Source organism: Kaistia defluvii, assembly GCF_026343955.1.
In the GTDB taxonomy this organism is placed as follows: Bacteria; Pseudomonadota; Alphaproteobacteria; order Rhizobiales; family Kaistiaceae; genus Kaistia; species Kaistia defluvii.
Map to the genome: position 1 here is coordinate 56785 of NZ_JAPKNI010000005.1, position 113461 is coordinate 170245.

The following is a 113461-nucleotide window of genomic DNA, read 5'->3' on the forward strand; positions in this document are numbered from 1 at the left end:
CGTCGGCAGCCGTGTAGGGCACGACGACCTTGAGGCCGGGGATATGGCTGTACCAGGAGGAGTAATCCTGGCTGTGCTGCGCGCCGACGCGGGCTGCCGCGCCGTTCGGGCCGCGGAAGACGATCGGTGCGCCGAGCTGGCCACCCGACATGTAGAGCGTCTTGGCGGCCGAGTTGATGATCTGGTCGATCGCCTGCATGGCGAAGTTGAAGGTCATGAACTCGACGATGGGACGCAGGCCGGCCAGCGCCGCGCCGGTCGCGAGGCCGGCGAAGCCGTGCTCGGTGATCGGCGTGTCGATGACGCGTTCGGCGCTGAATTCCTGCAGCAGGCCCTGGGTGATCTTGTAGGCGCCCTGATACTCCGCGACTTCCTCGCCGATGACGAAGACGTCGGGATCCCTGCGCATTTCCTCGGCCATTGCGTCGCGAAGCGCCTCGCGGACGGTGGTCGAGACGAAGGTCGTGCCTTCCGGAATCGCCGGATCGGCCGCGACCTGGATCGCGATCGGTGCCGCGGCAACCGGAGCGGCGGCCGGGGCCGGCTTGGCCTCAGCCGCGGGCGCCTCCGCAGCCGCCGGAGCGGGTTCCGCCTTCGGCGCAGCCGGCGCGCCCGTGGAGGCGGACAGGTCCTCGCCATCAGCGGCGATCACGGCGATCGGGGTGTTGACCTTCACGTTCTCGGTGCCTTCAGGCACGAGAAGCTTGGCGATCGTGCCCTCGTCAATGGCTTCGACTTCCATCGTCGCCTTGTCGGTCTCGATCTCGGCGATCACGTCGCCGGACTTGACGGTGTCGCCTTCCTTCTTGAGCCACTTGGAGAGCGTACCCTCCTCCATGGTCGGCGAGAGGGCCGGCATCAGAATATCGATGGGCATGGCTGTCTCCCGGCCTTACTTCAAAATGTCCGTCCAGAGCTCGGATGCATCCGGCTCCGGATCGTTCTGGGCGAATTCCGCCGCGCTGTTCACGATATCACGCACCTCGGCATCGATCTTCTTCAGATCGTCCTCGGTCGCCCATTCCTGCTGCAGGAGACGGGCGCGAACCTGCTCGATCGGATCGTGCTCGTTGCGCATCTTCTGGACTTCGTCCTTCGACCGGTACTTGGCCGGGTCGGACATGGAGTGTCCACGATAGCGGTAGGTTTCCATCTCGAGGATGTACGGCCCCTTGCCGGCGCGGCACCAGGCAACGGCCTTGTCGCCAGCCGCCTTCACTGCGCGGACGTCCATGCCGTCCACCTTCTCGCCGGGAATGTCGAACGACACGCCGCGACGCGAGAAGTCGGTCTGCGCGGAGGAGCGCGACACGGACGTGCCCATGGCGTAGCGGTTGTTCTCGATGATGTAGACCACGGGCAGCTTCCAGAGCTGCGCCATGTTGAAACTCTCGTAGACCTGGCCCTGGTTGGCCGCGCCGTCGCCGAAATAGGTCAGGCAGACATTGTCGGTCTTGCGGTAGCGGTTGGCGAAGGCGAGGCCGGTGCCGAGCGACACCTGGGCGCCGACGATTCCGTTGCCGCCGAAGAACTGCTTCTCGATCGAGAACATGTGCATCGAGCCGCCCTTGCCGTGCGAATATCCGCCGCGCCGGCCGGTAAGCTCTGCCATCACGCCCTTCGAATCCATGCCCGCAACGAGCATGTGGCCGTGATCGCGATAGCCGGTGATGGTCTGGTCTTCACCGGTGCGAATCGCCATCTGCATGCCGACGACGACAGCTTCCTGGCCGATATAGAGGTGACAGAAGCCGCCGATGAGGCCCATGCCATACATCTGGCCGGCCTTTTCCTCGAAGCGGCGGATGAGGAGCATCTCGCGATAGGCGAAGAGTTCCTGGTCCTTGGAGAAATTTTCAACGGGTGTCGGCTTTGCCGATTTTACCGTTGCAGTCTTCCGTCCGGCGGCCGGCGCAGATTTGCTGCCGACTTTCGCTTTGGCTACGGCCATGCCTTGTTCTCCGGGGCGTGTCCCAAACTGAGCGGGACGTTATCCGAAGCCAAGAGGCATTCCAAGATGCAGCGCAAGCATCGGAGCCATGCGCCAACTACATGACTTGATTATAAAAATCTCAATGAACTGAAATTCGGTTCATCGAAATTCCGGCTGGCAACTCAATGCTGCGGGGTCTGCTGCAATGCAGCAATGCTGATCACCAGCTCATCCGCCTGCACGACATTGAGCTTGGCGCGTGCCCTCTCGTCGATCATGTCGGGATCAAGACTCTCGGGCCGCAGCAGCTGCGCACGGGCCATGAGCGAGAGGCGGCTGGCCTTGAGTTCCGCCAATTCCTTTTCCAGGACAACGGCTTCCCGCTCCATTCGCTCACGCGACCAGATACCGTAGTCACCATTGAAGGAATGGTAGGCGAAGTACCCCATCACGGCGAGCGAGCCGAGTGGAAGAATGAGCCGCCGAAGCTTGGAATGCTTGCGCTGTCGAGTGGTCATGAGGGAATCTGAACGCGGTGCAACATGATTGATAAAGGATGGGCCAAGACGATTAACGCGGAGTTTCCGGCCCGCTCGCGGCGCTGACAAAGGCGTCAAAAAGTGCTTCGGACCGTCATATCCGGCTTTTCCCCAGCTCGCTGGCCCGCCCTCTCCCATCTCGCCCCCCGCCCGCGCATGGCCGGGCTGCGACGGCGTGACCGTCCGGCAGATGGCGTTCAGGATAGAGAATCCTTGGCTATTGGCCCCACTCGCGGTATGGGAGGGCCAACTCGCATTCCGCATGATCCCTCACCGCTCGCGAACCGTTTGCGCGCGACCCGGAGTGCTTCTCCAATTTCAGGCCTTCGCCCACCATGGTATCGCTCGTCCAGAATCCAGCCCTCGCACGCGCCCTCGCGGAAAAGGGCTATGAAACACTGACCCCCGTCCAGACCGCTGTCCTCCAGGATAGCGTCGGCGAAAACGATCTCCTCGTCTCCGCGCAGACCGGCTCGGGCAAGACCGTGGCCTACGGCCTCGCCTTCGCCTCGACCCTTCTGGGCACTGAAGAGCGTTTCGGCCCCGCCACCGAGCCGCTCGCCCTCATCATCGCCCCGACCCGCGAACTGGCCCTCCAGGTCCAGCGCGAGCTGATCTGGCTCTATGGCCCGGCCGGCGCGCGAATCGCCTCCTGCGTCGGCGGCATGGACGTCCGCCGCGAAGCCCGCGCGCTGGAAATGGGCGCGCATATCGTCGTCGGGACGCCCGGCCGCCTGCGCGACCATCTGGAGCGCGGCCGCCTCGATATCTCCAAGCTCAAGGTCGTCGTTCTCGACGAAGCCGACGAAATGCTCGACCTCGGCTTCAAGGAAGATCTGGAGCTGATCCTCGACGCGTCGCCGAAAGAGCGCCGCACGATGCTGTTCTCCGCCACGCTGCCGCGCGAAATCGTGCGCCTGGCCAAGCAGTATCAGCGCGACGCCGTCCGCATCGACACGATCGACCAGAGCCAGCCGCATGGCGACATCGAATATCGTGCGCTGCGCGTTGCGCCGAATGAGATCGACCACGCCGTCGTCAACGTTCTGCGCTATTTCGACCAGCCGGCGACGCTCGTCTTCTGCTCGACGCGGGAATCGGTGCGCCGCCTGCATGCCAGCCTTCAGGAGCGCGGCTTCGAAGTCGTGGCGCTGTCGGGCGAGCTCAGCCAGGGCGAGCGCATGCATGCGCTGCAGGCGCTGCGCGACGGTCGCGCCCGCGTCTGCGTCGCCACCGACGTCGCCGCGCGCGGTCTCGACCTGCCGGATCTCGGCCTCGTCGTCCATGCCGACCTGCCGACCGGCCCGGCCATCCTGCTGCACCGTTCGGGCCGTACCGGCCGCGCCGGCCGCAAGGGCATCTCGGCCCTGCTCGTTCCCTACACCAACCGCTCCAAGGCTCTGCGCCTGATCAGCGCCGCCGGCGTCGACGCCTACTGGACGGCAGCCCCGTCCGCCGACGAGGTACGCGCCAAGGATCAGGAGCGCCTGCTCGAGAAGGCCATGATCTCCGAGCCGGCCTCCGAAGAAGACATGGCGCTCGCGACCGAGCTCCTCACCAAGCGCACGCCGGAAGAAATCGCCGCCGCGCTGATCCGCCTGCACCGTTCGCGCCTGCCCTCGCCCGAGGATCTGTTCGATCCCGGCCAGCAGCAGGATCGCGGCGCACGCGACGCCAGGCCGCGGCGCCAGGACAGCCCGCGCGGCGAGCGCAGCGATCGTTTCGACCGCGATGCGCCCCGTGGCGAGCGCCCGCCCCGCGCCCCGCGCGACGCCAATGACGGCCAGTGGCCCACCAGCGGTCCCGGCAGCGAGAACGGCCGCGTCGAGCGCCCGCAGCAGGACATGGTCTGGTTCCGCATGAGCATCGGCCACCAGAAGAACGCGGATCCGAAGTGGCTGCTGCCGCTGATCTGCCGTCGTGGCCACGTCACCAAGAACGAGATCGGCGCGATCAAGATCTTCGAGCGCGACACGCGCTTCGAGATCGTTGCCGAGGCGGCCGAACGCTTCACCGTGGCGCTGCGTCGCGGTGGCGAGGAAGAGATCCGCATCGAACCGGCCGACGGCGCGCCCGTGGGCGGCGCCGGTGCCCGTGGCCCCGGCAAGAAGCCGACCCGCCGCGCCGGCTTCAAGCCCGGCGGCAAGCCCGGTTTCAAACCGGGCGGCAAGCCCGGCTTCAAGAAGCGCGAACGCAACGACGGCTAAGCGCTTCCTCAGCTTCTGGAATCATGGGGCCCGCGACATCGTCGCGGGCCGTTTTCGTTGGGCTTCTGTCCGGGTCTCTTCACCCCTCCCGGAGGGAGACCGGAGCGGATCCCCAGAGTGCGTCCCTCCAGGCGTCGCTACGCGAAGCACCTCATCAGGAGGATGGAGGTCGGGGAGATGCAGGGCGTGGTCGCGGGTTCAAATACGTCCCGCCAAGCCTCCGAAGAGTCCAAGCCCGCAACCTTCCGGCCGGCACGCCAGTCTCCACGCCGAAACAAAAAGGGCCCGCGACGATGTCGCGAGCCCTCTGCAACGCATCAGGAAGCCCCTGACGGATCAGTCCTTGAGACGCTCGAGGGCCGCGTTGATCTTGGCGGTCAGTTCCTGCGCTTCGGCCAGACGCTCACGCTGTTCCTCGATCACCTCTTCCGGCGCGCGCGAGACGAAGTTCTCGTTGCCGAGCTTGGCTTCGATCTTCGCGATCTCCTTGGCGGCCTTGTCGAGTTCCTTGCCGAGACGCGCGCGCTCGGCGACGAGGTCGATGACGCCGGCCAACGGCAGGGCGATCGTCGCCTCGCCGAGTACGGTCTGCACTGCGCCCTTCGGCGGCGCATCGGCCGCCGAGATCTCGGACGCCCGCGCCAGGCGCTTGATCAGCGCATCATGCGTCGCCAGCCGCGCCGTCGTCTCCGCCGAAGCGCCGACGATGATCAGCGGCACCATGGCCCCCGGCGGCACGTTGATCTCGGATCGGACCGAGCGGACCGCCGAAATGAGCTCTACCAGCCAGTTGATCTCGGCCGCGGCCGCCTCGTCCTCGAAGTCGAGCGTCGGCCACGCGTTGAGCGCGAGAAGGCCCTCGCGGCGGCTGCCCTCGTCGGCCGTGCGCTCCCAAAGCTCTTCGGTGATGAAGGGCATGAAGGGATGCAGCAGCGTGACGATCCGGTCCAGCGTCCAGCCGATGGTGGCACGGGTTTCAGCCTTGGCGGCCTCGTCCTCGCCGTTCAGCACCGGCTTGACCAGCTCGAGATACCAGTCGCAGAACGCGTTCCAGACGAAGCGATAGAGCGCGTTGGCGGCATCGTTGAAGCGATAGGCTTCCAGCGCCTCCGTCACGGCGCGCGCGGTGCGCGTCGTCTCCGTCGCGATCCAGCGGTTCAACCGCTCCTTGGCCGTCGACGGGTCGAAGCCGGCCACCCGCGTCGCGCCATTCATCTCGGCGAAGCGCGAGGCGTTCCAGAGCTTGGTCGCGAAGTTGCGATAGCCCTCGACACGCGACGTCGCGAGCTTGATGTCGCGGCCCTGCGCGGCCATGGCGGTCAGCGTGAAGCGCAGCGCATCGGCGCCATACTCGTCGATCAGCGTGATCGGATCGATGACGTTGCCCTTCGACTTCGACATCTTGGCGCCCTTCTCGTCGCGGACGAGGGCGTGGATGTAGACGTCCTTGAAGGGTTCGACCGGGGTGCCGTTCTCGTCCTTCATGAAGTGCAGGCCCATCATCATCATCCGGGCGACCCAGAAGAAGATGATGTCGAAGCCGGTGATCAGCACGCTGGTCGGATAGTAACGGGCGAGTTCGTTGGTCTCGTCGGGCCAGCCGAGCGTCGAGAACGGCCACAGCGCCGAGGAGAACCAGGTATCGAGCACGTCCTCATCGCGCGTCAACGCGGCCGGCGCACCATAGTGAGCGGCTGCCAGAGCCGAAGCCTCGGCCGCGTCATAGGCGACGAACACCTTGCCGTCCGGGCCATACCAGGCCGGGATCTGGTGTCCCCACCAGAGCTGGCGCGAGATGCACCACGGCTGGATGTTCTCCATCCACTCGAAATACGTCTTTTCCCAGTTCTTCGGGACGAAGTCCGTGCGGCCCTCGCGCACCGAGGCGATCGCCGGCTGCGCCAGCGTGTGCGCATCGACATACCACTGCTCGGTCAGGAACGGCTCGATGGGGACGCCGCCGCGATCGCCATGCGGCACGGTGTGCCCATGTTCCTCGATCTCGGCGAGATAACCCTGCTCTTCCATCATCGCGACGACGGAATTGCGTACCGTGAAGCGGTCCAGGCCCTCGAAGGCAGAGATCGTGTCGGCAAGTGACGCCGTCTTGTCGAGGCCCGCGAGGAACTCGGCATTCCCGGCGATCGCCACGTTGGCCTGGCGATCGAGCACCGAGATCATCGGCAGGTTGTGCCGACGGCCGACCTCGAAATCGTTGAAGTCGTGCGCCGGCGTGATCTTGACCGCGCCAGACCCCTTCTCGGGATCGGAATATTCGTCGGCGACGATCGGGATACGGCGACCGACCAGCGGCAGGATGGCATGCGCGCCGGCGGCGACGAAGGCCTGATAGCGCTCGTCATCCGGATGCACGGCAACGGCGGTGTCGCCGAGCATGGTTTCCGGCCGGGTCGTCGCCACGGTGATGAAGGTCGACGCATCGTCGGGATCGAAGGTCTTGCCCTCGATCGGATAGCGGAAATGATAGAGCTTGCCCTTGGTCTCGACCTGGATGACCTCGAGATCCGAAATCGCCGTCTCCAGCTTCGGGTCCCAGTTGACCAGGCGCTTGTCCTTGTAGATCAGCCCGCCGCGATAGAGCTCGACAAACACCTTGAGCACGGCCTTGGACAGGCCCTCGTCCATGGTGAAACGCTCGCGCGACCAATCAGCGGAGGCGCCGAGGCGCTTCAACTGGCCGATGATCGTGCCGCCGGATTCGGCCTTCCACTTCCAGATTTTCTCGACGAACGCCTCGCGGCCGATCTCGCGGCGACCCGGTTCCTGACGCTCAGCCATCTGCCGCTCGACCACCATCTGCGTGGCGATGCCGGCATGGTCGAGGCCGACCTGCCAGAGAACGTCCTTGCCGCGCATGCGCTCGAAGCGGACGAGAACATCCTGCAGCGTGTTGTTGAGCGCGTGGCCCATATGCAGCGAGCCGGTGACGTTCGGCGGCGGGATCACGATAGAGAAAGGCTCGGCGCCGGGCTTCGCGCCAGCGCCTGCCTTGAAGGCGCCTTGGCCTTCCCAAGTTTCATAGATGCGCGGCTCGACCGCGGCCGCGTCATAATTCTTATCGAGCATGACCGTTTCCGGATGAGGAATTTGAACTGGTGTAAATCGGATGGTCGCGGGCGAGTCAACCGCGCAGCCGCAAAGCCGGATCCGCCGCGCGCGCCGAATGCTTGCATAGAGGAAGCCGGGAGGCGCGCCGTGACAAGGAAGACGAAGCGCCGTCCATCCCGCGGATACCGGAGCCTTAGCGACCGCGCGAGACCCGCTCGATCTCGTCGCGCACCAGCCGCTCGACCAGTGGCGGAAGGTTGGTGTCCAGCCAGGTCTTCAGCATCGGCCGAAGCATGTCCTTGACCAGATCCTCGAGCGTCGGCGACGTGCCGGCCTGGACCGTACTGGCCAGATTGCCGAAGGCCGAGTGAACGATGGCATCGGCAGCCGGCGACAGCAGCGGCTCGCCGGCGGGGAGTTCGTCCCGGAGAGGCCGGGCCGGAGAAACGGGTGCGGGCGCAGCCACTTCCGCGCGGACGGGCGCCGGAGCACGGGAGGGTTCCGCGGCTCGAGCCGGCTCGGCGGCGCGCACCGATTCGGGTGCCGGCGCCGGCGCCGCCGGGCGCAGCATGCGCGGCTCGACCATCGCGGCCGGCGCGATCGGCGCCGGTTCGGGCGTGACTGCTTCGGTACGGGCCGGGGCAGCCGGCGGCGCGGCGAACTCGGCCACGCGGGCGCTGAACAGCGCATCGATATCGGCGGCGGATACAGGGACGCCGGGCAGCTTCGGCGGGAGCGCCGTCAGCTCGGAAGCCTTGGGCGCCGCGAGACCATGTTCGTCCTCGGAGATGATCCGGCGGATCGAGGCGAGGATTTCCTCCATCGAAGGCTCTTGTGCCGCACTGACTTTGGCCATCGCTACCCCTCACCCACGGAACTCAGTCGAATCGCTTTGAGAATCCAGCGATTCCAAGGGCCAGAGTAGCGAAAAGCACGACCGGCCGGAACACGACCGGTCGCTTTTCCCCGACTGGAGGCTCGACTACCGGCCGTCCGGCGTGCGCAGGCCGATCCACTTGTCGCGAACCGCCTGGTAGTGCTGCTTCGGCTCGTAGCGCTGAACCTTGAGACCCAGGTTCTCGGCCGAAAGCGATCCGGCGGTCGACATCAGCGTGTAGGAGGCAACGACCTCGGAGCGCTGCGCCAGAATCAGCGTCTCGCGCGCCTGCAGCAGCGACTGCTGCTGGTTCAGCACGTCGAGGGTGGTGCGCTGGCCGACCTTCTGCTCTTCGATGACGCCTTCGAGGGCGAGCTGCGAAGCGCGGATCTGTTCCTGGGCGGAGGTGATCGAAGCCCGGGCGGCCTGAAGCTGACCGAAGGCGGAAACGCCGGCGGCGCGAACCTGGTCACGCGCCGAATCCAGCTGGATCCGGTACTGGCCGAGCGTCTCTTTCGCCTGGCGGGTCTGCGAATAGACCACGCCGCCTTCATAGATCGGCACGCTCAGATTGGCCGTTATCGTGGCCGAATTGCCCCACGAACCGGTATTCGAGGAATCATCGCTATGGGCAAGCTGGCCCTGAACCGACACGGTCGGCAGCAACTGTCCTTCGATCACCTTCACGTTGAAGGCGGCCGTGTCGACATTGTAGCTGGCGGCGCGAATGCTCGGATGACGCGACTGACCGGCCGACACCGTGGCGCTTTCCGACTTGGGAAGCAGGCGCGAATTGACGGACGGCGTCTGCAGGCTCTTCGGCGTCGTGCCGATGATCTGCACATAGGTCGCGATTGCGGAATTCAGATTCGCGATAGCGACATCATATTCCGTCTGGCCCTGGCTCAGTGCGGCATCGGTCTGCGCCAGATCGGTACGCGTGCCCTCGCCCACCTTCAGGCGGTCGGCGGCGGCGCGCTGCTGCTCGCGCAGGAAGGCAATATTCTGATCACGAAGGGCGACGATGCCCTTGTAGTAGATGACATTGGTATAGGCGGTCACCGCATCGAGCAGCACGTCCTGCTCGGTCGAGCGCAGGATCTCGCGTCCGGCGAGAACCGCCGACTCGGCCTGCTTCACGGAATTCTGCGTGCGAAAACCGCGGAAGATCGGCTGTTCGATGGTCAGGCCATAGCCACGTGGCCAGGTCGTCGACGACCCGACGGGAAGCTGCGGCGACGTGCGCCCCCGCGTGTAGGACGGCCCGATGAACGCGCTGCCCGTCAGCACGGGGCGGTAGCCCGACAATGCCTGGGGAACGTTTTCGTCGGTCGCGCGTAGTTGAGCGCGCATCGCATTCAGCGTGGGGTTGGAATTATACGTCTGCGAAAGGGCGGAAGTCAGCGTTTCGGCATATACCGAGGGGGCAGCTACGATAACCGCAGCCATGGCTACGGTTGCCAGATAGACCCGGGAAAAAAACACGTTGGAAACCTCGGCGTTGCGAGGCGACGCCCCCCTACCGGACGTCCACCGTCGGACAATACATCGTTAATGTACGCGAGCCCCCGTGACGGTCAAATGGCATGAGGGGCGAAACGTTGGATAAAGCGCGCCGTGCGACGGGAAAGCCACAGATACCGCTCAACGAAAGAGCGGGTGACAGGCCGCCAACCCGCTCATTTCATGGGGAATCAGAACACGAACGACTTGGGCCTGGCGAATCCGGGCAAGGCGCGGACGGAGGTGTTGAACGCCGGCAGGCCGCTGACCGACCCGCCCGATCGCGTGTAGATCATGGCTTTTGCCGCCAGTCCGTTGGTGCCGACCACGGCGATGATTCGGCCGCCCTCGCCGAGCTGCTCGATCAGCGCCGGAGGAATGAGTTCCACCGCGCCTTCCAGCAGAATCACGTCATAGGGCGCCTGCGCGGCATGGCCTTCCGGCAGCGGCCCGCCGACGACTTCGACATTCGTGATGCCAAGCTTGGCCAGATTGTCGCGCGCGGTCGCGGCGAGGGTCTCGTCCGATTCGAGCGCGACCACCGAGGCGGCGAGATGGCTGAGAATGGCGGTGGAATAGCCGGTCGCCGTGCCGACGTCGAGAACGCGATCGGTCGGCAGGATCGCGGCAAGCTGCACCAGCTTTGCCAGGGGGCCCGGCTCCATGACATAGCGCGGCGCGCTGCCGGGAGCCGACACGAGCAGATCCTCGTCGATATAGGCGAGCGGCTTCAGATGATCGGGCGCGAAGATCTCGCGCGGTACCGCGGCGAAAGCGTCGAGTACATCGTACTCGGTCACGTCGACGGTACGAATCTGGCAGTCCACCATCGTGGTTCGCGCCTTGGCGAAATCGACCATGATCAGGGACCCTTTATCGTCATTGTGGCAATAGACGTTCCAATACCGGGCGTTCGGCAAGGTGACAAGCCATTCCGGAGGGGCGCGGCGCCGCAGGCGCTCCGCCAATCCCCGACGCCGCAGGGGATAGCCAAACCGCATCATCTTCCTGTTACATGGGCTGTCCATACGACCCCGTGAAACGACGCGTCGGGATCCACGGGATTCGCGGTTGTCGTTCGATCAGCCCAATCTGAAAGAGGATACAGTCGATGGTACGCAAGACACTCTATGGCGCCGCAATTGCCCTTCTGAGCCTTTCCACCATTCAAGCTGCTGTCGCGGAACCGACGATTGACAACAGTGCACTTGAAGCGACTGCATTCCGCCCGCACGAGCGCACCTTCGGGCTCGTCTATACGATGCCGGCCGAGACCAACGAGACGCTGCATCGCTCGCTCGGCGGGATGCTGACCGAGCGCCTTCTGACGCTCGGCCTCGAGACCGAGGCCATCCGCACCAACATTCCGCATGTCACGGTGGTGCATATCCACAACGCCGACCCGGCCACGCCGGCGAAGATGCTCAAGGCGCTGCCGACACCGCCGAAGCCGCTCACCGTCACGCTGAAGAAGTTCTACACGACCGAGGCCGCCAAGGGCGCCGGGCAGCCCTGGTGGCTCGACCTCGGCGTGGTCAAGGAAGGCGACGGCTACGAGCGGATGATGGCCTACAACACCGCCGCGACCGCCGCCCTGACGCCGCTGCGCGACGGCCCCCTGCCGCGCGTCACCGGCCCGGTCTTCGCCAAGATGTCCGATGCCGGCAAGGACCTGGTCAAGACCGTCGGCGTCAGCGGCGTCAACGTGGTGAAGAACGGCGAGGAGCTGCGCTCGCACAATCCGCACAACACCCTCGTCTACAGCACCAAGACCTTCTCGCCGGAAATCCAGCAGTCGATGGGCGAGCTCGCCGACCAGTTCAACCAGATCCTGCCGGAAGGCATTCCGGCGACGTTCAAGACAGTCTCGATCGTGGAACTGGCCTTCTCGGGCAACGTCACGCGCGAGATCTACCGCGTCGATCTCGAGACCGGCGCCGTCCTCGACGTCGCGACCGGCAAGACCGTCACCCGCTGACGTCTCTTCCAACGGGGCGGGGCGGTCTTCCGGACCGTCCCGCCTTCCCTGCCCGGCCGTCGCGCGGCTCGGGCGCCGTCCTCCACAGCCTTGCGCCGGCATTGTTGACGATCGGACTAGACGCCGCCGCCGCGAGCTTGTAGAAGCCGCCAGACGGTCGCGGAAGCACAGCTCCCTCGCCCGTTGCGCGGCTCAGGTCCTTCCGATTGCCCTGAAATGCGCCTGCCGGATATCCCGCCGAAATCTGATTTCGGGCGGCATATCAACGAGATGGCCTCGTGGCGGAATGGTTACGCAGAGGACTGCAAATCCTTGCATCCCGGTTCGATTCCGGGCGAGGCCTCCACCCTTCTTCTTCCAGTGACATTCACCCCTCGGGGGTGCCGGGCCACGGTGGGAACACCGGGGGTCATTCGGCGTTCGCACCCGACAGGGCTGGTTCGGGTCTCCTCCCTGGCGATTGCGGAAGGGTCCGGGTCACCGACTCGATGAAGCGCACCGTGTCGTCCAGAACCGCCGCCCGAGCGCGAAGCAAGGGTGAGAAGGCGCCGATAAGGGTGCGGTGATCGACGCCAGGATAGAGCACCTCCGTAACCTGCCCGCCACGCGACTCGATCTTGCGGGCAAGGCGCGTCGTGTTGCCGGGATCCACCGTCCTATCCTGCGTTCCCGCCGCGACGAAGATCGGCGCCGCCTGGCCGTCGACGAAATGGATCGGCTGGGTGCGCGCGCGCCGATCGGCGGGCCCGAAAATATCCTTGAGCTTCGGATCGGTCAGGGGCAGGAAATCATAGGGTCCGGCAAGCCCGACCATTCCCCTTATGTCCCGGCGGCTGTCGAGCCCAACAGCGGCCAGCCATTGAGAATCCAGCGCCAGCATGGCGGCGATATGGGCTCCGGCAGAGTGCCCGATCAGAACGATCTTGGTGGGATCGCCGCCATAGTCGGCGACGTGGTCGCGCGTCCAGCGCACGGCCTCCGCGCCGTCGCGCAAGAAGCCCGGAAAGCGGACTTCCGGATAGACCCGGTAGTCGGGAATGACCGTGACGATGCCGCGACGGGCGAGTGCGGCGCCGACGAAGCGATAGGTTGCCCGATCGCCCTCCTCCCACGTCCCGCCATAGAACATTACGGCGACCGGCAGGCTCTCGGCCCCACCGCGCGGCCGATAGATATCCAGCTGATTTCGCGGCCCCGGCCCGTAGGGAACGTTGGACGCGGCACGATTGTTGGCGAAGGCAGCGAGGCCGTTCAGAAAATCGACCGGAGAGAACCACATGACATTTCCCAGATAGACGATCGCGGCGATGGCCAGGCCCAGGACGCTCCAGCGCAGCCATGGCCTCGGGCGCGAAGCCATGACGGTCAGCGCGGCGCCCCCGCCGGGATTGCCGGTCGAGACGTGCGAGGCGGAGAGACGGATCGGCGCGAGAAGGCGCCGGGCGAGGCGGGGGATCGAGACCATGATGGCTATACGGACCGCAGTCCCGAAAAGTTCCGCGCCGAAAAACAATCCCTTCGAACCCCTCGGATGATCGGCAGCCCTCGGCCGCCGGATTGCCAGCGGGGGTCGTTCGGGGCGATAAGACCGCCATGCTGGATCATCCCCTCGCCCCCCGTCACGGCGGCGCCCTTCGCGACGCTTCCGCGCGCTATGGCGTGGCGCTGGAGAACTGGCTCGATCTCTCGACAGGCATCAACCCATACCCGTACCCGTTGGCGGATCTGCCGGCTTCAGACTTCCACCGCCTGCCCGATCCAGCCGCCCTCGCCGATCTGCTGGCGGTAGCGCGCAAGGCCTATGACGTCCCGGCCAAGGCAACCATCGCGGCCATGCCCGGCTCGGATCTCGCGCTGCGCCTGTTGCCGCTCGTCGCGCCGGCCGGCGATGTCGCGATTCTCTCGCCAACCTATTCCGGCCATGCCGAGGCATGGCGACGCGCGGGGCGCTCCGTTCATGCAGCGGCGTCGCTCGGCGAGGCGGCCGAGCAGGCAGCCATCGTGGCGCTCGTCAATCCGAACAATCCCGATGGCCGCGCCGTGGCCCCGGCAGAGCTATTGCGGGTCGCCGAGCAACTGGCCCAGCGCGATGGTCTGCTGATTGTCGACGAAGCGTTTGGCGAGGTCGCAGCCGCGCTTAGCATGATCCCGCATCTGGGCGCGCCGCCGATCGTGGTGCTGCGCTCGTTCGGAAAATTCTATGGCCTGGCCGGTCTGCGGCTCGGCTTCGTTCTGGGGCAGGACGTTCTCGTCGAGCGCCTGCGCGACCTCGTCGGCGATTGGCCCGTTTCCGGCCCGGCCCTGTCACTGGGACGCCAGGCACTTGGCGATTCGGCCTGGCAGTCGGCCAACCGGCAGCGGCTTGCCGCGGCTCGGGCGCGGCTCGAGGCCCTGCTCGCCGGCGCCGGACTGGCGGTCGAGGGCGGCACGGACCTCTTCGTCCTGATCCGCACCCCGCAAGCCGTCGCGATGCATGAGTCGCTGGCGCGCGCGGGCATCTGGACGCGGGTCTTCGCCGACCAGCCGGACCGCATCCGGATCGGCCTGCCGCCGGAGGACGGCTTCGACCGATTGGAGAGGCTCCTCCGTTCCGTCGGGCCCTAGCTGCAACCGCCTCCGCGCCTCATCCTGCGCCGGTCGATATTCGCAAGAGGTGGCGCAGTCGGAACGGACCATCGGCGGACTTCCGTGTCGAGCACCCGACAGGATCCGTGAAAAATCGGCCGTCGCTTGACTATCCCGACGCGATGGCAAGGATGCGACACAACCGATGCCAGTGCGCGCAGGAGACCAGGGGCCGATGGATTTCACTTTCGCGATCAAGACCTTCTCAGCCATGTTCGCGATCATGAATCCGATCGCCGCCCTGCCGATCTTTCTCTCGCTGACGACCGGCATGTCCCTGGGCGAGCAGCGCCGCACCGCGATCCTCGTCACCGTCACGGTGGCCATTGGCTGTCTGATCTCGGCCGTGGCCGGCACGACCATCCTCGCCTTTTTCGGTCTCGACGTGAATCATTTCCGCCTCGCGGGCGGCCTGATCGTGCTCTTGATCGCGCTCAACATGCTGAACGGCGATGACAGCCCGAGCCATGCCGGGTCGGACCAGGAACAGAAGACCTACAAGAGCGCCAGCAACGTCGCCTTCTATCCGCTCAGCATTCCGCTGCTGCTCGGCCCCGGCACGATTTCCGCGCTCGTCGTGTTCGCGCACGAGGCGCGTTCGGGCGACAAGGTGATCAGCTTCCTGGGCGGCATCGTCGCCATCATCGCGCTGCTCGGCATACTCCTGTTCAGCGGCCCGTTCATCGCCCGCAAGGTCTCGCCCACGGTCATGAGCGTGACCAAGCGGATGATGGGCATGATCCTGGCGGCGATCGCCATGGAGATGCTGGTTGGCAGCCTGACGGCCCTGTTCCCGGGCTGGGCCCGCTGACGCAGCGGGCGAGGCCCTACAACGGGGCGATATCGCCCCGCGCCCAGCCTTCCTTGGTCGCCAGGCGGAAATCCTCGAAGCGCCCTTCGTCGATCGCGGCGCGAATACCAGCCATCAGGCTCTGGTAGTAGGCGAGGTTGTTCCAGGTCAGCAGCATCGCCGCCAGCGTCTCGCCGGACTTGAACAGGTGATGCAGATAGGCGCGCGAATAATCGCGGCTGGCCGGGCAAGCCGATTCCTCGTCCAGCGGACGGTGATCGTCGGCATGGCGCGCATTCTTCAGATTGACCTTGCCGAATCGGGTGAAGGCCAGGCCGTGCCGGCCGGCGCGGGTCGGCATCACGCAGTCGAACATGTCGATGCCGCGCGCCACCGATTCCAGGATGTCGTCCGGCGTGCCGACGCCCATCAGATAGCGCGGCTTGTGCTCGGGCATCACCGGCGTGGTGATCGAGAGCATTTCGAGCATGACGTCCTGCGGCTCGCCGACGGCGAGGCCGCCAACCGAATAGCCCTTGAAGTCCATGGCGGCCAGCGCCGTGGCGCTCTCGATGCGCAGGCGCGGATTATCGCCGCCCTGCACGATGCCGAAGATCGCCTTGCCGGGCTGGTCGCCGAACGCCGCCTTGGAGCGCTCGGCCCAGCGCAGCGACAGGTTCATCGCGCGCTCGATTTCCTTCTCGGTCGTCGGCAGGCCGACGCATTCGTCGAGCTGCATCTGGATGTCGCTGCCGAGCAGGCCCTGAATCTCGACGGAACGCTCCGGGGTCAGTTCGTAGCGCCGACCGTCGATGTGGCTTTGGAAGGTGACGCCCTTCTCGTTCAGCTTGCGCAGCTTGGAGAGCGACATGACCTGGAAGCCGCCGGAATCGGTCAGGATCGGGTGCGGCCACTGCGCGAAGGTGTGCAGGCCCCCGAGCTTCGCCACCCGCTCCGCCCCGGGGCGCAGCATCAGGTGGTAGGTGTTGCCGAGGATGACGTCGGCGCCGAGGTCGCGCACCTGGCCCGGATACATCGCCTTGACGGTGCCGGCCGTGCCGACCGGCATGAAGGCCGGCGTGCGAATGGTTCCGCGCGGCATGGAAACCTCGCCACGACGCGCCATGCCGTCCTTGGCGAGCAGTTTGAACTGGAAGGTCTCGGTCATTCTGTCTCGTTCGGGAAAAGCAGCGACGCATCGCCGTAGGAATAGAAGCGATAGCCGCCGGCGACCGCGTGCGCATAGGCCGCCCGCATCGTCTCCAGCCCGGCAAAGGCGGAAACCAGCATGAACAGCGTCGATCGCGGCAGATGGAAATTGGTCATCAGCAGGTCGATCGCGCGGAAGCGATAGCCCGGCGTGATGAAGATGCTGGTCGGGCCGTTGAACGGCCGGATGATCTTGTCCTCGCCGGCGGCGCTTTCGAGCAGACGCAGCGACGTCGTGCCCACCGCCACGACGCGGCCGCCCCGCGCGCGAACCGCGTTGAGCGCATCCGCCGTCGCCTGCGAGACCTCGCCGCGCTCGGCGTGCATCTTGTGCTCGGCGGTGTCGTCCGCCTTGACCGGCAGGAAGGTGCCGGCGCCGACATGCAGCGTCACGAAATGCCGCTCGACCCTCAGCGCATCGAGGCGGGCGAACAGGTCGGGCGTGAAATGCAGGCCGGCGGTCGGCGCCGCCACGGCGCCCTCCTCGCGGGCATAGATCGTCTGGTAGTCGAGCCTGTCCTCGCCGTCCTCGACACGCTTCGAGGCGATATAGGGCGGCAGCGGGATGTGGCCGACCGAGGCGATGGCCTCATCGAGGGCGGGCCCGGTCAGATCGAACGCCAGCACCACTTCGCCGGCATCGCCCTTTTCGGCAACGGTCGCGGCAAGGCCGGAGACCAGGCAGGCGCGATCGGCGCCTTCGCCGAACTGGATTCGGTCGCCGAGCTGCAGCTTCTTGGCCGGGCGGACAAAGGCTCGCCAGCGGTCGGCCGACTCGCGCATGTGCAGCGTCACCGCGATCCGCGCCGAAACGCCGTCGCGGACGCGCTCGCCGAACAATTGGGCCGGGATCACCTTGGTGTCGTTGAAGACGAGCGCATCGCCCGGGCGCAGCATGTCGGGCAGCTCGCGCACGATGTGGTCTTCCAGGGCCGCGCCCTGTCTGACGACGAGCAGGCGCGCGGAATCGCGCGGCCGTGCCGGCCGGAGGGCGATATTCTCCTCGGGGAGATCGAAATCGAAAAGGTCGACGCGCATGGGGGCTCAAACAAAGAGGGGCGCCGTTCGCACGGCGCCCCTCTCCTAATCAGCCAGGCCCGCTATTGCAAATCGGCCGGCGTCATGCCGGCGATCGGCCGCAAGCCAGACGGGATCACGCCACGTCGGCGGCGACCTTCATCGAGACGATCTTATCCGGGTTCTGGACCGGCTCGCCGCGCTTGATCTTGTCGATGTTCTCCATGCCTTCCACGACCTGGCCCCAGACGGTGTACTGGCCGTCGAGGAAGCGCGCGTCGCCGAAGCAGAGGAAGAACTGGCTGTCGCCGGAATTCGGATCCTGCGAGCGGGCCATCGAGGCGGTGCCGCGGACATGCGGCTCGCGCGAGAATTCGGCCTTCAGCTTCTTGCCCGAACCGCCCATGCCGGTGCCGGTCGGGTCGCCCGTCTGGGCCATGAAGCCGTCGATCACGCGATGGAAGACGATGCCGTCATAAAAGCCTTCGCGAGCCAGTTCCTTGATCCGCGCAACGTGCTGCGGCGCGAGGTCCGGGCGCAGGGCGATGGTCGCCGAGCCCTGGGTGGTCTCGAGGATGAGGGTGTTCTCCGGGTCCTTGATTTCGGCCACGGTTATCTCCTTCTGAGGGGCCGCGCCGGAAGGCGGCGCAGCGAGAGCCGACTTACTTCGCGTCGGCGGCGATCTGCATCTTGACGATCTTGTCGGGGTTTGCCGGGGGCTCGCCCTTCGCGATCTTGTCGACGAACTGCATGCCGTCGACGACCTCGCCCCAGACCGTGTACTGGCCGTCGAGGAAGCCGCCATCGGCGAACATGATGAAGAACTGCGAATTGGCCGAATCGGGATTCTGCGAGCGCGCCATGCCGAGCGTGCCGCGCGCGAAATGCGCCTTGGAGAATTCGGCCTTGATGTCGGGCTCCTTCGAGCCGCCCATGCCGGTGCCGGTCGGGTCGCCCGTCTGGGCCATGAAGCCGTCGATCACGCGGTGAAAGACGATGCCGTCATAGAAGCCTTCGCGGGTAAGCTTCTTGATCTGCGCGACATGCTTCGGCGCCAGGTCCGGGCGAAGCTTGATCACGACGCGACCATCCTTCAGGTCGAGATAGATCGTGTTTTGCGGGTCGAGCTTCTCGCTCGCTGCCTGGGCAGGCGCGGCAATGAAGAGGAACGCAGCGGCGATCGCCGCGAACAGGCCAAGGAAACGGGTCACTGAGACCTCCGGTCGGTGGACGGTACCGCCTTTTGCGGCGACGTCAGGAACTGAATTTTTGTGTCAGCTTTCGGGCGACACCCGTCGGAACGAAGGCAGAGGCGTCGCCGCCCATCTTCGCAATCTGGCGCACCAGCGTCGCGGTAATATGACGCGTCGCGGGCGTAGCCGGCAGAAACACGGTCTGGATCGACGGCGCCATGGCGCCATTCATCCCCGCGAGCTGCATTTCATAATCCAGATCGGTGCCGTCGCGAAGCCCACGGATCATCACCGAGGCGCCGCAATCGCGCGCGGCGTCGATGGTGAGCCCGTCAAACGACGTCACCTCGATGCGCCCGGCCCCGCCCTCGATCTGGTCGGCCAGTTCGCGGATCAGCGCCACGCGCTCGTCAAAGGAGAAAAGCGGGGTCTTGCCGGGGTGGATACCAATGGCGACGACCAGCCTATCCACCACCGCCAGCGCGGCGCGCAGCATCTCGACATGGCCGTTGGTCGGCGGATCGAACGAGCCGGGATAGAGCCCTGTACACACCATGATCACATCTCGCTCTCGGACCGATGCCGGATTCTCACGTAAGGTTTACGAAGGAGAAGAAGACTTCTTAAGGAACCAACTTCCCAAACGCACATTGCTTCCCCAGATGAATAGCAAATGAACGGCGAGTTGTGATGCGGTTCATAGGCAAAGGAGCAGATTGCGTCCAGGTTCCGGCGCAACAGCACACGGAGGGCAAGCCATGACGTCGTGGTTCCACAGCATCATTCTCGCAACGTGCGCCGCAGCGACCATCGCGGTTGGTTTCGCAAGCGCCGCCGCCTACTCCGATCGGGATGTTCCGGCATCGAAGAAAGGGGATCGCCTTTCTGCCGCCGTAGAGCTGACCGAAGCCCGGCTGATAACCGTGGTCGATAGCCAGAAGGGTTATTCCGTGATTACCCGCGTCCCCATCTCGGACGCGAACTGAGGGTTTCCCCTCGCTCCTGCAAGACCCCCAAAACACCCCAGGACTATATCCTCGTGACGACGCCGGCCTTTCCCCTGAGGCCGGCGTCATCGTATTGGCGATCGTACTCAGCCTTCGGCCGGCGTATCGGGCGCCGGCGGCGCATCCGGCGACGGCGGAACATCGGAGGCCGGAGCCTCTGCTTCGGGCTCGTCGTCCTCGACATCCGTCAGGCGATCGACGGAAACGACCTTTTCCTTGTCGCTCGTGTTGAAGACGATAACGCCCTGCGAGCCTCGCCCGACGATCCGGACAGGCTTGTCGCCGCCAACCGGCATGCGGATCATCTGTCCGGCATCGGTGACCAGCATGATCTGGTCGGAATCTTCCACCGGGAAAGAAGCGATCAGCTCGCCGTTCCGTTCGTTCACCGCCATGGCGACGATGCCCTTGCCGCCGCGACCCGTGATCCGGTACTCGAAGGACGAGGTCCGCTTGCCGTAGCCGTTCTCGGAAATCGTCAGCACGAACTGCTCCGCGGCGCTCATCTCGGCATAGCGCGCCTGCGGCAACGTCGCGTTGCCGGGCACCTCGTCGGCATCGTGCTCGATGACCGTCGCATCCTCGACCTCGCCGCGCACCGCGCGGCTCATCTTCAGATAGGCCGACCGCTCGTCGCCATTGGCGTCGAAGTGATGCAGGATCGCCATCGAGATGATGCGGTCGCCCTCGGCCAGCGAAATGCCGCGCACGCCGGTCGAGTCGCGTCCCTTGAAGACACGGACATCGGTGACGGCGAAGCGGATGCACTGCCCCTTCGCGGTGGTCAACAGCACGTCATCATGCTCGGAACAGAGCTGGACGTCGACGATCGCGTCGCCTTCCTCGTCGAACTTCATGGCAATCTTGCCATTGCGGTTCACCTGGACGAAGTCGGAAAGCTTGTTGCGGCGAACCGTGCCGCGCGTCGTCGCGAACATCACGTCGAGCGTCGCCCACTGATCCTCATCCTCGGGCAGCAGCAGGATCGAAGTGATCCGCTCGCCTTCCTGGAGCGGCAGCAGGTTGTTCAGGAACTTTCCGCGCGCCTGCGGCGCGGCCAGAGGCAGGCGCCAGACCTTCATCTTGTAGGCGATGCCGCGCGACGAGAAGAACACGACGGGCGTATGCGTGTTGGTGACGAACAGACGGGTGACGAAATCCTCGTCCTTCGTCGCCATGCCGGAGCGACCCTTGCCGCCGCGATGCTGGGCCCGGTAGGTCACCAGCGGCACGCGCTTGATGTAGCCCTCATGGCTGACGGTGACGACCATGTCTTCGCGCTGGATGAGGTCTTCATCCTCGAAGTCGATGCCGCCGTCGAGGATCTCGGTCTTGCGCGGGGTGGCGAATTCATCGCGCACCGCGACCAGCTCTTCGCGGATGATCGCGACGATGCGGGCCCGTGAACGCAGGATCTCGAGATAGTCGGCGATCTCGGCGCCGAGCTTGTTCAACTCCTCGGCGATTTCATCGCGTCCCAGAGCCGTCAGGCGCTGCAGTCGCAGATCGAGGATCGCGCGCGCCTGGGTTTCCGACAGCTGGTAGGTGTTGTCGGCGGCCAGCTTGTGGCGTGGGTCGTCGATCAGCGCCACGAGCGGCGCGATATCCGCCGCCGGCCAATGCCGTTCCATCAACCGCTCGCGCGCCGTCGACGGATCGGGTGCGGTGCGGATCAGATGGATGACTTCGTCGATATTGGCGACGGCGATGCCGAGGCCGACCAAGACGTGGGCCCGGTCGCGGGCCTTGTTGAGCAGGAAGCGGGTACGCCGGGCAACGACTTCCTCGCGGAAGGCGACGAAGGCCTGGATGAGGTCCTTCAGGTTCATCAGCTGCGGCTTGCCGCCGGTCAGCGCCACCATATTGACGCCAAACGACGTCTGCAGCGGCGAATAGCGATAGACCTGGTTCAGCACCACATCGGCCACGGCGTCGCGCTTCAGCTCGATGACGACGCGCATGCCAAGGCGATCGGACTCGTCGCGGATGTCGGAGATGCCCTCGATCCGCTTGTCGCGGACGAGTTCGGCGATCTTCTCGATCATCGTCGCCTTGTTCACCTGGTACGGGATCTCATGGATGATGAGAGCCTCGCGTTCCTTGCGAACCGTCTCGATCGTCACGCGACCGCGCATCAGAACCGAACCGCGGCCTTCGTGATAGGCGGAGCGGATGCCCGCCCGGCCAATGATCAGGCCGGCCGTGGGGAAGTCCGGCCCCGGAATGATTTCCATCAGCTCTTCGATGCTGATGCCCGGATTTTCCAGATAGGCGATGCAGCCGTCGATGACCTCGCCCAGATTGTGCGAGGGAATGTTGGTGGCCATGCCGACGGCGATGCCGCCGGCGCCGTTGACGAGCAGGTTCGGGAAGCGGGCCGGCAGGACGACGGGCTCGCGCTCCGAGCTATCGTAGTTGTCCTGGTAGTCGACCGTATCCTTGTCGATGTCGTCGAGCAGCGCATGCGCAGCCTTGGCCAGGCGAACTTCGGTGTAACGCATGGCGGCCGGGCTATCGCCGTCGACCGAGCCGAAATTGCCCTGGCCATCGGCCAGCATCACGCGCATGGAGAAATCCTGCGCCATGCGGACCAGCGCGAAATAGATCGAAGCGTCGCCGTGCGGATGGTACTTACCGATCACGTCACCGACGACGCGGGCCGACTTGCGATACGACTTGTTCCAGTCGTAGCCGTTCTCGTGCATCGAATAGAGAATGCGGCGGTGCACCGGCTTGAGGCCGTCGCGCGCATCGGGAAGCGCACGACTCACGATCACGCTCATCGCGTAATCGAGATAGCTCCGCTTCATCTCATCGGTGATGGAGATCGTTTCGTTGTCGGATGGGCGGCCATCGCCCGGCTCATCGGGGCGTGGCGGCTCGTGGGTATCGGACAAGTTATTTTCCGGAATCAGTTTCGATTGCGGACATCATAGAGACCCCGTGTGGCGGCTTCAAGGAATCCCGCCAGAATGCCGGAATTCCCTGCATTTCGGCGCGATCCGGACATGCGATCCGGACACGCGGCGCACGGGCCGGGCGTTCCCACGTCCGGCATCCTTCGGAAGGTCCGTTCCGGCACCCGGCTGGGGGACGATAACCGGGCCTCCCGGGCGACGTCCCGGTCCGGATCCGCCGCCGGCGCAACCTTGATGGCCCGCCAGGCAATTCATCCGCCGCATCGCCGGATGGCCACCCCCTTTGATGCCGCAGCGGGACAAGCGAGGCGGCCGTCGCCACAAACCAGGTGAGGTGCCGCCTGCCCGAGTTCCTTGGCTTCTGCACCCGATTCCCCCGAACACAAACGACACGAGCCGGGGGAAGCGGCCTCATCAACCGCCCATGCAATCCTGGGCAAGGGTGAACGACACCGGGTGGCTTGCCGGGATGGATGACAGCAGCCGGCATACGCTGCTATGACCGGATCAGCCTGGCGGGTGGAGCAACGTGTTCGATTATCTTCTCAATGCGCTGATCACCCTGTTCGTCACCATCGACCCGATCGGTCTGGCGCCGATCTTCGTCGGGCTGACGCGTGGCATGAGCCGAGGCCAGCGCCGCCAGACGGCGATCCGCGCCACGGTGACCGCAACGATCATCCTCTACGCCTTTGCCCTGATCGGCGAGGGCCTGCTGACCTTCCTCGGCATCTCGCTGGCGGCATTCCGCATCGCCGGCGGCCTGCTGCTGTTCTGGATCGCCTTCGAAATGGTGTTCGAGCGCCGCGACCAGCGCAAGCTGGCCAATGCGCAGAAGGCAATCGAGGAGGAACGCGTGCATGAGCTGGCGGATATCCAACACCTCGCCGTTTTCCCGCTCGCCATCCCCCTGATTGCCGGCCCCGGCGCGATCTCGGCCACCATCCTGATCGCTGCCTCGGCCCCGAGCGCCCTCGGCCTGATCGGCCTGCTGGTGATCATCGGCGCCATGATCGGCGCTTGCCTGGTGGTGTTCCTGCTCGCCGGCCCGCTCGACCGACTGCTCGGAACGACCGGCCGCATCGTGCTGACGCGCCTCCTTGGCGTGCTGCTTTCGGCCCTTGCCGTTCAGTTTGTCGCCGACGGCGTCACGGAGATCGCCAGGGCGGCGATGCGCGCCGGCTGACGCCCCTTTCGGCCAGGCGGGGAACCGTCTAGAGATGCCACGCCCCCGGCAGGCGCGCTCGCCGGCGGCCGAGAAAGGCGAACATGTCCGACCGAAAGAAGGCCCGTCCCGCGGCCGCCCTCGCCTCTCCACTGGCTGCGCGCCAGACCGTCGATGAATCGATTCCGATCCTGCTGGCCCAGAGCCAGGCCGAGATCGTCGCCACCCTGCGTGCCGCGCTCGACCGGCCGATGCCGGAGACGATGCAGCCCTTGCGGGAGGCGCTGCAGGCCCTGCACAGGACGCTGACGCACTGCGCGCGCCTCTCCGGGGCCGGCACATTCGACGATCTGCTGCGCGACGTGCGCTCCCTCCACGACGCCTTCGAGGAAGCGCGCCGCTGGGACGCCATCATTGCCGAGACACTGGTTCGCCATGGCAAGACGCTCGCCGGGGTGGCCGATGTCGCGGCGCTCGGAGAAGCGGCGGAAGCGGCCCGCCGGGACAGTCATCGCCGCGTTGGAGCGCTGCTTGACGGCTCGCTGCCGCAGCGGCTGCTGCTCGGGCTCGCCTTCCTCGTCGCGCAGCCGCGCTGGCGCGGCGAAGGCGAACGGATATCCAAGCGCCTCGCCACGCGGTTGCGCGTTCGGACCAGGCAGGAGATCGCCCGGCAGGACAGACGGCTTCAGGACCGGGGCAAGACGCTTCGGCGCCTTCCGGAGGGCCCGGAACAGGGGCTGCGGGACGACGTGCGCGATCTCGCGGCGATCGCGGGCCTTCTCGAGCCGCTCGCCTCGCGCCCGGCCAGGGTCCGGCGCTACCGGCACCACGTCCTGGCGCTGCAATCGGCGCTGGACGGTCTGCACGAGGCGCGGATGACGCAGCAATGCCTGAACCGCATCGCCGAGGAAGACCCGTCCCCGGCGGTGCAGCGCGCCATCGGCGCGATCGGTGGCTGGTCGGTCCGCGACCGGGCAGAGCGACTGTCGGCGCTCGAAGAATTCTGGCGCGACTTCCGCCGCGCCAAGCGCTTCTGGTAGCGCGCCGCGCCCGGAGACGTGAAGATCGGCCCTGCCGAACGCATGCTAGTCTTCCGGCCAGGCCGCCGCACAGGGCGGCGCGCCTTGAGCTTCGGAGGACCGATCATGTTCATCGCGCGCTGGCAGATCGACGCCCGCTTCGGACACAAGCAGGAAGCCCTGGAGCTGATGCGGGAATGGGATCGCGAGATCGGCGCCAAGGCTGGCGTGGACCCGGCGCGCTCCTCGGTCGTGACCGGCTCCATCGGCGCGCTGGAAGCGACCATCGAAAACAATCTGATGGTCGAGAACCTGGCCGAGCTGGAACGGATTTTCGAAGCGATCGCCAAGATCCCGGCCCATGTCGAATGGGGCAAGAAGCTGGAGCCGCATGTCGTCTCCGGCACCTCGCGCTGGAGCATCCTGCGCGTCGTGCCGATGGGGTAGCGCTCAGCGATCCTGGAACGGAACCACGAGGCGGCGGGACGGCCGGAGCGCCTGCCACAGCAATCTCGGCCGGGAGATCTGCCGCCACACCCGCCGGACCTCATGCAGCCGTTTGGCGCGCCCGCGCAGCGCCACCGTCTCGACCACCTCCGAACGTTCGATCAGACCATCATGTTGCGGCAGCTGATCGACGCTCTCGCTCAGAAAGCGCTCCTGGATGCAGAGCGCCGGCACGGCCTGCAGGATGTGGATACCGCGGCAGGTCGCCTGTTCCGGATCGAAAAGGACGATATCGACCGGCCTGGTGAAATCTTGCGTGCGGCTCAAAAGCCATTCGGCGGCGCGGCGCGAAACGATGTAGCCGGCCGAGCCGCAATGGGTGGCCTGCAGGCGATGAAGGCACGTACCGGCGACCGGGATCCCTGCCGGGGCGATCTTGGTGCGCGCCATGAAGGTCTCGAGCTTGATCAGATCGACGTCCTTGGCGATCCAGTCCGCCTGGCGGAGCAACGGCGCGACGGCAGGCGCCAGGATGACATCATCCTCGAACACCGCCAGCCACGGCTCGCCGCTTTGCACCAGGGACTTCCAGGCCAGGCGGTGGCTCTCGAAGCAGGCGATCTCACCCATCGTCAAACGCCCCCGTCGCGCCTGGATCGTTGCGGCATCGACCGCCGCGAGGCGCTCGAATTCGATGCCGAGCGAGTCGGCCTGCGTTCGAAATGCGGCGAGGCGCTCCGGCGAGCGGTCCATGTTGATGACGACGGCGCGCATAGTGACGGAGGCTTTCTTGCGGAGAAGGGGTGTAGATCCCGGAACGAACACATCGCGGCGGCGAATCCGGTTTCGCCAGGCTATCGCCCGCGTGACGCGCGACCACGCTGGTTAGCCCTTAAGGAACGTCGCGACCAGACAGCGCTGCGCCACCCTGCCTGAATCCCATGCCAAATCGACGACATGTCGGACCGCGCGCCGCCCTCGCGGCCGATTTTACGCGCCCCATCGGTTTTGGCGATGGGACCACCCAGCCCCCCGACGGCTCGATGAAATAGACTACATGGGCCTAACCCGTTCGTGTTCCCACAGGCACACCGGCCTAAATCAGCCTGAGTTCGTCGCCGACGCCGATTTCGCCGCCCTCGATGACATCGGCATAGATGCCGCAATCCATGTGGTCGAGACTTCGCAGCAGGGTGGCGGGGATTTCGAGGTCGCGCGCCGCCGTGTCGGGATTGACGTTGGTCGCGGCGCAGCGCTGCGTGCGCTTGGCGAACCGCACCCGCGCGCTGCCGATCGTTGCCTCCCGGCCGACCAGTTCCAGTTCCTGCCAGGGGTCCAGGCCGTCGAGATTGATGTTGGCGCGGAAGCGCAGCGGATCGACGGGCGCGCCGACCAGTTCGGCCACCGCCGCCACCGAGGCCAGGTTGATGAAAGAAATGTAGGGCTTGCCGACGTCGGTGAAGGCATGGCCCGGCGCCGACAGCACCTTCAGCGGTCCGCGCCGTTCCTCGCCCATGAATTCGGTCAGGAACGCCTCGGTTGCCGCCCGGCCCGCCGGATCGGACAGATCGGCGGCGAACGGTGCGCCATGGCCCTCGATCGACCAGACCTGTGTCGCGGGATCGAAGCGGGTCTCCAACTCGGCCAGCCGCGCATTCTTCATCAGGCAGAGGAATTTCGCCTTCGGTTTGTAGGCGGGCGCCGCCGGATCGAAACCGGATGGGCCGTTCTCGATCGCATAGACGCGGTCATGGTCGAACCGATGGCGCGGCCGGAGCTCCGCTTGGTCCAGCGCTTCGGCCGAGAATCCCTTGACCGGATAACGATAGAGAGAGGCGATCGTCGTCATGGCTTTCCCTGTGCCCTAACCGCCCGTTCCGGCCGGTGTCTTGTCGCCGCATTGGGGGGCGAGTCCGGCTGCTTGTCCAGACTCCCCCGCAACGGCCTGCGCCAGAGCGCGCCACGGCTCGATCGACCAGTGCGGCCCCGCCTGGCCCGAGGGCGAGGTCAGGACGTGGACCCGCGTCGCGCCGATCGGCGTCTCCTGCTCGCCATAGGGGATGACGCCCGTCGGCAGGTCGAGAAACAGGCTCGCCGCCCGCTTGCTGGTGAAGGCCAGGAAGCGCGGCGCATATCGCTCGATCTTTTCCCGCAACGCTCCGGCCTCGACCAGGGCCAGGTCGATCGCCGTGTCCTGGCCGACATGCTCCTTGGCCACGTCCGTCAGCCCGAGCCCGAATTGCAGCACCTGCGGAAACTCGCCCGGCGCCAGCCGCCGCGGCGTCAGCCCGATGGCGTGAAGCGTCGGCCAGAACTTGTTGCCGGGATTGGCGTAATAGGCCCCGACTCGCGCCGACCATGCGCCCGCGCCCGTCCCGCAGAAAACAATATCCAGCCCCGGCGCCAGCACATCCGGCAATATCGGCATCGAACCACGGCCCTTTCCTTGAAAACGGCCCGCGCCGTCCCGGCGAAGGCAAAAACCATCTGTCACTCGGCGACCATTGCTGCCAATCTCCGCGCCGGCCGCTTGCCTTGAATATCGTACCGGGAAGAGAACGCGAATGAGCACGATTAACTACCTGACGCAGATTGAGTTCGGAGCCGGCGTCGTGTCGGCCCTGCCCGATGCCCTCGCCGCGCTTGGCGTGACCCGGCCGCTGGTCGTCAGCGACAAGGGCCTGCAGGCATCCGGGCTGCTGGGCCGCGTTACCGCCCTTCTGCCGGCCGGCGCCCCGCTCTTCCTCGATATTCCGACCAATCCGACAGAGGCAGCCGTGCTGGCGGCACTCGACGTCTACAAGGCCGAAGGCTGCGATGGCGTCGTCGCGGTGGGGGGCGGCTCGCCGATCGATCTCGCCAAGGGCGTCGCGCTGCTTGCAACCCATGAAGGCCCGCTGGAGCCCTACGCCGCCACTTTCGGCGGCGTCGCGCGTATCGGCGCCAAGGTCGCGCCGATCATCGCCGTTCCGACCACGGCCGGAACGGGCGCCGAGGTCGGCCGCGCCGCGCTGCTGACCCTGAACGATGGCCGCAAGCTTGGCTTCATCAGCCCGCACCTGATCCCGAAGCGCGCCATCTGCGATCCCGAACTGACGCTTGGCCTGCCCAAGGGCCTGACGGCCGCGACCGGCCTCGACGGTCTTTCTCACTGCATCGAGACATTCCTGTCGCCGCGAATCAATCCGCCGGCCGACGCCATCGGCCTCGATGGGGCGCGCCGGATCTGGGATCATATCGAGCGCGCCTGCACCAATGGCGGCGACCTCGAGGCCCGCACCGAGATGATGATGGGGGCGCTGCAGGGCGGCCTCGCATTCCAGAAGGGCCTCGGCGCCGTTCATGCCCTCAGCCATGCGCTGGGCGGCCTGAAGAGCCCGAGCCTGCATCACGGCACGCTGAACGCCATCCTCATGCCGTCGATCCTGCGCTTCAATCATGCGACCGTGCCCGACAAGATCGCTCGCCTCACCGCTGCAATGGGCCTGCCCGCCTCGGCCGATCTCGCCGATGAGCTCGATGCGCTGAACCGTCGCCTCGGCATCCCGGCCGGGCTGCGCACGCTGGGCGTCACCGAAGACGTGCTGCCCTGGGTGGTCGAGCGGGCGCTGGCGGATCACTCCTACGCCACCAACCCCCGCGCCGCGACGGCGGAAGAATTCCGCGCCATTCTCGACGGCGTGATGGTCTGAAAACGAAACAGGCCTCGGTTCGTGTGAACCGAGGCCTGTTCTCTTGTCGGGGACCGGAAAATCCTAGAACGGGATGTCGTCGTCGAGATCGGCCGCGTAGGACGAGGTGGCTGCCGGCTGGCGAGCCTGGCCGCCGCCGCGCGGGGCCTCGAGCGGGCTGGAGCGGCCGAAATCGCTGCCGCCGCCCTGATACTCAGACTGCTCGCCGCCGCCGGAGCGGCCGTCAAGCAGCGTCAGCTCGCCGCGGAAACGCTGCAGCACGATCTCGGTGGTGAACTTTTCGGCGCCGGTCTGGTCCTGCCATTTGCGCGTCTGCAGCTGGCCCTCGACGTAAACCTTGGAGCCCTTCTTCAGATACTGCTCGGCGATCTTGGCGAGGTTCTCGTTGAAGATCACCACGCGATGCCACTCGGTCTTTTCCTTGCGCTCGCCGCTCTGCTTGTCGCGCCAGCTCTCCGACGTCGCGATGTTCAGATTGACGACCGACTCGCCCGAATTCATGCGCCGCACTTCCGGGTCGCGCCCGAGATTGCCGACGAGAATGACCTTGTTGACGCTTCCGGCCATGGTCTGTTCCTTCTTGCCTCTTTGCTGGCCCCAAACTATCCCGAAATGACACGGCCCGCCCGCGACAATCGGGCCTTGTCCACCAGACAATCGCTGCCCGGAGGCGCGCGGAGCCCTTCGTTCCCTTTTTGTTCTAGACAATTCATGCCGAACTGGCAAGATCCCGTCAGGTGAATCACCCGAATGCCGCGACAATGACGGCCTGCTCCTTGTATGGAGAGGCCGATAGCCTAAATCTGGGCCTTGGCGTCTCGACGCCAACCCCATCCATTTGGACAGACGACACATGGCTCAGCATGATGACGCGCGGCTTTCCGGCGCGACCTCTGGCAAGTTTATTTCCGTCCGGGGCGCGCGCGAGCACAATCTGAAGAATATCGACATCGATATTCCGCGCGACAAGCTGGTGGTGCTGACGGGGCTGTCCGGCTCGGGCAAGTCGTCGCTCGCCTTCGACACCATCTATGCCGAAGGCCAGCGCCGTTATGTCGAGAGCCTCTCGGCCTATGCGCGCCAGTTCCTCGAAATGATGCAGAAGCCGGACGTCGACCAGATCGACGGTCTGTCGCCCGCCATCTCGATCGAGCAGAAGACCACCTCGAAGAATCCGCGTTCGACCGTCGGCACGGTCACCGAGATCTACGACTACATGCGCCTGCTGTTCGCGCGCGTCGGCATCCCCTATTCGCCGGCCACCGGCCTGCCGATCGAGAGCCAGACGGTCAGCCAGATGGTCGATCGTGTCCTGGCGCTGCCCGAGGGCACGCGGCTCTATCTGCTGGCGCCGATGGTCCGCGGCCGCAAGGGCGAGTACAAGAAGGAACTGGCCGAGCTGCAGAAGAAGGGCTTCCAGCGCATCAAGCTGGACGGCGTCTTCTTCGAGATCGACGAGGCGCCTGTCCTCGACAAGAAGCTGAAGCACGACATCGACGTGGTCATCGACCGCATCGTCGTGCGCGGCGATATTTCCGCGCGTCTGGCCGACAGTTTCCAGACCGCGCTCGAATTGGCCGACGGCATTGCGATCGCCGAATATGCCGACGAGAAGGACGAGAAGGGCAATGAGCGCCGTGTCATTTTCTCGGAAAAGTTCGCCTGCCCCGTTTCGGGCTTCACCATCACCGAGATCGAGCCGCGGCTGTTCTCGTTCAACAACCCGTTCGGCGCCTGCCCGGAATGCGACGGCCTCGGTTCCGAGAAGAAGATCGACCCCGATCTCGTCGTGCCGGACGGCTCCGTCTCGCTGAAGCAGGGCGCCGTCGCGCCCTGGGCCAAGTCGTCCTCGCCCTATTACGCGCAGACGCTGGAGGCGATCGCCCGGCACTACAATTTCAAGATGACGGCGCCCTGGGACGAGATTCCGGAAGCGGCCCGCAACGCCATCCTGTTCGGCACCGGCAAGGGCGAGATCGAGTTCGTCTATAATGACGGCACCCGCTCCTACAAGACGCAGAAGTCGTTCGAGGGCGTGGTCACCAATCTGGAGCGCCGCTGGCGAGAGACGGAATCGAACTGGGCGCGCGAGGAGATCGAGCGCTACCAGGCCTCGACGCCGTGCAAGGCCTGCGGCGGCGCGCGGCTGAAGCCCGAGGCGCTGGCGGTCAAGATCGCCGGCAACCACATCGCGCAGATCTCGCAGATGTCGATCCGCAACGCCTACAAGTGGTTCGAGACGCTGCCGGCCGAGCTGAACGACAAGCAGAACGAGATCGCCGTCCGCATCCTGAAGGAGATCCGCGAACGGCTCTCCTTCCTGGTCGATGTCGGCCTCGACTATCTGATGCTGTCGCGCAATTCGGGCACGCTTTCGGGCGGCGAGAGCCAGCGCATCCGCCTGGCCTCGCAGATCGGCTCCGGCCTCACCGGCGTGCTCTATGTGCTGGACGAGCCGTCGATCGGCCTGCATCAGCGCGACAATGAGCGGCTGCTCGAGACGCTGCGCCATTTGCGCGACATCGGCAATACGGTGCTCGTCGTCGAACATGATGAGGACGCCATCATGACGGCCGATTATGTCGTCGATGTCGGCCCGGAAGCGGGCGTGCATGGCGGTCAGATCATCGCCAAGGGCACCCCGGCCGAGGTGATGGCCAATCCCAACTCGCTGACCGGCAAGTATCTGACCGGCGAGCTCTCGGTCGAGGTGCCGGAAAAGCGCCGCGCGATCTCCAAGTCTCGGAAGATCAGCGTCATCGGCGCGCGCGGCAACAATCTGAAGAATGTCTCGGCCGATATCCCACTCGGCACCTTCACCTGCGTGACGGGCGTCTCGGGCGGCGGCAAGTCGACCTTCCTGATCGATACGCTCTACGCCGCCGTGGCGCGGCGGCTGAACGGCGCGCACATCCATCCGGCGCCGCATGACCGCATCGAGGGGCTGGAGTTCATCGACAAGATCATCGACATCGACCAGTCGCCGATCGGCCGCACGCCGCGCTCCAACCCGGCCACCTATACCGGCGCCTTCACGCCGATCCGCGAATGGTTCTCCGGCCTGCCGGAAGCCAAGGTGCGCGGCTATGGCCCCGGGCGCTTCTCGTTCAACGTCAAGGGCGGCCGCTGCGAGGCGTGCCAGGGCGACGGCGTCATCAAGATCGAGATGCACTTCCTGCCGGATGTCTACGTCACCTGCGAAGTCTGCAAGGGCAAGCGCTACAGCCGCGAAACGCTGGACGTGAAGTTCAAGGGCAAGTCGATTGCCGACGTGCTCGACATGACGGTCGAGGAGGCGCACGAATTCTTCCAGGCCGTGCCCGGCATTCGCGACAAGATGGCGACGCTGCAGGAAGTCGGCCTCGGCTACGTCAAGGTCGGCCAGCAGGCGACGACGCTTTCCGGCGGCGAGGCGCAGCGCGTCAAGCTCGCCAAGGAACTGTCGCGCCGCGCCACCGGCAAGACGCTGTACATCCTGGACGAGCCGACGACGGGCCTGCATTTCCACGATGTCGCCAAGCTGATGGAAGTGCTGCATTCGCTGGTCGACCAGGGCAACACGGTCGTGGTCATCGAGCACAATCTCGAGGTGATCAAGACGGCGGACTGGATCATCGACATCGGCCCGGAGGGGGGCGACGGCGGCGGCGAGATCGTCGCGACCGGCACGCCGGAGCAGATCGTCAAGGAGCCGCGCAGCTATACCGGCCACTTCCTGAAGCCGGTGCTGGACAAGGCGCGCGCCGCCAACCGCAAGCGCAAGGCCGTCGCCGCCGAATAGGCACCACCCCCGCCTTCCCGGTCTCCAGGCGGCGCGCCGCCGCCTGGCTCATCCTTGCCGGGATGCCTAGACGCAGCGCCAGAACACCCGGCCATAGGCATCGACGACGCGCACGCAACCGGGCCGGGGCGCCACGGCATAGGGCGCCGCCACATAGGCCCCACCGGCATAGGCGCCGCCGACGACCGCCCGGCGCGTGGTCCGGCGCGCGACGCCGGCATAGCTGAGCGGCGTCAGCGGACGGCCGATGACGGCCTCGGCGCGGCTGACCAGACCGAAGCCCGGCATGTGCGGTGCCGGCGCCTCGGAGATGAAAAGTGCGGCGAGGCCAAGGGTCAGCGCCGCGAAGCGGATGGCCGGGCGCGCCGCCCGGGTTTGACGGATCTCTGTCATTTGCTTTCTCCCGAGGTCGCGGCCCCCTTGGCGGATGTCATGTCGTTCGGCATCGCGCCGCTGGGCGGAATCTCGTCGATGCCGGCCAGTTGCTGGAACGCCACCTTCCTGGCATCCGCGGGCGGATTGAAGGTGAAGGTGCCGGCCGGGAATTGCGTGCCGCTGTGCCAGTCGGTGATGCGGATCGTGTATTGCGGCGCGGCGCCAACGGTCTTGCTGGTGATCACCATCTTGCAGGGAACCGGCCGTTCGCCGACCTCGACCCAGAGCTGCCAGTCGGTGTCGTGGTTTCGGAAAGCGACATGCTCGCAGGCGACGCCATTGATGACGCCCCGGCCGATATGCTTGGCCTCGACCACATCGGCCATCAGCGCGTTGAAGGAGTCCGCGATCATCAGGTCCGCCGCCGGCAGGTCCAGCATCAGGTCGCCGCGCAGCTTGTCGATGGCCTCGTCGATCGACCCTTTCACCGGCTCGGTGGCATAGGCATTGGTGTTCCTGTCGAAGACCGTGACGCTCTTGCCGTCGAACAGGAGTTCGACATCGGCATAGCCGCCGGTGCGGCTAAGACGGAACGCATCGGGGCGGTGGATCTGCGCCTTGCCGGAGCTGTTGAACTGGAGCTTCTCCATCTGCGGCGTGACGACTTCCAGTTCGCTGTCGAAGGACAGCGTGATGTCGGTCTCGCCGCCGACATACCGCGCCATGTCCTTGACGATCTCGATCGCCTCCTGCCGGTTCTGGTCGGCGGCAGCGGCGGCCTCCGTGGCGTCCTGCGCCCAGGCGGGCGTGAAAGAGGCCAGCGTCATCGCGATCCCCGCCACCATCGCCATCCGGCGGCCCCGGCCCCACCCCTTTGGGGGCGTACATGCATGCTCGAGCATTGCTTCCTCCTCCAGGACGCAGGCGGTCCGGCAGGGATCCCTCATCCCGGAGGCCGCCCGGCCGGCCGAATGCTACCACAGGTGGCGGCCGGCTTTCGTTCGACTTCCCGTGATCGATCCGGCATCACGCGGCGGGGCAAACGAAAATGGCCGCGCAAGGCGCGGCCATTTCTCCATGTGCGGATCGAAGGCTGGCCGGATCAGGCCTTGCGGCGGCGCGACTTGGCGAAGGTGTCGAATGCCACGGCCAGCACGATGATCACGCCGATGATGATCTGCTGGATGTAGGACGAGACGTTCATCAGCACGAGGCCGTTGAGCAGGACGCCGATCAGGATCGAGCCGATCACCGTGCCGAAGATCGTGCCAGCGCCGCCGAACAGCGAGGTGCCGCCGATGACGACCGAGGCGATGACGGTCAGCTCATAGCCCGTGCCCGCGACGGCCTCGGCCGAGTTCAGGCGCGCCGACAGAACGAAGGCGCCGAGGCCGGCGAAGAAGCCCATGATGACGTAGACGCTGCAGATCACCCAGTTGACGTTGAGGCCCGATAGTCGCGCCGCCTCCGGATTGCCGCCGACAGCATAGACCTGCCGGCCATAGCGCATGTAGCGCAGCGCGATATGGGCGAGCAGCGCCGCGACCAGGAAGATGATGACCGGAACCGGCACCGGGCCGATCTTGCCCTGGCCCCACCAGGTGAAATCAGGCTGGAAGCCCGAGATCGGGCCGCCGGCCGCGAACAGCAGCGCCGCGCCGCGGAACACCGACATGCCGCCCAGCGTCACCACGAAGGGCGGCACCTTGAGCTTGGTGATGGCCAGGCCCTGCAGCAGGCCGCCGCAAACGCCCACCGCGATCGCCGCCAGCGCGGCGAGTTCCCAGCCCCAGCCGATCGCACCCTCGCCGATCGTGAAGCGATCCTGCATGCCGCCCTTGGCGACGGCGGCGGCAACCAGCCCGGCGAAGGCCAGCAGCGAACCGACCGAAAGGTCGATGCCGGCCGTCAGGATGACGAAGGTCATGCCGATCGCGAGCAAGCCGGTGATCGATACCTGCCGCATCACGTTGAACAGGTTGATCGACGACATAAAGCGCGGTTCCAGCACCGCGAAGATGATCATCAGCGCGATCAGGAAGATCAGCGGCGCAAAGCGCGCCAGCATACCGAACCAGTCGACGCGCGCGCTTTCCGCCGTCACTCTCTGTGCGTCCGTCATTAGGATGTCCCTTGTCTTGTCACGCTGCTCGGCTGGCGGCGCTGAGCGTCATCATGGTCATGAGTTTTTCCTGGGTCGCGTCGGCGCGCATCGTCTCGCCGGTGACGCGCCCTTCGCGCATCGTGACGATCCGGTCTGCGACCGCGAGAACCTCGGGAAGTTCGGACGAAATGGCGATGACGGCGATGCCGGTTTTCGCCATTTCGAAAAGGAGATTGTGCACCTCGACCTTGGCGCCGATATCGATGCCGCGTGTCGGCTCGTCGACGATCAGCACCTTGGGCCGCAGGGCCAGCCAGCGGGCGAGAACGACCTTCTGCTGATTGCCGCCCGAGAGGTTGCCGACGGCCTGGTCGCCACTGGCCATGCGGATGTTCAGCAGTTGGCGATATTCCTCGACCATGTCGCGCTCCTTGCGCTCGTCGACGAACAGGCCGAAGCGGCCGATGCGGTCGAGGGCGGCAATGGAGAGATTGGTGCGGATCGCCTGCGCCAGGAACAGCGCCTGCTGCTTGCGATCCTCCGGCACAAGGCCGATGCCACGCCGGATCGCGTCGCGCGGCGAGTGGATCTCGACCGGCTCTCCGTCGATCAGCACGCGGCCGGAATCGAACGGGTCGGCGCCGAAGATGGCGCGGGCCATCTCGGTGCGGCCGGCGCCGACGAGACCAGCGATACCGAGGATCTCGCCGCGCCGCACATGTAGCGAAACGTCTTTCAGCTCGGTTGCATGCGGATCATGCGCCGTGCGCAGCCGGGTCAGCCCCTCGACGGCGAGCGCGACGGGACCCACCTCGCCTGCCTCACGATGCGCATAGAGCGCGTTCACCTCGCGGCCGACCATCAGGCGGATGATGCCGTCGATCGTCGTCTCGCTGACCTTGCCGGCGCCGACATTGCGGCCATCGCGCAGGACGGTCAGGCGATCGCAGATCTCGATCACCTCCTCCAGGCGATGGGTGACGAAGATGATCGAGATGCCTTCGGACTTGAGCTGGCGCACGATGCGGAACAGCTTCTCGACCTCGGCGGAGCTGAGCGCGGAGGTCGGCTCGTCCATGATGATGACGCGCGACTGCATGGAAAGCGCACGGGCGATCTCGACCATCTGCTGCTCGGCGACCGAGAGATCGCGAACCAGCGTCATCGGGCTGCGCTCGAGGCCGATGCGGCGGATCAGCTTCAGCGTCTCCGCTTCCATCTTCGGCCAGTTGATGAAGAAGCGCGGGCCGGGTTCGCGGCCGATGAAGACGTTCTCGGCGATCGTCATGTCGGGCGCGAGCGTGAACTCCTGGTAGATCGTGACGATGCCGAGCTTCTGGGAGTCCTGCGGCGATCCCAGCGTCACGGTCTGGCCGTCAAACTGGATGGTGCCTCGATCGGGCGACTGGGCGCCGGCGAGGATTTTCAGCAGGGTCGATTTGCCGGCGCCATTTTCGCCGAGCAGAGCGTGGATCTCGGCGGGCGCGACCTCGAGATCGACGCCATCGAGCGCCTTGACGCCGGGAAAGCTCTTGGCGATGCCGGTCATCTTCAGGAGGGGTTGCGGATCGGTCATCGGTAATCGCTTGCGATGGAGAAAGGGAACGGCGCGCCCTTGGCCGAAGCCGGACGAGACGAAAACGAAAGATCAGTCCGGCCCGACGGGCCACCGCTTCGGTAACGCATCAGGATAGTCATCCCGGCGAAGGCCGGCACCCATGGTTCCGGCACCCGGGGTCTGGCGGAGCGAGGCTTGGTCTTGGCGGCGTCTCGGCGGGCGCCGCCGGTATTCACGGGTCCCGGCCTCCGCCGGGCGACGAACCTTGCGTGCTGGCATTCCGCGTGGCGGTACCGGCAATCGCGCGCCTCTCCGGGGGAGAGGCGAAAAGAGCCGTCCGATGAACCGCAGTCGCCTGCAGAGACGGCGAAGGCGCTCCACGCCGAAGCACGGAGCGCCTTGCCAGCGTAGAAGGCTACTTCAGTTCGCCGAGGCGCTCGGCGATGTCGAGGTTGTCCTTGGTGATCGCCACCGGCGTCAGCAGGGTCAGGGGCTCGGCCGGCTTCTTGCCGTCCTTGATGAAGGCGACGAGCGTGTCCACGCCCATGGCGCTCTGCTTGCCCGGGAACTGCTCGATGGTGGCCGTCAGCCCGCCGTCGCGCACCTGGCCGAGCGCTTCCGGAAGCGCGTCGAAACCGATGATCGCGATGCCGGACATATTGCGGCCCTTGACGGCCTCCATGGCGCCCAGCGCCATGTCGTCATTGGCGGCGACGATCACCTGCGGGGCTTCCTTCAGCGCCGAAAGGGCGGCTTCCGTCACCGACAGGCCCTTGGCGCGGTCGAAACCGGCGGTCTGCTCGAACACGATCTTGTACTTGTCGGCGGCCTTGTCGAGAATGTTGTGCAGACCCTTGTTGCGGTCGATGGCCGGCGAGGCGCCCGACTGGCCCTGCAGGTTCACGATGTTCGCGCCATTCGGGTAGAGCTTCATGATCAGCTCGGCCTGGGCCTCGCCGCCCTTGACGTTGTCGGCGCCGATATGGGCGAGGATGCCCTCGACCTGCGCGACGCGACGATCCACGGTGACGACCGGGATGCCGGCCTCGACGGCCTGCTGCAGAGCCGGCGCCATGGCGTCGACTTCGTTCGGGCTGATGACGATGCCCTTCACGCCGCGCGCAATGGCAGCCTCGACGTCGGCGGTCTGCTTGGGCGAGGAAACCTGGCCGTCGCTCTCGATCGCGGTGACGCCCTGCTTCTCGGCTTCAGCCTTGAAGGCGTTCATCATATGAACGAAGAATGGGAACGTCAGGCCGGGGACCGAGGTCAGGATCTCGATCTTCTCCTGGGCAACGGCGGGTGCCGGTGCAGTGGACATCGCAGCGAGCGAAATCGCGCCAGCGGCGAGCAAGGACCGTGTGAAATTCGACATTTAGTTCCTCCCATGCCCTCTTCGAAACGGGGCTGAAGGAGAACATGCCGCAGGTTGGTGCGAGTCACAAATGAAATTATGAACTTTGCACGCGTGGTGCAAAATTAAGGCAGCCGAACTCCGACGCCGGCCAGCCGGGCCAATTTCTTCCGTTACGGAGGGCGACTTCATGGGCGATGGAACCTTGCGTCACCCAGTCATGGACACTCTTTCGCGGCGATGCCCGAATGCCGGCTGGCAATCCGGGACTCGCCAGCCTAGACAATCGAGGCAGGAACCCATCCCTGTTCCCATCCGCATTTGAACGATCGGCGCAGGCTACAGATCCATGACCAGCCCGCTTCGAGAGATCCAGCTCTTCAGCCTGCTCAGCCCGACGATCGCCCTGATCTTCGCGATGGCGCTGTTCATTGCCTGGCGCCAGTTGCGGCAGCATCGCTACATCCTGATCCTCAGCCTGTCATTCACCGCCTTCGCGGCGGGCGCCCTGTCCCAGATCCTGGCCATCCCGCGCGATATCGGCCTCAACACCGTCTCTTCCGCGCTCCTCTACACCACAGCGGCGCTGGGCATCATCGAGGCGTGCCTGGCACGGCTGAAGCGACGCCCCGGCCTGATATTCACGGTGCCGATCGCCTGCGTGATCATCGCGCTGATCGCCTATTTCTTCTATGTCGACCGCAACCTGCTGATCCGCGTGTACGTCCTGAACTTCGGCTACGGCGTGCTGTTCTTCGGCGCGGCGCTGCTGATGGGGATCCCGCGCCGACAGCGGACCACGGACGTGATCCTGTTCACGGCAATCCTGGTCTTCGGCATCCAGTTCTTCCTGCGGACGCTGATGACCACCGACAGCAGCATCGCCGGCCTCGACGCCAGAAGCTTCTCCGCAACGATGTTCTGGATCGCGCTCAACTTCTCGCTGATCCTGTTCGGCGTCATCCTGGGTCTGACCTTCCTGACGGCAATCGTCGGCGACGTCATCCGCAGCCTGAACGCGGCCAGCGAGACCGACCCGCTGACCGGCGCCGTCAACCGCCGCGGTTTCGACCGTCTTGCCGCAGCGATGCAACGCGATGCGCGGCAACGCCCCATGGGCCTGATCCTGTGCGATATCGATCGCTTCAAGCAGATCAACGACACCCACGGCCATCCGTTCGGCGATACCGTCCTGACCAGCTTCAGCGAGTTGCTGCGCCAGAATGTGCATGAGGGCGATGTGGTTGCCCGCCTCGGCGGCGAGGAGTTCGCAATCGCCAGGCCGCATTGCGACCTGCCCGCCGCACACGCCTTCGCCGACCATCTGCGCCGCGCGATCGAAGCGGCGAAGCCCGGCGGCATCCTCGTCACGGCGAGCTTCGGCGTCGCGCAATCCGAGCCGGACGAAGATCTCGGGACCCTCCTGGAGCGTGCAGACACGTGGCTCTACGCGGCCAAACGCGGAGGCCGGAACCGGACGGTTTCGGGACACCCCGAGGTCGCACCGGCAGGATTGGAGCCGGTTGACGCCCCATAGGGCGCCAGCCGTTCCTCCCACTCGCTCGGATCGGGCGGGCAGACGACATGCGGCATGCGGTCTCTTTCGGGCCTCCCGGGCGGCATCGGCGGCTCCTGTGCTATCTCCCGCCCTGCCGGCGCGGCATACTCCCCGGACGATTCATGATGCGATGACGAGATGACTGAAAACAAACCCAACACGCCCCAGATGGAATCCCCCTCCTACCGCCTTCCCGCGCTCGACCAGGATTTCCTGCTCAGCGATTCCATGCGCGGCGTGCGGTTCCTGCTCGAATATGCCAAGGCCGAGCTGGCGCTGCGCCAGTGGGGCGTTCGCTCCACCATCGTCGTTTTCGGCAGCGCCCGGGTCGGCGAAGGCGGCAACGGCCATCATGCGAACTGGTATGACCAGGCACGCGCCGTCGGCCGCATCGTCTCCGAACGCGGCGGCGCCCTCGTTAGCAACGGCACGTTCCGCGACAATGTCATCGCGACGGGCGGCGGCCCCGGCATCATGGCGGCGGCCAATCGTGGCGCGGCCGATGTCGGCGCGCCCTCGGTCGGCTTCAACATCACCTTGCCGCACGAGCAGGAGCCGAACGCCTATTCGACGCCGGAACTGACCTTCCGCTTCCATTATTTCGCGATGCGGAAGATGCACCTCGCCATGCGCGCCAACGCGCTGATCGTCTTTCCGGGCGGCTTCGGCACCTTCGACGAGATGTTCGAGCTGTTGACGCTGCGCCAGACCGGCAAGTCGCCGCCGATCCCGATCGTACTGTTCGACAGCGCCTACTGGAAGCGGGTGATCAATTTCGAGGCGCTGATCGAAGAAGGCATGATCGGGCGCAAGGACCTGGACCTGTTCGTCTATGCCGAGACGGCGGAAGAGGTCTGGCAGAAGCTGACCGACGCCGGCGTCGGCCTGCATGCGGGCGAACAGGCGAGCGACGGTCCCTAGGCGCCCGTCCGTTCGCGGCATAATCTGGCCGGCGAGACGGAGCCCCTGCTTCGTCAGCCGGGGGATTCATCCATGACGCCGCTCGCCGCGCTCTTCGCCATTCTCGGCGCCCTTCTGGTCGGAGCGATCAGCCCGGGCCCGAGCTTCGTCTTCGTCGTGCGCACCGCGGTCGCGCAGTCTCGCGCCGACGGGCTGGCGGCGGCAGTCGGCATGGGCGTCGGCGCGGCGACGTTCGGCGCGCTCGCCCTGCTGGGCCTGCGCACGCTGATGACCGAGGCAGCCGGGCTCTACATCGTGCTGAAGATCGCCGGCGGCGTCTATCTGCTCTATCTCGCCTACCGGATCTGGCGCGGCGCCAGGGACCCCGTCGAGGTTGCCCGCAACGGCACCGGGAACGGATCCAATCTCGGCCGGTCCTTCGGCTTGGCGCTGGCGACGCAGATGAGCAATCCGAAAATCATCGCCGTGTTCGGCGCGGTGTTCGCCGCCCTGCTCCCGGCTGATCGGCCGCTCTGGCTCGACCTCGCTCTGCCGGCGCTGATCTTCTTGCAGGAGACCGGCTGGTACGCGCTCGTCGCCCTCGCCTTCTCCTCGTCGAGGCCGCGCGCCCTCTATCTCGGCGCCAAGCTCTGGATCGATCGTTTCGCCGGCGCCGTCATCGGCGCGCTCGGCATCCGCCTGATCCTGGAGGCGCGTTAACGGACGGCTGACGGGGTGTTAACAGGAGTGCGCCCGGTCGAGGCTATGCCCGCGCGAGGCAAAGGCCCTCCGGCGTTCCAGGCGCAGGATGCTCGGGCGCACGAAATCGTCTTCGCCGGCGCGCCCGGAGGGCGCCGGCGAAGACAAGCTCAGAGAGCTTAGTAGCCGGCCATCCGGCGGTACTGGGCAGCGCGGGCGGCAGCCTGCGAGGCCGGCACCAGGGCGTAACCGCGATTGCCCATGCAGGCCTCGGCTTCACGCAGCGCGGCATTGTCGCCCGGCGCGCGCACGCAATCGGCACGGTCGGCCGCGAACTGGTCGGCGAGCGCCGGATTGGCGCGGCCGCTCTGGCCATCCTTGCGGACCCAGGTCAGGGGTTCAGACGAGGGCGCGGACAGGCCGGGAGGCGCGGAAACCTGAACGGGCCGCGATACGCAACCAGCCAGAGCGACAGCGGCCAGCACGGCGACCAGTGCGGGAAGTCTATGATTCATGGGGGATTTCTCTGTTCAAAGCGTTTCGTTCGGTTGCCGACGCCGGACGCGACGTTGCATGGACGGTGAAGTTTAGCAGGATTGTGACGGAGATGCGACCGAGCAACCCACACAGCGTGGAGTGGTGTTCCGACGTCAATGGACCGGAGCCGAAACAGTTCCGTCCTTGTCGTGCTGGCCAAAGCGCTCGACCATGGTTGAGCTTGCCTCGTTGAGGCCGATGACCTCGACGAGCCGGCCCCGTTCCCGGGCCTTGAGCACGACCCTGTCCAGCGCCGAAATGGCCGAAATGTCCCAGAAATGGGCGGAATGCACGTCAATGACGAGGCGCTCGACGTCTTCCTGCAGATCGATCGATTCCCCGAAGGTGCCGGCGGAAGCGAAGAAGATCTGTCCTTCGACGCGATAGGTGCGTGTCCGGCCATCCTCGGAAAGCGTCGAGGTGACACGGCTCAGGCGCGCGACCTTGCCTGCGAAGAATACTCCGGAGAGCAGCACACCAACCAGGACACCCTTTGCGAGATCGTGCGTGGCGAGGACCGTGGCAACCGTTGACAGCATGACGATCGAAGACTGCCAGGGATTGCTGCGCAGCTTGACGATCGACTGCCAGGAGAAGGTGTTGACCGACACCATGATCATGACAGCGGTCAGCGCCGCGACGGGCACCATCGCCAGCACGTCCTGAAGCGCCACCAGCAGAACCAGCAGGAACAGACCCGCCACCAGTGTCGACAGACGGCCCCGCGCGCCCGAAGAGACATTGATGACCGACTGGCCGATCATGGCGCAACCGCCCATGCCGCCGAACATCGCCGACGCCATGTTGGCGATGCCCTGCCCCGCGCATTCGCGGTTCTTGTTGCTTCGCGTATCGGTCATGTCGTCGAGAAGCTGCGCCGTCAGCAGCGATTCAAGCAGGCCAACCGCCGCCAGCGTCAGGGAAACCGGCAGCAGGATGCGCAGCGTTTCAAGCGTCAGCGGCACTTCCGGCAGTCCGAAGCTCGGCAAGGTCGAAGGCAATTCACCCAGCTGGGCAACGGTCCGGACGTCGATCTTGAAGATAACAGCTACGGCCGTAACAACGATGATGGCCACAAGCGGCGACGGCACGGCGCGCGTTACCCGCGGCAGCAGGTAGATGATGCCAAGCCCCAGGGCGATCAGGCCGTAGGTGGCGGTCGGAACATTGATGAGTTCAGGCAACTGCGCCATGAAGATCAGCACGGCGAGCGCGTTGACGAAGCCCGTCATCACCGACTGCGACACGAAACGCATGAGGCGGCCAAGCCTGAGCACGGCCGCCAGGATCTGGAAGACGCCCATCAGGATCGTGGCGGCGAACAGGTACTGGATGCCGTGATCCCGAACGAGACTGCCCATCAGGATGGCGGTGGCCGCCGTCGCGGCGGAGATCATGGCGACACGACCGCCCGTAAAGGCGATGACGCAGGCGATCACCACGGACGCGTAGAGCCCGACCTTCGGGTCGACGCCGGCGATGACAGAGAAGCCAATCGCTTCGGGGATCAGGGCCAAGGCCACGATAAGGCCCGACAGGATGTCGCCGCGCAGGTTCGAAAACCATTCGCGACGGATGGTGGATGTGTTGATCATGGGATGAGGTGCTTCGCGGCAGACGCGGAGGAGCGCAACGCATGGGCTGCGGGAGCCGTCCGTATTGCAATCTGCGTTGTCCGGCGGATCGGCGGCCGGAAGAGCCACCCGGATTTTCACCGGGTCCAGTCGAATACTCTCCTCATATCCCCAGACGGAAAGCGGATGCAACAGCATCGACGTCGATCTGTCCCACGAGCCTCCCTCTGTTGCGCTGCAGGCACTATTGCGGCGCGGCGAGCACGCAATTCCGCTACGGCAGCATCTCGTGTAGGGTGGAATTCCCCAACGGAAGGAGGCGCGAATGACCGGTCAGGCTAGCCGTTTCGTCTGGTACGAACTCATGACCACCGACCCCGCAGGTGCCCGACTGTTCTATGGCTCGGTGGTCGGCTGGGGCACGCGCGACGCCTCGCAGCCCGGCATGGCCTACACGCTCTTCACCGTTGGCGAGAACCCGGTCGCCGGACTGATGGACCTGCCGGGGCAGGCCCGCAAGGCAGGCGCCCCGCCGAACTGGATCGGCTACGTTTCTGTGGCGGATGTGGACGCCGCCGCCGCCAGGGCGGCCAGCCTCGGCGGCGCCGTGCATGTGCCGCCAGCCGATATCCCGCAAGTCGGCCGTTTCGCCGTCGTCTCCGATCCGCAGAAAGCCGTCTTCACCCTGTTCAGCCCCCTGCCGATGCAGGTGCCACCCGAGGATCCGGAGCCCGGCACGCCCGGTCATATCGGCTGGCACGAGCTCTATGCAGAAGACTGGCAAAGGGCCTTCGAATTCTACGCGGCCATGTTCGGCTGGCAGAAGGGCGAGCCGATCGACATGGGCGATATGGGAACCTACCAGCTGTTCACGACGGCAAACGGCTCCATGCCGATCGGCGGCATGTTCGACAAGCCCCGGCACATGCCGGCGCCGTTCTGGCTGTTCTACTTCAACGTCGATGACATCGACGCGGCCCTGACGCGGGTCGATGGCGGGGGCGGCAAGCGGCTCAATGGCCCCATGCAGGTGCCGGACGGGGATTGGGTCGCGCAATACATGGACCCGCAGGGCGCCATATTCGCACTGGTGGGCAAGCGCGCCTGACGGAAAGAGGTCGGGCGCCTGTCTGGCCGTCCCCTGGCAGCTCCGATCAACGCGCCATCCGGCGTGCGGATCGAAGCGGCGAGGCGGGCCCGGACCGCGGCCGCTCGGCGGCAACGCCGACGGTTTCCAGGGGCCGTCGGCAGCGGCCGGCCGGATGCCCCCCGAAATCGTGATCGCCCGGGCGTCGCTTCTGCGCTATTCTGCCGCAGAGTGCATCGTGGCGCTGCGGGGCCTGCGATCGACCTTGGTCTTTGGCGGCGTTCCGATTGCTCAATCTTGGGGGCAGAGCAGGAGAACACGCTCATGGCCGCGCAAATGAGTGACTATTCCACCCACTCGCATCTGATCACCGGCTCGACCTCGCCCGAAACGGCGATGCCGGTTGTCCGCAAGATCACGGTAGCCGACCTTTGGGATGCCTTGCGACTCGGCTGGAACGATTTTTCGGCCATGCCGACGCACGCCATCTTCCTGGTTGTGATCTACCCCGTCGTCGGCCTGCTGATCGGCCGGGCCGTGTTCGGCGCCGATATCCTCCCCCTGCTCTTTCCGCTGATGGCCGGCTTCGCCCTGCTCGGTCCGTTCGCGGCCCTCGGCCTCTATGAACTGTCCCGCCGTCGCGAGCAGGGGCTGGATGTCTCGCTGCCCGAGATCCTGGAGGTGCGTCATTCGCCGTCGATCGGCGCGATCCTGATGCTCGGCATCGGGCTGGGCGTTGTGTTCTTCGTTTGGATCGCCGTCGCCAACGCGATCTACATCGCCAATTTCGGCTATACGCCGGCAGCCTCGATGCCCGACTTCCTGCACCGTGTGCTGACGACCCAGGCCGGCTGGACGCTGATTCTCGTCGGCAACGGCGTCGGCTTCCTGTTCGCGCTGATGGTTCTCACCGTCAGCGTCGTCTCGTTCCCCTTGCTGCTCGATCGCGATGTCGGCCTCGCCCCGGCGATCCTGACTTCGATCCGCGCCGTGCTGGCCAATCCGGGCGTCATGGCGCTCTGGGGGCTGATCGTCGCCATCTCGCTCGCGATCGGCTCGATCCCGCTGTTCTTCGGACTGGCCGTCGTCATGCCGGTGCTGGGTCATGCGACCTGGCATCTCTATCGCAAGGTGGTCGTCTAAAGCGGCCCCTTCAGAGCGAAGCAGCCGATCTCCGGCCCGAGAGGGAGCCAGCCGGGATTCAGATTTCGCACGTACAACTGATGCGGGGCTGCGGAACTCCGCATCGGACGCGGCGGATGGGCACCGGCTGACGCTCCCTCAGCCGCGCCGCCCGCCCTCCCGCTTCCAGACGTCGAGCGGCTTGATATCGGGCAGCTCCGCATTGGCCCGCACCCAGCTATCCACCACCCACCGCCGGCCGCTCGCCTTCTCGGTAATCGTCGCCGTGTTGTGCGGATAGCGGCCGTCGATCAGGAACCCCCGATTGGCCGGTCGGCCTGCCTTGTGATGCCGAAGCAAGCCATAGCGGTCGAGCATTTCCAGCAGCGTCGTGGTGTTGACTGTTTCGTCGACACAGTCGATCTCGGACAGCGGCGTGAACAGCTCATACGTATCCTTGGCGCCATCCTTCGACGTGCCCGTCGCCGCTCCCGCCTTGCGCTCATACCACTGGTCGGCGCGCGAGATCGCGGCCCGCTCCGCGGCGGGACTGGCCTTGCCGCGATCCAGAATGCGCTTCAGCGTCTGGAGATCGCCGCTCGAGAAGATCACCGGCGAACGCATCTTGCAGCCGTAGCCATGGCAGTATCGGATCTTGACCGGAGCCAGTGACTCCGCCGCGGCGGGCCCGGCCAAAGTCAGGACCAGCAGGACCGCAAGGGTCCCGGGCACTCGTTTCAGTGGCATGCGATTTCCCCATGCGGCTGTCCTTGCCGCGTCAGCGATTCCCGAGATCAGGCTCGATCGTGTCGGGCGCTGCCTCTTTAGGCAATATTGCAGCGCAACATTTAGTCACTCTTGCTTGCTGCTCTGCATCATCCGCAGCGCAGCCATGCGCATTTTCACAGTGCTCGTTTCGAAAGCCTTCCCCTATATTCGGATCAACAAGAGCGGCGGCGACGCAGACGACATCCTCCGCTTCTTCAATTGTCCGATCGTCCGAAGGAAAAAGACCGTGGCTACGAACATCCTCGCTTCCTACAAGAACTGGCGCAAGTACCGCGAGACCTACAGCGAGTTGATGCGCCTTACGTCCCGCGAGCTCAATGACCTTGGAATCAATCGCGGCGACATCACGCAGATTGCCAAGCAGTCGGCCGGTTACTAAACCGATACGGAATTCGCGCGGGAACAAACCTCCTCCCTTGTTCCCTGCGATACGGCGCTAGCGAACCTCCTCCCTCGCGATGCGCCATTCAAAGAAACGCCCGTCGACCTCCTCCCCGACGGGCGTTTTCTTTTGTCCGGACCGAACTGCGAACTGCGCAGTTGTCCGAAACGTTCCGGCGCAATAATCTCCGCGCCATGAAAACAGATCCCATTCACATCATCGGCGGCGGTTTGGCCGGCTCCGAAGCCGCCTGGCAGATCGTCAATCGCGGCATTCCCGTCGTCCTGCACGAAATGCGCCCCGTGCGCGCCACGGATGCGCACAAGACGGACGGCCTGGCCGAACTCGTCTGCTCCAATTCGTTCCGCTCCGACGACGCCAACACCAACGCGGTCGGCCTGCTGCATGCGGAAATGCGGATGGCCAACTCGCTCATCATGCGCATGGGCGATGCCAACCAGGTCCCCGCCGGCGGCGCGCTTGCCGTGGACCGCGAAGGTTTCTCCCAGGCCGTCACCAAGGCGCTCGAAGACCATCCGCTCGTCACCATCGACCGCAGCGAGATCGCCGGCCTGCCGCCGGCCGAGTGGGACAGCGTCATCGTCGCCACCGGCCCCCTCACCTCGCCGGACCTGTCGGACGCGATCCGCGGCCTGACCGGCGCCGATGAACTCGCCTTCTTCGACGCGATCGCGCCGATCGTCTATTTCGACTCGATCAACATGGACATCGCCTGGTTCCAGTCGCGCTACGACAAGGTCGGCCCGGGCGGCAACGGCGCCGACTACATCAACTGCCCGATGGACGAGGCGCAGTACAACGCCTTCCTCGACGCGCTGATCGCCGGCGACAAGGCCGACTTCAAGGACTGGGAAGCCTCGACCCCCTATTTCGACGGCTGCCTGCCGATCGAGATCATGGCGGAACGCGGCCGCGAGACGCTGCGATTCGGCCCGATGAAGCCCGTCGGCCTGACCAACCCGCGCAACCCGACCGTCAAGGCGCACGCCATCGTACAGCTGCGCCAGGACAACGCGCTCGGCACGCTCTACAATATGGTCGGCTTCCAGACGAAGCTGAAATATGGCGCCCAGACCGACGTGCTGCGGATGATCCCCGGGCTCGAGAACGCCCAGTTCGCACGCCTCGGCGGCCTGCATCGCAACACCTTCCTCAACTCGCCGAAGCTGCTCGATCCGCTGCTCCGCCTCAAGGCACAGCCGCGCCTGCGCTTTGCCGGCCAGATCACCGGCTGCGAGGGCTATGTCGAATCAGCCTCGATCGGCCTGCTCGCCGGCCGTTTCGCCGCTGCCGAGCGTCTCGGCGAGGTTCCAGTCGCGCCGCCCGCCACGACGGCCTTCGGCGCCCTGCTCGGCCACATCACGGGTGGGCATCTGGTTGACGAGGAAGCCGGTAGCCGCTCCTTCCAGCCGATGAACGTCAATTTCGGCCTTTTCCCGCCGATCGAGATCCCGAAGGAGCCGGGCGTCAAGCTGCGCGGCACCGACAAGGCCGTCGCCAAGAAGAAGGCATTGACGGCCCGCGCCCGCGCCGACGCCTCGGCCTGGCTCGGTGGCCAGGCGTCGGTCATCGCCGCCGAATAGCCGGCGAAACTCCGGCTGGCGCGCACGGCATTGCCGAAAGCGCCAGCCTTCCGTAAAGTCATCGTCGAAGCCTGTTGAAATGCCCGGTCCGAGAATTCGCATGCGCTAGAACCGCCGCAAGGGGGAAAGCCAGACATGCAGTCCGATGTGCATTGCAGGGCGCGCCCATGAAGCGGCCCTTTCTTCTGCTGTTGATCAAGCCGTCGCATTATGACGACGATGGCTACGTGATCCGCTGGTACCGGTCCTCGATCCCCTCCAACTCGCTGGCGAGCCTCTACGGCCTCGCCGCCGATTGCGAGGCCCGCCAGGTGCTGGGGGAGGATGTCACCATCGACATCCGCGCCATCGACGAAACCAATACCCGCGTCCGGCTGGACCGGATCATCGAGGACTTCCGCCGCAACGGTAATTTCGGGCTGGTCGGCCTGGTCGGCGTCCAGTCGAACCAGTATCCGCGCGCCCTCGATCTCGCCCGGCCCCTGCGCGAGGCGGGCATTTCCGTCGCGATGGGCGGGTTTCACGTTTCCGGCTGCCTCGCCATGCTACCCGACCTGCATGTCGACCTGCAGCAGGCGCTGGACATCGGCGTCAGCCTGTTCGCCGGCGAGGCGGAAAACCGGCTCGACCGCGTTCTGCTCGACGCCGCCGCCGGCACCCTGCAGCCTCTCTACAACTACATGAAGGAACTGCCGAGCGTCGAAGGCACGCCGCCACCCTTCCTGCCGGCCGGCTATGTCGCACGGACCCTGGGCGGCAACACCAGCTTCGATGCCGGGCGCGGCTGTCCGTTCCAGTGTTCGTTCTGCACCATCATCAACGTGCAGGGGCGCAAGTCCCGCCGCCGATCGCCCGACGATATCGAGAAGCTGATCCGCGAGAACCTGGCGCAGGGCATTCACAACTACTTCATCACCGACGACAATTTCGCCCGCAACCGCGACTGGGAGATCATCCTCGACCGGATCATCGCGCTGCGCGAAAAGGAGGGCATGTGGATCGGCTTGATGATCCAGGTCGACACGCTCTGCCACAAGATCCCGAACTTCATCGCCAAATGCAAAAGGGCCGGCGTCAGCCGCGTCTTCATCGGGCTTGAAAACATCAACCCCGACAACCTGATGGCCGCCAAGAAGCGCCAGAACAAGATTACCGAGTACCGCCGCATGCTGCTCGACTGGAAGCACCATGGCATCATCACCTATGCTGGCTACATTCTTGGCTTTCCCAATGACACGCCGGAGAGCATCCGCCGCGACATCGGCATCATCCGGCGCGAACTGCCGCTCGATATCCTGGAGTTCTTCTTCCTGACGCCTCTGCCGGGTTCCGAGGACCACCAGACCCTGCACCGCAAGGGCGTGGCCATGGACAGGGACCTCAACAAGTATGACCTCGAGCATGCCGTCACTGGTCATGAGCGCATGTCGCAGCAGGAATGGGAGGGCATCTACCGCGACGCGTGGCGGTTGTTCTATTCGCCCGAGCACATGCTGACGATCCTGCGCCGCGCGGCGGCGACCGGGGTGCGGACCACCAGCATCATGAAGCTGTTGATGTGGTTCTCAACGTCCGTCGACGTGGAGCATGTCCATCCCTTGCAGGGCGGGGTCGTGCGCTTCAAGGATCGGCTGGACCGCCGGCCCGGCCTGCCGATCGAGCCGATATGGCGCTTCTATCCGCGCCACGCGCTCGAGACGGTCGCCAAGAGCGCCAAGCTGCTTTGGCTGCTCGGCAAGCTGGAACGGCAACGTCGCCGCATCGAGGCCGACCCGGCGAAGGCCAACTACATGGACGCGGCGCTGATGCCGGTGGCCGATGACGAGACCGAGACGCTGGAGATCTTCAACCAGAACGACGCCGCCCGCGGCGCGGTCCGCCACGCCCACAACATCGACGTGCTAACGCATGGCGCGGCTTGAGGGCAGGACCGGCCACCGCGCCGACGGACCCGAGTTCCTCTCCTAAAACCCACCCCGACGCGCGGCACGCCAGAGCCACCATTGCCGCTTCCACTGCGGCGGGTCGATCGTCGTCTGGAACGGATCATAGTCGGATCGGTCCATCAGCCGGAGCATCGGCTCGACGAGCGCGACCGGCTGGAAAGCGGGGAGCGCGACCCGATCGGCATGGGCGAGTGCGGCCCGACCGGCATCGAGGTGCCGCCGCGCCGTCTCGCGCAGATCGGCGAGCAGGGCGAGCAGCTCCGGCGTCGTGCGTCCGGCGAAGATGTCCTCCGCCTTCACCCCGTGCCGTTCCATCAGATCGGTCGGAAGAAATAGCTGCTGACGCCTGGCGTGGAACGGCAGTGCCCGCATCAGCCCCGTGAGCGCCTGCGCCACGCCGGCGTGGCCGGCGGCATCCGCCGTATGCGGATCCTCGCCGCCGGCGAGAATGAGAGCCGCCAACTGGATCAGCACCGAAACCGTCTCGCCGGCATAGCCTTCGAGATCGCCGAGCGTCGGCATCGGATCATTGTAGAGATCGAAGATGTGCGCCTCGATCATATTGTCGAAGGCCGCGCGCGGCAGGTGGTGCAGTCCGATCGTCTCGAGCAGCGCGGCCGCGACAGGGTGGCCGGCAACCTCGCCCCTCGCCTCGCCCGACAGCACGTCGCGCCACCATTGCAGGCGGATCTCGCCCGGCATCGGATCGCTGACGAGGTCGCGCACCCGCACGATCTCGAGATTGAAGGCATGAAGCGCGAAGAGGTAGCGCCGTTTCGCCTCGGGCGCGAACAGATCGGCGAGAAACCGATCACGGTCATGCGCGCGCACTTCATCGGCGCAAAGGGCGAAAACATCCATGAAACGAAACCAATCAGATAACGACGAGCGCCGCCGCGACAGGGCGGCCCTCGGCGAGAAGGATATTGTAGGTGCGGACGGCCGGGCCGGTCGCCATCACCTCAACACCGATCCCGCTTTGCTTGAGCTGCTCGCGCAGGCTCTTGGGGACAAGCGCGACATCCCGACCGCATCCGATCACCAGGAGGGCGATATCGGCCGCTTCGGCGAATACGTCCGACAGCGCCTCGGGCGTGATCTCCGCCGCGCTGCCGACCGGCCAACCATAGATGCCGCTCGGCAGGCAGAGAAGCGAGCCCGGATGCGACATCTCCGCGAAGCGGAAAACCCCTTCGCCATAAACGTCGATCGGCGCCTGACCAGGAAAGTGCTGGTCGCGGAGCGATACGGATGGTCGCGTGAACAGCGCCATGGCGGCTCAGGCCTTGCCAGCCGCCTCCACGTCTTCCTTCTTGGTCATCTGGTCCTGGCGCAGGCCGAAATAGATCAGGATCGGAGCCGCGACGCAGATCGAGGAGAAGATCGCCGCGATCACGCCGAAGATCATGGCCAGGGTGAACGCCTGGATGACATCGCCGCCGAAGATGTAGAGCGACAACAGTGCGATCAGCGTGGTCACCGTGGTGATCACGGTACGACCCAGCATGTCGTTGATCGCGCGATCGATCAGGTCGCCGAGCGGGATCTTCTTGTACTTGCGCAGCGTCTCCCGGATGCGGTCATAGACGACGACCGTGTCATTGAGCGAATAGCCGATCGTCGTCAGGATCGCCGCGAGCGAGGTCAGATTGAATTCGTGCTGCGTGACCACGTAGAAGCCGAAGGTCATCACCACGACGTTCGCAGCCGATATGATCGAACCGGCGGCGAACTGCCACTCGAACCGGAACCAGACGTAGATGGCGATCGCCGCGAAGGTGACCAGCATGGCGAGACCGCCATTATAGGCCAGTTCGCCCGACACGCGCGGACCGACGATCTCGGTGCGGCGGAATTCCGCCTGATCGGCGAGCGCCGCGCGGATCTTGCCAATGGCGGCCTGCTGGGCCTCCTCCCCGCCATCCTGCTGACCCATGCGGATCAGCACCGAGTTGTCGGCGCCGATCGTCTGCACCTGGACGTCGCCGAGGCCAAGCCCATTCAACGTCGAACGCAGTTTGCCGAGATCCGGCTTGGCGTCCTTGGTCTGGATCTCGATGACGGTGCCGCCGAGGAAATCGATGCCGTAGTTCGGCCCGACGGTGAAGAACAGGATGACCGACATGATCGAGAGGAAGGCGGCAAGCGGAAACGTCCACTTCCGCATCCGCATGAAGGGGATCTTGGTGTTGTCGGGAACGATGCGAAGATAAGCCATGGGTTTCTGTCCTCGCTTCGATTCAGAGCGTGATCTTGGTCGGACGGCGCCACCGCACCCACATCGCGACCAGAAGGCGAGTGAAGGTGAACGCCGTGAACATCGTCGTCGCGACGCCGATGGCGTGCGTGACGGCGAAGCCGCGGATCGGGCCCGAACCCAGGTAGAAGAGAACCAGGGCTGCGATCAGCGTCGTGACGTTCGCGTCCAAAATGGTGCCGAGCGCCTTCTGGAAGCCTGCATCGATCGCGGCGATCGCGGATCGCCCGGCTCGATACTCCTCGCGTATCCGCTCATAGATCAGGACGTTGGCGTCCACCGCCGTTCCGACCGTGATGATCACGCCGGCAATACCCGGCAGCGACAGCGTCGCCCCGAGGATCGTCACGATCGAGAAGATCAGGATGACATTGACGATCACGGCGACGTTGGCGATCCAGCCGAGGAAGCCATAGGTCATGACCATGAACGCACAGACGAGCGCCGTTCCGATGATCGCGGCGATCTTGCCGGCGCGGATCGAGTCGGCACCGAGGCCCGGACCGATATTGCGCTCCTCGACGATCGTCAGCTTGGCCGGAAGCGAACCGGCGCGAAGCAGGATCGCCAGGTCGTTGGCGGACTGGATCGAGAAGTTGCCGGAGATCTGGCCGGAACCGCCAAGGATCGGCTGACGGATCACCGGGGCGGTAATGACCTTGTCGTCGAGGACGATCGCGAAGGGGCGGTTGACGTTCTTCGACGTGACTTCGCCGAACACGCGAGCGCCGGCGCTGGAAAGACGGAAGGAAACGACCGGCTCGTTGTTCTGCGAGTCGAACGTCGCCTGGGCGTCCGTCAGGTCCTCGCCAGTCAGGAGAGGCGCTTCCTCAAGCACATAGGGTACCGGCGGAGTATCGTTCGAGTCGACGATGATCGTACCGGGCTTGCGCGTGCCAGCCGTCGGCGAGACGCTGGTGTCGACGAGATGAAAGGTAAGCTGCGCCGTCTGTCCGACCAGGGTCTTCAGACGCTCGGGATCGTCGAGACCGGGGGCCTCGACCAGGATGCGGTCCGAGCCCTGGCGCTGGATCGAAGGCTCGACCGTGCCGAGCTGATCGATGCGGCGACCGATGACCTCGATCGACTGATCGACGATCTGGCGAATGCGCTGGTTCAGACCGGCTTCCGAATAGGCCATCTGGACGAGACCGTCGCTGCCCACGGTCAGGTCGAACTCATTGACGGCGGTCCCGCCAAGCGCCGAGGTGGCCAACTGGTTGCGGAGCGGCTCGAGGCGCTTCTCGACCTCGCCGAGCTGGGACAGGTCGCGGATGCGGAGCTGCACGCCCTGCCCCTGGACGCCCAGGCCGGAATAGCCGATGCGCGGCTCCTGCAGCATTGCCTTGCGGATGTCACCCACGAGGGTGCGCAGGCGCTTCTGCACGTAGTCCTGCTTGTCCACCTCGTAGAGGAGATAGGCTCCCCCCTGGAGATCCAGGCCGAGAACCATTTGCCGTTTCGGCACCCAGCTCGGCCAGGATTCAACGGTTTCCTTCGAGAAGAGATTGGGAAGCGCCGCGAGGAGCCCGACCACAACGACAGTCAGGATCGCAATCATCTTCCAGCGTGTGAAGTGCAGCATGGAAACCGTTCCAGTCGATCTCGGCCCTTAGACGGGCCGTTTCATCAGGGGGAGCTAGAGGCTGGCTTACTCGCCGTCCTTGGCCGGCTCGCCCTTGGCGCGCACATCGGCGATGGCCGCGCGCGAAACGCGAACCCGGACGCCTTCCGCGATTTCCAGCAGCAGTTCGGAATCGTCCACGACCTTGTTGATCTTGCCGATCAGGCCGCCCGACAGCACGACCGTGTCACCGCGGCGCGCGCCCTTGATCATCTCCTGGTGCGCCTTCTGCTTCTGCCGCTGCGGCCGAATCATCAGGAACCACATGATCGCGAAGACGAAGATGAACGGCACGAACTGGATCAGCAGGTCGGCACCACCGGCGGAAGCGCCGGCGGCCTGTGCGAAGGCGGGGGTAATGAACATTGAAGGTTGCTCCCTGTAGCGTTGGCGGGTCCGCTGGTGGCCCGTCCGATCAAGACGCGTGGTTTGCGCCGACCTTCTCATAGGGAGAGACAGCGGTACGCGAAACGGCGCGGAATATAACCACGCGGCAGGCCTTTGCAAATGGCAGCACCGGCATGATAGTGGCGAATGTCGTCCGGAGCCCTCGCTTGCACGCGGGATGCGATCGTCCGGATGGCCGGATGGAGGGATCGCCCCTGCCTCCGCACGACTTCACCCCAGCCGCCGGCGCGCCCTCAACCGTCCCGATACGCGGGATGTGGGGATCGGCCCGAGGAAATGACTGTGACAGAAGATACGCTGAAATCCGTCGCCGATCGTCTTGACCGGCTGATCGCCCTGATCGAGCGCGCCGTCCCGCCGGCACGGCCGGAATTCAACCCTGACGCCGCGGATGCCTTCGTCTGGCAGGCTTCCACCGGCACGCTCCAGCCCGTGCCGAAGGTCAATCGCGTCGAGATGGTGCTGCTCAAGGGCGTCGACCGGGTACGCGACATCCTGGTCGAGAACACCGATCGTTTCGCCCGCGGCCTGCCGGCCAACAACGTGCTGCTGTGGGGCGCGCGCGGCATGGGCAAGAGCTCGCTGGTCAAGGCGGCGCATGCGACGATTAACAGCGCCCCGTCCAAGCTGCCAGGCGGCCATCCGATGAAGCTGATCGAGATCCACCGCGAGGATATCGACAGCCTGCCGGAACTGATGAGCCTGGTGCGCGGCCTCGACCGACGCTTCATCCTGTTCTGCGACGACCTTTCCTTCGACAATGACGACACGTCCTACAAGTCGCTGAAGGCGGCGCTGGATGGCGGCGTCGAGGGGCGTCCGGAGAATGTCGTGTTCTACGCCACGTCGAACCGGCGCCATCTGCTGCCGCGTGACATGATGGAGAACGAGCGCTCGACGGCGATCAATCCCGGCGAGGCGGTCGAGGAGAAGGTGTCGCTGTCGGACCGCTTCGGCCTCTGGCTCGGCTTCCACAAATGCAGCCAGGACGACTATCTCGCCATGGTCAACGGCTATGCCGAGCATTTCGGGCTGAACGTGGCGCCGGAGGTTCTGCGCGCCGAGGCGCTGGAGTGGTCGACGACGCGCGGCGCGCGATCGGGCCGCGTCGCCTGGCAGTACGTGCAGGATCTGGCGGGGCGACTTGGGGTCGCTCTTACGGGCTGAAGCCGCCCCGCCAGTATTAGACCGGAAGATCCCTCACGAGATGAGGTTGGGCCGGTCAGAGAGTCGGTCAGCTCTGCAGGTAATCCAGCGGGTTGACCGGCTTCGAACCCCTGCGGAGCTCGAAATGTAGCTGCGGCGCGTTGACGGAACCGGACGCGCCGGCCTGAGAAATGATCTGGCCGCGGCGCACGGCGTCGCCGCGCTTGACCAGGATCTTGCTGTTGTGGGCGTAAGCCGAGACCCACCCGTCGGCGTGACGGACGAGCACCAGGTTTCCATACCCTTCCAGTTCGTTGCCGGCATAGATCACGGTGCCAGCCTCGGCGGCCTTGATCGAGGTGCCTTCGGGAACGGCGAGGTTGATGCCGTCATTCTTCTCGCCCGTTGCCGAGGAACCGAAGCCTGTGATGATGCGTCCGCGCACCGGCCAGCGGAACGTCGTGCCGTTGGCAGAGCCCGGATCGGCGCTGGCATTCGTCGCGGCGGGCGTGGCCGACTCGGACGGCGGCGCATAGGCCACCGGCTGGTTCGGCGTCGCCGGCTTGGCGATCGAGGCCGTCTCGGTCGGCTTTGCCGCGGCGGCCGGCTCGTCGCCGAGCGTCTTCTGCGGCGCATTGGCGGCGTTCGGCTTGGCGTTGGGATCCTCGCCCTGCGGCTTTTCCTCGCGACGGGTCGGATCGTTGCGCAGGGCAACAGCCTGCGGGTTGCCGTTATTGCCCGGAATGCGCAGCTTCTGGCCGGACTTCAGCTGATTGGTTGAGGTCAGGCTGTTCGCTGCGGCCAGATCCTTGGCGCTGACGCCATAGAGACGGGCGATCGAAGAGAGCGTCTGACCGGGCGAAACAACATGCAGGCCATTGAGCGGCGCGCCTTCGGCCGAAGCCATCGTCTTGCGCTCGCCGGCCGGTGCCGGAGCGGCAACCAGCTGCGCGTTGTCCCGACGCTGCGGAGACGAAGCGGCGGGGGCCTCGGCGACGGCGGCATTGCCCTGGCCATAGGTCGGGATCGTCAGGCGGGTGCCTGCGCCGACCTGGGAAGGGTTGCCGATATTGTTGACGCGGGCGAGTTCCTTGATCGGAACGCCATAGCGGCGCGACACTGACGACAGTGTCTCGCCCGGCCCCAGCGTCACGACCGTGCCGCCTTCGGTCGACCAGGCTCCACCGCGGCGCGGCGGCTGGGCTGCGGAAGCAACCTGCGTCGGAGCGGACGACTGGATCGAGCCCACCGTGTCGGAAGGCGGCGTATAGGAGCGCGGCTGCTGGTAGGTCGCGGATGCACCGTAGGAAGGCGCGGCCGCCATGGGCTGCGAGCCCTGCTGGACGCCCGGCAGCATCGGCGGCAGGTCGGACCGGCTCACACCACGCGAAGGCGGCGGCGTCGCGACGACATCGCTGTTGTTGCTGCTGTAATCGACCGGAGCCGGCATCGGCTGCGAACCGCCGATGATCTGCTTTTGGTTTGCCGTACTGCCGGTAAAGATCGAACCGTAGCGCGAACCGTCAGCGCTGCAGGCCGCGGTCAACCCCGAAAGGAGCGCAATGACCGCAACCTGAGAGAGAGTCCGAGACCGAAAAGAGGAAGCATTTCTGCACATCGAGCCTACTCGCAACGCCACACCACACATGAGGCCAATAAACGCTGGTAACGTTGATAAAGGCTTAAGCACGACGGAAAACTTCGCCGACATGTCGTGAAAACGAAGGCGCCGCCCACAGAATCCCGCGCTTCCGCCGCATTTCGCGCGTCCGCCAGTCCAAGGCGCGGTTAAGACATCCACGTCCCTTGATGCAGACGGAATTCGAAGCGAGATGCGATTCCGCCCCACGCGGGGCGAGCGGCGCAAAGGTCGGAAGCCAGCATGGGACCAGTCGCGATAGCCGGTGCGTTTCTAGAGCCGCGCGGCCTTGCCCCGGATCAGCGGCACCATGCGGACCGGGCAGATCGGCGTGGCCACCAACTGGCGATCGACCCGAATGAAGCGGGTGATCGTCTGGATGCCGTCATCCGGACCGATCGGCATCACCAGCGTGCCGCTGGTGCTGAGCGCCTCGACGAAAGCCGGCGGAACCGCCGAGGCCGAGGCCGATGAGATGATTCGATCGAAGGGCCCCTTCTCGGGCCAGCCGTCGAGGCCATCGCCGAACACCGAGGTGATGTTGGCGATGCGGAGCATCTCGAAACGCGCCTGCGCCGCCATGGCGAGGGTGCGGAAGCGATCGACGGTATAGACGCGCCGGGAAAGCCGCGACAGGACTGCGGCGAGATAGCCCGTGCCGGTGCCGACTTCCAGCACCCGGCAGCGCGTCGTCGGCGCCAGCGCCTCGATCATGCGCGCCGCGAGGATCGGCGGCGTATCGAGCTGACCGCAATCGATCGGCTGCGGCCGCTCGCCGAAGAGCGGACCACGCTTGGCGTCGGTCGGCTGGAAGAGTGGCCGGGGAATCGATTCAAACGCATCCACCATGCGGCGATCCATGATGCCGAACTGGCGAAGCCGCAGCAGGAATTGGGCGATCGGAACGAGATTGTCGTCGAACGCCTCGAACTCGGTCGGATGAAACTGGACTGCCTCGAGTGCCATACGCTACGCGCCCTCGCCTTCTGAGCCCTACTCATGCAGCCGAGGTGGTAAACGGCGTCTTATTGCGCGCAGCGCTGGCGACGATTTTGCGTCATTTCGGGGCACATCGAAGGCGAGGCCGCACGACAGTGCGACCGGGCAGCCAGCACGAGCGGCTAGTCGAACAGCGCGTTGAGCTCATGCGCCTGGTCGTAGGCGGTCATGTCGATACGCAGCGGCGTGACCGAGATGACGCCGCGTCGGATGGCGTTGACGTCGGTTCCCGCCGCATGCTCCTCGGCGACACGCTGGTGCTTGAGCCAGAAGTAGGGATTGCCCCGACCGTCGTGGCGCTCGTCGACACTCAGGCCGTGCGTGACGACGCCCTGCGAGGTCACCTCGACACCGGCGACGAGGCCAGGCGCGGTGTTCGGGAAATTGAGATTGTAGAGCACGCCGCGCGGGCAGCCATGCGCCACCAGCTTCTGCAGGATGCGCGGGGCATGCGCTTCGACAGTCTCCCAGGGAATGACGCGCTTGCCGTCCACGGCTTCGTACGCCTGGCTCAGGGCGATCGACGGAATGCCGAGCAGCGTCCCCTCGATGGCGCCCGCGACCGTGCCCGAATAGGTCACGTCATCGGCGGCGTTCTGGCCCGAATTGACGCCGGACAAGACCAGGTCCGGCGCCCGGTCCAGTACCTTGCGGACGGCCATGATGACGCAATCGGTCGGCGTGCCGCGCACCGCGAAGGTCTTCTCGGAAACCTCCCGCAGCCGCAGAGGATCGTTCAACGTCAGCGAATGCGCGAGGCCCGACTGGTCGGTTTCCGGCGCGACGACCCAGACATCGTCGGAGAGCGTCCGCGCGATGCGCTCCAGCACGGCAAGTCCGGGTGCGTGGATGCCGTCATCATTGGTGATCAGGATACGCATGTCTGGGTCAGCCTTCGCTGTTCAGGGATCGTTGCTCACACCGGGGATCGGATCGACATGGGGCCCGAAGCGCCCCTCAGCCGACCTTTTCGAGGCCGCCCATATAGGGCTTCAGCGCCGCCGGCACGGTGATGGTGCCATCCTCGTTCTGATAGTTCTCGATGACCGCGATCAGCGCGCGGCCGACCGCCGTGCCCGAGCCGTTCAGCGTGTGGACGAAACGGTTGCCCTTCTCGGCACCGCCGAGGCGGTAGCGCGCATTCATGCGCCGGGCCTGGAAATCGTCGCAGACCGAGACGGAGGAAATCTCGCGATAGGCGTTCTGCCCCGGTAGCCACACCTCGATGTCATAGGTCTTGCGCGAGCCGAAACCCATGTCGCCCGTGCAGAGCGTCATGACGCGGTAATGCAGGTCGAGCTTCTTCAGCACGGCCTCGGCGCAGGAGAGCATGCGCTCATGCTCGTCGATCGAGGTTTCCGGCGTAGTGATCGAGACCAGCTCGACCTTGTTGAACTGGTGCTGGCGCAGCATGCCGCGCGTGTCGCGGCCGGCCGAGCCCGCCTCCGAACGGAAGCAGGGCGTCAGCGCCGTGAAGCGCAGCGGCAGTTCCTTTTCGTCGAGAATGGATTCGCGCACCAGATTGGTCAGCGGCACCTCGGCGGTCGGGATCAGCCAATGCTGCTCGCCGGCCTTGAACAGGTCCTCGGCGAATTTCGGCAGCTGCGCCGTTCCGTAGAGCGCGTCGTCCTTGACCAGCAGCGGCGGCTGCACCTCGGTGTAGCCGTGCTCGCCGGTGTGCACGTCGAGCATGAACTGGCCGATCGCGCGCTCCATCCGGGCGAGCTGCCCCTTGAGCACCACGAAACGGCTGCCGGAAAGCTTGGCAGCGGTTTCGAAATCCATCAGCCCAAGCGCTTCGCCGATCTCGAAATGCTCTTTCGCGGCAAAGGGAAGGTCCCGCTTCTTCGGACGCGCCGCGGTAGCCTGCGCTTCCGTCTGGTTGCGACCGAAATAGGGAACGTTGTCATGTTCGTCGGCACCGACCGGCACGTCCTCGAGCGGCGTGTTCGGGATCACCGCCAGCGCGTCGTCGAGTTCCTTGTTGAGGCGGCGCTCCGTCTCCTCGGCGTGGGCGAGGAACTCCTTGATGGTGGAGACCTCGGCCATCAGCCGCTGGGCGGTTTCCTCGTCCTTGGCGGCCTTCGCCTTGCCGATCTCCTTGGAGGCGGCGTTGCGGCGTTCCTGGGCGGCCTGGACCTGGACGATATGGGCGCGGCGCGCCTCGTCCAGCGCGATCAGCTTCGACGAGATCGGCTCGGCTCCACGACTGGCGAGCGCGCGGTCGAGCGCGTCAGGGTTGTCACGGATCCATTTGATGTCGAGCATGATCGTGCCTCGAAGAGAAGGCGGCCGTGATCCCGGCCGCGAAGGAGCAAAGCATTCGCCGCATGACGGATAGTGTGAGACTGGCGAAGGATCAACCCGGCAGCGATACGCACGAGGGGAGAACGGCCCGAGAGCGGCGGCGCGACCGCCCCGCCTGACGCCGTGGACCGGCCCCAGACAAAGAACCACGCCGTCCCGAGGGCGCGGCGTGGTTCAAGCTAACTCGACATCGGAAAGAAACCGCTTTGCTACGCGGGCGTCTCGTCTTCCGCGTCATCCTCGGCCCGGGCATCGGCACGCTTGCGCTCGACGATACGGACCGAAAAAATCGAAACCTCATAGAGAAGCATGGCCGGAATCGCGAGCGAGATCTGGCTGATCATGTCCGGTGGCGTCAGCACGGCCGCGATCACGAACGCGATCACGATCGCGTAGCGCCGCTTGGCCCGCAGCATCTGGCTGGAGACGATTCCGGCACGGCCGAGCAGCGTCAGGATCACCGGAAGCTGGAAGACGATGCCGAAGGCGAGCGTCAGGGTCATGATCAGACCGAGATACTCGTTGACCTTGAACAGCGCCTCTATCTGCGCCTTGCCGTCGCCGCTCGTCTGCTGGAACGACAGGAAGAAATGCAGCGCCATCGGCAGGATCAGGAAATAGACGAGCGCCGCGCCTGTCACGAACAGGATCGGGGTAGCGATCAGGTAGGGTACGAAGGCCCGCTTCTCATGCTTGTAGAGGCCGGGCGCCGCGAACTTGTAGATCTGCATCGCGATCACCGGGAACGCAATGAACACAGCACCATAGAGCGCCAGCTTCATCTGCGTCAGGAAGAACTCCTGCGGCGCGGTGTAGATCAGCTTGACGTCCTGCGCGGGGCCGACCGCCCACTCATAGGGAATGACCAGGATGTTGTAGATCGTGCCGGCGAAATAGAAGCACAGCAGGAAGGCGACGAGCACCGCCACCAGCGTCTTGATCAGTCGCGAGCGCAACTCGATCAGGTGCGCCATCAACGGCATGCGGCTGGCTTCGATGTCGTCTTCGGCCGAAGGCTTGTCGCTCATGTCTTGGGCTCTTCAGTCACGCTGGCGACGGCCGGCGGCTCGATGGCAGCGGGAGCGCTGTCACGGGAGTCCGATACCGGGATGGCAGCGGGGCTTTCCACCGCAACCGGCTTCGGCTTGCGAACGCGCGGTGCCGATTGAACAGCATCCGCGTCCTCCCCATTGACAGCCTTGGGCCTGGCGCGGGTAGCGCGGGGCTTCGGCGCATCGCCCTCGTCAGCCGCCGCGGCGGGCTTCCGGGCGGCGGCTCGCTTGGGCTTCGGCGCAACCACCGGTTCGGCAGCCTCGACCGAAGCCGACGTCTCGAGCGGTGCGGCCGGCTCGATATCGGTGTCCGCGAGGAGCTGCGGCGACTCGTCGGCAGCCGGAGGCACCGGCGATGGCGACGGCTTGGCGATAGGCCCTGAAAGCGGGTTCAGGCTGTTCTTGATGTCGTTCATCGGGTTCAGGCCGCGAAGCTCGTCAAACGACTTCTTGACGTCGTCGAGCTCGGCTTCCTTGAGCGCCTCGTTGAACTGTCCCTGAAATTCACCCGCCATCCTGCGCATCTTGGAAATGGTACGCCCAAGCGCGCGCAGCATCGGCGGCAGGTCCTTCGGACCCACCACGACGATCGCAATGACTGCGATGACGAGAATTTCGCTCCAACCGATATCCAGCATACTCTCACACCGATTGGTCTACCCAGCGCCCCGCGCTCAACGAGCGCGGCAGCGGAGCAGCTTCCCGGACCTCGTTCAGGCCTTAGCTGGCGCGGGTCTTCTCGTCGGTATTCGACGAAACGACATCGGAAGGCTTGCTGTCGATCACAGGCTTCGCGGCGGTGGGTTCGTCGTCGTCGGCAAGCCCCTTCTTGAAGCTCTTGACGCCCTTCGCCATGTCACCCATCACATCCGAAATCTTCCCCTTACCGAAGAGCAGGAGGACGATCACCAGCACGATAAGCCAGTGCCAGATGCTGAAAGAACCCATCAACTCATCTCCACAAAAATCACGCGCTATGCGTTTGGTGGGCGACTATCGCAGACGGACCTTGCGCCCGCAACCAACCATCTTAACCGCATGTAGGGTTATTCGGCCGGTTTCGCAAACACGAGGACGTCGCGTCGGTCTATGCTGAGCCACACCGTGCTGCCGACGACATAGGGCGCGGTGTTGTCGCGGGTACGCATCCGGATCGGCACGTCGATGCCATCGACCGCGACGCTCAGAAGATCCACTTCACCAAGAAACTGATGCCCGACGATCCTTCCCGGCACGCCGTCGCCGGCGATGGCGAAGCCCACGCCCTGCGGACGAACGCCGATCGACAGGATGGTTCCGTCGGCATGGCCCCGCGCACCGAAACTGCCGATCGGCGTTTCGACGCGCCCTCCCCTGGCGACGGCCTCGAACTCGTTCAATTCCGAGAAGAAGCGGGCCGCGTAGAGATCCACGGGATGCTCATAGAGGTGGCGCGCCGTGCCGACCTGCAGCAACTGGCCGCCGCGCATCAGGGCGATGCGATCGCCCATGCGCATCGCCTCTTCCGGGTCATGGGTAACGATGATGCAGGTCGCCCGCGTCTCGCGGATGATCGCCATCGTCTCCTCGCGGACGTGATCGCGCAGCCGCTTGTCGAGGCCGGAAAACGGCTCGTCCATCAGCAGCATGGACGGCCGCGGTGCGATGGCGCGCGCCAGCGCCACGCGCTGCTGCTCGCCGCCGGAAAGCGCATGGGGATGGGCAGAGGCGTAACCGTCGAGGCCGACGCGGGCCAGCGCGTGCCGGCCCTGGCGCTCGGCTTCGGCGCGCGGAAGGTCGTTGAGGCCGTAGATGACGTTCTTCAGGATCGTCATGTGCGGGAACAGGGCGTAGTCCTGGAACATCAGGCCGACGCCGCGCTTCTCCGGCGGCACGAATACAGACGCGCTGGCCATCTCGCGGCCATTGACCGTAATGCGGCCGCCGGAGGGGCGCTCGAGCCCGGCCGTGACCCGCAGGAGCGTCGTCTTGCCGCAGCCCGATCGGCCCAGCAGGCAAACGACCTCGGCCGGCTCGACGTTCAGGTTGATGCCCCGCAGCGACGGCGCGTCGCCATAGTGATGCGTGACCCCTTCGAAACCGAGGCGGGCCGCGATCGTGACACCTGCCGTGCCGCGACGCCCCCAGGCGGTTCGTTCGATCCATTGCGTGCTTGCATTCATGCGAGCGGTTTAGCCCCTGACGCCGCCGCCGTCGAGGTCGACCTTGAGAAATGGATCGCCTCAGTCGTGCTCGGACAGACCGGCCGCGAGCAGATCGTCCGGATCGAGCGGGTCCTCGTCATCCCGCAGCGCGTCGCCATCGCGCGGCTCCGGGACGGAGAAGCCCGGCGGGATGCGGCCATCGAGCAGCCCGGCGCCCTTAAGCTCCTCAAGACCAGGCAAATCGCCGATCGCTTCCAGTCCGAAATGCACCAGAAAGGCCTCTGTCGTCCCATAGGTCACGGGACGGCCCGGCGTCCGGCGACGACCGCGCATCTTGATCCAGCCGGCCTCCATCAGCACGTCGAGCGTGCCCTTGGAGATCGAGACGCCTCGGATCTCCTCGATCTCGGCGCGCGTCACCGGCTGGTGGTAGGCGATGATCGCCAGCGTCTCGAGCGCGGCACGCGACAGCTTCTTCTGGTCGCCGGCATCCCGCTGAAGCAGAAAAGCGAGATCGCTCGCGGTGCGGAACATGTATTTGCCCGCCACCTGGACCAGATTGACCCCGCGCCCGGAATAGGCGTGCTCCAGCTCGCGGATCAGGGCCTCGACGTCGCTGCCCTCCGGCAGGCGGGCGGCGATTTCACGCGCGCCCAGCGGCTGCGCGCTGGCAAACAGCATCGCCTCTACCATGCGCAGCGCCATCCGGCGCTCTTCCGGGGCGAGCAAGGTGAGATTTCCGAAATCAGGCATCGTTCTTCCCCTCCGCGCCATCGCGGTCCCGGTCGCGCATGTAGAGCGACGAGAAAGGCGCCGTCTGGCGCAATTCCACCCTGCCCTCCCGCACCAGCTCCAGGCTGGCGCTGAAAGAGCTCGCCAGCACGGTAGCGCGCATTTCCGGTGTCTGGATCCAGGGCGACAGAAACACGTCGACCGGCGTCCAGTCGGCGATGCTGCCGATCATCCGCGTCAGTACCTCGCGCGCCTCGGCCAGCGACCAGACCTGGCGCCGCCGCACATGCACCACCGACACCATCTGACGCTGACGCTGCGAGGCATAGGCCGTCAGCAGGTCGTAGAGCGTGGCGGCGTAGTGACTGTTCTGGATGACTTCGACCGGCTCCGGCATGCCGCGTTGAAAGACCTCGCGGCCCAGCCGGTCGCGATTGACCAGTTTCGCGGCGGCGTCGCGCATCGCTTCCAGCCGGCGAAGGCGGAAGGCCAGCGCGGCCGCCATCTCTTCGCCGCTCGGCTCCTCGTCCGGCGCAGGCGCCGGGAGCAGCAACCGCGACTTCAGGTAGGCAAGCCATGCCGCCATCACCAGATAGTCGGCGGCAAGTTCGAGGCGGAGCTGACGCAGTTGCTCGATATAGGCGAGATACTGTTCCGCCAGCGCCAGGATCGAGATCTTGGCGAGATCGACCTTCTGGGTCCGGGCTAGCGCGAGAAGGAGGTCGAGCGGCCCTTCAAAACCGTCGACGTCGACGACGAGGGCGGAATCGCCCTCCTTGCGGTCCGGTGCGTCCGGCATCTGCCAGAGTTCGCTCTGGCCGTCCTTGTCGCGGGTGGCGGCCATGGATCGATCCGGACTCAGGCGACGGCCGGCGGCCAGCCGGCTCGCTCGGCGAGCGTCGCATACTCAGCCTCCGCCGCCTCGCGGTCGAGCGGATGCGGCGGCTTGCGCGCGGCCCGGGCGATGGCGGCGCGCTCCGCCGCCCTGCCCATCAGTTCGGGAACCGAGCGGGCAACGTCCATCATCTCGTCCATGACGCCGTTGCAATGCAAAACCATGTCGCAGCCGGCGGAAAGGACGGCGGCCGCGCGGCTTGCATAATCACCGCCCAGCGCCTTCATCGAGAGATCGTCGCTCATCAGCAGCCCGTCGAAGCCGATCCGGCCGCGAATGATCTGCTCGACGACGAGCGGCGACGTGGTCGCCGGCCGATCCGGATCGACGGCGGTGAAGACGATATGGGCCGTCATCGCCATCGGCAGGTCGCTGAGCGCCTTGAAGGGCACGAAGTCCGAGCGCTCCAGCGTCGCCAGGCTGGCCTCGACCACCGGCAGGCTCAGATGGCTGTCGACCGTGGCACGGCCATGGCCGGGCATGTGCTTGACCACCGGCAGCACGCCACCGGCGACGAGCCCGTCGGCGGTCGCGCGACCGAGGATCGAAACGATCTCGGCCTCTTCGGCATAGGCGCGGTTGCCGATGGCCGCATGCGTGTGCGGCGTGCCGACATCCAGCACGGGAACGCAATCGACGGTAATGCCGAGATCGATCAGGTCGGACGCGATCAGCCGGCCATGCAGCCACGCCATCCGGCGTCCGGCAGCCTGGTCGGCGGCGTAGAGGTCGCCGGCGAAACGCGCCGCCGGGCGATTGCGCCAATGCGGAGGCGCGATCCGCTGGACCCTGCCGCCCTCCTGGTCGATCAGGACCGGCCGGTCCGGGTCATCCAGAATGTCACGGAAGGTCGCGACGAGTTCGCAGACCTCTTCCGGGGTCCCGATGTTGCGCTTGAAGAGGATGAGACCCCATGGCCGCTCGTCGCGGAAGAACGCGATTTCATCGGCCGAAAGGCTGCGCCCCGCGCAGCCCGAGATAAATGCTTTGGCGGTCATGCTTCGGCCTTAGCTGCTTGCTGGGCGGACCGCAAGCGGCGGATCGCTCCGCCGCCTGTCCGGGGTCAGTTCTTCTGGACGATGCAATCGCCACCGGCGGCCCGCAGGCTCTCGCAGAACGAGACAGCCTGGTCACGGGTCGCCATCGGACCGACGCGGGCACGATAGTAGATGCCCTTGGCGCCGAGATCGGCGCGCACGACATTCGGCTCCTGCGAGCCAAACACGCTTGGATATTTGCGCTGCATCGCCTTGAACGACGCGATCGCGGCCTCTTCGCTGCGCTGGGATGCGACCTGGACGACGAACCCGCCCGAAGCCGGGGCCCGGGTCGCGGCAGCCGGCGCGGCGGCGGCAGGAGCCGGCTGGGCCCGAGGCTTGGCCGGCGCGGGAGCGGGAGCTTCCAGCTGCGACACGTCCTTGGGCGGCGCGGTATCGACGGGAGCCTCCGGATCCGCATCGGCCGTCGCGTTCGAGGTCTCGGCGGGCGCTGCGGGTTCCGGTGAGGTCGCAACCGGCGTTGCCGGCCGTGCCGGCACGGACGAATCCGTCTGCGAGCCGGCATTGCGCGGCTGCGCCTCGCTCGAGATGATCGTTCCGTCCGGCTTCACCACGACGGTGCGGACCTTGCGCGGCCCGGCGTCCGCATCGCTCGGCGCGGCGGGCGCAGCGGCTGCGCCGCCAGTCAGGTCGTCGATCGACGAGGGATTTGCGGAATCGCCAGGCGCACCCGGCAGGATGATGCGCGAGATTTCCCGACTGGCCGCGGATTCATTCGAGGCCGGCGCTTCGTCGATCGGCCCGTCGTCGGGCAGAACGAGTTGCTCGTCGCCCGCCAGTTCCGGGCTAGCCCGATCGTAGATCAGCTTGTTCTGCGCGACTTCGGTGTCCCCCGGGGTCGCGGCGGGCTGCACCTTGGTCGGGCCCTCATCGGCAGCAATGACGCGCGGCGCACCATCGGTCGACGTACCGCCACCCTTCAGCGCGAGCGCGCCGAGACCGCCAGCCAGCACGACACCCAGAACGACGGCGGCGATGACGAGACCCTTGCGAGAACGGCGCGGCTCGGCGAAGCGATCGGCGCGCGCATGGCGCTCGTCATAGCTGTCATCCTCATAACCAGCGTTCGGATCGTCGCCATACTCGTTGTCGTAACCGGCCGAATAGTCGTCAGCGCCATTTTCCTGGCCCTGATGATATTCGTCCGTCGCATAGCCGCCGGCAGGATGGGCCGGCTGCCCGCGTTCGCGGCCGTAATCCGTCGCACCGGCATAGGCTGTGCCGGCATAGGGATCTTCTTCCTCGAGGGCGGGCTGGACGTAAGGGTCCTGCGCGTAGCGCGGCTCGGGCTGCGGATGACGCGGTTCCGCCTGGCGCGGCGGCTGGGCTGCCTGCCACTGCGGCGGCGCCGCCGGCGCGCCGGGGCGCAGACGCATGTGATCGAAGCCTTCGTCGCGCGGCTGCGCCGCACGCGGGGGCTGCGGCTCGACCTGGAGCGGACGACCCGACGCCGAGCGAACCGCCGGGTCAAAGGACGTCTGAAGATCGTTCATCAGTTCGGATTCGAGATCGAAAGACGTGTCCCGCACGTTCGGCTGCTGCGTCGACCGCACCACGGGCGCGGCAACGGGCTGCCGTCCGCCGACGATGTCGTCAAAGCTGGAATTGCCGGAAACAATGCGAGCCAGTTCAACCAGCGGATCATCTTCAGCCTGCGCGGGCGGCTCGTTGCGCCGCCCGGTGTTCCCGTCGAGCGGCGCAGGCCGCCGCGAGAACGAATTATCGTAGCGATCTGGCATCGCGCTCCACTTTCCGCCTCATCCGGTGCTGTTCGTCAGAATTCGACGCCAGGCTCCTGGCAGAGACTTCACCGCATCTCTTCGGGCGCATCGACTCCGAGCACCAGCAAACCGGATGACAGCACCAGCTTTGTGGCATGAACAAGGGCGAGCCGGGCCGCGGTCAACTGTGGTTGTTCAGGGTTAATAAACCGTAATTGCGGCAGATCCTTGCCGCGATTCCACTGTTGATGGAACTCTGCTGCAAGTTCGTAGAGGTAAAACGCTACGCGGTGCGGCTCATGCGCTTCGGCGGCGGATTCGATGATTCGGGGGAACTCCGCCAGCCGCCTCTGCAGGCTGATTTCGCCGGCATCATCGAGCAGCGCGAGGTCGGCGCCGGCCAGCGCCGCGCCGGAGAGGTCGAGTGCCGGCAGGTCCTGCGCCGCATTGCGCAGGATCGACGCCGCGCGGGCATGGCCATACTGTACGTAGAAGACCGGATTGTCCTTCGACTGCTCCGTCACCTTCTGGAAGTCGAAATCGAGCGGCGCGTCGCTCTTGCGGTAGAGCATCATGAAGCGCACCGCGTCGCGGCCCACTTCCTCGACCACGTCGCGCAGCGTGACGAAATCGCCCGAACGCTTCGACATGCGGACCGGCTCGCCGGCGCGGTAGAGCTTCACGAGCTGGCAGAGCAGCACGTCGACCGATGCCGTGCCGCCGGAGATGGCGCGGCCGACAGCCTGCAGGCGCTTCACGTAACCGCCGTGATCGGCGCCCAGCACATAGATCATCTGCCGGAAGCCGCGGTCGAACTTGTCCTTGAAGTAGGCCACGTCGCCGGCGAAATAGGTGTAGCTGCCGTCCGACTTCACCAGGGGCCGGTCAATGTCGTCGCCGACATCGGTGGCGCGGAACAGAAGCTGCTCGCGGTCTTCCCAGTCGTCGGGAAGCTGCCCCTTCGGCGGCGGCAGCGTGCCGCTATAGACGAAGCCCTTCTTCTCCATGTCGGCGATCGTCGCGCCGATCTTGCCGCCATTCTCGCCGCTCAGCGTCTTCTCCGAGAAGAAGACGTCATGATGGACGTTGAGCAGGGCGAGATCGTCGCGGATCATCAGCATCATGGCGCTGATCGCCGCCTCGCGGACGAGCGGAAGCCACTCGGCCTCCGGCATGTCGAGCAGCGTGCGACCATGCACGTCGGCCAGCGCCGTGCCGACCGGCTTCAGATAGTCGCCCGGATACAGGCCTTCCGGAATGGTGATCTCTTCGCCCAGCGCTTCGCGGTAGCGCAGGAAGGCGGAGCGGGCGAGCACGTCGACCTGCCCGCCGGCATCGTTGATGTAATATTCCTTGGTGACGTCATAGCCGCCCCAATCGAGCAGATTGGCCAGCGCGTCGCCGACGACGGCGCCACGGCAATGGCCGACATGCATCGGGCCGGTCGGATTGGCCGAGACATATTCGACATTGACCTTCAGATCGCCACCGATGCGGCTGCGGCCATAGTCGCTGCCGGCCTGGATCAGCGACTTCAGGGCATGGGCCCGATAGGGGGCTGCCAGCGTCAGATTGATGAAGCCGGGGCCTGCGACCTCGACCGAGGCCACGTCCTCGTCGTCGCGCAGCCGCCCGGCGATCGCTTCGGCCAGATCGCGGGGCTTGAGGCCGAGCGGCTTGGCCAGCACCATGGCGGCATTGGTCGCGAGGTCGCCATGTGCGGCGTCGCGCGGCGGCTCGACGACGATGCGCGAGAGATCGACGGGGGCGCTGTCGCGCGCGGCCAGGATGACCTCGACGGCCGAGGTGACGCGTGCGGTGAAGTCGCGGAAAATATTCATAGCGGGATACAGCCCTTCGGGCGGAAGGAAAATTCTTGCAGCGCGCCTAACCCAAATCGGGCGAAGCGTCAAACAGACGCTGATGCTCGCGCAATGCATAACGGTCGGTCATGCCGGCGAGAAAATCGGAAATCCGTCGTGCGCGGCGTTCGATATCCACCGGATCCAGTCCGATCCGCCACTCCGGCGGCAGCGCGTCGGGATCGTGCCAATAGCGATCGAACAGCCGCTCCACTACGCCTTCCGCCGCCGTCATCACCTGCATCACGCGCGGATGACGATACACGTTGTGCCAGAGATGCGTCTTGATCGCCTTGTCGGCCGCGACGAGCCCGGCGGAGAAGGCGATCATCGGTCGCCCTGCAAGGCGGAGGGCGTCGGCGGAGATGGGCTTGGTTTCGGAAAGCCGCCGCAACGCTTCCGCGATCACATCCTCGATCATCCGGGTAATGACGCGGCGCACAACCTCGTTGACGAGGCGCGGCTTTTCCAGCCCGCGATGCTGGGTCTCGATCGCATCCAGGATCTCGCGCAGGAACTCGACCTCGCGCAGCCCGTCGACCGTCAGCAGCCCGGCCCGCAACCCGTCGTCGATGTCATGCGCGTCATAGGCGATATCGTCGGCGATCGCCGCCGCCTGTGCTTCCGCCGAGGCATAGGTCGCGAGCTCAAGATCCTGCTCGGCGGTATAGGCGAGAATGGCAACCGGCAGAACCTTGCCCTCATAGCTGCCGACGCCCCTGCCCTCGGCATCGACCAGCGGACCATTGTGCTTGACCAGCCCTTCCAGCGCCTCCCAGGACAGGTTCAGCCCGTCGAAATGCGGATAGCGCCGCTCGAGCTTCGTGACGACCCGAAGGCTCTGGGCGTTGTGATCGAAGCCGCCATGCCCCGCCATCATCCGGTCCAGCGCCCGCTCGCCGGCATGGCCGAACGGCGTGTGACCGAGGTCGTGCGACAGCGCGATCGCCTCGGCGAGGTCCTCGTCGAGCCGCAGCGCGCGCGCCAGAGCCCGGGCGATCTGCGCCACTTCGATGGTATGGGTCAGCCGGGTGCGATAATGATCGCCCTCGTCGAACAGGAAGACCTGCGTCTTGTCCTTCAGCCGACGGAAAGCGGTCGAGTGGACGATGCGGTCGCGATCCCTCTGATAGGGCGTGCGCGTCGGGCTTTCCGGCTCGCGGTACAACCGGCCGCGGCTTGCCGAGGGATCGACGGCGAAGGCGGCATGCGGACCGATGCCGAAGCCGATCTGGCCTTCCATGGACGCTCCTCTTCCAGCGTGCATTGCACTGCAGCGATTGACTCCGCCAATCGCATTCCTAACTATCGGGTTCGGGCGCCTGCTGGGTACCCCTATTTTCGGAAGCAGCCATGACCACTGAAACGCTCGACGTCACCTTGTCTGACCGCGCTGCCAAGCGCATCGCCCGCATCCTCTCGAAGGAGCCGAGCGGCACGGCCTTGCGCGTCACCGTATCGGGCGGCGGCTGCTCCGGCTTCCAGTATGGCTTCGACCTCGATGCAGAGCGGGCCGAGGACGATCTGGTGATCGAGAAGAACGGCGCGACGGTGCTGATCGACCAGATCTCGCTGCCCTACATGGACGGCTCCGAGATCGACTTCGTCGATGACGTGATCGGCCAGTCCTTCCAGATCCGCAATCCCCACGCGACCGCCTCCTGCGGCTGCGGCACCAGCTTCGCTCTTTAGGGTGTCTGCCAGGGATTGACGAGAGGCACACCGGTTCCCTCGAAATCGCCTGTGTTACGCGTCACCACAGTCATTCCGTGAACCAGAGCCGTCGCGGCGATGTAAGCGTCGCGATCGTTTCGACGATCTGGAACATGCAGCGGCGCGCATCGTTTCGCGACGCGCAGGTCGATCGACAGAATACGATCTTCAAATAGCGGAAGCACCTGGTGTTCAATCCACGAGAGCAGAACAGCGCCCTGTTTGACATCGCGTCGCTCGATGCGCCGCGCGCCGATCTCAAGCTCCAGAATCGTGACCGCCGAGAGGAATAGTGCCGCAGGCTCGCGCGCGGCAATCCAGGACTGCACGTTCGGATTTGAACGTTCCGGGCGCCGCAAATCTGAAACGACGTTGGTGTCGAGAAGGAACACTATTCGAAATCGACCGGCTTGAGCCATCCTCCGCCCATTTTGGGCGGATCAAACTCAAAGTCGCTGCCCTCGTCCGTCTGGGCCAGCGCCTCCAGCAACGACATGCCCTTGCCCGTGAGGCGGCGATATTCCTCGATTGAAAGCAGGACATGCGCCGGTCGCCCGCGATCGGTGATGATGACGGGTCCCTCGTTTGCGGCCTTCCTGGCGCGGCTCGTGTCCTGACTGAACTCGCGACTGGTCAGGGTGGTGGTGGTCAAGACGACGCCCCTGTGGCTGGAGTTACGCAGGTCCCAATATAGAACCTGCGACGATCCACGCCAACAGCTGCCCCTACTGGAACGCCGTCTCCGTAAAGCTGCGGAGCTTGCGGGAATGGAGCCGTTCGGGCGCCATTTCGCGAAGTTTCTCCATCGCGCGGATGCCGATCTCGAGATGCTGGCCAACCTGGCGGCGATAGAAGTCCGAGGCCATTCCCGGCAGCTTCAATTCGCCATGCAACGGCTTGTCCGAGACGCAGAGCAGCGTTCCGTAGGGCACGCGGAAGCGGAAGCCGTTGGCGGCGATGGTCGCCGATTCCATGTCGAGCGCGATGGCGCGCGACTGCGAGAAGCGCTGCACCGGCTCGCGGTGGTCGCGCAGTTCCCAGTTGCGGTTGTCGATGGTGGCGACCGTTCCCGTGCGCATGATCCGCTTGAGATCGTAGCCCTCGAGCCCGGTCACCGCCTCGACCGCCTCCTCCAGTGCCACCTGCACTTCGGCCAGAGGCGGGATCGGGATCCAGCTCGGCAGGTCGGCGTCGAGAACGTGGTCCTCGCGGACATAGCCATGCGCCAACACATAGTCGCCAAGGGCCTGCGTGTTGCGAAGGCCCGCGCAGTGCCCGAGCATTAGCCAGGCATGCGGACGCAGCACGGCGACGTGGTCGGTGATCGTCTTGGCGTTGGAAGGCCCGACGCCGATATTGATCATCGTCAGCCCGGCATTGCCGGCGAATTTCAGGTGATAGGCCGGCATTTGCGGCAAGCGCGGCGGCGCCATGCCCGAAACCGGTTCCGTCGAACCGGCGGGGGTCATCACGTTGCCGGGCTCGACGAAGCACTCATAGCCGCCGCCGCCTTCCGCCATCAGCTTGCGGGCGCGCACGCAGAATTCGTCGATGTAGAACTGGTAGTTGGTGAAGAGCACGAAATTCTGGAAATGCTCGGCGCTGGTCGCCGTGTAATGCGCCAGGCGGAACAGCGAATAGTCGATGCGCGGCGCCGTGAAGGGCGCCAGCGGCAAGGGTTCGCCCGGCGTCGGCTCGAAGGTGCCATTGACGATGGCGTCGTCGGTGACGGCAAGATCGGGCACGTCGAACATGTCGCGAAGCGGCCGCTCGATCTTTTCGGCCAGCTGTCCCTCGACATGGACACCGTTCGGAAAGGCGAAGTGCAGCGGAATCGGCAGGTTGGACGGCCCCACCGTCACCGGAAGCCCGTGATTGCGCACGAGCAGCTTGATCTGTTCCTTCAGGTAGTTCCGGAACAGGCTGGGCTGCGTCACCGTGGTGGCGTAGATGCCAGGTCCCGAAACATGACCATACGCCAGGCGCGAGTCGATCTTGGCATAGCTGGTGGTCGTGAAGCGTATCTCGGGATAGGTGGCCCGCACCCGCCCGATCGGAGGGTGCCCCTTCAGCAGCGCGTCGAAGCGATCGCGCAGATGCGCCGTGTGGCGGTCGTAGATCTCCTCCAGCCTGGCGATCGCCAGATCCGGATCGGTGAATGTCTCGCTGGCAATCGGCGTCGGCGTATCAAACGGCACGGGATCGGTACTCATGTCACCCCCACTTTCGGGCGCGACTGTCGGCCAGCCGGCGCAGGCGGTCAAGCCGCGCGCCGGCTGATTGATCGGGTGTATGGCTCGGAATCAGACGAGCTTGGCGTCCAGATCGATGGGAACGGCCTTGAGCGCCTTGGAAACCGGGCAACCTTCCTTGGTCGCGGCAGCGATCTTGTCGAACGCCGCCTTGTCGATCCCCGGCACCTTGGCCTCGGTCACCAGATTGATGTGGGTGATCTCGAAACCGCCGGCAACGGGCTCAACCTTCACCTTCGCCGTCGTGGCGATGGAATCGACCGTGAAGCCGGCTCCGGAAAGCCCGGCCGAAAGCGCCATCGAGAAGCATCCAGCATGCGCGGCGGCGATCAGTTCCTCCGGATTCGTGCCCTTGCCTTCCTCGAAACGTGACGAGAAGTTGTACTGTCCTTCCCAGGCCCCGCTGCCCAGATGCACGGTTCCCTTGCCGCTCTTGAGATCACCCTGCCACTTTGCGTCTGATGTCCTGACCGGCATGCAAGCCTCCTTTGCGCGTTCCTCTCCGGCTCGTGCCGGGCCCCTAGAGTTAGGGATGGACGGCAGGTGTGCAAGATGTGGCGCGATCGGCATGGCCCGGTGGCATCTCGCGACGGATCGGCTAGTCTGCGCGCATGAAGATCGCGACCTGGAATATCAACGGCGTCAAAGCCCGAATCGATACCGCCCTTGCCTGGCTCAAGGAGGCGTCGCCCGATATCGCCTGCCTGCAGGAGATCAAGTCGGTCGATGAGGGATTCCCAACCTCCGCCTTCGAGGATCTCGGCTACAATGTCGCGACGCATGGGCAGAAGGGCTTCAACGGCGTCGCCCTGCTATCGAAGCTGCCCTTCGACGAGGTCAATCGCGGCCTGCCCGGCGATGACGGCGACGATCATGCCCGCTTCATCGAGGGCGTTTTCTCCGTCGAAAGCGGCGCGCTGCGCGTCGTCTCGCTCTATCTGCCGAACGGCAATCCGATCGACACGCCGAAATTTTCCTACAAACTCGCCTGGATGGAACGCCTGCGGAACTGGGCAACCGAGCGGCTGACCTATGAGGAGCCGCTGGTGCTCGCCGGCGACTACAACGTCATCGCCGAGCCGCGCGACGCCAAGGATCCGTCGCTCTGGGTCAATGACGCGCTCTACCAGCCGGAATCCCGCAAGGCATTCCGCGCCCTCGAGACACTGGGCCTGACCGACGCGCTGCGCGCCACGACGGACGAGGGCGGCCTCTACACCTTCTGGGACTATCAGGCAGGCGCTTTCCAGAAGAACAACGGCATCCGCATCGACCATCTGCTGCTCTCGCCACAGGCGGCTGATCGCCTCGTCTCGGTCGGCATCGACAAGCATGTCCGCGGCTGGGACAAGCCGTCCGACCACGTCCCCGTCCATGTGGAGCTTCGCATTTGAGCCAGGTGATGAGCGCGGCGCCGATCACGGGCGGTTGCCTGTGCGGCCGCATCCACTACACGATCGACCGCGCCCCGCGCATCGTTTGCCACTGCCATTGCCGCATGTGCCAACTGGCCGGCGGCGCGCTGTTCCTGACCTGGGCGACCTTCGACGCCAGCGCCTTCCAACTGACCGCCGGGCACCCGGCCGTGAACGAATCGTCCGCCACCGGCCGACGGCATTTCTGCGCCGATTGCGGCACGCCGCTGATGATGACGTCCACGGACGACCCGTTGAAGGTCGACGTGACGCTCGCCTCACTCGACGAGCCGGACCGGTTTCCGGTCCAGCACAACATCTGGGTCGGCAGCCGCCGCGAGGCCAGCAAGGGCTTCGATCTCGACCTGCCGTCGCATCTGGACGAACCTGCCGGCTGACGAGGACGATCATGGCAAGGATGGCTGGCGATCTGCTGAAGGCGTTTCAATCCCAGGCAGGCTCCTGCCGCAAGCTGGGCTCGCCCTTCACCGCCGAGATTTGCGAGATTCTTGCCGAGCATCTCGACGAGGCCAGCCGCTTCGGGAACAGGATTCTCAATTGGCCGGGCGATCCCTTCGCCGATGCCCTCGCGCTCCGCGCGGCGGCCGGTTTCCACGCCCTGAAGCGCGCCGGGACGTCGATGAGCCTCACGGCTGCCTATCCCCCCAATCCGGTGGATCGGGCGGGGCTCACGGCGGTGCTTGTCGACGCCATCTGGTCGCATGATGATTTCCTGCATGACTGGCTCGACAGCCCGCCGCAGACCAATGAGGTCGCGCGCTCATCCGTGCTGATCGGCAGCGCCCTGCTACTTGCCCGCGCGTTCGGCCTGCCGCTGGACTGGCACGAGATCGGCGCCAGCATGGGCCTCAATCTCGGCTTCGACCGATACCGCTACGAATTCGGCGGCGACAGCTGGGGCGCTTCCGATTCGCCCGTGCTCGTCCGCTCGCAATGGCGCGGTGAGAATCCTGACACGAAAGGGGCGGTCGAATTGCGTAGCCGGGCGGGCTGCGACCTCAACCCGCTCGATCCGGGCCTGCCGTCCGATCGCGAGCGCCTGCTTGCCTATGTCTGGGCCGATCAGTCGGAGCGGCTAGAGCGCGCCAGCGCGGCGCTGGATGTGGCCGCCGCAGCGCCGTGGCGGGTCGAGAAGGCCGACGGGGCCGCCTGGGTCGCCAGGCATTTCTCCGCGCCGCCCCGCCCCGGCGCAGTCCGGGTCCTCGCCCACACCATCGTCTGGCAATATTTGCCCGAAGCCACACGCGGGGCCATCACGGAGGCGATGGAGGGGGCGGGCGAGCGGGCAACGCCCGAAGCCCCCGTCGCGTGGCTGCGCATGGAGGCGGATGGTCGCGATACAGCCGGCGTCCGGCTCAAGCTTTGGCCCGGCGGAATCGACCGCGAGATCGCCCGTGCCGACTTTCATGGCCGCTTTGTCGAGTGGCACACGGATTAGCGTGAGACCCTGAACCCAACTGACATAACGCTGTCAGTTGGGTATGCCTATCCTGGCAGGATAGACACTGTCCCGCGAGGGTATCGCCATGAACCGCAACGTTCTCGAAATCAGCTCCTACTCGCTGCTCGCGGGCGTTGACGAGCGCCAGTTCGTCCGCGCCGCCGACGACGCGATGACCGTGCTTCGCCGCCAGCGTGGCTTCCTCGCCCGCAGTATCGCCCGAGCGGACGATGGCAGTTGGACCGAGATCGTGCATTGGCTTGACCGAGCCTCGGCCAGCGCCGCAAGCCAGCGACTGGCGGGCAATCCGGATGCCGCCGCCTTCGCCGCGCTGATCGACCGCCCCTCCTTCCAGAGCGGCTACTATCCCGTCGCCTACTCCGGCTGACGGGTATGCGGCGCGCCGATCGCCTGTTCGAAATCGTCCAGGTGCTGCGCGGCGCCCGCCTGCGCACGGCGCAGGAAATCGCAGACAAGCTCGAAGTTTCGGTGCGCACCGTCTATCGCGATATCGACGCGCTGGTGGCGACCGGCGTGCCGATCGAGGGCGAGCGCGGCGTCGGCTACGTCCTGCGCGGAACCTTGCTGCTGCCGCCCCTCGCCTTCTCGCAGGCCGAACTGGAAGGACTGGCGCTAGGCGCTCGCTTCGTCGAGGCCTGGGCCGATCCGGAACTCGCCGCCGTGGCCCGCGAAGCGCTGGTAAAGATCGATGCGGTACTGCCGGAGTCGCGCCGTGGCGAGATCTGGCGGGATGCGGTGCTGGTCAATTCCCCGGCCCTGATCGGCGCCGCCAACACCCAACTCGCCCTTTTCCGCAAGGCGATCCGGCAAAAGCGCAAGATGCATCTGCGCTATCGCAGCGCCAGCGAGGCCCTGACCGGGCGCACGATCCGCCCGCTGGCAATCGAGGCCTGGGGCCATGCCTGGACGGCGACGGCATGGTGCGAATTGCGCGAGGATTTCCGCATGTTCCGGCTCGACCGCATCGTCGAAGCGATTCTGCTCGAAGAGGCCTTCAAGCCAGAGAAGGGCCGGACCCTCGCTGACTACATGAAGCGGCTCAGCGAGGAGCAAACGGCAAAGGCCGCGCCGCCCGTCTGAAAAACCATCGGAGCGAACCCAGGGCCGCTCCGATGTCGAAAGACGTCTAGCGCGGGAATTCGATTCCCATCTCGCGATAGCGCTCGGGATCGTCGCCCCAGTTCTCGCGAACCTTGACGAACAGGAACAGGTGGACGGGCCGCTCGGCCATTTCCTGGATCTCGGTGCGGGCCGCCATCGAGATCCCCTTGATCGTCTCGCCCTTGTGGCCGATCACGATCTTCTTCTGGCTCTCGCGCTCGACATAGATCGTCTGCTCGATGCGGGTCGAACCATCCGCCTGATCCTTCCAGAGTTCCGTTTCCACGGTCGACTGGTAGGGCAGCTCGTCATGCAGGCGCAGGAACATCTTTTCGCGCGTGATCTCGGCCGCCAGCGCGCGCATCGGCAGGTCGGAGATCTGGTCTTCGGGATAGAGCCAGGGACCCAACGGCACGCGGCCGGCGAGATAGGTCATCAGGTCCTTGCAGCCATGCCCCTTGAGCGCCGAGATCATGAAAGTCTGCTCGAACTTCACGGTCGCATTGGCCTTGGCGGACATCTCCAGCAGCGAGGTGTGCGGGACCGTGTCGATCTTGTTGATGACGAGGATCTTGGGACCCTTGATGGCCGCCACCTTGTCGAGGATCTGGGCGGTCTCGCCCTTGTTGCTGCGCTCGGCGTCGATCAGGACGGCGATCAGGTCGGCATCCTTGGCGCCGCCCCAGGCTGTTTCCACCATGGCGCGGTCGAGCCGGCGCTTCGGCTGGAAGATGCCGGGCGTGTCGACGAAGATGATCTGCGAGGCGCCTTCGAGCGCGATGCCGCGCATGATCGCGCGCGTCGTCTGCACCTTGTGGGTGACGATCGAGATCTTCGTGCCCACGAGCTGGTTGAGGAGCGTCGACTTGCCGGCGTTCGGCGCGCCAATCAGCGCGACAAACCCGCAGCGGGTCTGTGTCTCCTCGGAATTCACCAGATCAGACGCCATGCGTTTCTTCTCTCCATACGCCTTGGGCCAGCAGCACGGACGTCGCCGCCTTCTGCTCCGCCTCGCGCCTTGAACGGCCAGAACCGAGGACAACCGGCATGCCCTCGATCTTCACTTCAACGGTAAATAGGGGAGCGTGGTCCGGTCCGCTCCGCTCTGCGATTTCATATTTGGGCGCCGCGAGGCCTCGACCCTGCACCCATTCCTGCAGCGTCGTCTTGGCGTCCCGAAGCGGGCCCGTCCAGTTCAGCATACGCTTGCGCCAGTGGCTGTCGATGAAAGCCTGCGCCGCCGGCAGCCCGCCATCGACGAAGATCGCGCCGATCACCGCCTCGCAGACATCGCCGAGGATCGCCGCCTTGCGCCGGCCTCCCGACTGGACCTCGCCCCCGCCCAGATGGATCCAGCGGCCGAGATCGATATCGACCGCCACCTCGGCGCAGCTTTCATTGCGGACCAGGCCGGTGAGCCGGCGCGCCAGTTCGCCTTCGTCCGCATCGGGAAACGAGGCCAGCAGCATGTCCGCGATGACGAGCGCCAGAACACGATCGCCGAGAAACTCCAGGCGCTGATAGCTCGCGCCCTGCGCCAGATGGCTCTCCGCGACGGCGCTCGCATGCGTCAAGGCTCGAACCAGATGGCCGCGGTCGGTAAACCGGTGGCCGATCGTATCCTCGAGACGCTGCAACGGTTCTTCGGAAGCCAAGCTCAGATCACCTTGAATAGACGGTCAAAACGAACGGTCCAGGGCCATTTCCAGAATTGCCAGGCCTGGGCGCCCTCATCGACGGAGAAGAACACCATGCCGGCGCGACCGACGAAGTTCTCGAAGGGGACATAGCCGACCGCGCCCAGTACACGACTATCCGTCGAGTTGTCGCGGTTGTCTCCCATCATAAAGTAGTGATCGGGCGGCACTTCATAGACCGGCGTATCGTCGGAGAAACTACGCGGATCGAGGTCCAGCACGGTATAGCTCACACCGTTTGGAAGCGTTTCCTTGTAACGCGGAACGTGGGTCTCGGTTCCGAACTCGTCCTTGGTGACGTAATCGTCGATCTTTTCCTTCGGCACCGGCGTGCCGTTGATCTGCAGGACCCCGCCAATCATCTGGATCTTGTCGCCCGGCAGGCCGATCACCCGCTTGATATAGTCGACGGAGGGATCGCGCGGGAGCTTGAACACGGCGACATCGCCGCGCTCGGGCGGCGTCGCCCAGATGCGGCCGGAGAACAGGTCCGGCGCGAAGGGGATCGAGTATTTGCTATAGCCATAGGCGTATTTCGAGACGAACAGATAGTCGCCGACCAGCAGGGTCGACTTCATCGATCCCGAGGGAATATTGAATGGCTGGAACAGGAAGGTTCGGACGATAAGCGCCAGGATGAGCGCATTGATGACGATCTTGACGGTCTCACCCGTGCCGCCGCGCTCGGCCTTGTATTTTTCGCCCGCCACGCTCATGCGTCCTTCCGATCCGTCTCATTTGCAGTTCGCCGTCTGGCGGAGGTTGGTTCATACCGAGTCGGCGGCATCTGCGCAACGCGCGGCCCCGCCTCGCTTCCAAATTGCATGCACAGTATCGTACGGCGCCCTTGGAGGCGCCCGAACCGCGCCCGAAATCATGCGGGATCGGGCAAGGCTTCGATGATCACGAAGGCCTGCGCCAACGGATAATCATCCGTGATGGTCAGGTGAATCGCGGCGTGGTGATTTGCCGGCATCATCTTCTCCAGCTGCGCGGCCGCGCCGCCCGTCAGCGCCATGGTCGGCTTGCCGCTGGGCAGGTTGACGACGCCCATGTCGCGCCAGAAGACGCCATGGTTGAGACCGGTGCCGAGCGCCTTGGAGCACGCCTCCTTGGCGGCGAAGCGCTTGGCATAGGAGGCGGCGCGCTCGGCGCGGCGATCAGACTTCTTCTGCTCGATTTCCGTGAACACGCGCTCGGTGAAACGCGCGCCAAACCGCTCCAGCGTCTTCTCGACCCGACGGATATCGATCAGGTCGCTGCCGAGGCCCAGGATCATGACCGCGCCTCCGCCGCCTCGCGCCCCTCATCCATAAGCGTGCGCATGGTGCGGATCGACTGTTCCAGCCCGACGAACACCGCCTCGCCGATCAGGAAATGACCGATGTTCAGTTCGCGGATGACCGGGATGGCTGCGATCGGCTTGACCGTGTCGTAGTTCAACCCATGCCCTGCATGGATCTCGATCCCGAACCTGGCGCCGTAATGCGCCGCGTCCTCGATCCGGGCCCGCTCCCGCTCGAATGCCTCGGGCCCTTCCAGGAAGGCCTCGCAATAGGTGCCGGTATGCAGCTCCACCACCGGCGCGCCCAGCGCCAGCGCCGCGTCGATCTGCTGCCGGTCGGCGGCGATGAACAGCGACACGCGGATCCTTGCCGCGTTGAGTTCGCGGACCAGGGGCACGAGATGCGCGAGCTGCCCGGCGGCATCCAGCCCGCCTTCGGTCGTCCGCTCCTCGCGCCGTTCCGGCACCAGGCAGACGGCATGCGGCTGCACACGAAGGGCGATATCGACCATTTCGCGCGTCGCAGCCATCTCGAAATTGAGCGGCAGGGCGATCTCGGCGCGCAGACGATCGATATCGCTGTCGATGATGTGGCGCCGGTCCTCGCGCAAATGGGCCGTGATGCCGTCGGCGCCGGCCGCAGCCGCGATGACTGCCGCGCGCACGGGATCGGGATGCGCCCCGCCGCGCGCATTGCGGATGGTGGCGACGTGGTCGACGTTGATCCCAAGGCGCAGTTCATTGCGGACAGTCACGGCGTAATTCCCCTCACTCGATGCGGTCATCACTTACCATGCAGTGCGCCGCGCCGCACCGCAAAGCGCTGGCGGCGCGACGACTGGAAACTCTGCGCCGCGATATAGACCAGAACATAGGAAAGCCCGCCGAACACCAAGGCGAGCGGCACCGCACCGACCAGCATAGGCTCGATGATCGGCCAGATCTCGCGCCAGGATTCGGTCAGCAGCTTATGGCGGAGATCGTGGAAATCGAGTTGCTCGGGCGCCATGCCGAACCAGCCGAGGACCAGGCTCCCCGTCTCGTAGGTGCCGACCCAGATCAGCGGAAAGGTCAACGGGTTGCCGATCGTGGTGCCAAGGACCGCGGCGAGCACATTGCCCCGGACGAGGAAGGCGACGACGAAGCAGAGCAGGTAGTGAAAGCCGATGAACGGCGTCATCGCCAGCGCCACGCCGGAGGCAAAGCCGGCCGCGATGGAATGCGGCGAGCCGGACAGGCGCAGCAGCCGCTTGCCATAGTATCGAAGCGCTCGGGACCAGCCGCCCTTCGGCCACATGAAGTGGTTCAGCTTCTGATGAAACTTGAGCGGGCGGCGGCGGCGGAAGAGCATGATGGGGGCTTCGGCCTCAGGCCAGGCTGCGGCTGCCGGGCTTGACGGGCGGAATGGCGGCGAGTTCCGGGGGCAACTGATCGACCGGATAGGCCGGCACCTTGTAGCGGGTCAGCGAAATCAGCGGCACGCCGACCTCGGCCTCCCCGTCCGAACGATCGATCAGGCAGGCGGCGGCGACGACATCGCCGCCAATGGCACGGATCGCGGTGATGGTCTCGCGGATCGAGAGGCCAGTGCTGACGATGTCCTCGACAACGAGAATCCTGGCATTGGCGGGCAGTTCGAAACGGCGCAGGCGGAATTCGCCCTGCTCGCGCTCCACCCACATGGCGGGCACGCCCAGATGGCGCGCGGTCTCATAGCCGGGGATCAGGCCGCCCAAAGCCGGCGACACGACGAGATCGAATGCGACGCCCGATTCCCGGATCTTCTCGGCCAGCGCCCTGCACAGCCGCTCGGTCCGGTCCGGATACATGAAGACCCGCGCCTTCTGCAGGAAGATCGGGCTGCGCAGGCCGGAACTCAGGATGAAGTGCCCCTCGAGCAGGGCGCCGGATTCGCGGAAGACGTCGAGGATTTCGGCTTGGTTCATTCGGTGTCCAGTCCAGGTCCAGTCGTTGCGATCATCGGCGTCAGGCATTCACGCGGCTTGCCGCGCTGACGACGTGACGCTCGCGGAGATCGCTCAGGAGGCGGTTGAGGTGCTTGAGGTCCCATACTTCCAGATCGATGGCCAGTTCCGAAAAGTCCGGCGCGCTCTTCACGATCCGCAGGTTCGAGATGTTGCCGTCATTGTCGGCGATGATCTGGGCGATCTGCGCCAGCGTGCCGGGCTCGTTGATCGCCGTCACCTCGATGCGGGCCGGGAAGCGCTCGCGATTGGCCGCGTCGATATCCCAGCGCACGTCCAGCCAGCGATCCGGCTCGTCGTCGAAATCCTTCAGGGCCGGCGACTGGATCGGATAGATGGTGATCCCCTCGCCCGGCGTCATGATGCCGACGATCCGGTCGCCCGGGACCGCTCCGGCTTCCGGCGCGAAGCGAACCGGCATGTCGCCGTGCAGGCCGCGGATCGGGATGGCCGGCAACTCGGCCTGGGTTTCCCCGTTCGGCACGCGGAACATCATGCCGGAGCCCTTCTTGAGGCCGAACCAGCCGGGCTCGCCGCCCATGCCGTTGCCGCCCTTGGGCACGGCGGCGCGCTCTTCCTTGTGATCGGGATAGACGGCCTTCAGCACATTGACGGACGGAATCTCGCCCCGCCCGACGGAGGCCAGCATGTCCTCGATGTTCTGCTGGGCCAGGCGCGGCAGCGCGGCCTTCAGGCGATCCTCCGAGAAGTCGCGCCCGGCCCGCTCGAAGGCGCGCTCGACGATCTTGCGGCCAAGGCCGGCATATTGCTTGCGGATCGCGGTACGGGCGGCGCGGCGGATCGAGGCACGCGCCTTTCCGGTGATGGCGATCGATTCCCAGGCCGGCGGCGGCACCTGCGCCTTGGAACAGATGATCTCGACCTCGTCGCCATTATGCAGCTCGGTGGTCAAGGGCATCATCCGGCCGTTGATCTTGCAGCCCACGCAGGTATCGCCGATGTCCGTGTGCACCGCATAGGCGAAGTCGATCGGCGTCGCGCCGCGCGGCAGAGCGATCAGTCGCCCCTTCGGCGTGAAGCAGAACACCTGGTCGTGGAACAGCTCGAGCTTGGTGTTCTCGAGGAACTCTTCCGGCGTATCGCCTTCGGCCAGCATCTCGACGGTGCGGCGCAGCCAGGTATAGGCGCGGCTCTCGTCGGAGAGATTGCCGTTGCCCTTGTCCTTGTAGAGCGCATGCGCGGCGATACCGTATTCGGCGACGTCATCCATCTCGCGCGTGCGGATCTGCAGTTCCACGCGCTGGCGGCCGGGGCCGACCACGGTGGTGTGGATCGAGCGGTAGTCGTTCTGCTTCGGCGTCGAGATATAGTCCTTGAACCGGCCGGGCACGGTCGGCCAGGTCGTATGGACGATGCCAAGCGCCGCGTAGCATTCCGCCGTCGTCTCGAGAATGACGCGGAAGCCGATAATGTCGGAAAGCTGCTCGAACGAAATCGCCTTGCGTTCCATCTTCCGGAAAATGGAATAGGGACGCTTGGTGCGGCCAAAGACCTTGGCCTTCATGCCGTGCTTCTCGAGCTTTTCGCGCAGGTCCTTCTCGATCGCCTCGATCAGGCTTTCGTTGCGGGTGCGCACCTCGGCGAGCCGGCTGGTGACGGCGAGATGCGCTTCCGGATTGACGACCGCGAAGGCGAGCTCTTCCAGCTCCTCGCGCATGTCGTGCATGCCCATGCGGCCGGCCAGCGGCGCATAGATCTCCAGAGTTTCCTCGGCGATCCGGCCGCGCTTCTCCTCCGGCATGAAGTGGAGCGTGCGCATGTTGTGAAGCCGGTCGGCCAGCTTCACCAGCAGCACGCGCACATCTTCCGAGATGGCGAGCAGGAGCTTGCGGAAATTCTCGGCCTGGGCAGCCTTCTTGGTCACCAGGTCGAGGCGCTTGATCTTGGTGAGACCCTCGACCAGCCGGCCGATATCCTCGCCGAACATGCCGTCGATTTCGGAGCGCGTCGCGTCCGTGTCCTCAATGGTGTCATGCAGCAGCGCCACGGCGATGGTGGCATCGTCGAGCTTCAGATCGGTGAGGATGCCGGCGACTTCGAGCGGATGCGAGAAGTAGGGATCGCCATTGGCGCGCCGCTGCGAGCCATGCTTCTGCATGGCATAGACATAGGCCTTGTTCAAAAGCCCCTCGTCGGCCTGCGGATTGTACCGCTGGACCCGCTCGAGGAGTTCATACTGGCGCATCATGGCGCTATTTCCGAAGGCACGCGAATAGGCCGGGAATGACCCGGCCGGATGGCTACCCTTTCATATAGGATAGCGAGCGCGGCCAAACGACAAGCGGTTTGGCCGCGGCGCGACGTTGTGCCTTAGAAATCGTCCTGCTTATCCGGCGGGACCATGTTCTCGAGGCCGCGCAGCAGTTCTTCTTCCGACATACGGTCGAAGGCGACGCCATTGTCCTCGTCCGATGAATCCTCGGCGAGAAGCTGCATATCCTGCTCGGGTTCGTCGACCTCGACATACTTCTGCAGGGAATGGATCAGGTCTTCCTTGAGATCGTCCGGGTGGACGGTCTCATCGGCGATCTCGCGCAGAGCGACGACGGGGTTCTTGTCGTTGTCGCGAGCGATGGTCAGCGGCGAGCCGCTGGCGATCATGCGAGCGCGATGGCCGGCAAGGAGCACCAGTTCGAAGCGGTTCTCGACCTTGTCGACGCAATCTTCCACGGTGACGCGCGCCATGTCAGGTCTCCTGTTCGGAAAAGTCTGGGGTTCAAGCGCGCATGAATAAGTGCGCGGGCTTCCGATTGCAAGAGATTATGCAACCCGCCCCATCCCTGGGCACGCGCCGGATGCCGTGACCGGGCCCCGGCGATCGAACACGGCGAATTGTTTGCTGGCAAGGCACCGAGGCTATATTGATGCGGGATTGCCTGCTTCGAGTCGGCCCGTTGGGGCCGCCAATGCCGCTATCCCTCTTTCATTTTCGGATATTCAAGATGTTTGACGCTCGCGAAAAAATCGCCCTGTTCATCGATGGCGCGAATCTCTACGCAACCGCCAAGTCCCTTGCCTTCGACATCGACTACAAGAAGCTGCTCGGGGAGTTCCAGAGCAAGGGCTACCTGATGCGCGCCTATTATTACACTGCGCTTTCGGAGGATCAGGAATATTCCTCGATCCGCCCGCTGATCGACTGGCTCGACTATAATGGCTACACGGTCGTGACCAAGCCGACCAAGGAGTTCTTCGACGCCGCGGGTCGCCGCAAGGTCAAGGGCAACATGGATATCGAGCTGGCCGTCCATGTCATGGAAGTGGCGGAATTCGTCGACCATGTCGTGCTGTTCTCCGGCGACGGCGATTTCCGTTCGCTGGTGGAAGCCGTGCAGCGCAAGGGCCGCAAGGTCTCCGTGATCTCGACTCTCGCAACCCAGCCTCCCATGATCGCCGATGAATTGCGCCGCCAGGCGGATCATTTCATCGACCTCGTGACCCTGCAGAGCCGGATCGGCCGCGATCCGTCCGAGCGCGCGCATCGCAGTTCGGAGCGCCAGCAGGCGACCAGCGGCTTTGAGGACGGTTTCGAAGACGAGATCTGAGCCCGAACCTGTTCTGCCCCGATCGCCCGCAGCGAGACGCCCGCCCCGTGTCCCTTACCGCTTCCGATCCCGGGCGCAATTGCCCGCTCTGCCCGCGCCTCGTCGCGTTTCGCGAGGAATGGCGGGCGAAGCAGCCCGAGTGGAACAATGCGCCGGTTCCGTCCTTTGGAGTCGAGGACGGCCGGCTGCTCATCGTCGGGCTGGCGCCGGGCCTTCGGGGCGCCAATCGGACCGGCCGGCCGTTCACCGGCGACTATGCCGGCGACCTGCTCTACCAGACGATGCTCGACTTCGGCTTCGCCCGCGGCGTCTTCGAGGCGCGGCCGGACGACAGCCTGACGCCGATCGACACGGCCATCACCAATGCCGTTCGCTGCGTCCCGCCGGAGAACAAGCCGACCACCGACGAGATCCGGACGTGCCGCACCTTCTTGTCAGGAACGGTGGCGACCATGCCTCGCCTGCGCGCCATCATCGCGCTCGGCAAGATCGCACATGACAGCGTGGTCGTGGCGCTCGGCGAACGCATGTCGCGCCACAAATTCGGACATCGCGCGCGGCATAACATCGGCACACTTAGCATTTTCGACAGCTACCACTGCTCGCGCTACAACACCAACACCGGCGTGCTCACGCCGGAAATGTTCCGGGCCGTCTTTTCCGACGTCCGCGAATTTCTGGATTCCGAGGGCGCCTGACGCCGCCCAATCGGCGGGGCGCGGCTCCATCCATCCCCTCGCCCAGGGCGCGGGACACCCGGATGAGCCGTAATCGTCTCGTGACTGTCAGCGGAAATGCTGGCCTCTCTGCCTGTTCCTCCGATTACCCGGCTTGATCGCAAACGAAGCGTGCCGCCCCGCCGCGCGCGCCTCCAGCCCGCCCTGCGCGCTCCCACGGGGCATCGCCTTCTGGAAACGCCCGGTCAAAACCCTTCTTCCACAGCCCCGAAATCGACCTTCCGCAGGGACTTCCGGGCCCTTCACAAAACGCAAAACGCACCTTGTCGCAAAATAGCAACTCAAGCTTACAATCATGACTCCATATCGGAGATGCGGCTGTTTTTGAGTTACGTGAATCATCTGGATCGGTAAGTTCATTTCACTTTCTACGAGTGATTTGGAGAAAGTCCTGTCCGTTTCCCATGGGGGGTCGCGGACAGCTCATTGGCTGGGGGAATGAGGCATGGGGACGCCCCTTTCGGCGCACGGACACAGTGCAGACCGAAGGCAGGCAGACCGCCTTCCGATCCCCCGACAACCAGAGGTCAGGTAATGAACTTTAAGTCCCTTCTGCTCGGCTCGGCCGCAGCAATCGTGCTCGCCGGCGGCGCCCAGGCGGCCGATCTCACCGTCGCCGAGCCGGTTGACTATGTGAAGGTCTGCGACGCGTTCGGCGCGGGCTTCTTCTACTCCCCCGGCACCGACACCTGCATCAAGGTCGGCGGCTACGTCGAGTTCGGCACCTCGTTCGGCGGCGGCGACTTCGGTGGCCTGAACAGCTCGAACAACAACTGGGGCAACTTCTACACCGAAGTTTCGATCCAGCTGACGGCCTCGTCGGTCACCGAATACGGTAACCTGACCGGCTTCATCGACATGCGCGCCAAGACCGGCAACAGCGCGCCCGGCGGCGAGACGCTCAGCGACTACGTCAACGCTTCGACCAACTCCGCTTACGTCGACAGCGCCTATCTCGAGCTTGGTCCGATCAAGGCCGGCTACTTCACCTCGCTGTTCGACTTCGGTCGCGGCTATGACGACACCGGCATGTTCGGTTCGGACTCGACCACCGACCACATCCAGCTGACCTATGCCGTCAACGGCTTCGGTCTCTCGCTGTCGGTCGAAGACCAGCGCGATCGTGGCTCGTTTGGCTACTTCGAAGACCAGTTCGGCAACGATCTCGGCAACGAGAACATTCCGGATATCGTCGCTGCCGCCACCTACTCTTCGGGCATCTTCTCGGCAAAGATTGCTGGCGCCTATACCAACTCGGCTGTCGACTACGGCACGCTCGAAGGTCAGGACGGCTGGGCTATCGGTGGCGGTCTCGAGATCGCCCTCGACAACTTCTCGGCAGGCGACCGCTTCTTCGTGTCGGCAGCGTATGGCGACAACGCCAACTCGTTCACCGGCATCTCCGGCGGCACCTCGGTCGCTGGCGCGATCAGCGGCTTTGACGATGACTCGTTCGCCACGGCAACCGGCTCGAGCTGGAGCGCGCTCGCTTCGTACAAGCACGTCTGGACGCCGCAGCTCTGGTCGTCGCTTTCGGGTGGCTATGCCAACTTCGATGGCTCCGACTACTTCGATGGCTACTCGATCGACGCATGGCGCGTTGGCTTCAACACCGCCTACACCCCGGTCAAGGGTCTCGACCTCGTCGCCGACGTCTTCTACACGGACGTCGACATCAAGGACGGCAGCCTGAAGGCTTCCGGCGACTCCTGGACCGCCAACCTGTTCCTGAAGCGTTCCTGGTAATTCCAGGTCGCCTCTGCGATCTCGCGTCCGGCGGCCCTCCCCGCCGGACGTACGGGTTAGAAAGCTCCGCCGAATTTCGGCGGGGCTTTTTCTTTGGCCGTTTTCATTTCCGCTACGGCCGGAAAACAAAAAGCCCGACCGCATCGCGGCCGGGCTTTCGCATTTCAGTCAGCCTCCGGCGCGGGCGTGTCAGCCCTTGTCGCGCATCAGGCGACCCTTCTCGCGGTTCCAGTCGCGCGCCTTCTCGGTCTGGCGCTTGTCGTGCTCTTTCTTGCCGCGAGCGAGCGCGATCTCGACCTTCGCCCGGCCCTTCTCGTTGAAGTAGATCTTCAACGGGACGATCGTCATGCCCTGCCGCTGCACGGCCTGCGAGAGCTTGGCGATCTCCTTCTTGTGCAGAAGCAGCTTTCGCGGACGCCGGGTCTCGTGGTTGAACTGGTTGGCCTGCAGATATTCCGGAATGTAGGCGTTGAACAGCCAGACCTCGCCGCCCTTTTCGGCGGCATAGGAATCCCCGATCGTGCTACGGCCGCCGCGCAGCGACTTGATCTCCGTGCCGGTCAGCATGAGGCCGGCCTCGAAGACGTCGCCGATTTCGTAGTCGAAGCGTGCGCGTCGATTGTCGGCGGCAAGCCGATAGCGCGGATCGCCCGTGCCGCTACTCATGATTCAATGCCTCAGTTGACCAGGCCGGCATGCGCCATGGCGCTGCGGATGATGGTCTTGGTGGATTCGGTGATGCCGACGAGCGGCAGACGGACGCGATCCTCCATCTTGCCGAGCAGCGACAGCGCATACTTGACGCCCGTCGGGTTCGGCTCGACGAAGATCGCGCTGTGCAGCGGCATCAGGCGATCCTGATAGGTCAGAGCCTTGGCGAAGTCGCCCGCCATGCAGGCCTCTTGGAACTCGGCGCAGAGCCGCGGCGCCACATTCGAAGCGACCGAGATGCAGCCATGGCCGCCATGCGCCATGAAGGCCAGGGCGGTGCCATCCTCGCCCGAAAGCTGCAGGAAGTCGGGGCCCATGGCGTGACGCTGGAGGCTGACGCGATCGAGCTTGGCCGTCGCATCCTTGACGCCGACGATGTTCTTCAGCTCGAACAGGCGCGCCATCGTCTCCACCGACATGTCGATGATCGAGCGCGGCGGAATATTGTAGATGATGATCGGGATACCGATGGCGTCGTTGATCGCCTTATAGTGCTGGTACAAGCCCTCCTGGTTGGGCTTGTTGTAATAGGGCGTGACAACCAGCACCGCATCCGCGCCCGCCTGCTCGGCATGGCGGGCCAGGTCGATCGCCTCGGCCGTGTTGTTCGAACCGGCGCCGGCGATCACCGGTACGCGGCCGGCGGCGACCTCGATGGTGACCTCGACGACCCGCTTGTGTTCGGCATGCGAAAGGGTCGGACTCTCGCCCGTCGTGCCGACCGGCACCAGGCCATGCGTGCCCTCGCCGATCTGCCAGTCGATGAAGGTACGCAGCGCGTCTTCGTCGACCGCGTTCTCCCGCATCGGGGTGACCATGGCCGTGATCGAACCCTTGAACATCGCGCTCTTCCACCTTTTGCCGTCAATTGGCCGAATTCCGCGCCGAGTATGATCGGTGGCGGTTCGTCCAACATGCTCTGTTTTTTGCTCTATCTTGGGCGGCGAACATAGTCGTTGCCCTTGGGCAGGGCAAGAACCCGCGCATGGGTCAGGGCCTGCGTCAAACCTTTGTTCACCATGACGGCCGTAGGATCGGCGCAGATGGATCAGGTGCCACGCATGATGAACGTCATTGCGACGACAGCCTGCCTGTACATGAGTGCGCTGCGCATGGGCGCGGTGAGACAACGAGTGAGGACGACATGATCGTGAAAGCGGACCGCAGCTTGCAACGTCGCATTGGAATGCTGACGCAGGTCGCCGCTTGCGCGCTGATCAGCCTCGGAATCGTTGGCGACGCATTCGCCCAGTCGGCCCCGGTCCCGCGCTCCAATCCGAGCCGTGGCTCGACCGTCGCGTCGGACGATCTGACCACGGCGGGCATCATCCCCGTCGCCAGACCCGCGCGCGCCGCCAAGGCAGGTGTCGCCTCGCAGGCCAACGATCTGGTCGAAAGCTTTTCGCCGAGCCAGTTGGGCCTCGAGGCCGCGCTCAAGCTCATCGACTCGGGGCAGATCGGCAAGGCCGAGGCACTGGCCCGGATGATGCCGGACCGCACCAATCAGAGCATCGTCGCGTGGCTTGTGGCACAGAGCGGCAGCCCCGATGTCTCGGTTTCGCAGATCACCCAGGTGACGCTCGACCTGCCCGATTGGCCCGGCCAGGCCCTGCTGCGCCGTCGCGCCGAACAGGCACTCCAGCGCATGAAGGCGGATCCGGCCACGGTCATCTCCGCGTTCGGCGGCACAAAGCCCGGCTCGGACGAGGGCATGCTTCTGCTGGCGCGCGCCTATGTGAGCGCCGGCCGCACGAGCGACGCCGCCGCGCTGATCCGCCCGAAATGGCGCAAGGATTCTTTCTCGCAGAGCACCGAGGCCACGCTTCTTTCGGAATTCGGCTCGTTGCTGACCGCCGCCGACCACAAGGCGCGGATGGACAAGTTCTTCTATGACAATGATGCCGATGAAGGGCTCGCCATATCCAAGCTGCTGAGCGCCGATCAGCGTCAGCTGGCCGCCGCCCGCGCCGCCGTCATCCGCAGGTCCAAGAACACGGCCGACCTGCTAGCGAAGGTCCCCGCCCGCCTCAAGAAGGATCCGGGCTACATCTATTCGAAGGTGCAATATCTGCGCCGCAGCGAAAAATATCAGGATGCCGCCGCCCTCATGCTGACCGCGCCGCGCGACGGCGCCTCGCTGGTCGATCCGGATGCGTGGTGGATCGAGCGTCGCGTTCTCTCGCGCGAGCTCCTGGACCTTGGCAACCCGAAGCTCGCCTACAAACTGGTGGCCGAGCACGCTGCGGAATCGAGCACCAACCAGGCCGACGCCGAATTCCACGCCGGCTGGTATGCGCTGCGCTTCCTGAACAACCCGGCCGTAGCCCGCCGGCATTTCCAGGCGATCCAGGCTGCCTCGACCATGCCGCTCAGCCAGTCGCGAGCCGAATATTGGCTTGGCCGCACCGCCGAGGCGATGGGGGAACGCGCCGAGGCTCAGGCGCAATACCGCCTCGCCGCCGCCTATCCGACCACCTTCTACGGCCAGCTCGCGGCGGCGAAGCTCGGCATGAAGCAGCTTTCCCTGTCGTCGCCGGCGGCTTCCGACAGCGCCACGCGGCAGCGATTCAACGCCCGCCCGATGGTGCAGGCGGCCCAGCGCCTCACGGCCGCCGGCTATCCGGACCGGGCCCGCCAGTTCTACGTCCGGCTGGCGGACACGCTGACCAACCCGACCGAAGTCGCCCTGCTCGCCCAGATGGCCGAGAAACGCGGCGACCATCAGTTGGCCCTTCAGGTCGGCAAGAAAGCCTATGTGCGTGGCCTGCCGGTCGAGACGTTGGCGTTCCCGACCGCGGCGATCCCGCGCTCGGTCAAGACCACCAGCATCGAGAAATCGATCGTCTATGCCATTGCCCGGCAGGAAAGTGCCTTCAATCCGGGGGCTGTCAGCCATGCCGGCGCGCGCGGCCTGCTGCAACTGATGCCCGCCACGGCCAAGGTCGTGGCCAAGGCCGCCGGCATGCCCTATTCGCTCGATCGCCTGACCAGCGACGCCGGCTATAACGCCACCATCGGCGCGGCGCATCTGGCCGAACTCGTCGGCGGCTTCAACGGCTCCTACATCATGTCGTTCGCGGCCTATAATGCCGGCCGCAGCCGTGTTTCCAAATGGGTCCAGCAATATGGCGACCCGCGCGATCCCAAGGTCGATGCGGTCGACTGGATCGAGCGGATCCCGTTCAGTGAGACGCGCAACTACGTGATGCGGTGCATGGAAAACCTGCAGGTGTACCGCGCCCGGCTTGGCGAGCCGGCCCTCGTGATCAACCGCGATCTCAATCGCGGCGGCCGCGGCTGACGCCGTCCTTGACCTGAAGACGGCGGGAACGCTCCGCCGTCCGAGCCGGCACAGCACCGGAGTGCCGGATGCCCGGGCGGGGCGCCGCGGATCCTGACCTATTCGCCGCCCTCTTCCGCCTCGCCGGCTGCCTTGGCCGGCTCCGCCATCTTCTTGGCCTTGCCGCGACGCTTCGGCTTCGTCGGTCCAGGCTTCGTCGGACCCAGCTTCGGCCCGGTGGCCGCCTTCCGCCGGAGCGGCCGATCACCGACCGGTGTCTTTTTCGCCGGCCGTCTCTTGCCGGCGACCTTCCCTGCCACGACCTCGAGCGGCTCGTCGGCCCCGGCAAACTGAATTGCCTGCCCGACCCAGTCCTTCTCGAGCGGGCCGTCGCCGGCGCCGAGATAGGCGGCGATCCAGGCCACTTCCTGGGGTGTCCAGGAGGCGATCTGGCTGAAGTGGAAGATTCCGACCTGCGCCAGGCGGCCGACATGGCGCTTGGTGACCCCCTGGATGAGATAGAGCGGATCGGCCTGTCCATGGCGCGGCGCGCTCAGCGGCAGGGGCCGGAAGCCGGCGCCGTCGCCGCGCGCGATCGCGTCGGTCTGCTTCTGCGATGCGGCCGGCGCCGCCCGGATCGCCACGGCCATCTCGGGCAGTCCAAACGCGTCGTGCTGAAGTGGCGGATCGACGGTGAAGCGCGCCACCGCGGCCTCGCCGACATCCGGTTCCGCGGTGGGATCCAGCCGGTGACCGAAATCCGGCGGCGGCACGGGCACCGTCTGCGGCAGCACGGCCGGCACGGTGCCGCGCCAGGGCAGAATTCGCCGATCCAACCAGCGGATCACCCGATCGATCCCGCGAATGAGCGTTGCCTGCGGCCTGCCAAGCGCCGTCATCGCGATGGCGCGCTGCAGGATCGAGCCGAGCAGCGCGCCCAGCGCGAAGCATACCGCAAGCGAGACCCAGACTTCGGCGGCATGAAGGATCACGCGGCGCCCCCATCCCCGGAAGGATCGACGATCTGGCGCCGCCGCGATCCCGTCGCCCACCAGCCAACCAGGACACCCAGCGCCCCGGCGGCGATCATGAAGGGCAGATAGTGCACGATCACGTAGGCCATCTCCGCTCCCTATTGCCCGACAATGCCAAATTCGATCCTGCGGTTCTGCGCACGCCCGGAAGCCTTGGAGTTGGAGGCAATCGGCCGGCTGCCGCCATAGCCGACAGGATTGAGCCGCTCGCGCCGGACGCCATCCGCCACCAGATGGTTGACGACAGCGTTGGCCCGCTCGACGCTGAGCGCCTGGTTCTTGCGCGTGCCGCCGGACGAATCGGTGTGCGCCCCGATCTCGACCGTTGCAATCGGGCAGCGCTGGATCACCGCGGCGATCCGGTCGAGCAGTCCGAAGCTGCTGGGCAGTATGCGCGCGGTCGCGCCGTCGAACTGAACCTTCTCGCGGTCACTCTCCGCCCGCAGCGCCACCTGGCACTCCGGACCGGACAGCGGGTCGCCACCGACCGCCACCATCAGCGACGGCGCGAGATCGAAGCCTTCCGGCAGGGTGGCCTTCACCGTCGACTCGATATCGCCGCGCGCGCCCTCGGACACCGCGATGCCGGACAGCGAGAGCTTGTTGTCGACGAGATCGAAACGGCCGCCCTGCAATCGGCTGATCGCCTGCAAACCGACATCGACGACGTCGACGAAGTCATCCGGCGCGCCCCCCGCGAGCAGCAGGCGCAGTTCGATCCGGTCCGGCCCGAATTTCGGGCGCGCCGACGCGATGATCTTCTGCACCACCTCGTCCGTCGGCACATAGCCGCTCAGCATCAAGGTCTCCGGCGCGCGGGCGGCTGCGAAGACGAAGGGCGAGACGGCGCCCGGCGAAACCGCCGATCGGCGCAGTTCCATGCTGGCCGGCAGCGTCTTCTTCAGCGCTTCGGTCAGGCTCGAATAGGCCGTGGTCGACACCGCCTCGCCGACGATGTCGTACTGGCGGCCCGTCAGGGAGACGGAGCCCTTGCTCAACGAGGCAAGCTGCTCCAGCGCGTATTTGAGGGCGCCGATCCAGTCCATCTTCGGATCGCCATCGGCCACGCGCACATGGTCGGTCACGCTCAGATCGGGAAACAGCCGCGCCGCCGTGCCGAGGATCTCGTCATGCGCCTCCACGGACGGCACATAGCCCGTCAGGACGATGCTGTCGCCGGCGCGATCGGCGCGCCAGACATAGGGATCCACCCGCGCCGGCAGCAGGTCGATCGAGCCGATGCCGACGCCGATGGCACGCCGGCTGCGGCGCGCCTCGACCTCGGCCAGCGCCATCTCGTAATCGGCAACGGTCTTGGCCTTGCCCTCGATCGAGAGCAGCGATCCGTCGATGGAGAGCGTGCCGGAACTCAATCGCGCCAACTGATAGGCCGCGAAGACGGCCGCGAAGGAGAAGCCTTCCGGCCCGCCCGAGGCGAGCTGCGTCGCATCGACCATGGGAACCCCGGGGAGCGCCACGGCGAGCGCATCCGCGATATCGCGCCGCACTGCGACCGAAGGCACATAGCCGGTCTGCTCGATGGACTTGCCGTCATAGGTGACGGTCCAGGTGAAGGCCTTGCTCAGGGGCGGCAGGACACGGACATTGCGCAACTGCCCGCCGCCCGGAACGGTCGAGGAGATCGCGCGGGCGGCCGAGGCGAAGCGCGTCTCGTCGATGGCGGTTCCGTCAATGGTCAGGCTGGCCCCCGTCAGCGCGACATGGCCCTTCGCCAGTTCCGCCAGGCGCTTCAGCGCGAAATCCGTCAGGACGAGGAACCCGACCGGCTGCCCCCGCGCGAGCGCCAGATTGTTCTCGATCGTGAGATCGGGCATTTCGCGGCTGGCCGCGGCCATCACCGCCAGCCTCGCTTCCTCGGACGGGACAAAGCCCAGGATCCGGACGTGGTCGCCGTCGCGCGATGCCGACCAGGTGTAGGAAGGCTGAAACGGGATGACGCCGCTTCCGTCGATGACGCGGCCGACACCCCAGACCCGTCCCGCCGATTCGACCGCGAGGCGCTGTGCCAGCAGGGTTGGCGACGTGCCCATCACCGTGACGGTTCGCCCCCTGATCTTGGCCGACGCCCAGGGCTGGCCGTCGAGAGCCAGCTGATTGTCGACGCGGGCGCCGATATCGGTCTGAACCTCCCCCACGGTGCTGACAAGGGCCCAGACGGTGAGGAGCGTGACCAGAACCAGGCCGGGAACGAGGGAAAGACGAAGGGCGCTCATGGCACCCTCGCGGCCGGCAACCGGCGCCAGTTTCCATGACGCAACCCAGACAACCAGCCTGACCAGGCCCGTTGAACCGAGCTGCTCTTCATGTCTTCTCCCTCCCCGCCGTCCAGGTGGTTCGCCCTCGGGGCGCTCCGGTCGAAAGACGATTGCAGGAAGCAATCCTGACCGCATTCGCGGTCATCCCGCAAGCAATCCGGCGGCTTCATCCCCGGCAAGCTTGCCGGGGCGATCAGGGAGATAGCGTGTGTTGCGCGAATGTCAGCGCGGAGAGGCGCTACTGAACGGTCTGCGGATTCTTGCCGATCCAGTCATCGGCCATGGCGAGAGCCGTACGACGCTCGGTTTCGGTCGCAACCGAGAAAGCCTGTTCCTGCAGCTTCATGATCCAGGGATCGCCAGTGCCGGAACGATCCCGCGCGATCGTCAGGAACATCAGTCCGACGACCGGCTGGCGCTTCACGCCATCGCCCTCGAACAGCATATGGCCGAGCAGCGCCTGGGCGCCGACATTTCCCTTGTCGGCCGCCAGCTTCGCCCAGCGAGCGGCCTGGCGCGGGTCGCGCTCGCCGCCCTCGCCCTCATAATACATGCGCGCCAGATTGAGCTGGGCGTCCGAGTCACCGAAATAGGACGCGGCGTAGGAAAACATCTGCCGGGCGCGGCTGAAATCGGGCTGCACGGTGCTGTTGGGAATCCCGTCGCGGTAATAGGACCCGAGCGCGACGAAAGCATTCGAGACGAAGCGCGCCGAAGGCGCATCCGGATTGTCGTCGGCATGGGCGTCGGCGATCTCGCTGAACAGCTCGAACGCCTTCATATCGTCCTTGGTGAGACCATCGCCCTCGGCATACATGCGCCCCAGCTTCCACTGGGCGACCGCATGGCCCTTGTCGGCGGCAAAGGTCAGCGCTTCGACGGCCGTGGTCTTGTCGCCCTGCTTGTAGGCATTGAAACCGAAGCGGAAGGCCTCGACCGGCGTCGCGTTGCGATCGAGCGTCCGGGCATCGAGCGCCCAGGCCTGACCGGAGCACGCCCCGAGACCCGCAAGCACACTCATCCCCAAAAGGGCGACGCCGCCAACCGCGTTACAGATTCGCATAGCACGCCACACCATTCCTGACGCTCGCGCCCGCCATCGGCCAAAGGGCCGCCAGGGTCGCAGGAGCGAAGTTCCCGCCTTGAGCCGCGAAGACGCAGCGATTTGGATTTTCCCAAATATGGGATTGGTTTCGGGCGATTCCGAGGCCGTTGAAGCTGCGTTCTACTGTTCGCGCCATCACAGCTACGTGTACCCCTGAAGACCAACGAGAATTTGTACCGACAATACGCAAGGTTTGTCCTATCCGCCCCCGGATGAGGAGGACGGTCGTTCCACTTTATGGCTGAAAGGCGGCAATTGGGGCGGCCAGCACCGACACGCGACGAGTTGCGAATGCACTGTTGCTCACCCGCAACATGGAATCGTGGATCCGGTTGCCGGACTCGCCAAACGGGTATCGGCATGCTGGCCACGCAGACGTCGCGGCACAAAGGGCGCCAAATCGAACAAACAAGGAACACACTCGCATCCTAGCCCCGGGCGTGGCAAAATTCCGTCTTGATTCGCCGCATCGACCACGCCATTGCAACGGCCACACAGTTACGGATGACCATGGCAGAGATCGACGACCTTTTCGGATCCGGTGCGACCGCACGCGTGATCAAGCCCGAAACCGCCCTGCGCGAGGCACCCGCCGCCCCGAGGCGGTCGGCATCGCCAACGCCGAGCGCGGAGGCGAGCTATTCGGCCGCCGACATCGAAGTCCTCGAAGGGCTGGAGCCGGTGCGGCGCCGCCCCGGCATGTATATCGGCGGTACCGACGAGAAGGCCCTGCACCACCTCTTCGCCGAGGTAATCGACAACTCGATGGACGAGGCCGTCGCCGGCCATGCGACCTTCATCGATGTCGAGCTCTCCGCCGATGGCAGCGTCACCGTCACCGACAATGGACGCGGCATCCCGATCGACCCGCATCCGAAGTTCAAGGACAAGTCGGCGCTCGAAGTCATCATGACGACGCTGCATTCGGGCGGAAAGTTCGATTCCAAGGTTTACGAGACCTCCGGCGGCCTGCACGGCGTCGGCATCTCGGTCGTCAACGCATTGTCCGAAATTCTCGAGGTAGAGGTCGCGCGCGGCAAGCGCCTGTATCGCCAGACCTTCTCGCGCGGTCACGCGACCTCGAAGCTCGAGGCCGTCGGCGAGGTCCACAACCGTCGCGGCACCAGGACGCGCTTCAAGCCGGACGAGCAGATCTTCGGCGTCGGGGCGCATTTCCGACCCGAGCGCCTGTTCGCCATGACCCGGTCCAAGGCCTATCTGTTCGGCGGCGTCGAGATCCGCTGGACCTGCGCGCCGGAGCTGATCAAGCCCGACGCCGCGACGCCGACGACGGCCGTGTTCCACTTTCCGGCGGGTCTCAAGGACTTCCTGGCCGCCGAACTCGGCAACGAGAAGATGGTGACCAGCCAGATCTTCGCCGGCCGCACCGACAAGGCCAGCGGCCATGGCGCGGCGGAATGGGCGATCGCCTGGTATCCGGGCGACGGCTTCGTCCGCTCCTATTGCAACACCATCCCAACGGCCGAGGGCGGCACGCATGAACAGGGCCTGCGCATGGCCCTGCTGCGTGGCCTCAAATCCTATGCCGACCTCTCCGGCAACAAGCGCGCCTCCGCCATCACCGCCGAGGACGTGATGACGTCCTGTGCGGCGATGCTGTCGGTCTTCGTGCGCGAGCCGGAATTTGTCGGCCAGACCAAGGACAAGCTCTCGACGGCCGAGGCGACCCGCATCGTCGAGAAGGCGATCGGCGACCCGTTCGACCATTGGCTGACCGCCGCGCCGCAGGAGGCCTCGCGCCTGCTCGACTGGGTGATCGAGCGCGCCGAGGAGCGCCTGCGCCGCCGGCAGGAAAAGGAAGTCAACCGCAAGACGGCGGTGCGCAAGCTGCGCCTGCCGGGCAAGCTGGCCGATTGCAGCCAGACGGCGGCCCAGGGCAGCGAGATCTTCATCGTCGAGGGCGACTCGGCAGGCGGCTCCGCCAAGCAGGCGCGCAACCGCGCCAGCCAGGCCGTGCTGCCGCTGCGCGGCAAGATCCTCAACGTCGCCAATGCCGGGCGGGAGAAGCTGGCGCAGAACCAGCAGCTCGCCGACCTGATGCAGGCGCTGGGCGTCGGCGCGCGCAACCATTATCGCGACGACGACCTTCGCTACGACAAGGTCATCATCATGACCGATGCCGACGTCGACGGCGCCCATATCGCCTCGCTGCTGATCACCTTCTTCTATCGCGAGATGCCGGAGATGATCGACAAGGGCCATCTCTACCTCGCCGTGCCGCCGCTCTACCGCATCAGCCAGGGCGGCAAGACGCTCTATGCGCGCGACGACGATCACAAGGATGAGCTGCTCCGCACCGAATTCAAGGGCAAGGGCAAGGTCGAGATCGGCCGGTTCAAGGGCCTCGGCGAGATGCTGCCGGCCCAGCTCAAGGAAACGACCATGGAGCCGTCGAAGCGCACCCTGCTTCGGGTCGGCATCACGGACGGCGACATTTCCGTTACCCAGGACGTCGTCGAGCAGCTGATGGGCAACCGGCCCGAAGAACGCTTCCGCTTCATCCAGGAGCGGGCGGTGTTCGTGAAGGAACTCGATATCTGAGCGGAAATCCGCCCAGAATACTGGTCGGCCCATGGACGCGGTCGACGCCAAGCGGCTCCGCGCCAGCGGCCCCGCGCTCCACGGAGGTTCACCGATGACCGTTCGCACGCTTCTCGCCGCCTGCATCCTCACCGCGGCCGCCGCCGCCCCGCTCCATGCCGATCCCGTCGCGGACAGCGTCGCTGCCCTGGCGCCCTCGATCCAGGATGTCCGCACTGTCGGCGCCTGGGAGAAGGACGGCCACAAGGGAATCTACCGCATCGTCATCGACCGCAGCGGGCCCGAGCCCATGGCGCGCCTGTTTGTCCAGTGGCTCGAGCGCGGCGCGGACGGCGCGATGACGCTGTCCCGCAATGTCGACATCAAGGAGATGGTCGAGCTGAAGCGCAACATCGGCGATTTCGTCGTCGAGGCGGACGCGGACGGCCTCAGCGTCTTCCTGGAGCTGGTCGATCCGGCGGCCGGCGGCGCCAAGGAGAGCTATGAACTCTTCATCGGCGACGACGAGAGCTATCGTTTCGGGCCGGCCAGCAACTAGAATTCGGCCTCCAGAAGCGGCAGGATTCAGCCACTCTTCGCGAAACAATTGACAAGACCACGCAAAATCTCGTATTTGCGTGCATCTTTCATCGATGGCGATGCGCCTGTTTGCCGTCCCATCGGGCTTTGGGCCCCTTTTCAAAACATGACCTTCTCTACGCTCGGACTGAGCCCGAAAGTGTTGGCTGCCGTTGAGGCAAGCGGATACACCACGCCGACGCCGATCCAGGCAGAGGCCATCCCGCATGTTCTGGCACGGCGTGACGTTCTGGGAATCGCCCAGACCGGCACCGGCAAGACAGCATCTTTCACGCTTCCGATGATCACGCTGCTGGAGCAGGGCCGCGCTCGTGCGCGCATGCCCCGCACGCTGATCCTCGAACCGACCCGCGAACTGGCAGCGCAGGTCGAGGAAAACTTCAACAATTATGGCCAGAACCACAAGCTGAACGTCGCCCTACTGATCGGCGGCGTGTCGTTCAACGAGCAGGAAAAGAAGCTCGATCGCGGCGTCGACGTCCTGATCGCCACGCCGGGCCGCCTGCTCGACCATTGCGAGCGCGGCAAGCTTCTGATGACCGGCGTCGAGATCCTCGTCATCGACGAGGCCGATCGCATGCTCGACATGGGCTTCATCCCCGATATCGAGCGCATCGCCAAGCTGATCCCCTTCACGCGCCAGACGCTGTTCTTCTCGGCAACCATGCCGGCGGAAATCCAGCGCCTCGCCGACACGTTCCTGTCCAACCCGATCCGCATCGAGGTCGCCAAGCCGGCGACCACCGCGAAGACGGTGAAGCAGCTTTTCGTGCATACCGGCCGCGAAGCCTTCGACAAGCGCGAGACGCTGCGCGAATTGATCCGCAACGCGGTCGACCTGAAGAACGCGATCATCTTCTGCAATCGCAAGCGCGACGTCGCCGTCCTTGCCCGCTCGCTGGAGAAGCATGGCTTCTCGGTCGGCGCGCTGCATGGCGACATGGATCAGCGCGCCCGCATGGCGACGCTGGACGCGTTCAAGAACAACCGCCTGACGCTGCTGGTCGCCAGCGACGTCGCGGCGCGCGGCCTCGACATCCCCGATGTCAGCCACGTGTTCAATTTCGATATCCCGACCCATGCGGACGACTATGTCCACCGCATCGGCCGTACCGGCCGCGCCGGACGTTCGGGCACCGCCATCACGCTCGTCGCCCCGTCGGACCAGAAATATCTGTCCGCGATCGACAAGCTGACCGGCGATGGCGTCGAGTGGATCGGCGAGCCGGTGACGACGGACGAAGCAGCGGCACCCGCCCCGGCACGCGGCCGTGGCCGCAGCAAGAGCGACGAGCCGCGCAGCGGCGAGCGCGAGCGCAAGCCGCGCGCATCGCGTTCGAGCGTCGCCCGCCAGGTCGAGAAATCGGCCGAGGAAGCGACAGAGGCCCAGCCGGTCGCCGCCGAAGCCGCAGCCCCCGAGGCCGCGCCGCAGAAGGCGGAGCCCGAGGCACCGCGCCGCCAGCCCGCCCCGCGCCAGCCCGACGCAGCCCCCCGCCAGCCGGAGGCACCGCGCCAGCAGGAAGCGGTTCGCCAGCAGCCGGAATCGCCGCGCCGCGACCGCGATCAACGGGATCAGCGCGATCGTCCCCGTCATGATCGCCGCGACCGGAACGAGCCGGACGACAAGGTGATCGGTCTCGGCGATCACGTGCCGCAGTTCCTGCTGCGCCCGGTCCGCCTGCCGTCCTCGTCCTGATCCATCCGGATGCCGCCAGGCGGCATCCATCCATGCCGCCGGGCGGACGGCGGCATGGCGGTGGCGATCGGCGCAGGACGCCCGTCACCCGGCCGACGAACAGCCCGCCGCCCGCGCCAGCCGCGCGGCGGCTTTTTTGTATCCAGACTTTTCGAAGCTGGTTTCGAGGTGCCGGCCAAGGCCGGCGCTCTGACGCGCCGCCCGAGGCGCACCCGCGATCGTTTGAGGGAGAGAACCATCCCCTCTGGCGGCGCGCGGCCTTCGTCCGTCAGCCTGCATCGTCACCGCCGCCAACCGGCCACGATCGGACGAATCCCTCGCCCGCTTGCGGCAAACGGGTGGCGCGAAGGTCTCCGTGACGCCCGATCGGCCCTAGAGGCGCGGGACCGCCCAGGCGACCATGTCGACGAGCACCTGATCGAGGGCCGCATTGAGACCGGTCACGGCGGCTGGCGCCGTATCTTCGGCGACCGGCACCGAGGCCTTGAACAGCTTCGCCTCGACGACCTTGCCGGTGCGATCGTTCATGATCTGGGCGAAGATCTCGATCTCGGCGAAGCGGCCCGAAGGGGTCACGTCGAAGGCGAAGGTGCGGATGTTGGTGAGCAACTGGTAGTCGATCGACAGCCCCTCGCCCGGCCTGCCGATGGCGCGGACGCCCTTCGATTTCTCGAAAGCCTGGATCACCCGGCTCTGCACCAAGCGCGGCAGCGTGTCCGGATACTGGGCGTTCGGATAATAGGCAACGAGCGGGCCGCGCGTGACGACGATGCGCTGGCTGGCCAGCGTCTGCAGCGCGAAGGGCTCCGGCACCAGGACCTGCGCCGAGGTGCGGCGCTTGACGGAGGGCGCCGATTCGACGCCGGCCAGGTCATAGGTGGCGGGTGGCGGCGCGGTCAGCAGCTTGCCGACGCAGCCCGAAAGCAGCGTGGCGGCGAGGAGCATCGAAACCGTCCCTGCAGGCAGGGATAGACGCACAGAACGCATGGCTTGCCGTACCCCAGTCATTTGCGATTGTAGTCCTGTACGCCCGGGTTTCCGAAAATCAGTCGCTGCGGATTGCTCTGGATCGAGTTGAGCGTCGAGTCGAAGCGGGTCGTCGTGCGGCGAAGCTGATCCACCAGCCCGTCGACATTGCGAAGGCCTGGCCCGGAGAAGTTCGCGAGGTTGTCGGCGATCTGGGCCGCCTTGCCGGAAAAGGCTTCCGCGACCTTGCGGATCGAGGCGGCGGCGGCCGTGGCCTCGGCGAAGAAGTTCTTGCCGTTCGGGTCGGTCACGAGATCCTGGACCTTGCCGAGGATGCCGTCGATACGGGTCGAGGCGGCGTTCAGCTTCTGCACCATGTCGCGCGTATTGTCGACGATCACGTCGATGTCGGGCTGCTTGGTCTTGATGTTGGCGACGAAGTCCTTGGCGTCGGCAACCGTCTTTCCGGCATCCGCGACGATCTTGTTCACGTCGACCGTGGCGGTCTGCACGCGCCGCGCAACGGTGGCGATGTCGTTGATCGTGCTCTTGACGGTCTCGACCTGGATGGCTCCGATGATCTGCTGGGCGCCATCCAGCGCCTTCTCCAGCTGCTCGGAGATCTGCTTCACGTTGGCGACGATCTCGGGAATGTTGTCGGCCGAGGCGGAGAGCCTCGCGGTCACCTTGTCTATGTTGCCGAGCGTATCGGCGACCTTGGTCGGATCGATCGCCGAGATGATCTTGTCGGCCTTGGCGACGACACCGCTCAGGCTTTCCGACAGCGAGCCGACGCGCTTCGACAGGTCGCCGAAATTGTTCATGAATTCCTTCACGCCTTCCGAATTCGCCGCCAGCGCGTCGGTGAAGGTCTGGATATTCTTGACCGAGGTCGTCAGCGCCGGCTCGGAGGTGTCGATGAAGCCGTTCACGCGATCGACGGCCGTGTTGACCTTGGCGACCAGCTCCTGGGCGCTGGCAATCAGGTCCTGCAGCCCAGACCCCTGCGCGCTCAGCGTCGGAATTCCCTGCTGGTCCAGCAGATTGGGAAGCGTGCCCGTGCCGCCCTTGAGCTCGATATAGGCGATGCCGGTCAGGCCCTGGATGCCGAGCGACGCCTTGGTATCGGACTTGATCGGCTGGTTCGGGTCGACGGAGACCATCGCCTCGACCTGGTTCGGATCTTCCGGGTTGATCCGGAGCGTGTTCACTTCGCCGACCTTGATGCCGTTGAAGAGAACCTGACTTCCAGGAGCAAGGCCGGCCACGGACCCGGGAATGAGGATGCGCAGCGGCTTGCGGATGCCGCTTTCGTCATAGCGTGCAAGCCAGTAGATGAAGACGAAGCACGCAACGATCACGCCCAGCGTGAACAGTCCGATCGTTGCATAGTTGGCGCGCGTTTCCATTAAGCTTCGTTCTCCACGCGACGTGCACGCACGCCCCGGAAATATTTCTGTACCCAGGGATCGTCGAAATCCAGCATATCCTGCATGGTTCCCTCGACCAGCACATGACGTTGGCCCAACACCGCGATTCGGTCACAGACCGTGTGCAGGCTGTCGAGGTCATGGGTTACCATGAACACCGTCAGCCCCAAAGTATCGCGCAGGGTGGCGATCAGTTCATCGAACTCGGCGGCGCCGATCGGGTCGAGACCCGAGGTCGGTTCGTCCAGGAACACGATGGCCGGATCCATCGCCAGCGCCCGCGCCAGGCTGGCGCGCTTGATCATGCCGCCGGAAAGCTCCGCCGGCAGGCGATCCGCCGCCTCCGGCGCGAGGCCGACGAGGTCGATCTTCACGCGCGCCAGCTCGTCCATCAGGCGCTGCGAAAGATGAAGATGCTCCCGCATCGGGAATTCGACGTTCTGCAACACCGTGAGCGAGGAGAACAGCGCCCCCTGCTGGAACAGCACGCCGAGACGCCGGTCGATCGAGGCGCGCGTTTCGGGATCGGCATCGTCATAGGGCGTGCCGAGGATCTCGACCGAGCCCGCGCGCTTGGGCTGCAGCCCGAGGATCGTGCGCAGCAGAACCGACTTGCCGGTGCCCGATGCGCCGACGACGCCCAGGATCTCCCCGCGATAGACATCGATGTCGAGATTTTCCAGGATCAGCCGGTCGCCGAAGCCGACGGTGATGCCCCGCCCCCGGATGACGACTTCCTTCTCCCTGCCATGGCCCGTCAATGTTTCAGCCATGATCAGTAGTTCACCGCGGCGAAATAGAGGGCGAAGAGACCGTCGACGACGATCACCATGAAGATCGCCTTCACGACCGATGCGGTCGTGTGCTGGCCGAGCGAAGCCGCGCTGCCGCGCACGCTCAAGCCCTCGGACGCCGCGATGATACCGACGATCAGGGCCATGAAAGGCGCCTTGATCAGGCCGACGAAGAGCGTGTTGAGCGCCACCGCGTCGCGAACGCGGTCAATGAACGCCGCGGGCGTGATGCCGATATAGACCCAACTGACCAGGCCACCGCCGACAAGCGCCGCCATATCGGCCAGGAAGACGAGCATCGGCAGAGCGACGATCAGCGCGATGATCCGCGGCATGATCAGGACCTCGACGGGATCGACGCCGATGACGCTGAGCGCATCGATCTCCTCGCGCATCTTCATCGAGCCGATTTCGGCCGTGATCGCGCTGCCGGAGCGGCCGGCAATCATGATCGCCGTCAGCAGGACACCGATCTCCCGCAGCACGAGGATGGCGACCAGGTCGACCGAGAAGATCTCCGCGCCGAACGCCCGCAGCTGGAAGGCGCTCTGCTGCGCGATGATCGCGCCGATCAGGAGTGACATCAGGGTGATGATCGGCACGGCCCGCAGCCCGGTCCGGTCGATATGGAAGACGATCGACGTGACGCGAAACCGCGCGGGATGGCGCACGGCCCGCACGAAACCGCGGGTGACGCCACCGAGGATGTTGAGACCGGACAGGAAATCCTGCCAGGAGAAATACATGGTGCGGCCGACGGCTTCGACCATTTCGTGCGCGACGCCAATCTGCGGCGGCGGAGGCGGGATCTCCCGCTCGGTCGGGCTGAGCGCATCCAGCAACCGCTGGGCGTTCTCGGAGGCGCCCTCCATGGAGACCGTGCTCTGCTTGGCGCTCAAGCCGCGCTGGAGACGCGTGAGCAGCCATGCCCCGGCTGTGTCGATGTGGTCGATGCCGGCGAGATCGATGACCGTCGCGCCGGAGATATCGGTAATCGCTTTGTCGATGGATGATTCGAGAGTGCCCACGGTGCGCACCGTCCACGAGCCAACCGCCCGCAACCGAGCCTGCCCATCGACATCCGAGTAATCCAGTTGCGCCGCTATTGCCGCTGCCACGACCGCTCCGCGTTCGAAGCCTGCATTCGGGATGGAGATCAGAGCGACCTTGTGGCGCCGCCGGGTGCCTCCTAAGCTCCCGTCACTGAATGGTGATCGCATGAGCACGGAAGCCAGGGCAAGCCCTTGGCAGGAAAGGATGTCGGGATGGAGATCGCAACACCCTACCTGTTGTTTTTGGGTGACGTTCCTGACGCCCTGGCGGCCAAAACCGCGCTCGGGATCGTCGATTGGCGGCCGGAATGGTGCAAGGGCCAGCTGCGACTCGCCGGCTGCCGCGCCGACGCGAAGATTCCCGACATGACGATCGCCGAGGCACGGGCCGCCGGGGTCCGCACGATGATCGTCGGCGCGGTCAATGCCGGTGGCGTCCTGCCCGATCATTGGGTCGCCTCGATCGTCGAGGCGCTCGATGCCGGGCTGGACGTCGCGACCGGCCTGCACAGCCGCCTTCGCGACGTCGACGCGATCCGCGCCGCCGCCGAACGGTCGGGAAGCCAGTTGCACGACGTGCGCCATTCGACGCAGACCTTCGCCACCGGCAAGGGCGCGAAGCGCGGCGGCCGGCGCCTGCTGACAGTCGGCACGGATTGCTCTGTCGGCAAGAAATACACCGCGCTCGCCCTGGAACGCGGCATGCGCGCCGCCGGCATGAATGCCGATTTCCGGGCGACGGGCCAGACCGGCGTATTCATCTCCGGCCGCGGCGTCGCGATCGATGCCGTCGTCGCCGACTTCATCTCCGGCGCGGTCGAATGGCTCTCGCCGGAGACGGATGCCGGCCATTGGGACCTGATCGAGGGGCAGGGTTCGCTGTTCCACCCCTCCTTCGCCGGCGTGACGCTCGGCCTGCTGCACGGGGCGCAGCCGGACGCCTTCGTCGTCTGCCATGAGCCGACGCGCAGAACCATGCGCGGCGTGGCGCATCCCCTGCCCTCGATCCAGGAGGTCATTGACCTCACGGTCGCCTGTGGCCGGCTGACCAACCCGGCGATCCGCTGCGTCGGCATCGCCATCAATACCCAGGCGCTCGACGACGCGGCGGCGCGCGCGACGCTGGATGCGGCCGCGATGGAACATGGTATTCCGGCCGTCGACCCGATCCGCACCGGCGTCCAGCCCATCGTCGACCGCCTCGAGCAGGACTTCCGTCGCCCATGACGTTCTCCTTTTCCGTCGAGGTCGAAAGCTGGCCGATCGCCGGCAGCTTCGTCATCTCGCGTGGCGCGCGCACCGAAGCGCATGTCGTGGTGGTCACGCTCCGCGACGGCGGCGCGAGCGGACGCGGCGAATGCGTCCCCTATGTCCGCTATGGCGAGACGGTCGAAGGCGTCGCGGCGACCCTTCGAGAAGCGCTGGCGACATACGCGGCCCAGCCGGACCGGGAGGCGTTGCGCGCAGCCACGCCGCCGGGCGCGGCCCGCAACGCGCTCGATTGCGCGCTCTGGGATCTCGAAGCCAAGCAGAGCGGCGTGCCCGTCGCCGAAAGGCTCGGTCTCTCCGCGCCGAAGGCGCTCGTGACGGCCTATACGCTGAGCCTCGGCACGCCGGAGAGCATGGAGCAGGCCGCGCGTGTCGCCGCCCATCGCCCTCTGCTCAAGGTGAAGCTCGGCGGCGATGGCGACCGCGAACGGATCGCCGCCGTGCGGCGGGGCGCTCCCGCGAGCCGGATCATCGTCGACGCCAACGAAGCATGGTCGGAACGGAACTTCGACGCCAACATGCGCGCCTGCGTCGAGGCCGGCGTCGAATTGATCGAACAGCCGCTTCCGGCCGGCCAGGACGATTGGCTGGAGCGTGCCGACCGGCCGGTCGCGGTGTGCGCCGACGAGAGCCTGCATGTCGCCGGCGATCTCGGCCATCTGGTCGGTCGCTATGACGCAATCAACATCAAGTTGGACAAGACGGGCGGCCTGACCGAGGCGCTGCGGCTCCGTGCCGCCGCCGAAGCGCAGGGTTTCGCGCTGATGGTCGGATGCATGGTCGGCACCTCGCTCGCCATGGCGCCGGCGGTGCTTCTGGCGCAGGACGCGGCCTTCGTCGACCTCGATGGACCGCTGCTGCTAGCCCGCGACCGATCGCCGGGTCTGGTCTACGAGGGAAGCCTGGTCAGGCCGCCGCCCCCGGCTTTGTGGGGCTGATCCGCCGAGCCTTGGGCAGCATCAGCACGATCACGGCGATCACGCCGCCAATCGCCATCACCGGAAACGCCGCCGCGCCGAAATGGCCGTAGAGCGGCCCCGCCAGCAGGGTTGCCAGAGCCAGTCCGAGGCCGGACGTCGTTTGCCAGATCCCCTGCGCCGAGGCTGTCATTTCCTCCGGGACGTCGCGGGCGATCGCCCGCTGCATGCCGGCATAGACCGCCGCGAAGGTCAGGGCGTGCAGCATCTGCAGGGCGAGCGAGAACCAGAGCCCGGTCGCCAGCGGAAACAGCGACCACCGCACGATCGCCGCGATGGCGCCGAGCATGATCAGCCGCTCGGGCGCCATCTTCTGCAACGCCCGGCCCGAGATCGCGAACATGCCGATCTCCGCGACGACGCCGGAGGACCAGAGCAGGCCGATCTCGGCGCCGCTGAAACCGAGCTTCTCCCACTGGATGGTGCCGAAGCTGTAGAAGACGGCGTGAGTCGCCGTGATGATGGCGGACGAGCCGATGACGACCAGAACGCTCCGGCTGGTCAGGATCGAGCGCGCCGAGACGGTCTCGGGCTTCGCGGCATCATCGGCAGCGCGGATTTCAGGCGGCGTAACGGGCAGCAGGAAGGCCGACAAGGCCGCGACGACATAGCTGCCGATCAGCAACGGAGAGAGCACGGCAGCGCCGAAATGGCCGAACACCACGCCGCCTAGCAGGCTCACCACAATGAAGCTGATCGAGCCCCAGACACGCATGTTGCCATAGTCGAGCCCGAAACGGCGCACGCCGGTCAAGGCCAGCGCGTCGATCGCCGGCATGGCCAGGCCGAGCGTCGCCGTCGCCAGGCCGGTGAGGACAAGGATCGGCCAGTAGCCGCCCATCATCGTGGCCGGGATGAAGAAGAGCAGCCCGAGCACTGCGAAGATGATGACGGCAAACCGCCTGTTCGGCGCGCGGTCGGCAAAGGCGCTGCCGAGCGGCATGAACAGCAGGCGCGCGGCCAGCGGCAGCGCCAGGCACACGCCGATCTGTTCCGGCGTCAGCCCGCGCAGATGCAGCCAGACCGGGAAGAAGGGCGTCATCAATCCGCCAACGACGAAGAAGCCGGCGTAGAAGAGCGATATGCGAGAGCCAAAATGGCGCGGCGCGGCAACCATGTATGTCTGCTGACCTGAGAGCCGGGAATGTGTCGCGGCAGAAGAAGAAGGGCGCGGCGAGAGGAGCACCCGTGAGTCGGAGCTCCCGGCGGGCCGGGAGCCTGCCGGTATCATGCGGCGAGCGCGCGCTCCAGAACATCCGGATCGATATTGCCGCCGGAAAGCAGGATCGCAACCGTCTTGCCACGGGCATCGATCCGCCCGGAGAGCAGGCCAGCGAGGGCGGCGGCGCCACCGGGTTCGACCACCAGCTTCAGCGTGCGAAAGGCGAACGCCACGGCGGCCAGTGCCTCCGCATCGGATATGGACACGGCATGTGCGCCGGTCGCCCGGTTGATCGCAAAACCGATCGCGCCCGGTTGCCGCGCCATCAGCGCATCGCAGATCGAGCCATTGGTGCGCGCGTTGCGCTGGACCGAGCCCGAGGCGAGCGAGCGGGCGTAATCGTCGAAACCCTCGGGCTCCGCGAGATAGACCTGCGTGCCCGGGCTTTCGGCGGCGATGGCGAGGCTGATGCCCGCCGACATGCCGCCGCCGCCGCAGGGCACCATGACGATATCGGCCTGTTCGCCGCGCCGGGCCAGGTCCTCGACGATCTCGAGCCCGATCGTGCCCTGCCCTGCGATCACGCGGCCGTCATTATAGGGATGGATCAGTTCCGCGCCGGTCTCGGCGACGATCGAGGCCGTCAGCGCATCGCGATCGTCGGTGGCGCGATTGTAGTCGACGATGGACGCGCCACGCCGGCGGGTGCCGTCGCGCTTCGAGGACGGCGCATCATGCGGCATGACGATGGTGGCCGGCACGCCGAACAGGCGCGCCGCCTCGGCGATGCCCTGGGCGTGGTTGCCGGAGGACGAGGCCACGACGCCGTGCGCCCGTTCCGCCTCGCTCAGCGAGGCGACGGCGTTGTAGGCGCCGCGAAACTTGAACGAGCCTGTGCGCTGCAGGCTCTCGCATTTGAGATAGACGCGGCCGCCGGTTATCTCGTCGAGGGCGGTGCTCGAGAGAAGCGGCGTGCGAACGGCTTCCGCAGCGATGCGCTTCGCTGCCATGCGGATATCGTCGATGGTGGGTGTCATGAGTCTGCCAACGGCCAAGGGGATAGGCAGAGGTTACACGAAAGCGCTCGCGGCGCAGCTTTTTTGCGCGGCGATCACGTTCTCGAGAAACTGGCGCGTCGCCGCCTGCCAGGAATGGCGCAGCGCCACCGCCCGGCAATGCGCGCGCGGGATATCGAGCGCCGCCAGGGCCGCCCTGCGCAGGTCCTCGTCCAGCACTCCCGCCCCCGTGCCGCCGACGACATCGCGCGGGCCGGCGACCGGGAATGCCGCCACCGGCAGGCCCGAAGCCAGCGCCTCGAGCATCACCACGCCAAACGTGTCGGTGCGGCTCGGGAACACGAAGCAGTCCGACGCGGCGTAGACGTCGGCCAGCGCCTCGCCGACCCTGGCGCCGAGGAACGAAACGTCCGGATGCGCGCGCTTCAGCGTTTCCAGCGCCGGCCCATCGCCGACCACCACCTTGCTCCCGGGCAGATCGAGATCGAGAAACGCACCGATATTCTTCTCGACGGCGACACGCCCGACATAGAGGAAGATCGGCCCCGGCAGGTCCGCCAGTTCGCGACGGCGGGCCGGATCGAACAAGTCGGCGTCGACGCCGCGCGACCACCGCATCAGATGGGTGAATCCGCGCCCAGCCAGTTCATCCTGCAGCGAGGCCGTCGCGACCATGCAACCGGCGCCGGAATTATGGAAGTTTCGCAGCGCAGCGTAGGTCCAGTCGACCGGCACCGGCAGCCGGGCGGCGAGATATTCGGGAAAGCGGGTGTGGTAGCTCGTCGTGAAGATGCGGCCGCGCTTGCGGCACCAGCGGCGCACGGCGTAGCCGATCGGACCTTCGGTGGCGATGTGGACATGGTCGGGCGCTGCCTCGTCGAGCCGCCGCCCGATCGCCCCCGGCGCGGCGATGGTCAGCCGGATCTCGGGATAGGTCGGGCATGGAACCGTGCGATAGCCTTCCGGCGTCAGCATCACCGCCTCGGCGCCGAACTCCGGCAGATGGCGCGACAACCGCTCCAGCGTTCGCACGACGCCGTTGATCTGTGGATGCCAGGCGTCGCTCGCGATCAGGATCCGGCTCATGCGGCGACCTTGTCGATCTCCGGTTCATCGTCGAATTCGACCGCATACTGACTGGCGACATCGGCCCAGCTGATCATCTCGATCCGTCCGTCATGATGCTCGACGATCGCCGTGCAGCTCTCGACCCAGTCGCCGGTGTTGATGTAGCGGATACCGAGGTCTTCGCGGATGGTCGCGTGATGGATGTGGCCGCAGACGACGCCGTCGGCGCCCACCCGCTTCGCCTCGGTCAGCAGCGCCTGCTCGAAGGCGCCGATGAAGGAAACGGCGTTCTTGACCTTGAGCTTGGCCCAGGCGGACAGCGACCAGTATTCGAAGCCGAGCTTGCGGCGCACCTTGCCGACGACCGTATTGAGCGCCAGGGCGAGGTTGTAGGCATGGTCGCCAAGGAAGGCGAGCCACTTGGCATGGCGCACGACCACGTCAAACTGGTCGCCATGCATCACCAGCAGCCGCTTGCCGTCCGCCGTCTCGTGGATGATGCGGTCGGCGAGTTCGACGCCGCCCATCTGCAGACCGAGATAATCGCGCAGGAATTCGTCGTGATTGCCGGGGATATAGACCAGCCGCGCGCCCTTGCGGCCCTTGCGCAATAATTTCTGCACAACGTCGTTATGCGCCTGTGGCCAATACCAGCTCTTCTTCAGCCGCCAGCCATCGACGATATCGCCGACCAGATAGATCGTCTCGGCGTCATGCCATTTCAGGAAGTCGAGCAGAAGTTCAGCCTGACTTCCGCGCGTGCCGAGATGAATATCCGACAGGAACAACGTGCGGAGATGACGGGGAGCGACACCGCTCGACATGATCTTGATTCGTCCTCATCCAAGAGACCGGTGTCGATTGCTTAGCCGACACACGCCACAGATTTGTGACAGTCTTTCAGAAGAGGGTCGGCAGCGTCGAAAGGACGAGAAGCAGCGCCATCAGGGCGTTGAAGATGACGATACGGCGATCGCTGTCGAGGAAGCGCGAGATCGCCGTGCCGAACAGGCACCATGCCGCCGCCGAGGGCAACGACATCAGGGCGGAAGCTCCGGCCAGCAGCAGTACACCCGACAGCATCGGGCTGCCGGCCGGCACG

Annotated in this window: 107 protein-coding genes, 1 tRNA gene and 1 other annotated feature (2 of these 109 running past the window's edge); of the genes, 35 read left to right on the forward strand and 73 right to left on the reverse strand. The window is 65.6% G+C overall.

Features of this window, described 5'->3' with window-relative positions; all coding sequences use genetic code 11:
* The 3 genes from OSH10_RS14015 to OSH10_RS14025 all read right to left on the reverse strand — a co-directional run.
* Positions 1-877: the 5' portion of a pyruvate dehydrogenase complex E1 component subunit beta gene (locus OSH10_RS14015; RefSeq protein WP_266332440.1), read on the reverse strand. The gene continues 521 nt to the left of window position 1, outside the view; only the first 877 of its 1398 coding nucleotides appear in the window; its start codon is at positions 875-877; the stop codon falls past the left edge of the window.
* 15 nt (positions 878-892) lie between these two features.
* Positions 893-1951, reverse strand: a complete 1059-nt coding sequence (gene pdhA / locus OSH10_RS14020; RefSeq protein WP_266332442.1) for a pyruvate dehydrogenase (acetyl-transferring) E1 component subunit alpha — start codon at positions 1949-1951, stop codon at positions 893-895.
* A gap of 164 nt (positions 1952-2115) precedes the next feature.
* A complete protein-coding gene (locus OSH10_RS14025) occupies positions 2116-2451 on the reverse strand; it encodes an FtsB family cell division protein (RefSeq protein ID WP_266332443.1) in 336 nt (111 codons plus the stop codon).
* 356 nt (positions 2452-2807) lie between these two features.
* Between OSH10_RS14025 and OSH10_RS14030 the strand changes: the two genes are divergently transcribed.
* Positions 2808-4679 (forward strand): DEAD/DEAH box helicase, encoded by a 1872-nt coding sequence (locus OSH10_RS14030; protein WP_266332444.1) that lies wholly within the window; start codon positions 2808-2810, stop codon positions 4677-4679.
* A gap of 336 nt (positions 4680-5015) precedes the next feature.
* On the opposite strand, the gene OSH10_RS14035 is transcribed toward OSH10_RS14030, so the two are convergent.
* The 4 genes from OSH10_RS14035 to OSH10_RS14050 all read right to left on the reverse strand — a co-directional run bounded on the left by OSH10_RS14035 (position 5016) and on the right by OSH10_RS14050 (position 10988).
* Positions 5016-7766, reverse strand: a complete 2751-nt coding sequence (locus tag OSH10_RS14035) for a valine--tRNA ligase (RefSeq protein ID WP_266332445.1) — start codon at positions 7764-7766, stop codon at positions 5016-5018.
* Between the two features lie 175 nt (positions 7767-7941).
* A complete protein-coding gene (locus tag OSH10_RS14040) occupies positions 7942-8604 on the reverse strand; it encodes a PopZ family protein (RefSeq protein ID WP_266332446.1) in 663 nt (220 codons plus the stop codon).
* A gap of 126 nt (positions 8605-8730) precedes the next feature.
* Positions 8731-10074, reverse strand: a complete 1344-nt coding sequence (locus OSH10_RS14045) for a TolC family outer membrane protein (RefSeq protein ID WP_266332448.1) — start codon at positions 10072-10074, stop codon at positions 8731-8733.
* A gap of 245 nt (positions 10075-10319) precedes the next feature.
* Positions 10320-10988 carry a protein-L-isoaspartate O-methyltransferase family protein gene (locus OSH10_RS14050; RefSeq protein WP_266332449.1) on the reverse strand — a complete coding sequence of 223 codons (669 nt, stop codon included), beginning with the start codon at positions 10986-10988 and terminating at the stop codon, positions 10320-10322.
* 251 nt (positions 10989-11239) lie between these two features.
* Here OSH10_RS14050 and OSH10_RS14055 point away from each other — a divergent pair, with 251 nt between their 5' ends.
* Both OSH10_RS14055 and OSH10_RS14060 read left to right on the forward strand, forming a co-directional pair.
* Positions 11240-12106 (forward strand): hypothetical protein, encoded by an 867-nt coding sequence (locus OSH10_RS14055; protein WP_266332450.1) that lies wholly within the window; start codon positions 11240-11242, stop codon positions 12104-12106.
* 272 nt (positions 12107-12378) lie between these two features.
* Positions 12379-12452 (forward strand) — tRNA-Cys (locus tag OSH10_RS14060).
* Between the two features lie 63 nt (positions 12453-12515).
* On the opposite strand, the gene OSH10_RS14065 is transcribed toward OSH10_RS14060, so the two are convergent.
* Positions 12516-13571, reverse strand: a complete 1056-nt coding sequence (locus tag OSH10_RS14065) for an alpha/beta hydrolase (RefSeq protein ID WP_266332452.1) — start codon at positions 13569-13571, stop codon at positions 12516-12518.
* Positions 13572-13699: 128 nt separating this feature from the next.
* Here OSH10_RS14065 and cobD point away from each other — a divergent pair, with 128 nt between their 5' ends.
* On the forward strand, positions 13700-14710 hold the full coding sequence (gene cobD, locus OSH10_RS14070; RefSeq protein WP_266332453.1) for a threonine-phosphate decarboxylase CobD: 1011 nt from the start codon (positions 13700-13702) through the stop codon (positions 14708-14710).
* 196 nt (positions 14711-14906) lie between these two features.
* Positions 14907-15542 carry a MarC family protein gene (locus OSH10_RS14075; RefSeq protein ID WP_266332454.1) on the forward strand — a complete coding sequence of 212 codons (636 nt, stop codon included), beginning with the start codon at positions 14907-14909 and terminating at the stop codon, positions 15540-15542.
* A gap of 16 nt (positions 15543-15558) precedes the next feature.
* Here the strand turns inward: OSH10_RS14075 and tgt are convergent, their stop codons facing one another.
* From tgt to coaD, 5 genes are all read right to left on the reverse strand, one after another.
* Complete coding sequence (gene tgt / locus OSH10_RS14080; protein WP_266332455.1) at positions 15559-16689, reverse strand: tRNA guanosine(34) transglycosylase Tgt; 1131 nt, start codon at positions 16687-16689, stop codon at positions 15559-15561.
* The gene (gene queA / locus OSH10_RS14085; protein WP_266332456.1) at positions 16686-17768 is read right to left on the reverse strand and encodes a tRNA preQ1(34) S-adenosylmethionine ribosyltransferase-isomerase QueA; all 1083 of its coding nucleotides are present in this window, start codon (positions 17766-17768) and stop codon (positions 16686-16688) included. The genes tgt and queA overlap by 4 nt, the downstream gene beginning before the upstream one ends.
* A 115-nt stretch (positions 17769-17883) precedes the next feature.
* On the reverse strand, positions 17884-18348 hold the full coding sequence (locus OSH10_RS14090; protein WP_266332868.1) for a peptidylprolyl isomerase: 465 nt from the start codon (positions 18346-18348) through the stop codon (positions 17884-17886).
* 61 nt (positions 18349-18409) lie between these two features.
* The gene (locus OSH10_RS14095) at positions 18410-18958 is read right to left on the reverse strand and encodes a peptidylprolyl isomerase (protein ID WP_407660716.1); all 549 of its coding nucleotides are present in this window, start codon (positions 18956-18958) and stop codon (positions 18410-18412) included.
* Between the two features lie 43 nt (positions 18959-19001).
* Positions 19002-19493, reverse strand: coding sequence for a pantetheine-phosphate adenylyltransferase (gene coaD, locus OSH10_RS14100; RefSeq protein ID WP_266332871.1), 492 nt, complete (start codon positions 19491-19493; stop codon positions 19002-19004).
* 205 nt (positions 19494-19698) lie between these two features.
* On the opposite strand from coaD, the gene OSH10_RS14105 reads away from it, so the two are divergent.
* A complete protein-coding gene (locus OSH10_RS14105) occupies positions 19699-19926 on the forward strand; it encodes a hypothetical protein (protein WP_266332457.1) in 228 nt (75 codons plus the stop codon).
* 107 nt (positions 19927-20033) lie between these two features.
* Here the strand turns inward: OSH10_RS14105 and gyrA are convergent, their stop codons facing one another.
* Entirely contained in the window at positions 20034-22844 is a 2811-nt protein-coding gene (gene gyrA / locus OSH10_RS14110; protein ID WP_407660717.1) for a DNA gyrase subunit A, read from the reverse strand.
* Positions 22845-23394: 550 nt separating this feature from the next.
* Between gyrA and OSH10_RS14115 the strand changes: the two genes are divergently transcribed.
* The 3 genes from OSH10_RS14115 (at position 23395) to OSH10_RS14125 (ending at position 25496) form a co-directional block, all read left to right on the forward strand.
* Complete coding sequence (locus OSH10_RS14115; RefSeq protein WP_266332458.1) at positions 23395-24051, forward strand: MarC family protein; 657 nt, start codon at positions 23395-23397, stop codon at positions 24049-24051.
* Positions 24052-24134: 83 nt separating this feature from the next.
* Positions 24135-25070 (forward strand): CHAD domain-containing protein, encoded by a 936-nt coding sequence (locus OSH10_RS14120; protein WP_266332459.1) that lies wholly within the window; start codon positions 24135-24137, stop codon positions 25068-25070.
* Positions 25071-25175: 105 nt separating this feature from the next.
* Positions 25176-25496 (forward strand): hypothetical protein, encoded by a 321-nt coding sequence (locus OSH10_RS14125; RefSeq protein ID WP_266332460.1) that lies wholly within the window; start codon positions 25176-25178, stop codon positions 25494-25496.
* 3 nt (positions 25497-25499) lie between these two features.
* Here the strand turns inward: OSH10_RS14125 and OSH10_RS14130 are convergent, their stop codons facing one another.
* The 3 genes from OSH10_RS14130 to OSH10_RS14140 form a co-directional block, all read right to left on the reverse strand.
* Positions 25500-26270, reverse strand: a complete 771-nt coding sequence (locus OSH10_RS14130; RefSeq protein ID WP_266332461.1) for a glycosyltransferase family 25 protein — start codon at positions 26268-26270, stop codon at positions 25500-25502.
* A 322-nt stretch (positions 26271-26592) separates the two neighbouring features.
* Positions 26593-27345: an MOSC domain-containing protein gene (locus OSH10_RS14135; RefSeq protein ID WP_266332462.1), complete on the reverse strand. Its 753-nt coding sequence runs from the start codon at positions 27343-27345 to the stop codon at positions 26593-26595.
* Positions 27346-27360: 15 nt separating this feature from the next.
* Positions 27361-27924, reverse strand: coding sequence for a mismatch-specific DNA-glycosylase (locus OSH10_RS14140; RefSeq protein ID WP_266332463.1), 564 nt, complete (start codon positions 27922-27924; stop codon positions 27361-27363).
* A 136-nt stretch (positions 27925-28060) separates the two neighbouring features.
* On the opposite strand from OSH10_RS14140, the gene OSH10_RS14145 reads away from it, so the two are divergent.
* The gene (locus OSH10_RS14145) at positions 28061-29188 is read left to right on the forward strand and encodes an iron-containing alcohol dehydrogenase (RefSeq protein WP_266332464.1); all 1128 of its coding nucleotides are present in this window, start codon (positions 28061-28063) and stop codon (positions 29186-29188) included.
* Between the two features lie 63 nt (positions 29189-29251).
* Here OSH10_RS14145 and ssb read toward each other — a convergent pair whose 3' ends face one another.
* A complete protein-coding gene (gene ssb / locus OSH10_RS14150; RefSeq protein ID WP_266332465.1) occupies positions 29252-29755 on the reverse strand; it encodes a single-stranded DNA-binding protein in 504 nt (167 codons plus the stop codon).
* A 286-nt stretch (positions 29756-30041) separates the two neighbouring features.
* Between ssb and uvrA the strand changes: the two genes are divergently transcribed.
* Entirely contained in the window at positions 30042-32969 is a 2928-nt protein-coding gene (gene uvrA / locus OSH10_RS14155; protein WP_266332466.1) for an excinuclease ABC subunit UvrA, read from the forward strand.
* A gap of 66 nt (positions 32970-33035) precedes the next feature.
* Here uvrA and OSH10_RS14160 read toward each other — a convergent pair whose 3' ends face one another.
* From OSH10_RS14160 to OSH10_RS14180, 5 genes are all read right to left on the reverse strand, one after another.
* On the reverse strand, positions 33036-33362 hold the full coding sequence (locus OSH10_RS14160; protein WP_266332467.1) for a hypothetical protein: 327 nt from the start codon (positions 33360-33362) through the stop codon (positions 33036-33038).
* The gene (locus OSH10_RS14165) at positions 33359-34246 is read right to left on the reverse strand and encodes a DUF2092 domain-containing protein (protein WP_266332468.1); all 888 of its coding nucleotides are present in this window, start codon (positions 34244-34246) and stop codon (positions 33359-33361) included. The genes OSH10_RS14160 and OSH10_RS14165 overlap by 4 nt, the downstream gene beginning before the upstream one ends.
* 200 nt (positions 34247-34446) lie before the next feature.
* Positions 34447-35466: an ABC transporter permease gene (locus OSH10_RS14170; protein ID WP_266332469.1), complete on the reverse strand. Its 1020-nt coding sequence runs from the start codon at positions 35464-35466 to the stop codon at positions 34447-34449.
* 19 nt (positions 35467-35485) lie between these two features.
* Positions 35486-37024 (reverse strand): sugar ABC transporter ATP-binding protein, encoded by a 1539-nt coding sequence (locus OSH10_RS14175; RefSeq protein WP_266332470.1) that lies wholly within the window; start codon positions 37022-37024, stop codon positions 35486-35488.
* A gap of 397 nt (positions 37025-37421) precedes the next feature.
* Positions 37422-38381 (reverse strand): substrate-binding domain-containing protein, encoded by a 960-nt coding sequence (locus OSH10_RS14180; protein WP_266332471.1) that lies wholly within the window; start codon positions 38379-38381, stop codon positions 37422-37424.
* A gap of 328 nt (positions 38382-38709) precedes the next feature.
* On the opposite strand from OSH10_RS14180, the gene OSH10_RS14185 reads away from it, so the two are divergent.
* The 3 genes from OSH10_RS14185 (at position 38710) to OSH10_RS14195 (ending at position 41538) form a co-directional block, all read left to right on the forward strand.
* A complete protein-coding gene (locus OSH10_RS14185; protein ID WP_266332473.1) occupies positions 38710-39897 on the forward strand; it encodes a GGDEF domain-containing protein in 1188 nt (395 codons plus the stop codon).
* A 159-nt stretch (positions 39898-40056) separates the two neighbouring features.
* Positions 40057-40839 carry an LOG family protein gene (locus OSH10_RS14190; RefSeq protein ID WP_266332474.1) on the forward strand — a complete coding sequence of 261 codons (783 nt, stop codon included), beginning with the start codon at positions 40057-40059 and terminating at the stop codon, positions 40837-40839.
* Positions 40840-40911: 72 nt separating this feature from the next.
* On the forward strand, positions 40912-41538 hold the full coding sequence (locus OSH10_RS14195; protein WP_266332475.1) for a LysE family translocator: 627 nt from the start codon (positions 40912-40914) through the stop codon (positions 41536-41538).
* A 158-nt stretch (positions 41539-41696) separates the two neighbouring features.
* Here OSH10_RS14195 and OSH10_RS14200 read toward each other — a convergent pair whose 3' ends face one another.
* The gene (locus OSH10_RS14200) at positions 41697-42032 is read right to left on the reverse strand and encodes a hypothetical protein (protein WP_266332476.1); all 336 of its coding nucleotides are present in this window, start codon (positions 42030-42032) and stop codon (positions 41697-41699) included.
* Between the two features lie 135 nt (positions 42033-42167).
* Positions 42168-43649, reverse strand: a complete 1482-nt coding sequence (locus OSH10_RS14205) for a SulP family inorganic anion transporter (protein ID WP_266332477.1) — start codon at positions 43647-43649, stop codon at positions 42168-42170.
* Between the two features lie 74 nt (positions 43650-43723).
* Positions 43724-43779: a sequence feature (sul1 is cis-regulatory element that is thought to sense ions involved in sulfur or methionine metabolism; They are found in Alphaproteobacteria), on the reverse strand.
* A gap of 174 nt (positions 43780-43953) precedes the next feature.
* On the opposite strand from OSH10_RS14205, the gene OSH10_RS14210 reads away from it, so the two are divergent.
* Both OSH10_RS14210 and OSH10_RS14215 read left to right on the forward strand, forming a co-directional pair.
* Positions 43954-44736 (forward strand): VOC family protein, encoded by a 783-nt coding sequence (locus OSH10_RS14210; protein WP_266332478.1) that lies wholly within the window; start codon positions 43954-43956, stop codon positions 44734-44736.
* Between the two features lie 375 nt (positions 44737-45111).
* Positions 45112-45858, forward strand: coding sequence for a DUF2189 domain-containing protein (locus tag OSH10_RS14215; RefSeq protein WP_266332873.1), 747 nt, complete (start codon positions 45112-45114; stop codon positions 45856-45858).
* Positions 45859-45996: 138 nt separating this feature from the next.
* Here OSH10_RS14215 and OSH10_RS14220 read toward each other — a convergent pair whose 3' ends face one another.
* A complete protein-coding gene (locus tag OSH10_RS14220; RefSeq protein WP_266332479.1) occupies positions 45997-46584 on the reverse strand; it encodes a hypothetical protein in 588 nt (195 codons plus the stop codon).
* A gap of 268 nt (positions 46585-46852) precedes the next feature.
* Here OSH10_RS14220 and OSH10_RS14225 point away from each other — a divergent pair, with 268 nt between their 5' ends.
* From OSH10_RS14225 to OSH10_RS14235, 3 genes are all read left to right on the forward strand, one after another.
* Positions 46853-47005: a DUF1127 domain-containing protein gene (locus OSH10_RS14225; protein WP_266332480.1), complete on the forward strand. Its 153-nt coding sequence runs from the start codon at positions 46853-46855 to the stop codon at positions 47003-47005.
* A gap of 197 nt (positions 47006-47202) precedes the next feature.
* Positions 47203-48612 carry a methylenetetrahydrofolate--tRNA-(uracil(54)-C(5))-methyltransferase (FADH(2)-oxidizing) TrmFO gene (trmFO, locus tag OSH10_RS14230; RefSeq protein ID WP_266332481.1) on the forward strand — a complete coding sequence of 470 codons (1410 nt, stop codon included), beginning with the start codon at positions 47203-47205 and terminating at the stop codon, positions 48610-48612.
* Between the two features lie 167 nt (positions 48613-48779).
* Positions 48780-50534 carry a radical SAM protein gene (locus tag OSH10_RS14235; protein WP_266332482.1) on the forward strand — a complete coding sequence of 585 codons (1755 nt, stop codon included), beginning with the start codon at positions 48780-48782 and terminating at the stop codon, positions 50532-50534.
* Between the two features lie 42 nt (positions 50535-50576).
* Here OSH10_RS14235 and OSH10_RS14240 read toward each other — a convergent pair whose 3' ends face one another.
* From OSH10_RS14240 to yajC, 5 genes are all read right to left on the reverse strand, one after another.
* Positions 50577-51419, reverse strand: coding sequence for a phytoene/squalene synthase family protein (locus OSH10_RS14240; RefSeq protein WP_266332483.1), 843 nt, complete (start codon positions 51417-51419; stop codon positions 50577-50579).
* Positions 51420-51432: 13 nt separating this feature from the next.
* Positions 51433-51831 (reverse strand): Mth938-like domain-containing protein, encoded by a 399-nt coding sequence (locus OSH10_RS14245; RefSeq protein ID WP_266332484.1) that lies wholly within the window; start codon positions 51829-51831, stop codon positions 51433-51435.
* A gap of 6 nt (positions 51832-51837) precedes the next feature.
* Positions 51838-52776 carry a protein translocase subunit SecF gene (secF, locus tag OSH10_RS14250; RefSeq protein ID WP_266332485.1) on the reverse strand — a complete coding sequence of 313 codons (939 nt, stop codon included), beginning with the start codon at positions 52774-52776 and terminating at the stop codon, positions 51838-51840.
* Between the two features lie 22 nt (positions 52777-52798).
* Entirely contained in the window at positions 52799-54400 is a 1602-nt protein-coding gene (gene secD, locus OSH10_RS14255; RefSeq protein ID WP_266332486.1) for a protein translocase subunit SecD, read from the reverse strand.
* 66 nt (positions 54401-54466) lie between these two features.
* Positions 54467-54805 carry a preprotein translocase subunit YajC gene (gene yajC, locus OSH10_RS14260; RefSeq protein ID WP_266332487.1) on the reverse strand — a complete coding sequence of 113 codons (339 nt, stop codon included), beginning with the start codon at positions 54803-54805 and terminating at the stop codon, positions 54467-54469.
* A 324-nt stretch (positions 54806-55129) separates the two neighbouring features.
* On the opposite strand from yajC, the gene OSH10_RS14265 reads away from it, so the two are divergent.
* On the forward strand, positions 55130-56014 hold the full coding sequence (locus OSH10_RS14265; RefSeq protein WP_266332488.1) for an ATP-binding protein: 885 nt from the start codon (positions 55130-55132) through the stop codon (positions 56012-56014).
* A 67-nt stretch (positions 56015-56081) separates the two neighbouring features.
* Here the strand turns inward: OSH10_RS14265 and OSH10_RS14270 are convergent, their stop codons facing one another.
* From OSH10_RS14270 to OSH10_RS14335, 14 genes are all read right to left on the reverse strand, one after another.
* Positions 56082-57443, reverse strand: coding sequence for a LysM peptidoglycan-binding domain-containing M23 family metallopeptidase (locus tag OSH10_RS14270; protein WP_266332489.1), 1362 nt, complete (start codon positions 57441-57443; stop codon positions 56082-56084).
* Positions 57444-57905: 462 nt separating this feature from the next.
* Positions 57906-58598, reverse strand: a complete 693-nt coding sequence (locus OSH10_RS14275) for a protein-L-isoaspartate(D-aspartate) O-methyltransferase (protein WP_266332490.1) — start codon at positions 58596-58598, stop codon at positions 57906-57908.
* A gap of 155 nt (positions 58599-58753) precedes the next feature.
* Positions 58754-59512, reverse strand: coding sequence for a 5'/3'-nucleotidase SurE (surE, locus tag OSH10_RS14280; protein WP_266332491.1), 759 nt, complete (start codon positions 59510-59512; stop codon positions 58754-58756).
* A gap of 76 nt (positions 59513-59588) precedes the next feature.
* On the reverse strand, positions 59589-60899 hold the full coding sequence (gene serS / locus OSH10_RS14285) for a serine--tRNA ligase (protein WP_266332492.1): 1311 nt from the start codon (positions 60897-60899) through the stop codon (positions 59589-59591).
* A gap of 248 nt (positions 60900-61147) precedes the next feature.
* Positions 61148-61966: a twin-arginine translocase subunit TatC gene (gene tatC, locus OSH10_RS14290; protein ID WP_266332493.1), complete on the reverse strand. Its 819-nt coding sequence runs from the start codon at positions 61964-61966 to the stop codon at positions 61148-61150.
* Positions 61963-62628: a Sec-independent protein translocase protein TatB gene (gene tatB, locus OSH10_RS14295; protein ID WP_266332494.1), complete on the reverse strand. Its 666-nt coding sequence runs from the start codon at positions 62626-62628 to the stop codon at positions 61963-61965. The genes tatC and tatB overlap by 4 nt, the downstream gene beginning before the upstream one ends.
* Before the next feature lie 82 nt (positions 62629-62710).
* Positions 62711-62938 carry a twin-arginine translocase TatA/TatE family subunit gene (locus OSH10_RS14300; RefSeq protein ID WP_266332495.1) on the reverse strand — a complete coding sequence of 76 codons (228 nt, stop codon included), beginning with the start codon at positions 62936-62938 and terminating at the stop codon, positions 62711-62713.
* 98 nt (positions 62939-63036) lie between these two features.
* Positions 63037-64152: an ABC transporter ATP-binding protein gene (locus OSH10_RS14305; protein WP_266332496.1), complete on the reverse strand. Its 1116-nt coding sequence runs from the start codon at positions 64150-64152 to the stop codon at positions 63037-63039.
* A gap of 60 nt (positions 64153-64212) precedes the next feature.
* A complete protein-coding gene (scpB, locus tag OSH10_RS14310; protein ID WP_266332498.1) occupies positions 64213-64887 on the reverse strand; it encodes an SMC-Scp complex subunit ScpB in 675 nt (224 codons plus the stop codon).
* Positions 64880-65710, reverse strand: a complete 831-nt coding sequence (locus OSH10_RS14315; protein ID WP_266332500.1) for a segregation and condensation protein A — start codon at positions 65708-65710, stop codon at positions 64880-64882. Before OSH10_RS14315 ends, scpB begins: the two co-directional genes overlap by 8 nt.
* 14 nt (positions 65711-65724) lie before the next feature.
* Positions 65725-66759 (reverse strand): beta-N-acetylhexosaminidase, encoded by a 1035-nt coding sequence (gene nagZ / locus OSH10_RS14320; protein WP_266332501.1) that lies wholly within the window; start codon positions 66757-66759, stop codon positions 65725-65727.
* 65 nt (positions 66760-66824) lie between these two features.
* Complete coding sequence (locus tag OSH10_RS14325) at positions 66825-68558, reverse strand: SPOR domain-containing protein (RefSeq protein ID WP_266332502.1); 1734 nt, start codon at positions 68556-68558, stop codon at positions 66825-66827.
* A 68-nt stretch (positions 68559-68626) separates the two neighbouring features.
* A complete protein-coding gene (gene argS, locus OSH10_RS14330; RefSeq protein ID WP_266332503.1) occupies positions 68627-70381 on the reverse strand; it encodes an arginine--tRNA ligase in 1755 nt (584 codons plus the stop codon).
* Between the two features lie 46 nt (positions 70382-70427).
* Complete coding sequence (locus OSH10_RS14335; RefSeq protein ID WP_266332504.1) at positions 70428-71645, reverse strand: deoxyguanosinetriphosphate triphosphohydrolase; 1218 nt, start codon at positions 71643-71645, stop codon at positions 70428-70430.
* A gap of 110 nt (positions 71646-71755) precedes the next feature.
* On the opposite strand from OSH10_RS14335, the gene erpA reads away from it, so the two are divergent.
* Positions 71756-72094 carry an iron-sulfur cluster insertion protein ErpA gene (erpA, locus tag OSH10_RS14340; RefSeq protein WP_266332505.1) on the forward strand — a complete coding sequence of 113 codons (339 nt, stop codon included), beginning with the start codon at positions 71756-71758 and terminating at the stop codon, positions 72092-72094.
* On the opposite strand, the gene OSH10_RS14345 is transcribed toward erpA, so the two are convergent.
* The 4 genes from OSH10_RS14345 to OSH10_RS14360 all read right to left on the reverse strand — a co-directional run bounded on the left by OSH10_RS14345 (position 72091) and on the right by OSH10_RS14360 (position 74844).
* A complete protein-coding gene (locus OSH10_RS14345; protein ID WP_266332506.1) occupies positions 72091-72507 on the reverse strand; it encodes a type II toxin-antitoxin system VapC family toxin in 417 nt (138 codons plus the stop codon). The two genes, erpA and OSH10_RS14345, sit on opposite strands and share 4 nt — an antisense overlap.
* Complete coding sequence (locus tag OSH10_RS14350; protein ID WP_266332507.1) at positions 72507-72767, reverse strand: type II toxin-antitoxin system Phd/YefM family antitoxin; 261 nt, start codon at positions 72765-72767, stop codon at positions 72507-72509. The genes OSH10_RS14345 and OSH10_RS14350 overlap by 1 nt, the downstream gene beginning before the upstream one ends.
* Before the next feature lie 73 nt (positions 72768-72840).
* Entirely contained in the window at positions 72841-74328 is a 1488-nt protein-coding gene (locus OSH10_RS14355) for an AMP nucleosidase (RefSeq protein WP_266332508.1), read from the reverse strand.
* 90 nt (positions 74329-74418) lie between these two features.
* Positions 74419-74844 (reverse strand): OsmC family protein, encoded by a 426-nt coding sequence (locus OSH10_RS14360; protein WP_266332510.1) that lies wholly within the window; start codon positions 74842-74844, stop codon positions 74419-74421.
* 134 nt (positions 74845-74978) lie between these two features.
* On the opposite strand from OSH10_RS14360, the gene xth reads away from it, so the two are divergent.
* The 5 genes from xth (at position 74979) to OSH10_RS14385 (ending at position 78345) form a co-directional block, all read left to right on the forward strand.
* The gene (gene xth / locus OSH10_RS14365; RefSeq protein ID WP_266332511.1) at positions 74979-75761 is read left to right on the forward strand and encodes an exodeoxyribonuclease III; all 783 of its coding nucleotides are present in this window, start codon (positions 74979-74981) and stop codon (positions 75759-75761) included.
* Between the two features lie 5 nt (positions 75762-75766).
* Positions 75767-76180: a GFA family protein gene (locus OSH10_RS14370; protein ID WP_266332874.1), complete on the forward strand. Its 414-nt coding sequence runs from the start codon at positions 75767-75769 to the stop codon at positions 76178-76180.
* 11 nt (positions 76181-76191) lie between these two features.
* Positions 76192-77241: a DUF2332 domain-containing protein gene (locus OSH10_RS14375; RefSeq protein ID WP_266332512.1), complete on the forward strand. Its 1050-nt coding sequence runs from the start codon at positions 76192-76194 to the stop codon at positions 77239-77241.
* 88 nt (positions 77242-77329) lie between these two features.
* Positions 77330-77632: a hypothetical protein gene (locus tag OSH10_RS14380; RefSeq protein WP_266332513.1), complete on the forward strand. Its 303-nt coding sequence runs from the start codon at positions 77330-77332 to the stop codon at positions 77630-77632.
* A 5-nt stretch (positions 77633-77637) separates the two neighbouring features.
* The gene (locus OSH10_RS14385) at positions 77638-78345 is read left to right on the forward strand and encodes a helix-turn-helix transcriptional regulator (RefSeq protein WP_266332514.1); all 708 of its coding nucleotides are present in this window, start codon (positions 77638-77640) and stop codon (positions 78343-78345) included.
* Positions 78346-78391: 46 nt separating this feature from the next.
* Here OSH10_RS14385 and era read toward each other — a convergent pair whose 3' ends face one another.
* From era to rpoZ, 9 genes are all read right to left on the reverse strand, one after another.
* Complete coding sequence (era, locus tag OSH10_RS14390) at positions 78392-79315, reverse strand: GTPase Era (RefSeq protein ID WP_266332515.1); 924 nt, start codon at positions 79313-79315, stop codon at positions 78392-78394.
* Positions 79305-80027 carry a ribonuclease III gene (gene rnc / locus OSH10_RS14395; protein ID WP_407660721.1) on the reverse strand — a complete coding sequence of 241 codons (723 nt, stop codon included), beginning with the start codon at positions 80025-80027 and terminating at the stop codon, positions 79305-79307. Before rnc ends, era begins: the two co-directional genes overlap by 11 nt.
* Positions 80024-80779: a signal peptidase I gene (gene lepB / locus OSH10_RS14400; protein ID WP_266332517.1), complete on the reverse strand. Its 756-nt coding sequence runs from the start codon at positions 80777-80779 to the stop codon at positions 80024-80026. Before lepB ends, rnc begins: the two co-directional genes overlap by 4 nt.
* A gap of 158 nt (positions 80780-80937) precedes the next feature.
* Entirely contained in the window at positions 80938-81342 is a 405-nt protein-coding gene (gene acpS / locus OSH10_RS14405) for a holo-ACP synthase (protein ID WP_266332518.1), read from the reverse strand.
* On the reverse strand, positions 81339-82103 hold the full coding sequence (locus OSH10_RS14410) for a pyridoxine 5'-phosphate synthase (protein ID WP_266332519.1): 765 nt from the start codon (positions 82101-82103) through the stop codon (positions 81339-81341). The genes acpS and OSH10_RS14410 overlap by 4 nt, the downstream gene beginning before the upstream one ends.
* A gap of 29 nt (positions 82104-82132) precedes the next feature.
* Complete coding sequence (locus OSH10_RS14415; RefSeq protein WP_266332520.1) at positions 82133-82699, reverse strand: DUF2062 domain-containing protein; 567 nt, start codon at positions 82697-82699, stop codon at positions 82133-82135.
* 16 nt (positions 82700-82715) lie between these two features.
* Positions 82716-83294, reverse strand: coding sequence for an orotate phosphoribosyltransferase (gene pyrE / locus OSH10_RS14420; RefSeq protein WP_266332521.1), 579 nt, complete (start codon positions 83292-83294; stop codon positions 82716-82718).
* A 40-nt stretch (positions 83295-83334) separates the two neighbouring features.
* Positions 83335-85542: a RelA/SpoT family protein gene (locus tag OSH10_RS14425; RefSeq protein ID WP_266332522.1), complete on the reverse strand. Its 2208-nt coding sequence runs from the start codon at positions 85540-85542 to the stop codon at positions 83335-83337.
* 122 nt (positions 85543-85664) lie between these two features.
* Positions 85665-86039, reverse strand: coding sequence for a DNA-directed RNA polymerase subunit omega (rpoZ, locus tag OSH10_RS14430; RefSeq protein WP_266332523.1), 375 nt, complete (start codon positions 86037-86039; stop codon positions 85665-85667).
* Between the two features lie 257 nt (positions 86040-86296).
* On the opposite strand from rpoZ, the gene OSH10_RS14435 reads away from it, so the two are divergent.
* From OSH10_RS14435 to OSH10_RS14445, 3 genes are all read left to right on the forward strand, one after another.
* Positions 86297-86899: a LabA-like NYN domain-containing protein gene (locus tag OSH10_RS14435; RefSeq protein WP_266332525.1), complete on the forward strand. Its 603-nt coding sequence runs from the start codon at positions 86297-86299 to the stop codon at positions 86897-86899.
* Positions 86900-86946: 47 nt separating this feature from the next.
* Positions 86947-87597, forward strand: coding sequence for a uracil-DNA glycosylase (locus OSH10_RS14440; protein ID WP_266332526.1), 651 nt, complete (start codon positions 86947-86949; stop codon positions 87595-87597).
* A 573-nt stretch (positions 87598-88170) separates the two neighbouring features.
* The gene (locus OSH10_RS14445; RefSeq protein WP_266332527.1) at positions 88171-89382 is read left to right on the forward strand and encodes a porin; all 1212 of its coding nucleotides are present in this window, start codon (positions 88171-88173) and stop codon (positions 89380-89382) included.
* 189 nt (positions 89383-89571) lie between these two features.
* Here OSH10_RS14445 and smpB read toward each other — a convergent pair whose 3' ends face one another.
* Complete coding sequence (gene smpB / locus OSH10_RS14450; protein ID WP_266332529.1) at positions 89572-90048, reverse strand: SsrA-binding protein SmpB; 477 nt, start codon at positions 90046-90048, stop codon at positions 89572-89574.
* A gap of 11 nt (positions 90049-90059) precedes the next feature.
* Positions 90060-90935, reverse strand: a complete 876-nt coding sequence (dapA, locus tag OSH10_RS14455; protein WP_266332530.1) for a 4-hydroxy-tetrahydrodipicolinate synthase — start codon at positions 90933-90935, stop codon at positions 90060-90062.
* A gap of 302 nt (positions 90936-91237) precedes the next feature.
* On the opposite strand from dapA, the gene OSH10_RS14460 reads away from it, so the two are divergent.
* Positions 91238-93394, forward strand: a complete 2157-nt coding sequence (locus OSH10_RS14460) for a lytic transglycosylase domain-containing protein (RefSeq protein ID WP_266332532.1) — start codon at positions 91238-91240, stop codon at positions 93392-93394.
* 98 nt (positions 93395-93492) lie between these two features.
* On the opposite strand, the gene OSH10_RS14465 is transcribed toward OSH10_RS14460, so the two are convergent.
* The 4 genes from OSH10_RS14465 to OSH10_RS14480 form a co-directional block, all read right to left on the reverse strand.
* Positions 93493-94365 (reverse strand): hypothetical protein, encoded by an 873-nt coding sequence (locus OSH10_RS14465; RefSeq protein WP_266332533.1) that lies wholly within the window; start codon positions 94363-94365, stop codon positions 93493-93495.
* Positions 94362-94496 carry a hypothetical protein gene (locus OSH10_RS14470; protein WP_266332534.1) on the reverse strand — a complete coding sequence of 45 codons (135 nt, stop codon included), beginning with the start codon at positions 94494-94496 and terminating at the stop codon, positions 94362-94364. The genes OSH10_RS14465 and OSH10_RS14470 overlap by 4 nt, the downstream gene beginning before the upstream one ends.
* 9 nt (positions 94497-94505) lie before the next feature.
* Positions 94506-96641 carry an OmpA family protein gene (locus OSH10_RS14475; protein WP_266332535.1) on the reverse strand — a complete coding sequence of 712 codons (2136 nt, stop codon included), beginning with the start codon at positions 96639-96641 and terminating at the stop codon, positions 94506-94508.
* Positions 96642-96921: 280 nt separating this feature from the next.
* Positions 96922-97704 carry a tetratricopeptide repeat protein gene (locus OSH10_RS14480; RefSeq protein ID WP_266332536.1) on the reverse strand — a complete coding sequence of 261 codons (783 nt, stop codon included), beginning with the start codon at positions 97702-97704 and terminating at the stop codon, positions 96922-96924.
* A gap of 594 nt (positions 97705-98298) precedes the next feature.
* Between OSH10_RS14480 and parE the strand changes: the two genes are divergently transcribed.
* From parE to OSH10_RS14495, 3 genes are all read left to right on the forward strand, one after another.
* Positions 98299-100350, forward strand: a complete 2052-nt coding sequence (gene parE / locus OSH10_RS14485; RefSeq protein WP_266332537.1) for a DNA topoisomerase IV subunit B — start codon at positions 98299-98301, stop codon at positions 100348-100350.
* Positions 100351-100444: 94 nt separating this feature from the next.
* The gene (locus OSH10_RS14490) at positions 100445-100888 is read left to right on the forward strand and encodes a hypothetical protein (protein WP_266332539.1); all 444 of its coding nucleotides are present in this window, start codon (positions 100445-100447) and stop codon (positions 100886-100888) included.
* A 147-nt stretch (positions 100889-101035) separates the two neighbouring features.
* Complete coding sequence (locus OSH10_RS14495) at positions 101036-102625, forward strand: DEAD/DEAH box helicase (protein WP_266332540.1); 1590 nt, start codon at positions 101036-101038, stop codon at positions 102623-102625.
* Between the two features lie 372 nt (positions 102626-102997).
* Here the strand turns inward: OSH10_RS14495 and OSH10_RS14500 are convergent, their stop codons facing one another.
* Genes OSH10_RS14500 through OSH10_RS14515 form a run of 4 tightly spaced genes read right to left on the reverse strand, consistent with a single transcriptional unit; the run spans position 102998 to position 106933 of the window.
* Positions 102998-103570, reverse strand: coding sequence for an ABC-type transport auxiliary lipoprotein family protein (locus tag OSH10_RS14500; RefSeq protein WP_266332541.1), 573 nt, complete (start codon positions 103568-103570; stop codon positions 102998-103000).
* A 59-nt stretch (positions 103571-103629) separates the two neighbouring features.
* Entirely contained in the window at positions 103630-105000 is a 1371-nt protein-coding gene (locus OSH10_RS14505) for an MlaD family protein (protein WP_266332543.1), read from the reverse strand.
* A complete protein-coding gene (locus tag OSH10_RS14510) occupies positions 105000-105794 on the reverse strand; it encodes an ABC transporter ATP-binding protein (protein WP_266332544.1) in 795 nt (264 codons plus the stop codon). Before OSH10_RS14510 ends, OSH10_RS14505 begins: the two co-directional genes overlap by 1 nt.
* A gap of 2 nt (positions 105795-105796) precedes the next feature.
* Positions 105797-106933 (reverse strand): ABC transporter permease, encoded by a 1137-nt coding sequence (locus tag OSH10_RS14515; protein ID WP_266332545.1) that lies wholly within the window; start codon positions 106931-106933, stop codon positions 105797-105799.
* A gap of 147 nt (positions 106934-107080) precedes the next feature.
* Here OSH10_RS14515 and dgcN point away from each other — a divergent pair, with 147 nt between their 5' ends.
* A complete protein-coding gene (gene dgcN, locus OSH10_RS14520; RefSeq protein ID WP_266332547.1) occupies positions 107081-108094 on the forward strand; it encodes an N-acetyltransferase DgcN in 1014 nt (337 codons plus the stop codon).
* Positions 108091-109074: an N-acetyl-D-Glu racemase DgcA gene (dgcA, locus tag OSH10_RS14525; RefSeq protein ID WP_266332548.1), complete on the forward strand. Its 984-nt coding sequence runs from the start codon at positions 108091-108093 to the stop codon at positions 109072-109074. Before dgcN ends, dgcA begins: the two co-directional genes overlap by 4 nt.
* Here dgcA and OSH10_RS14530 read toward each other — a convergent pair.
* From OSH10_RS14530 to OSH10_RS14550, 5 genes are all read right to left on the reverse strand, one after another.
* Positions 109043-110230, reverse strand: a complete 1188-nt coding sequence (locus OSH10_RS14530) for an MFS transporter (RefSeq protein ID WP_266332550.1) — start codon at positions 110228-110230, stop codon at positions 109043-109045. The two genes, dgcA and OSH10_RS14530, sit on opposite strands and share 32 nt — an antisense overlap.
* A gap of 110 nt (positions 110231-110340) precedes the next feature.
* Positions 110341-111285 carry a threonine ammonia-lyase gene (locus OSH10_RS14535; RefSeq protein WP_266332552.1) on the reverse strand — a complete coding sequence of 315 codons (945 nt, stop codon included), beginning with the start codon at positions 111283-111285 and terminating at the stop codon, positions 110341-110343.
* 60 nt (positions 111286-111345) lie between these two features.
* Entirely contained in the window at positions 111346-112377 is a 1032-nt protein-coding gene (locus tag OSH10_RS14540; RefSeq protein WP_266332553.1) for a glycosyltransferase family 4 protein, read from the reverse strand.
* Positions 112374-113183 carry a UDP-2,3-diacylglucosamine diphosphatase gene (locus tag OSH10_RS14545; protein WP_266332554.1) on the reverse strand — a complete coding sequence of 270 codons (810 nt, stop codon included), beginning with the start codon at positions 113181-113183 and terminating at the stop codon, positions 112374-112376. The genes OSH10_RS14540 and OSH10_RS14545 overlap by 4 nt, the downstream gene beginning before the upstream one ends.
* A gap of 76 nt (positions 113184-113259) precedes the next feature.
* Positions 113260-113461, reverse strand: the end of a protein-coding gene (locus OSH10_RS14550; RefSeq protein WP_266332555.1) for a LysE family translocator. Its footprint extends 392 nt past the window's final position; only the last 202 of its 594 coding nucleotides appear in the window; its start codon lies beyond the right edge, outside the window; it ends in the stop codon at positions 113260-113262.

Coding starts and splice junctions, on each gene's coding strand:
- pdhA (WP_266332442.1), bottom strand. CDS start 1,951: ATGGCCGTAGCCAAAGCGAAAGTCGGCAGCAAATCTGCGCCGGCCGCC.
- OSH10_RS14025 (WP_266332443.1), bottom strand. CDS start 2,451: ATGACCACTCGACAGCGCAAGCATTCCAAGCTTCGGCGGCTCATTCTT.
- OSH10_RS14030 (WP_266332444.1), top strand. CDS start 2,808: ATGGTATCGCTCGTCCAGAATCCAGCCCTCGCACGCGCCCTCGCGGAA.
- OSH10_RS14035 (WP_266332445.1), bottom strand. CDS start 7,766: ATGCTCGATAAGAATTATGACGCGGCCGCGGTCGAGCCGCGCATCTAT.
- OSH10_RS14040 (WP_266332446.1), bottom strand. CDS start 8,604: ATGGCCAAAGTCAGTGCGGCACAAGAGCCTTCGATGGAGGAAATCCTC.
- OSH10_RS14045 (WP_266332448.1), bottom strand. CDS start 10,074: ATGGCTGCGGTTATCGTAGCTGCCCCCTCGGTATATGCCGAAACGCTG.
- OSH10_RS14050 (WP_266332449.1), bottom strand. CDS start 10,988: ATGGTCGATTTCGCCAAGGCGCGAACCACGATGGTGGACTGCCAGATT.
- OSH10_RS14055 (WP_266332450.1), top strand. CDS start 11,240: ATGGTACGCAAGACACTCTATGGCGCCGCAATTGCCCTTCTGAGCCTT.
- OSH10_RS14065 (WP_266332452.1), bottom strand. CDS start 13,571: ATGGTCTCGATCCCCCGCCTCGCCCGGCGCCTTCTCGCGCCGATCCGT.
- cobD (WP_266332453.1), top strand. CDS start 13,700: ATGCTGGATCATCCCCTCGCCCCCCGTCACGGCGGCGCCCTTCGCGAC.
- OSH10_RS14075 (WP_266332454.1), top strand. CDS start 14,907: ATGGATTTCACTTTCGCGATCAAGACCTTCTCAGCCATGTTCGCGATC.
- tgt (WP_266332455.1), bottom strand. CDS start 16,689: ATGACCGAGACCTTCCAGTTCAAACTGCTCGCCAAGGACGGCATGGCG.
- queA (WP_266332456.1), bottom strand. CDS start 17,768: ATGCGCGTCGACCTTTTCGATTTCGATCTCCCCGAGGAGAATATCGCC.
- OSH10_RS14105 (WP_266332457.1), top strand. CDS start 19,699: ATGACGTCGTGGTTCCACAGCATCATTCTCGCAACGTGCGCCGCAGCG.
- OSH10_RS14120 (WP_266332459.1), top strand. CDS start 24,135: ATGTCCGACCGAAAGAAGGCCCGTCCCGCGGCCGCCCTCGCCTCTCCA.
- OSH10_RS14125 (WP_266332460.1), top strand. CDS start 25,176: ATGTTCATCGCGCGCTGGCAGATCGACGCCCGCTTCGGACACAAGCAG.
- OSH10_RS14130 (WP_266332461.1), bottom strand. CDS start 26,270: ATGCGCGCCGTCGTCATCAACATGGACCGCTCGCCGGAGCGCCTCGCC.
- OSH10_RS14135 (WP_266332462.1), bottom strand. CDS start 27,345: ATGACGACGATCGCCTCTCTCTATCGTTATCCGGTCAAGGGATTCTCG.
- OSH10_RS14140 (WP_266332463.1), bottom strand. CDS start 27,924: ATGCCGATATTGCCGGATGTGCTGGCGCCGGGGCTGGATATTGTTTTC.
- OSH10_RS14145 (WP_266332464.1), top strand. CDS start 28,061: ATGAGCACGATTAACTACCTGACGCAGATTGAGTTCGGAGCCGGCGTC.
- ssb (WP_266332465.1), bottom strand. CDS start 29,755: ATGGCCGGAAGCGTCAACAAGGTCATTCTCGTCGGCAATCTCGGGCGC.
- uvrA (WP_266332466.1), top strand. CDS start 30,042: ATGGCTCAGCATGATGACGCGCGGCTTTCCGGCGCGACCTCTGGCAAG.
- OSH10_RS14160 (WP_266332467.1), bottom strand. CDS start 33,362: ATGACAGAGATCCGTCAAACCCGGGCGGCGCGCCCGGCCATCCGCTTC.
- OSH10_RS14165 (WP_266332468.1), bottom strand. CDS start 34,246: ATGCTCGAGCATGCATGTACGCCCCCAAAGGGGTGGGGCCGGGGCCGC.
- OSH10_RS14170 (WP_266332469.1), bottom strand. CDS start 35,466: ATGACGGACGCACAGAGAGTGACGGCGGAAAGCGCGCGCGTCGACTGG.
- OSH10_RS14175 (WP_266332470.1), bottom strand. CDS start 37,024: ATGACCGATCCGCAACCCCTCCTGAAGATGACCGGCATCGCCAAGAGC.
- OSH10_RS14180 (WP_266332471.1), bottom strand. CDS start 38,381: ATGTCGAATTTCACACGGTCCTTGCTCGCCGCTGGCGCGATTTCGCTC.
- OSH10_RS14185 (WP_266332473.1), top strand. CDS start 38,710: ATGACCAGCCCGCTTCGAGAGATCCAGCTCTTCAGCCTGCTCAGCCCG.
- OSH10_RS14190 (WP_266332474.1), top strand. CDS start 40,057: ATGACTGAAAACAAACCCAACACGCCCCAGATGGAATCCCCCTCCTAC.
- OSH10_RS14195 (WP_266332475.1), top strand. CDS start 40,912: ATGACGCCGCTCGCCGCGCTCTTCGCCATTCTCGGCGCCCTTCTGGTC.
- OSH10_RS14200 (WP_266332476.1), bottom strand. CDS start 42,032: ATGAATCATAGACTTCCCGCACTGGTCGCCGTGCTGGCCGCTGTCGCT.
- OSH10_RS14205 (WP_266332477.1), bottom strand. CDS start 43,649: ATGATCAACACATCCACCATCCGTCGCGAATGGTTTTCGAACCTGCGC.
- OSH10_RS14210 (WP_266332478.1), top strand. CDS start 43,954: ATGACCGGTCAGGCTAGCCGTTTCGTCTGGTACGAACTCATGACCACC.
- OSH10_RS14215 (WP_266332873.1), top strand. CDS start 45,112: ATGCCGGTTGTCCGCAAGATCACGGTAGCCGACCTTTGGGATGCCTTG.
- OSH10_RS14220 (WP_266332479.1), bottom strand. CDS start 46,584: ATGCCACTGAAACGAGTGCCCGGGACCCTTGCGGTCCTGCTGGTCCTG.
- trmFO (WP_266332481.1), top strand. CDS start 47,203: ATGAAAACAGATCCCATTCACATCATCGGCGGCGGTTTGGCCGGCTCC.
- OSH10_RS14235 (WP_266332482.1), top strand. CDS start 48,780: ATGAAGCGGCCCTTTCTTCTGCTGTTGATCAAGCCGTCGCATTATGAC.
- OSH10_RS14240 (WP_266332483.1), bottom strand. CDS start 51,419: ATGGATGTTTTCGCCCTTTGCGCCGATGAAGTGCGCGCGCATGACCGT.
- OSH10_RS14245 (WP_266332484.1), bottom strand. CDS start 51,831: ATGGCGCTGTTCACGCGACCATCCGTATCGCTCCGCGACCAGCACTTT.
- secF (WP_266332485.1), bottom strand. CDS start 52,776: ATGGCTTATCTTCGCATCGTTCCCGACAACACCAAGATCCCCTTCATG.
- secD (WP_266332486.1), bottom strand. CDS start 54,400: ATGCTGCACTTCACACGCTGGAAGATGATTGCGATCCTGACTGTCGTT.
- yajC (WP_266332487.1), bottom strand. CDS start 54,805: ATGTTCATTACCCCCGCCTTCGCACAGGCCGCCGGCGCTTCCGCCGGT.
- OSH10_RS14270 (WP_266332489.1), bottom strand. CDS start 57,443: ATGCCGGCTCCGGTCGATTACAGCAGCAACAACAGCGATGTCGTCGCG.
- OSH10_RS14275 (WP_266332490.1), bottom strand. CDS start 58,598: ATGGCACTCGAGGCAGTCCAGTTTCATCCGACCGAGTTCGAGGCGTTC.
- surE (WP_266332491.1), bottom strand. CDS start 59,512: ATGCGTATCCTGATCACCAATGATGACGGCATCCACGCACCCGGACTT.
- serS (WP_266332492.1), bottom strand. CDS start 60,899: ATGCTCGACATCAAATGGATCCGTGACAACCCTGACGCGCTCGACCGC.
- tatC (WP_266332493.1), bottom strand. CDS start 61,966: ATGAGCGACAAGCCTTCGGCCGAAGACGACATCGAAGCCAGCCGCATG.
- tatB (WP_266332494.1), bottom strand. CDS start 62,628: ATGCTGGATATCGGTTGGAGCGAAATTCTCGTCATCGCAGTCATTGCG.
- OSH10_RS14300 (WP_266332495.1), bottom strand. CDS start 62,938: ATGGGTTCTTTCAGCATCTGGCACTGGCTTATCGTGCTGGTGATCGTC.
- OSH10_RS14305 (WP_266332496.1), bottom strand. CDS start 64,152: ATGAATGCAAGCACGCAATGGATCGAACGAACCGCCTGGGGGCGTCGC.
- scpB (WP_266332498.1), bottom strand. CDS start 64,887: ATGCCTGATTTCGGAAATCTCACCTTGCTCGCCCCGGAAGAGCGCCGG.
- OSH10_RS14315 (WP_266332500.1), bottom strand. CDS start 65,710: ATGGCCGCCACCCGCGACAAGGACGGCCAGAGCGAACTCTGGCAGATG.
- nagZ (WP_266332501.1), bottom strand. CDS start 66,759: ATGACCGCCAAAGCATTTATCTCGGGCTGCGCGGGGCGCAGCCTTTCG.
- OSH10_RS14325 (WP_266332502.1), bottom strand. CDS start 68,558: ATGCCAGATCGCTACGATAATTCGTTCTCGCGGCGGCCTGCGCCGCTC.
- argS (WP_266332503.1), bottom strand. CDS start 70,381: ATGAATATTTTCCGCGACTTCACCGCACGCGTCACCTCGGCCGTCGAG.
- OSH10_RS14335 (WP_266332504.1), bottom strand. CDS start 71,645: ATGGAAGGCCAGATCGGCTTCGGCATCGGTCCGCATGCCGCCTTCGCC.
- erpA (WP_266332505.1), top strand. CDS start 71,756: ATGACCACTGAAACGCTCGACGTCACCTTGTCTGACCGCGCTGCCAAG.
- OSH10_RS14355 (WP_266332508.1), bottom strand. CDS start 74,328: ATGAGTACCGATCCCGTGCCGTTTGATACGCCGACGCCGATTGCCAGC.
- OSH10_RS14360 (WP_266332510.1), bottom strand. CDS start 74,844: ATGCCGGTCAGGACATCAGACGCAAAGTGGCAGGGTGATCTCAAGAGC.
- xth (WP_266332511.1), top strand. CDS start 74,979: ATGAAGATCGCGACCTGGAATATCAACGGCGTCAAAGCCCGAATCGAT.
- OSH10_RS14375 (WP_266332512.1), top strand. CDS start 76,192: ATGGCAAGGATGGCTGGCGATCTGCTGAAGGCGTTTCAATCCCAGGCA.
- OSH10_RS14380 (WP_266332513.1), top strand. CDS start 77,330: ATGAACCGCAACGTTCTCGAAATCAGCTCCTACTCGCTGCTCGCGGGC.
- OSH10_RS14385 (WP_266332514.1), top strand. CDS start 77,638: ATGCGGCGCGCCGATCGCCTGTTCGAAATCGTCCAGGTGCTGCGCGGC.
- era (WP_266332515.1), bottom strand. CDS start 79,315: ATGGCGTCTGATCTGGTGAATTCCGAGGAGACACAGACCCGCTGCGGG.
- lepB (WP_266332517.1), bottom strand. CDS start 80,779: ATGAGCGTGGCGGGCGAAAAATACAAGGCCGAGCGCGGCGGCACGGGT.
- acpS (WP_266332518.1), bottom strand. CDS start 81,342: ATGATCCTGGGCCTCGGCAGCGACCTGATCGATATCCGTCGGGTCGAG.
- OSH10_RS14415 (WP_266332520.1), bottom strand. CDS start 82,699: ATGCTCTTCCGCCGCCGCCGCCCGCTCAAGTTTCATCAGAAGCTGAAC.
- pyrE (WP_266332521.1), bottom strand. CDS start 83,294: ATGAACCAAGCCGAAATCCTCGACGTCTTCCGCGAATCCGGCGCCCTG.
- OSH10_RS14425 (WP_266332522.1), bottom strand. CDS start 85,542: ATGATGCGCCAGTATGAACTCCTCGAGCGGGTCCAGCGGTACAATCCG.
- rpoZ (WP_266332523.1), bottom strand. CDS start 86,039: ATGGCGCGCGTCACCGTGGAAGATTGCGTCGACAAGGTCGAGAACCGC.
- OSH10_RS14435 (WP_266332525.1), top strand. CDS start 86,297: ATGTTTGACGCTCGCGAAAAAATCGCCCTGTTCATCGATGGCGCGAAT.
- OSH10_RS14445 (WP_266332527.1), top strand. CDS start 88,171: ATGAACTTTAAGTCCCTTCTGCTCGGCTCGGCCGCAGCAATCGTGCTC.
- smpB (WP_266332529.1), bottom strand. CDS start 90,048: ATGAGTAGCGGCACGGGCGATCCGCGCTATCGGCTTGCCGCCGACAAT.
- dapA (WP_266332530.1), bottom strand. CDS start 90,935: ATGTTCAAGGGTTCGATCACGGCCATGGTCACCCCGATGCGGGAGAAC.
- OSH10_RS14460 (WP_266332532.1), top strand. CDS start 91,238: ATGATCGTGAAAGCGGACCGCAGCTTGCAACGTCGCATTGGAATGCTG.
- OSH10_RS14470 (WP_266332534.1), bottom strand. CDS start 94,496: ATGGCCTACGTGATCGTGCACTATCTGCCCTTCATGATCGCCGCCGGG.
- OSH10_RS14475 (WP_266332535.1), bottom strand. CDS start 96,641: ATGAGCGCCCTTCGTCTTTCCCTCGTTCCCGGCCTGGTTCTGGTCACG.
- OSH10_RS14480 (WP_266332536.1), bottom strand. CDS start 97,704: ATGAGTGTGCTTGCGGGTCTCGGGGCGTGCTCCGGTCAGGCCTGGGCG.
- parE (WP_266332537.1), top strand. CDS start 98,299: ATGGCAGAGATCGACGACCTTTTCGGATCCGGTGCGACCGCACGCGTG.
- OSH10_RS14490 (WP_266332539.1), top strand. CDS start 100,445: ATGACCGTTCGCACGCTTCTCGCCGCCTGCATCCTCACCGCGGCCGCC.
- OSH10_RS14495 (WP_266332540.1), top strand. CDS start 101,036: ATGACCTTCTCTACGCTCGGACTGAGCCCGAAAGTGTTGGCTGCCGTT.
- OSH10_RS14500 (WP_266332541.1), bottom strand. CDS start 103,570: ATGCTCCTCGCCGCCACGCTGCTTTCGGGCTGCGTCGGCAAGCTGCTG.
- OSH10_RS14505 (WP_266332543.1), bottom strand. CDS start 105,000: ATGGAAACGCGCGCCAACTATGCAACGATCGGACTGTTCACGCTGGGC.
- OSH10_RS14510 (WP_266332544.1), bottom strand. CDS start 105,794: ATGGCTGAAACATTGACGGGCCATGGCAGGGAGAAGGAAGTCGTCATC.
- dgcN (WP_266332547.1), top strand. CDS start 107,081: ATGGAGATCGCAACACCCTACCTGTTGTTTTTGGGTGACGTTCCTGAC.
- dgcA (WP_266332548.1), top strand. CDS start 108,091: ATGACGTTCTCCTTTTCCGTCGAGGTCGAAAGCTGGCCGATCGCCGGC.
- OSH10_RS14530 (WP_266332550.1), bottom strand. CDS start 110,230: ATGGTTGCCGCGCCGCGCCATTTTGGCTCTCGCATATCGCTCTTCTAC.
- OSH10_RS14535 (WP_266332552.1), bottom strand. CDS start 111,285: ATGGCAGCGAAGCGCATCGCTGCGGAAGCCGTTCGCACGCCGCTTCTC.
- OSH10_RS14540 (WP_266332553.1), bottom strand. CDS start 112,377: ATGAGCCGGATCCTGATCGCGAGCGACGCCTGGCATCCACAGATCAAC.
- OSH10_RS14545 (WP_266332554.1), bottom strand. CDS start 113,183: ATGTCGAGCGGTGTCGCTCCCCGTCATCTCCGCACGTTGTTCCTGTCG.